Annotated in this window: 105 protein-coding genes, 1 other RNA gene and 3 pseudogenes (1 of these 109 running past the window's edge); 68 read left to right on the top strand and 41 right to left on the bottom strand. The window is 27.9% G+C overall.

The genetic code is table 11. The features are described 5' to 3' along the window. Positions 1–174 precede the first annotated feature (174 nt). From KI686_RS07590 to KI686_RS07615, 6 genes are all read left to right on the top strand, one after another. Positions 175–843, top strand: a complete 669-nt coding sequence (locus KI686_RS07590; protein WP_237588680.1) for a CPBP family intramembrane glutamic endopeptidase — start codon at positions 175–177, stop codon at positions 841–843. Between the two features lie 155 nt (positions 844–998). Continuing rightward, positions 999–1,679 (top strand): hypothetical protein, encoded by a 681-nt coding sequence (locus KI686_RS07595; RefSeq protein ID WP_237588681.1) that lies wholly within the window; start codon positions 999–1,001, stop codon positions 1,677–1,679. Between the two features lie 191 nt (positions 1,680–1,870). Beyond that, entirely contained in the window at positions 1,871–2,509 is a 639-nt protein-coding gene (locus tag KI686_RS07600; RefSeq protein WP_237588682.1) for a hypothetical protein, read from the top strand. Positions 2,510–2,721: 212 nt separating this feature from the next. Further along, positions 2,722–3,600 carry a LamG-like jellyroll fold domain-containing protein gene (locus tag KI686_RS07605; RefSeq protein WP_237588683.1) on the top strand — a complete coding sequence of 293 codons (879 nt, stop codon included), beginning with the start codon at positions 2,722–2,724 and terminating at the stop codon, positions 3,598–3,600. A 168-nt stretch (positions 3,601–3,768) separates the two neighbouring features. Further along, positions 3,769–4,359 carry a DUF6624 domain-containing protein gene (locus tag KI686_RS07610; protein ID WP_237588684.1) on the top strand — a complete coding sequence of 197 codons (591 nt, stop codon included), beginning with the start codon at positions 3,769–3,771 and terminating at the stop codon, positions 4,357–4,359. Between the two features lie 167 nt (positions 4,360–4,526). Next, a complete protein-coding gene (locus tag KI686_RS07615) occupies positions 4,527–5,291 on the top strand; it encodes a hypothetical protein (RefSeq protein WP_237588685.1) in 765 nt (254 codons plus the stop codon). An 18-nt stretch (positions 5,292–5,309) separates the two neighbouring features. Here the strand turns inward: KI686_RS07615 and KI686_RS07620 are convergent. Next, a pseudogene (locus tag KI686_RS07620) lies at positions 5,310–5,933 on the bottom strand (IS110 family transposase); the annotation flags it as partial. Position 5,934: 1 nt separating this feature from the next. On the opposite strand from KI686_RS07620, the pseudogene KI686_RS17300 reads away from it, so the two are divergent. The 7 genes and pseudogenes from KI686_RS17300 to KI686_RS07650 form a co-directional block, all read left to right on the top strand. Continuing rightward, a pseudogene (locus KI686_RS17300) lies at positions 5,935–6,072 on the top strand (IS30 family transposase); the annotation flags it as partial. Positions 6,073–6,471: 399 nt separating this feature from the next. Next, a complete protein-coding gene (locus tag KI686_RS07625; RefSeq protein ID WP_438617005.1) occupies positions 6,472–8,148 on the top strand; it encodes an LIC_10190 family membrane protein in 1,677 nt (558 codons plus the stop codon). A 907-nt stretch (positions 8,149–9,055) separates the two neighbouring features. Beyond that, positions 9,056–10,006: an SDR family NAD(P)-dependent oxidoreductase gene (locus tag KI686_RS07630; protein WP_237588687.1), complete on the top strand. Its 951-nt coding sequence runs from the start codon at positions 9,056–9,058 to the stop codon at positions 10,004–10,006. A 20-nt stretch (positions 10,007–10,026) separates the two neighbouring features. Further along, positions 10,027–11,112, top strand: coding sequence for an MBL fold metallo-hydrolase (locus KI686_RS07635; protein ID WP_237588688.1), 1,086 nt, complete (start codon positions 10,027–10,029; stop codon positions 11,110–11,112). A gap of 11 nt (positions 11,113–11,123) precedes the next feature. Next, positions 11,124–12,035 carry a helix-turn-helix domain-containing protein gene (locus tag KI686_RS07640; protein ID WP_237588689.1) on the top strand — a complete coding sequence of 304 codons (912 nt, stop codon included), beginning with the start codon at positions 11,124–11,126 and terminating at the stop codon, positions 12,033–12,035. A gap of 5 nt (positions 12,036–12,040) precedes the next feature. After that, positions 12,041–12,553: a hypothetical protein gene (locus tag KI686_RS07645; RefSeq protein ID WP_237588690.1), complete on the top strand. Its 513-nt coding sequence runs from the start codon at positions 12,041–12,043 to the stop codon at positions 12,551–12,553. Positions 12,554–12,706: 153 nt separating this feature from the next. Further along, positions 12,707–13,084, top strand: coding sequence for a nuclear transport factor 2 family protein (locus tag KI686_RS07650; RefSeq protein ID WP_237588691.1), 378 nt, complete (start codon positions 12,707–12,709; stop codon positions 13,082–13,084). 602 nt (positions 13,085–13,686) lie between these two features. Here the strand turns inward: KI686_RS07650 and KI686_RS07655 are convergent. Then, entirely contained in the window at positions 13,687–14,325 is a 639-nt protein-coding gene (locus KI686_RS07655; protein WP_237588692.1) for a DUF1801 domain-containing protein, read from the bottom strand. 214 nt (positions 14,326–14,539) lie between these two features. Between KI686_RS07655 and KI686_RS07660 the strand changes: the two genes are divergently transcribed. Genes KI686_RS07660 through KI686_RS07670 form a run of 3 tightly spaced genes read left to right on the top strand, consistent with a single transcriptional unit; the run spans position 14,540 to position 15,897 of the window. Next, positions 14,540–15,079, top strand: a complete 540-nt coding sequence (locus KI686_RS07660) for a YfiT family bacillithiol transferase (RefSeq protein WP_237588693.1) — start codon at positions 14,540–14,542, stop codon at positions 15,077–15,079. Positions 15,080–15,091: 12 nt separating this feature from the next. Beyond that, positions 15,092–15,556 (top strand): Mpo1 family 2-hydroxy fatty acid dioxygenase, encoded by a 465-nt coding sequence (locus KI686_RS07665; protein ID WP_237588694.1) that lies wholly within the window; start codon positions 15,092–15,094, stop codon positions 15,554–15,556. A gap of 2 nt (positions 15,557–15,558) precedes the next feature. After that, positions 15,559–15,897: a tRNA-binding protein gene (locus KI686_RS07670; RefSeq protein WP_237588973.1), complete on the top strand. Its 339-nt coding sequence runs from the start codon at positions 15,559–15,561 to the stop codon at positions 15,895–15,897. Positions 15,898–15,949: 52 nt separating this feature from the next. Here the strand turns inward: KI686_RS07670 and KI686_RS07675 are convergent, their stop codons facing one another. Together KI686_RS07675 and KI686_RS07680 are read right to left on the bottom strand one after the other, a co-directional pair. Next, on the bottom strand, positions 15,950–16,081 hold the full coding sequence (locus KI686_RS07675; RefSeq protein ID WP_237588974.1) for a YqaE/Pmp3 family membrane protein: 132 nt from the start codon (positions 16,079–16,081) through the stop codon (positions 15,950–15,952). Between the two features lie 159 nt (positions 16,082–16,240). Further along, positions 16,241–18,730 carry a M14 family zinc carboxypeptidase gene (locus KI686_RS07680; RefSeq protein ID WP_237588695.1) on the bottom strand — a complete coding sequence of 830 codons (2,490 nt, stop codon included), beginning with the start codon at positions 18,728–18,730 and terminating at the stop codon, positions 16,241–16,243. Between the two features lie 83 nt (positions 18,731–18,813). On the opposite strand from KI686_RS07680, the gene KI686_RS07685 reads away from it, so the two are divergent. The 6 genes from KI686_RS07685 to KI686_RS07710 all read left to right on the top strand — a co-directional run bounded on the left by KI686_RS07685 (position 18,814) and on the right by KI686_RS07710 (position 24,945). Next, positions 18,814–20,370 carry an NAD(P)/FAD-dependent oxidoreductase gene (locus KI686_RS07685; RefSeq protein ID WP_237588696.1) on the top strand — a complete coding sequence of 519 codons (1,557 nt, stop codon included), beginning with the start codon at positions 18,814–18,816 and terminating at the stop codon, positions 20,368–20,370. Positions 20,371–20,448: 78 nt separating this feature from the next. Beyond that, positions 20,449–20,889 carry an ATP-dependent zinc protease family protein gene (locus KI686_RS07690; RefSeq protein ID WP_237588697.1) on the top strand — a complete coding sequence of 147 codons (441 nt, stop codon included), beginning with the start codon at positions 20,449–20,451 and terminating at the stop codon, positions 20,887–20,889. Beyond that, complete coding sequence (gene rimK, locus KI686_RS07695; RefSeq protein WP_237588698.1) at positions 20,886–21,761, top strand: 30S ribosomal protein S6--L-glutamate ligase; 876 nt, start codon at positions 20,886–20,888, stop codon at positions 21,759–21,761. The genes KI686_RS07690 and rimK overlap by 4 nt, the downstream gene beginning before the upstream one ends. Then, positions 21,751–22,701 carry a succinylglutamate desuccinylase/aspartoacylase family protein gene (locus KI686_RS07700; RefSeq protein WP_237588699.1) on the top strand — a complete coding sequence of 317 codons (951 nt, stop codon included), beginning with the start codon at positions 21,751–21,753 and terminating at the stop codon, positions 22,699–22,701. The genes rimK and KI686_RS07700 overlap by 11 nt, the downstream gene beginning before the upstream one ends. A gap of 51 nt (positions 22,702–22,752) precedes the next feature. Further along, positions 22,753–23,430, top strand: coding sequence for a tRNA (guanosine(37)-N1)-methyltransferase TrmD (trmD, locus tag KI686_RS07705; protein ID WP_237588700.1), 678 nt, complete (start codon positions 22,753–22,755; stop codon positions 23,428–23,430). Between the two features lie 18 nt (positions 23,431–23,448). Then, on the top strand, positions 23,449–24,945 hold the full coding sequence (locus KI686_RS07710; RefSeq protein ID WP_237588701.1) for a glycosyltransferase family 39 protein: 1,497 nt from the start codon (positions 23,449–23,451) through the stop codon (positions 24,943–24,945). A 58-nt stretch (positions 24,946–25,003) separates the two neighbouring features. Here KI686_RS07710 and KI686_RS07715 read toward each other — a convergent pair whose 3' ends face one another. The 3 genes from KI686_RS07715 to KI686_RS07725 form a co-directional block, all read right to left on the bottom strand. After that, a complete protein-coding gene (locus KI686_RS07715) occupies positions 25,004–25,600 on the bottom strand; it encodes a lactoylglutathione lyase family protein (protein WP_237588702.1) in 597 nt (198 codons plus the stop codon). Positions 25,601–25,757: 157 nt separating this feature from the next. Beyond that, positions 25,758–27,257, bottom strand: coding sequence for an ArnT family glycosyltransferase (locus KI686_RS07720; protein ID WP_237588703.1), 1,500 nt, complete (start codon positions 27,255–27,257; stop codon positions 25,758–25,760). Then, the gene (locus KI686_RS07725; protein WP_237588704.1) at positions 27,257–27,958 is read right to left on the bottom strand and encodes a phosphatase PAP2 family protein; all 702 of its coding nucleotides are present in this window, start codon (positions 27,956–27,958) and stop codon (positions 27,257–27,259) included. The genes KI686_RS07720 and KI686_RS07725 overlap by 1 nt, the downstream gene beginning before the upstream one ends. 264 nt (positions 27,959–28,222) lie before the next feature. Between KI686_RS07725 and rplS the strand changes: the two genes are divergently transcribed. From rplS to KI686_RS07770, 9 genes are all read left to right on the top strand, one after another. Then, positions 28,223–28,573: a 50S ribosomal protein L19 gene (rplS, locus tag KI686_RS07730; protein WP_237588705.1), complete on the top strand. Its 351-nt coding sequence runs from the start codon at positions 28,223–28,225 to the stop codon at positions 28,571–28,573. Between the two features lie 300 nt (positions 28,574–28,873). Then, complete coding sequence (locus tag KI686_RS07735; RefSeq protein WP_237588706.1) at positions 28,874–30,124, top strand: efflux RND transporter periplasmic adaptor subunit; 1,251 nt, start codon at positions 28,874–28,876, stop codon at positions 30,122–30,124. Continuing rightward, positions 30,121–31,476 carry an ABC transporter permease gene (locus tag KI686_RS07740; RefSeq protein ID WP_237588707.1) on the top strand — a complete coding sequence of 452 codons (1,356 nt, stop codon included), beginning with the start codon at positions 30,121–30,123 and terminating at the stop codon, positions 31,474–31,476. Before KI686_RS07735 ends, KI686_RS07740 begins: the two co-directional genes overlap by 4 nt. A gap of 35 nt (positions 31,477–31,511) precedes the next feature. Continuing rightward, positions 31,512–32,969 (top strand): TolC family protein, encoded by a 1,458-nt coding sequence (locus KI686_RS07745; protein ID WP_237588708.1) that lies wholly within the window; start codon positions 31,512–31,514, stop codon positions 32,967–32,969. 44 nt (positions 32,970–33,013) lie between these two features. Beyond that, positions 33,014–35,392, top strand: a complete 2,379-nt coding sequence (locus KI686_RS07750) for a TonB-dependent receptor (protein WP_237588709.1) — start codon at positions 33,014–33,016, stop codon at positions 35,390–35,392. Between the two features lie 17 nt (positions 35,393–35,409). Beyond that, positions 35,410–36,240, top strand: a complete 831-nt coding sequence (locus KI686_RS07755) for a DUF4249 family protein (protein WP_237588710.1) — start codon at positions 35,410–35,412, stop codon at positions 36,238–36,240. A 144-nt stretch (positions 36,241–36,384) separates the two neighbouring features. Further along, complete coding sequence (gene murQ / locus KI686_RS07760) at positions 36,385–37,194, top strand: N-acetylmuramic acid 6-phosphate etherase (RefSeq protein WP_237588711.1); 810 nt, start codon at positions 36,385–36,387, stop codon at positions 37,192–37,194. Continuing rightward, a complete protein-coding gene (locus KI686_RS07765) occupies positions 37,194–37,436 on the top strand; it encodes a DUF6095 family protein (protein WP_237588712.1) in 243 nt (80 codons plus the stop codon). The genes murQ and KI686_RS07765 overlap by 1 nt, the downstream gene beginning before the upstream one ends. Before the next feature lie 11 nt (positions 37,437–37,447). Then, on the top strand, positions 37,448–38,443 hold the full coding sequence (locus tag KI686_RS07770) for a DUF6695 family protein (RefSeq protein WP_237588713.1): 996 nt from the start codon (positions 37,448–37,450) through the stop codon (positions 38,441–38,443). A 6-nt stretch (positions 38,444–38,449) separates the two neighbouring features. Here KI686_RS07770 and KI686_RS07775 read toward each other — a convergent pair whose 3' ends face one another. Beyond that, a complete protein-coding gene (locus KI686_RS07775; protein WP_237588714.1) occupies positions 38,450–38,938 on the bottom strand; it encodes a DinB family protein in 489 nt (162 codons plus the stop codon). 244 nt (positions 38,939–39,182) lie between these two features. Here KI686_RS07775 and KI686_RS07780 point away from each other — a divergent pair, with 244 nt between their 5' ends. Then, complete coding sequence (locus tag KI686_RS07780; RefSeq protein WP_237588715.1) at positions 39,183–40,061, top strand: hypothetical protein; 879 nt, start codon at positions 39,183–39,185, stop codon at positions 40,059–40,061. 90 nt (positions 40,062–40,151) lie between these two features. On the opposite strand, the gene ychF is transcribed toward KI686_RS07780, so the two are convergent. After that, positions 40,152–41,243, bottom strand: coding sequence for a redox-regulated ATPase YchF (gene ychF / locus KI686_RS07785; protein ID WP_237588716.1), 1,092 nt, complete (start codon positions 41,241–41,243; stop codon positions 40,152–40,154). A 129-nt stretch (positions 41,244–41,372) separates the two neighbouring features. Between ychF and KI686_RS07790 the strand changes: the two genes are divergently transcribed. The 6 genes from KI686_RS07790 (at position 41,373) to KI686_RS07815 (ending at position 53,390) form a co-directional block, all read left to right on the top strand. Next, on the top strand, positions 41,373–41,936 hold the full coding sequence (locus tag KI686_RS07790) for an RNA polymerase sigma factor (RefSeq protein WP_237588717.1): 564 nt from the start codon (positions 41,373–41,375) through the stop codon (positions 41,934–41,936). 72 nt (positions 41,937–42,008) lie between these two features. Then, positions 42,009–42,998: a FecR family protein gene (locus KI686_RS07795; protein WP_237588718.1), complete on the top strand. Its 990-nt coding sequence runs from the start codon at positions 42,009–42,011 to the stop codon at positions 42,996–42,998. Between the two features lie 20 nt (positions 42,999–43,018). Next, positions 43,019–45,955, top strand: coding sequence for a TonB-dependent receptor (locus KI686_RS07800; RefSeq protein ID WP_237588719.1), 2,937 nt, complete (start codon positions 43,019–43,021; stop codon positions 45,953–45,955). Between the two features lie 158 nt (positions 45,956–46,113). After that, positions 46,114–48,771 carry a TonB-dependent receptor gene (locus KI686_RS07805; protein ID WP_237588720.1) on the top strand — a complete coding sequence of 886 codons (2,658 nt, stop codon included), beginning with the start codon at positions 46,114–46,116 and terminating at the stop codon, positions 48,769–48,771. A gap of 106 nt (positions 48,772–48,877) precedes the next feature. Then, entirely contained in the window at positions 48,878–51,604 is a 2,727-nt protein-coding gene (locus KI686_RS07810; RefSeq protein ID WP_237588721.1) for a TonB-dependent receptor, read from the top strand. Positions 51,605–51,875: 271 nt separating this feature from the next. Then, entirely contained in the window at positions 51,876–53,390 is a 1,515-nt protein-coding gene (locus KI686_RS07815) for a carboxypeptidase-like regulatory domain-containing protein (protein ID WP_237588722.1), read from the top strand. A 63-nt stretch (positions 53,391–53,453) separates the two neighbouring features. On the opposite strand, the gene KI686_RS07820 is transcribed toward KI686_RS07815, so the two are convergent. Continuing rightward, positions 53,454–53,801, bottom strand: a complete 348-nt coding sequence (locus tag KI686_RS07820) for a 4Fe-4S dicluster domain-containing protein (protein WP_237588723.1) — start codon at positions 53,799–53,801, stop codon at positions 53,454–53,456. A gap of 70 nt (positions 53,802–53,871) precedes the next feature. Here KI686_RS07820 and KI686_RS07825 point away from each other — a divergent pair, with 70 nt between their 5' ends. The 10 genes from KI686_RS07825 to KI686_RS07870 all read left to right on the top strand — a co-directional run bounded on the left by KI686_RS07825 (position 53,872) and on the right by KI686_RS07870 (position 64,515). Beyond that, positions 53,872–54,936 (top strand): acyl-CoA reductase, encoded by a 1,065-nt coding sequence (locus KI686_RS07825; RefSeq protein WP_237588724.1) that lies wholly within the window; start codon positions 53,872–53,874, stop codon positions 54,934–54,936. A 4-nt stretch (positions 54,937–54,940) separates the two neighbouring features. Beyond that, positions 54,941–56,008 (top strand): 3-phosphoserine/phosphohydroxythreonine transaminase, encoded by a 1,068-nt coding sequence (gene serC / locus KI686_RS07830; protein WP_237588725.1) that lies wholly within the window; start codon positions 54,941–54,943, stop codon positions 56,006–56,008. A 45-nt stretch (positions 56,009–56,053) separates the two neighbouring features. Further along, complete coding sequence (locus tag KI686_RS07835) at positions 56,054–57,004, top strand: D-2-hydroxyacid dehydrogenase (RefSeq protein ID WP_237588726.1); 951 nt, start codon at positions 56,054–56,056, stop codon at positions 57,002–57,004. Then, positions 57,004–57,669 (top strand): YggS family pyridoxal phosphate-dependent enzyme, encoded by a 666-nt coding sequence (locus KI686_RS07840; protein ID WP_237588727.1) that lies wholly within the window; start codon positions 57,004–57,006, stop codon positions 57,667–57,669. Before KI686_RS07835 ends, KI686_RS07840 begins: the two co-directional genes overlap by 1 nt. A 25-nt stretch (positions 57,670–57,694) precedes the next feature. Then, positions 57,695–58,774, top strand: a complete 1,080-nt coding sequence (locus KI686_RS07845) for a 3'-5' exonuclease (RefSeq protein ID WP_237588728.1) — start codon at positions 57,695–57,697, stop codon at positions 58,772–58,774. Further along, positions 58,774–60,726 carry a DUF3858 domain-containing protein gene (locus KI686_RS07850; protein ID WP_237588729.1) on the top strand — a complete coding sequence of 651 codons (1,953 nt, stop codon included), beginning with the start codon at positions 58,774–58,776 and terminating at the stop codon, positions 60,724–60,726. Before KI686_RS07845 ends, KI686_RS07850 begins: the two co-directional genes overlap by 1 nt. An 83-nt stretch (positions 60,727–60,809) precedes the next feature. Continuing rightward, complete coding sequence (locus KI686_RS07855; RefSeq protein ID WP_237588975.1) at positions 60,810–61,340, top strand: RNA polymerase sigma factor; 531 nt, start codon at positions 60,810–60,812, stop codon at positions 61,338–61,340. Positions 61,341–61,343: 3 nt separating this feature from the next. Next, a complete protein-coding gene (locus tag KI686_RS07860; protein ID WP_237588730.1) occupies positions 61,344–62,126 on the top strand; it encodes an anti-sigma factor in 783 nt (260 codons plus the stop codon). A gap of 113 nt (positions 62,127–62,239) precedes the next feature. Continuing rightward, positions 62,240–63,829 (top strand): M1 family metallopeptidase, encoded by a 1,590-nt coding sequence (locus KI686_RS07865; protein ID WP_237588731.1) that lies wholly within the window; start codon positions 62,240–62,242, stop codon positions 63,827–63,829. Between the two features lie 137 nt (positions 63,830–63,966). Continuing rightward, positions 63,967–64,515 (top strand): GNAT family N-acetyltransferase, encoded by a 549-nt coding sequence (locus KI686_RS07870; protein ID WP_237588732.1) that lies wholly within the window; start codon positions 63,967–63,969, stop codon positions 64,513–64,515. A gap of 110 nt (positions 64,516–64,625) precedes the next feature. On the opposite strand, the gene KI686_RS07875 is transcribed toward KI686_RS07870, so the two are convergent. The 4 genes and pseudogenes from KI686_RS07875 to KI686_RS07890 form a co-directional block, all read right to left on the bottom strand. After that, entirely contained in the window at positions 64,626–66,857 is a 2,232-nt protein-coding gene (locus KI686_RS07875; protein ID WP_237588733.1) for a TonB-dependent receptor, read from the bottom strand. A 21-nt stretch (positions 66,858–66,878) separates the two neighbouring features. After that, positions 66,879–68,174, bottom strand: a complete 1,296-nt coding sequence (locus KI686_RS07880; RefSeq protein ID WP_237588734.1) for a tetratricopeptide repeat protein — start codon at positions 68,172–68,174, stop codon at positions 66,879–66,881. Positions 68,175–68,267: 93 nt separating this feature from the next. Continuing rightward, positions 68,268–69,503: pseudogene (locus KI686_RS07885) on the bottom strand (DUF4331 family protein). A 224-nt stretch (positions 69,504–69,727) separates the two neighbouring features. Continuing rightward, the gene (locus KI686_RS07890; protein ID WP_237588735.1) at positions 69,728–70,510 is read right to left on the bottom strand and encodes an MBL fold metallo-hydrolase; all 783 of its coding nucleotides are present in this window, start codon (positions 70,508–70,510) and stop codon (positions 69,728–69,730) included. A 78-nt stretch (positions 70,511–70,588) separates the two neighbouring features. On the opposite strand from KI686_RS07890, the gene KI686_RS07895 reads away from it, so the two are divergent. Genes KI686_RS07895 through KI686_RS07910 form a run of 4 tightly spaced genes read left to right on the top strand, consistent with a single transcriptional unit; the run spans position 70,589 to position 73,658 of the window. Next, positions 70,589–72,037 (top strand): TonB-dependent receptor, encoded by a 1,449-nt coding sequence (locus KI686_RS07895; RefSeq protein WP_237588736.1) that lies wholly within the window; start codon positions 70,589–70,591, stop codon positions 72,035–72,037. A gap of 51 nt (positions 72,038–72,088) precedes the next feature. Continuing rightward, positions 72,089–72,637, top strand: a complete 549-nt coding sequence (locus KI686_RS07900; protein ID WP_237588737.1) for an RNA polymerase sigma factor — start codon at positions 72,089–72,091, stop codon at positions 72,635–72,637. A gap of 33 nt (positions 72,638–72,670) precedes the next feature. Continuing rightward, positions 72,671–73,213: a hypothetical protein gene (locus KI686_RS07905; RefSeq protein ID WP_237588738.1), complete on the top strand. Its 543-nt coding sequence runs from the start codon at positions 72,671–72,673 to the stop codon at positions 73,211–73,213. Between the two features lie 4 nt (positions 73,214–73,217). After that, positions 73,218–73,658: a sensor of ECF-type sigma factor gene (locus KI686_RS07910; RefSeq protein WP_237588739.1), complete on the top strand. Its 441-nt coding sequence runs from the start codon at positions 73,218–73,220 to the stop codon at positions 73,656–73,658. A 42-nt stretch (positions 73,659–73,700) separates the two neighbouring features. Here the strand turns inward: KI686_RS07910 and KI686_RS07915 are convergent, their stop codons facing one another. From KI686_RS07915 to idi, 8 genes are all read right to left on the bottom strand, one after another. After that, positions 73,701–73,895, bottom strand: coding sequence for a hypothetical protein (locus KI686_RS07915; protein WP_237588740.1), 195 nt, complete (start codon positions 73,893–73,895; stop codon positions 73,701–73,703). A gap of 127 nt (positions 73,896–74,022) precedes the next feature. Beyond that, positions 74,023–74,283: a hypothetical protein gene (locus KI686_RS07920; protein WP_237588741.1), complete on the bottom strand. Its 261-nt coding sequence runs from the start codon at positions 74,281–74,283 to the stop codon at positions 74,023–74,025. Between the two features lie 29 nt (positions 74,284–74,312). Continuing rightward, positions 74,313–74,939 carry a chloramphenicol acetyltransferase gene (locus KI686_RS07925; protein ID WP_237588742.1) on the bottom strand — a complete coding sequence of 209 codons (627 nt, stop codon included), beginning with the start codon at positions 74,937–74,939 and terminating at the stop codon, positions 74,313–74,315. Then, positions 74,936–75,637, bottom strand: a complete 702-nt coding sequence (locus tag KI686_RS07930) for an HAD family hydrolase (RefSeq protein WP_237588743.1) — start codon at positions 75,635–75,637, stop codon at positions 74,936–74,938. The genes KI686_RS07925 and KI686_RS07930 overlap by 4 nt, the downstream gene beginning before the upstream one ends. A 5-nt stretch (positions 75,638–75,642) precedes the next feature. Next, complete coding sequence (gene kdsB, locus KI686_RS07935; protein ID WP_237588744.1) at positions 75,643–76,371, bottom strand: 3-deoxy-manno-octulosonate cytidylyltransferase; 729 nt, start codon at positions 76,369–76,371, stop codon at positions 75,643–75,645. A gap of 3 nt (positions 76,372–76,374) precedes the next feature. After that, positions 76,375–77,346 carry a type I phosphomannose isomerase catalytic subunit gene (locus KI686_RS07940; protein ID WP_237588745.1) on the bottom strand — a complete coding sequence of 324 codons (972 nt, stop codon included), beginning with the start codon at positions 77,344–77,346 and terminating at the stop codon, positions 76,375–76,377. An 18-nt stretch (positions 77,347–77,364) separates the two neighbouring features. Then, positions 77,365–77,778: a 6-pyruvoyl trahydropterin synthase family protein gene (locus tag KI686_RS07945; protein WP_237588746.1), complete on the bottom strand. Its 414-nt coding sequence runs from the start codon at positions 77,776–77,778 to the stop codon at positions 77,365–77,367. Beyond that, positions 77,771–78,289, bottom strand: a complete 519-nt coding sequence (gene idi / locus KI686_RS07950; protein WP_237588747.1) for an isopentenyl-diphosphate Delta-isomerase — start codon at positions 78,287–78,289, stop codon at positions 77,771–77,773. The genes KI686_RS07945 and idi overlap by 8 nt, the downstream gene beginning before the upstream one ends. Before the next feature lie 117 nt (positions 78,290–78,406). On the opposite strand from idi, the gene KI686_RS07955 reads away from it, so the two are divergent. From KI686_RS07955 to KI686_RS07970, 4 genes are read left to right on the top strand one after another with little or no spacing between them, the layout of a single operon-like run. Then, positions 78,407–79,081: a peptidylprolyl isomerase gene (locus tag KI686_RS07955; RefSeq protein WP_237588748.1), complete on the top strand. Its 675-nt coding sequence runs from the start codon at positions 78,407–78,409 to the stop codon at positions 79,079–79,081. A 44-nt stretch (positions 79,082–79,125) separates the two neighbouring features. Then, complete coding sequence (locus tag KI686_RS07960) at positions 79,126–80,715, top strand: peptide chain release factor 3 (RefSeq protein WP_237588749.1); 1,590 nt, start codon at positions 79,126–79,128, stop codon at positions 80,713–80,715. Positions 80,716–80,721: 6 nt separating this feature from the next. Further along, the gene (locus tag KI686_RS07965) at positions 80,722–82,317 is read left to right on the top strand and encodes a hypothetical protein (protein ID WP_237588750.1); all 1,596 of its coding nucleotides are present in this window, start codon (positions 80,722–80,724) and stop codon (positions 82,315–82,317) included. A gap of 12 nt (positions 82,318–82,329) precedes the next feature. After that, positions 82,330–83,259 (top strand): peptidylprolyl isomerase, encoded by a 930-nt coding sequence (locus tag KI686_RS07970; protein WP_237588751.1) that lies wholly within the window; start codon positions 82,330–82,332, stop codon positions 83,257–83,259. A 75-nt stretch (positions 83,260–83,334) separates the two neighbouring features. Here the strand turns inward: KI686_RS07970 and KI686_RS07975 are convergent, their stop codons facing one another. The 4 genes from KI686_RS07975 to bshC form a co-directional block, all read right to left on the bottom strand. Continuing rightward, positions 83,335–84,840, bottom strand: coding sequence for a DUF748 domain-containing protein (locus KI686_RS07975; RefSeq protein WP_237588752.1), 1,506 nt, complete (start codon positions 84,838–84,840; stop codon positions 83,335–83,337). Positions 84,841–84,910: 70 nt separating this feature from the next. Continuing rightward, positions 84,911–85,765 (bottom strand): 23S rRNA (adenine(1618)-N(6))-methyltransferase RlmF, encoded by an 855-nt coding sequence (rlmF, locus tag KI686_RS07980; protein ID WP_237588976.1) that lies wholly within the window; start codon positions 85,763–85,765, stop codon positions 84,911–84,913. A 249-nt stretch (positions 85,766–86,014) separates the two neighbouring features. Next, complete coding sequence (locus KI686_RS07985; RefSeq protein ID WP_237588753.1) at positions 86,015–87,562, bottom strand: helix-turn-helix domain-containing protein; 1,548 nt, start codon at positions 87,560–87,562, stop codon at positions 86,015–86,017. Between the two features lie 22 nt (positions 87,563–87,584). Further along, the gene (bshC, locus tag KI686_RS07990) at positions 87,585–89,177 is read right to left on the bottom strand and encodes a bacillithiol biosynthesis cysteine-adding enzyme BshC (protein WP_237588754.1); all 1,593 of its coding nucleotides are present in this window, start codon (positions 89,175–89,177) and stop codon (positions 87,585–87,587) included. A 205-nt stretch (positions 89,178–89,382) separates the two neighbouring features. Between bshC and KI686_RS07995 the strand changes: the two genes are divergently transcribed. After that, positions 89,383–91,860 (top strand): M14 family metallopeptidase, encoded by a 2,478-nt coding sequence (locus KI686_RS07995; protein WP_237588755.1) that lies wholly within the window; start codon positions 89,383–89,385, stop codon positions 91,858–91,860. Between the two features lie 55 nt (positions 91,861–91,915). On the opposite strand, the gene rimO is transcribed toward KI686_RS07995, so the two are convergent. After that, positions 91,916–93,274: a 30S ribosomal protein S12 methylthiotransferase RimO gene (gene rimO, locus KI686_RS08000; protein WP_237588756.1), complete on the bottom strand. Its 1,359-nt coding sequence runs from the start codon at positions 93,272–93,274 to the stop codon at positions 91,916–91,918. Between the two features lie 172 nt (positions 93,275–93,446). Here rimO and KI686_RS08005 point away from each other — a divergent pair, with 172 nt between their 5' ends. From KI686_RS08005 to KI686_RS08020, 4 genes are read left to right on the top strand one after another with little or no spacing between them, the layout of a single operon-like run. Beyond that, positions 93,447–94,403, top strand: a complete 957-nt coding sequence (locus KI686_RS08005; RefSeq protein WP_237588757.1) for a YHYH protein — start codon at positions 93,447–93,449, stop codon at positions 94,401–94,403. 6 nt (positions 94,404–94,409) lie between these two features. Further along, entirely contained in the window at positions 94,410–94,979 is a 570-nt protein-coding gene (locus tag KI686_RS08010) for a hypothetical protein (protein ID WP_237588758.1), read from the top strand. 49 nt (positions 94,980–95,028) lie between these two features. Next, positions 95,029–95,631, top strand: a complete 603-nt coding sequence (locus KI686_RS08015) for a TetR/AcrR family transcriptional regulator (protein WP_237588759.1) — start codon at positions 95,029–95,031, stop codon at positions 95,629–95,631. A 57-nt stretch (positions 95,632–95,688) separates the two neighbouring features. Next, positions 95,689–96,486 carry a haloacid dehalogenase type II gene (locus tag KI686_RS08020; RefSeq protein ID WP_237588760.1) on the top strand — a complete coding sequence of 266 codons (798 nt, stop codon included), beginning with the start codon at positions 95,689–95,691 and terminating at the stop codon, positions 96,484–96,486. Between the two features lie 59 nt (positions 96,487–96,545). Here the strand turns inward: KI686_RS08020 and ftsY are convergent, their stop codons facing one another. The 8 genes from ftsY to KI686_RS08060 all read right to left on the bottom strand — a co-directional run bounded on the left by ftsY (position 96,546) and on the right by KI686_RS08060 (position 102,491). Then, a complete protein-coding gene (ftsY, locus tag KI686_RS08025; protein ID WP_237588761.1) occupies positions 96,546–97,520 on the bottom strand; it encodes a signal recognition particle-docking protein FtsY in 975 nt (324 codons plus the stop codon). 259 nt (positions 97,521–97,779) lie between these two features. After that, positions 97,780–97,932: a DUF4295 domain-containing protein gene (locus tag KI686_RS08030; RefSeq protein WP_237588762.1), complete on the bottom strand. Its 153-nt coding sequence runs from the start codon at positions 97,930–97,932 to the stop codon at positions 97,780–97,782. A gap of 52 nt (positions 97,933–97,984) precedes the next feature. Beyond that, positions 97,985–98,167, bottom strand: a complete 183-nt coding sequence (rpmG, locus tag KI686_RS08035) for a 50S ribosomal protein L33 (protein WP_237588763.1) — start codon at positions 98,165–98,167, stop codon at positions 97,985–97,987. Positions 98,168–98,196: 29 nt separating this feature from the next. After that, positions 98,197–98,436, bottom strand: coding sequence for a 50S ribosomal protein L28 (gene rpmB / locus KI686_RS08040; protein ID WP_077809621.1), 240 nt, complete (start codon positions 98,434–98,436; stop codon positions 98,197–98,199). A gap of 88 nt (positions 98,437–98,524) precedes the next feature. Continuing rightward, the gene (locus tag KI686_RS08045; protein ID WP_237588764.1) at positions 98,525–99,766 is read right to left on the bottom strand and encodes a competence/damage-inducible protein A; all 1,242 of its coding nucleotides are present in this window, start codon (positions 99,764–99,766) and stop codon (positions 98,525–98,527) included. A 315-nt stretch (positions 99,767–100,081) separates the two neighbouring features. Beyond that, positions 100,082–100,690, bottom strand: a complete 609-nt coding sequence (locus KI686_RS08050) for a fumarylacetoacetate hydrolase family protein (RefSeq protein ID WP_237588765.1) — start codon at positions 100,688–100,690, stop codon at positions 100,082–100,084. Between the two features lie 40 nt (positions 100,691–100,730). Continuing rightward, the gene (gene purU / locus KI686_RS08055) at positions 100,731–101,600 is read right to left on the bottom strand and encodes a formyltetrahydrofolate deformylase (protein WP_237588766.1); all 870 of its coding nucleotides are present in this window, start codon (positions 101,598–101,600) and stop codon (positions 100,731–100,733) included. Between the two features lie 51 nt (positions 101,601–101,651). Continuing rightward, a complete protein-coding gene (locus KI686_RS08060) occupies positions 101,652–102,491 on the bottom strand; it encodes a 1,4-dihydroxy-2-naphthoyl-CoA synthase (RefSeq protein ID WP_237588767.1) in 840 nt (279 codons plus the stop codon). Positions 102,492–102,559: 68 nt separating this feature from the next. Between KI686_RS08060 and KI686_RS08065 the strand changes: the two genes are divergently transcribed. Further along, positions 102,560–103,717 (top strand): alpha/beta hydrolase-fold protein, encoded by a 1,158-nt coding sequence (locus KI686_RS08065; RefSeq protein WP_237588768.1) that lies wholly within the window; start codon positions 102,560–102,562, stop codon positions 103,715–103,717. Between the two features lie 70 nt (positions 103,718–103,787). Here KI686_RS08065 and KI686_RS08070 read toward each other — a convergent pair whose 3' ends face one another. The 5 genes from KI686_RS08070 to ffs all read right to left on the bottom strand — a co-directional run bounded on the left by KI686_RS08070 (position 103,788) and on the right by ffs (position 107,859). Next, positions 103,788–104,240, bottom strand: a complete 453-nt coding sequence (locus tag KI686_RS08070) for a S1 RNA-binding domain-containing protein (RefSeq protein WP_237588769.1) — start codon at positions 104,238–104,240, stop codon at positions 103,788–103,790. Further along, positions 104,240–105,898 (bottom strand): 2-succinyl-5-enolpyruvyl-6-hydroxy-3-cyclohexene-1-carboxylic-acid synthase, encoded by a 1,659-nt coding sequence (gene menD, locus KI686_RS08075; RefSeq protein WP_237588770.1) that lies wholly within the window; start codon positions 105,896–105,898, stop codon positions 104,240–104,242. Before menD ends, KI686_RS08070 begins: the two co-directional genes overlap by 1 nt. 122 nt (positions 105,899–106,020) lie before the next feature. Further along, a complete protein-coding gene (gene fsa, locus KI686_RS08080; protein ID WP_237588771.1) occupies positions 106,021–106,674 on the bottom strand; it encodes a fructose-6-phosphate aldolase in 654 nt (217 codons plus the stop codon). A gap of 203 nt (positions 106,675–106,877) precedes the next feature. Beyond that, positions 106,878–107,681: an SDR family oxidoreductase gene (locus KI686_RS08085; RefSeq protein WP_237588772.1), complete on the bottom strand. Its 804-nt coding sequence runs from the start codon at positions 107,679–107,681 to the stop codon at positions 106,878–106,880. Positions 107,682–107,760: 79 nt separating this feature from the next. Then, an RNA gene (ffs, locus tag KI686_RS08090) (signal recognition particle sRNA small type) lies at positions 107,761–107,859 on the bottom strand. A gap of 177 nt (positions 107,860–108,036) precedes the next feature. Between ffs and KI686_RS08095 the strand changes: the two genes are divergently transcribed. From KI686_RS08095 to KI686_RS08120, 6 genes are all read left to right on the top strand, one after another. After that, complete coding sequence (locus KI686_RS08095; protein WP_237588773.1) at positions 108,037–108,558, top strand: DUF4199 domain-containing protein; 522 nt, start codon at positions 108,037–108,039, stop codon at positions 108,556–108,558. A 78-nt stretch (positions 108,559–108,636) separates the two neighbouring features. Then, the gene (locus KI686_RS08100; protein WP_237588774.1) at positions 108,637–109,593 is read left to right on the top strand and encodes a glycosyltransferase family 2 protein; all 957 of its coding nucleotides are present in this window, start codon (positions 108,637–108,639) and stop codon (positions 109,591–109,593) included. Positions 109,594–109,637: 44 nt separating this feature from the next. Then, on the top strand, positions 109,638–111,350 hold the full coding sequence (locus KI686_RS08105) for a phospho-sugar mutase (RefSeq protein WP_237588775.1): 1,713 nt from the start codon (positions 109,638–109,640) through the stop codon (positions 111,348–111,350). Then, positions 111,351–113,180, top strand: coding sequence for an ABC transporter ATP-binding protein (locus tag KI686_RS08110; RefSeq protein ID WP_237588776.1), 1,830 nt, complete (start codon positions 111,351–111,353; stop codon positions 113,178–113,180). A 2-nt stretch (positions 113,181–113,182) separates the two neighbouring features. Continuing rightward, entirely contained in the window at positions 113,183–114,142 is a 960-nt protein-coding gene (locus tag KI686_RS08115) for a glycosyl transferase family 90 (RefSeq protein ID WP_237588777.1), read from the top strand. Between the two features lie 4 nt (positions 114,143–114,146). Beyond that, positions 114,147–115,136, top strand: a complete 990-nt coding sequence (locus tag KI686_RS08120; protein WP_237588778.1) for a glycosyltransferase — start codon at positions 114,147–114,149, stop codon at positions 115,134–115,136. Positions 115,137–115,140: 4 nt separating this feature from the next. Here the strand turns inward: KI686_RS08120 and KI686_RS08125 are convergent, their stop codons facing one another. Then, positions 115,141–115,343, bottom strand: the 3' portion of a protein-coding gene (locus KI686_RS08125; RefSeq protein ID WP_237588779.1) for a CCA tRNA nucleotidyltransferase. 1,219 nt of this gene lie beyond the right edge of the window; the window shows 203 of its 1,422 coding nt (coding positions 1,220–1,422); its start codon lies beyond the right edge, outside the window; it ends in the stop codon at positions 115,141–115,143.

The following is a 115,343-nucleotide window of genomic DNA, read 5'->3' on the forward strand; positions in this document are numbered from 1 at the left end:
ACAACAGACCAAGAAAAATTATTGGATATAAAACACCTAAAGAAATGATGGACTTAGAACTAAAATTTGTAGCTTAGTAACATCAAAAAAACAATACGGTTTGTTGCGTTACAACATTGAATCCAAGTAATCGCTGAAAACCTTCTTAAACTAATAATAGTATTTCCGATTATTATGTTAACCTTAAAAAATAAAAAATTAGAAACTCTGAAAGTTTTAAGTGCATTTGTAATATTTTTCCTTGTTAATCAGATTTCTGTTAACTTACCATCTATTAGTTCTGAATTTAGAATTTTTAACTCGAGTTCAAACTGGAATTGGGATGGAAAAATTTATACAATAATTTGTTCTATATTATTTCTACTATTCTACAAAAAATATCAGCTTAAAGATTATTTCTTGACTTTTAAACAGGAAAATAAGTTTTTTAAAAAAGGAGTTATAATAATTATCTCACTTTTGATTTTTAAAATTACACTGATGTTTTTTGCGCCAAATAAACTTCTGAATTGGGAAACACTTTTTTATCAATTTTCAATGCCAGGTTTAGACGAAGAAATTGCTTATAGAGGAATAATGCTTGGACTTTTGACAAAAATATTGAAATACAAAAATTTAATATTAAATTCGTCTGTTTGGATAACTGCAATATTGTTTGGATTTGCACACGGACTTTCACTTTCAAAAGAATTTAGTATAATATTTAATATATACCCGTTTTTAATAACAATGTTTTATGGATTAATTTGGGGTTGGATTACAATAAAAAGTGGGAGTGTTTTATTAGCTTTAATTTCTCACAATTTAGGAAATGGAATGGGAAATATAATTAGAATGAGATAAAAAATACTGCTTGTAACACCGTATAAAAAAAATTGCTAAATTAGTGTTTAAACAAAGGTAGTTGCATTTTTATCAACTTCTGAATTTCCTTCGGAAATTCCTCGCTGACAAAACCGCAAATTTCCTTATACAACAACGTTGGGTGTAATTAAAAAATGAAAATATTTAACGACTTTAAAAATTTTTATAATAATCAAAATTCAGAAAAATGGAATTTTGCGGAAAATTATGTTCCAGAAATTTTTGAATCAAAATTTATTGTTCATTGGATTTATGGAATAATTGAAAATTTTCCATTCGAGAAATATCCTTTAAAAAACGAAACATTTCAAGACCAAAATAAACGAGTGAAAATTGAAAAAGAATTTAATGTTTTACTTAAAAAAGAGGAACTGTATAAACCTGTTTCAATTAAATTTTTATCAGAAAAATTCAATGTGGAATATTCACAAAAAACTGTTGAATTAATCCCTGAAAACCCTGGAGTTCATTATTTGGAAAACTTAAGCATAAATAAACTTAAAGAATCTCTTGAGAAGCTGAAAGAAAAGTCAAAACTGAATTTGTTAATTTATGAAAACGAAGAATATAATTATCGAATTGAAGAATTACAAAGAGAATATGAAAATATTAGTTTGGAAAAATATTTTGAAATACAGGAATTATATAGTTTTCAATTAGACATTTGTCTTTTCGAGGAAAATTTAAACTGGTGTTTAATAACAGCTGAAGATATACCAATTCTATTGGGTTGCAAAAAAGGTTTGGAATGTGAAATTGAACAGAAAATGAATTTGGAATTATTTAAAATAGAGAATAAACAAGAAATGTATTAAAAAACTACACCCAACACCGTATAAAAAAAATTGCTAAATTAGTGCTCAAACAAAGGCAGTTGCATTTTTGCCAACTTCTGAATTTCCTTCGGAAATTCCTCGCTTACAAAACCGCAACTTTTCTTATACAACAACGTTAGGCAACATTAATGAAAAACAGCAGTATTTACATATTAAGTTTAGTATTATTAATGAATTTATTTTCTTGTAAAAAAGATAATAAACTGAAAAAAATTGAGCCCAAAACTGAAACAAAAACAACTGTTGTAAAAATTAAGGAAAATAAAATTTCGACTATTGAAAGAGATTCAACTTTGGAATTTCAAAAAGTAGATTTAATTTACACATATTCTGACAAACAAATTGACACTTTAATAGGATTTTGTAATTGCGAAAAGAACGTTAAAAAAAACACCTTAAAAATTCAAATCAGAACTGAATTTCCTTCTTTGAGTGAACTTAAAAAAGGAAATAGAAGTGCAACTGAATTTCAAATGGGAATTGAAAGACAATATAGATTTCTGACTTTTTATTTGAGAGATTCTATTGTGGAAAAAACAAAGATTTTTAAAGCATCAACAGAATCACAATTTGAAAATAAAAAAATAGATTCAAGTTCAATTAAAAACTATGAAATTAAAATCAGCAAATTTGACTATAAAATTGCTCAAAATGTTTGGGGGAATTATGAATTAGAATTGCCAAATCCTTTTGGTTTTATTGAAAATGATTTTAAAATAAAAGGAACATTCCATTGTAATAATTGGAGAATTGTAGAATATAAAGAATTGCCACATTGGACTATAAAAGGAAATAATTATATTGAATAAAAAACGTTGCCTAACACCGTGTAAAAAAAATTGCTTAATTTCAGCTTAATCAAAGTTAGTCGCATTTTTGTAAACTCCTATTTTCCTGCGGAAAATAGCCGTTCACTTTAAACGCAACTTTCCTTAACACAACAACGTTGGCAAAAATATACCTAATAATAGTTATTGTGAATTTTAAATACTATATTTATTTTTACTAAAAATCTTGAATTATGAAAAAACAATTTACTTTAGTCTTTCTTATTTTTATTTGTTTAAATTCCTTCTCCCAAGAAAAGGTTGCTTATTATCCATTTAATGAAAATGCAAATGATGAGAGTGGAAATGGATATAATGGAGAAATTTTTAACTCACTTCCAACCGAAGATAGGTTTAATAAATCTAATAGTGCTTTTCTTTTCGGTAACAACAAATACATTAAGGTACTTAATGGAAACAATATGAATGTTTTTACTAATTCAATTTCTATATCTTGTTGGGTAAAACCCATTGAACAAAATGGAGTTAATGCTATACTTGCGAAATGGCCTGTTGAACAAAGTAAAGATCATTTTGGTATTTGGTTGAGTAATATGAAACCTGTTTTAGGGATAGGTCATCCTTCAGTTTCTGTTCCTGGTATTACATTCAATTATACTTTGGAAAGTAATGAATGGTATTTTTTAACTTTTACTTGGTCAACAGGTATTCATAAATTATATGTTAATGGTGTGTTCATTGAAGAAATAGATAATCAAAACTATTCAAAAATTTCTGAATCATCAGATGCAGAATTATTTATAGGAAACGATGGTCAAAACAGGTATTTCGAAGGAAAAATTGATGAAGTTGCAATTTTTAAAAATGAATTAACACTTTCAGAAGTTCAAAATTTATATGACACTTCACTAAATATCAATGAAAATAAATTGAATGATATAAAAATTATGTTCTTAAATGGAAAAATTGAACTGTCTGACAAGGAATACTTTTTAAACATTTATGACAGTTTAGGTAAGAAAATACAAAATGAAAATTTAAGTAAAGGTTTATATATATTGAAAATTTCTAATGGAAGAAATAATTTAGTAAAAAAGCTTTTATTGAAATAATAAAATACTTTTGCCAACACCGTGTAAAAAAGAATTGCTGGTAAAAGCTTACTTACGAAAATCCTCTCGGATTTTCTTGGTTTGTGTTTTATTTACCAACTTTATTACTTGAAACACACAACTTTTCTTACACAAACACGTTATGTGTAATACAAACCAAAAGGAGAAATGAAAAAGAAAAAAATAATTTTCAACATATTAACTGCTCTTATTTTAATGATATTAATATTCCTATATATGAATAAGGATAAATTTGTCTATGTAGGTTCAGTAGACATTATTGAAGTTGATTGTAGTAATAAACATCAAATCTTGAGCGAAGTATATGAAAGTGACCAAAGGATCAGAAAAGCAAACAATCTCATCAAATACGCTAAAGAAGATCATCGGAATCAAGAATTAGTGATTAGCATTATTGAAAAGTGCGGTATGCCAACATTAAATGAGGTGACTCAAAAACATATGAATGCAATCTGGCTGGGACTGCAACACACTGATGAAAAAATTAGAAAAAAGTATTTTCCACAAATAGAGAAAGCAGTAGAAAATGGAGATTTATCTAAACAACAATATGCATTAATGAAAGATAGGATTTTAATGGATGAAGGTAAACCCCAAATATATGGTTCACAGATAAAAAATGGAAAATTATATAAATTAGAAAATCCTGAAACTGTAAACGAAAGAAGAAAGGAAATGGGAATGGAAACAATAGAGGATTATTTAAAGTATTTCAACATTCAATTTAATCCGAATTAAAAATACTACACATAACACCGTGTATAATTTACTACTAGTTTCGGTTTTTCTTGCGAAAAACCTCGCAAACGTAAAAGTCAGTAATTTGTAGTTTTTATTCGCTAAATTTACGCAGCAAATAATACACATAGAACGTTGTGCAACATACCCAAAAACCTAACTGAAATTTGACTGAATCGCTGAAAAACATATTTGAATTTCTAATTGAAAATCGAATTTACAATAAGGAATTACAAACAAGATATTACTCTGGAATTGTAAATTCGCAAAAAAGTAAAGCGGAAAAAATTGTTTCACTTTTGTATCATACAGCGAACACTCAAAGTCAACCGAAAATCGACTATCTCGCTGAATTTTATCAAAAAATCTATCAAAATACTGACTTGCTGAATTCTTTTTCTGGATTTATGTCTGTAATCAATCCGAATGGAACTGAACCGAAAAATTACAACGGACTTTACAACGGAATGCGTGAACAAAAAGGTTGGGGAGAAAAGACTTCTGCCCTATTTGTAAAAACCATTTTCCACTTGCATAATAAAGAATATCCAAATGATTTACGGATTTGGAACGATGCACCAACTGACTTAAAAAATAATGACTCATTTTATCTTCCAGTTGACGCCGTAATAATTGCAATTTTCAAGAAAATCCAATCAAAAAATTGGAACTTTAAAAATGTAAACAAAATTATCGCTGACAATTATAGCGGAAAGGACATTGAGGTTTGGGACGATTTATGGTTTTGGGGATTTATAACACAAATTGGAACTGGAAACGACAGAAAAATGGGATGGAATTTAAACAAGTATTGGACTTTGAGAGAAAGTGACAAAAGTCCGAAAATGATAAAAGAAATTAAGAACAAAGCGGAACAGTTTCTGACTGTTTTGAATAAAAAAAGTACGTTGCACAACAAAGTACTGTGGTAAAAAACAAGTAAAAACTCATTAACTTTTTACTAAAGTACTTCTATAATTATTATCATAATTAAGTCCTGATTTTGCGATAGCAAAAGCCTGTTTTAATAGCTTATTACAAACCGCTATTAAGGCTAATTTTTTGCTCTTTCCTTTGGCGACCAATCGATCGTATATTGCTTTACATGCATGGTTATATTTACAGGCATTAAAGCTACACATAAATAATAAATTCCGAAGCTTTTGATTTTCTATTTTACTAATTCGCGCACGTCCTTTTACGCTACTTCCACTTTGTCGAATCACTGGTGTTAATCCTGCGTAACTACACAATTCACTGCCGCTTGTAAAACGATCAAATCCATCGGTTAAAACCACTAACATTAATGAGGTTTTGGGACCAATTCCTGGAATGGTTTTTAAGCGTGTTAAAATATCCTGATGTACTTCTTTTACTAAAACCAACAATTTATCTTCTATCATGTTTAACTCTTTCTGAACCTGTTTTAAGCTCCGTTTTAAAGAGCTAACAACCGCTTTGCTTGGGTTACCTAAAACAGCTTCGCCATGTAGCTTGTTTTTTAACATGGTGCTTTGTTTTGTATACACACTTAGTAGTCTGGTCATTTGAAGACATTCTAATTGATGCTTTGATAAAGGAACTAATTTTAATAAAATTGACATAAAACAGCTTCAAAATATTCAACAAAAATTAAACAACAGACCAAGAAAAATTATTGGATATAAAACACCTAAAGAAATGATGAACTTAGAACTAAAATTTGTAGCTTAGTAACATCAAAAAAACAATACAGTTTGTTGCGTTACAACATTGAATCTAAAGAAAAATATGAAATCAATAACCATTTGAAATTGAATATTTTTTCATCAACTAAAAAAACTGATGTTCTATTTAATTTTGTTTCATCAATCGACTTTAATCAATATAGGTGTATTTTAGGATATTTTTTTTAAAAAATCATCATAAATTAGTTCTTTATATTTTTTACTTAGATTTTTGATTTATTACATTTCTTTTAGAATATTTATGAAAATACTTACAGATTTTCTATTAAGTTTTTATTTCCTAAATTTATTACCTAAACCATACAACTGAACAATACAAAAAACATTGTATTTAATACTTAATTCAAGATAATACTATTTACCATAAGCTATTTATCTCAAAAAAATGACTATCATTCTCTTATACTATCTTTTCCTTTTTTTTCTTGTACTTCCTTTCGGAATAATCTTAGAAAAAATAGTTAGAATTAACAATTCAGATTCAAGTCTTTCAATTATTTTCGGACTTATTTTTCTAAATTTATTTTTTTCGTTTTGGGCTTTCTTTTTTAGATTAAATTATGAGGTATTTTATGTAACGGTTTTATTATCTGTCCTTCTTTATTTAATTTTTCGTGAAGAAATTAAGATTTACTTTAAGAATTTGAACACACAATGGAAACTTTTTAGTAGGTTCTATAAACTCCTATTTAGTTTGCTAATACCTTTAGTAGCTCTTAAATCAAGTGGAATTCCTTTTATTGCAGATAACGAAAGTTATTACATTCAGACAATAAAGTGGCTTAATGAGTACGGATTTGTCAATGGACTTGCTAATTTACATATATTTTTAGCTCAAAATTCAGGTTGGCATACACTTCAGGCAGGGCTTAATTTTAGCTTTTTATATGACCGAATAAACGATATAAATGGATTTGTAGTTTTGATTTGTAGTTTTTTTTTCCTCTTAGAATTTCAGAAAAAACAACAAAAAACCTGGTTAGGTTATATTCCAATTTTCAACATTTTACTATTCCAATTTATTGATACTCCCTCTCCAGATTTGCCTATTCTACTCATCTGTCCGATACTTTTTTATTTTTTTATAGATAAACAAATCAACACCAATACAGGAAAAAAATTTGTATTACTTTTCCTTTGGCTAACCTTTATAAAACTTTCTGTAGCTCCGTTAGGTTTACTGTTTTTACTTTGGATTAATAAGCCAAAAATATTTAAATTTTTTCTTGCTTCTGGATCTCTTTTCGGAATACTATGGATAGCAAAAAACAGTATTATTTCTGGTTATCCTTTATATCCTTTTAAATATTTTGCTTTAGATGTAGATTGGTTAGTTCCAGAAAAATTACATTTTTTCATCAACGATTTAACTAAAAAAACAGGTTATTTTGAAAACAATATTTTAACTGAATTTTCATTTTTAGAAAAATTAAAGCATTGGTTTTTACTTTCAGGAATAAATTCATTTTTCAATAAAGGAATGGTTTTACTGTTCTTATCAACTTTGTTAACAAAGTCGTTTCGAAAAGAGAACAGGTATAAGATTTTATATTTTATACTACTAATACACTTTGTTTTAATTCTGATTACTTCTCCTCAATTCCGATTTTTTCTTCCTGAATTTATCTTTTTTTCTATTGTTATTGTAAGAGATATTTTAAACTGGCAAAAGAAAATTCATTTCATAAAACCTATTCTAATTATAGGCGTTATACTTCCTGTTATTTTTCTTTTTCCTGTAAGTATATCAAAACTTACAACTAATGTCCATCATAAATTATTTGAAAATTTTTCAGTTAATCAACTTGTTATTCCTCAACCTAACTCCAAATATTATGATATAAAATTTGAAGTAAAAGAAAAAGATAATCTCCTTTATTATTCTCCTAAAGAAAACTTCTTTTTCTATGGAACTGCAAATGGAAATTTACCTTGTGTAAACGAAGCTTATCTCAATTATTTTGAATATAACTACAACATTTATCCTCAAATGAGAAGCTTTGATCTAAAAGACGGTTTTTATTCTTTTGATAACAAAGAGACACATAAAAAGCCTAGCTAAAACACATTAATAAATGACAATTTATTACCAAGAAAATCAGTAATCATCAAATTCTTATAAAACTTGAACAACTATTAAATAACTATTTTAATACTAATAAAATACTTATCAATAGAATTCCTACAGTAACTCAAATTGCAAATGATTTAGGTACGATGTTAAAAAATAGTTAGTGGACAAAGTACACAACAACACTTACAAAATAAGTTAAATGAAAAGGCCAAAGAAAAATTATCTACTATAGAATTAAGCGTGAGTGAAATTGCTTATGAACGAGGCTTTGAATTTACTGCTCCATTTATCAAATTATTTAAGAATGAAACCTAAATTTCTTCTAATAAATTTAGGCAATCTTTTAATTAAGTTAAAAGCACTATCGCTAACAATGCGTAAAAAATAGTTTTTTAAAGAAGAGGTTATTTTTAATTCATTTAAATTTTTTAAATGAATTAGCTGATATCAATAAGAAAAAATCTAATAAAAGAGAATTCTGTTCAATTTTATGCTGATATTTTAAATATTACACTAGTGTATTTAAAAGAACTAAAAAAAGTTTCAAGTAAGACATCACTAATACATAAATATTTCTCCTAAAAAGTAAGTAATTCATTGTTACTTAAAGTTCACTTACAAATTTTTTTTAGCCTTTATCAAGTTTTTAGTTTGTTAAATTAGTTACTTAAATATAACACATAAGCAATTCTCAACTTTAACAGTAAATACTTTTGTTTTAAAAGTATCAGAACCTAAAAATAAATTACAGCTTTACAGGTAAAATAAAAATCGCTACATTTTACTAGACCTACTAACCAAATAGTATACAACATTCGAAAATCAGTATAAAAAAACAAGACTATCCCCAAATTACCTTTGTCTTATTAATTTTTTAAACAAAAAAACAGACAAAATGAATAAAAACCAATTTGGCAAAAAAGGTTGGATACCAGATAGAATTGTAAATTTAAAAGGTAAAACATTTGTAGTAACCGGAACAACAAGTGGAACTGGTTTTGAAGCAACAAAAATATTACTTTCTAAAGGCGCCAAAGTAGTAATGCTTAATAGAAATCCTAAGAAGACAGAAGAAACTATAAAAACTTTAAAACATCAACTTGGAGAACAAATTGATATTTTATCTATAGAAATGGATTTATCTGAACAAGCTTCTGTAAAAAAAGCAACTGCAAAAGTTTTAAATAAAGTTACCAAAATTGATGCTCTTATTTGCAATGCAGCAATTGCTCAAGTACCCAAACAAACGCTAACAATAGATGGCTGGGAAAGCCAAATGGCAACAAATTATTACGGAAATTTTACACTTCAAGCGCTATTATTTCCTCTAATTGAAAAGTCAAAAGGAAGAATTGTTACAGTTGGTAGTTTAGGATATGATATGGGTATAAAAACAATTAAATTTGATGATTTAAATTGGGATAAAGATTACACTCCAAATAATGCTTATAGTCAGAGTAAATTAGCACAAATTATGACGATTTATAAATTACAAGATAAACTTAAAGAAGTAGGTAAATTAGATGTAAAGGCTTATGCATGTCACCCTGGATCTTCTAGAACTAATTTAATAAATACAAGTGGTAGTTTTATGATGAAATTTATCTTTAATCTAATGAAATTATCACCACTAACACAATCCGCAGAAAAAGGAGCTTACCCACAATTAATGTGTGCTACAGAAGCTAATCTTGATCAAAAAGGATTTTATGAGCCAACAGGAAGAAATAATTGGACAGGTCCTGTAGGTGAACATAAAATAGAGCCACACGCTAAAGATAAAGCTGTAGCAACTAAATTATTGGAAATTTCAGAAAAAGAAACAGGTATAAAATGGAATTTATAATATCTTTATTTAAAAAAATAATGACAGTATTACTTATTATCTTAATAATTATTGGTGTTGCAACACTGCTATTTTTAAATACAGAACGATTTGGAAAACATCCATCTGGAGAACGTTTATTAAAAATAGAACAATCTCCTAATTATAAAAAAGGTAGCTTTCAAAATTTAAACCATACACCAATGCTTACAGAAGGTGTTGGGTATAGTAAAGTATTGTATCAATTTCTTTTTTCATCAAAACCAAAAGAACCAGCTATAAAAATACCTTCTATTAAAACTGATTTAAAAAATCTAAAACCTGATGAAAATGTATTAATTTGGATGGGACATTCATCATATTTTATACAATTAGATGGTAAAACAATATTAGTAGATCCTGTATTATCTGGTAATGCTTCTCCTCTATCGTTTACCACCAAAGCTTATAATGGCACAAATATTTACACAACAGATGATATTCCTACAATAGATTATCTTTTTTTATCTCATGATCACTGGGATCATATGGATTACAAAACACTCAAAAAATTAAAACCAAAAATTAAGAATGTAATTACAGGTTTAGGTAACGGTGCACATTTAGAACATTGGGGATTTAATCAAAATATAATTTTAGAAGGAGATTGGTATGATAATTTTTCTTTTGATGATAAGTTTGAAGTACACATTACACCAGCAAGACACTTTTCTGGAAGAGGATTTACACGTGCAAAAACCCTTTGGGCTTCCTTTGTATTAAAAACACCTTCTAAAACTATTTTTATTGGTGGTGATAGTGGATATGATTCTCATTTTAAAGAAATTGGAAATAAATTCGGCCCTTTTGATTTGGTTATCCTTGAAAATGGACAGTATGATAACAATTGGAAATATATTCATATGCTACCTGGAGAACAACTAAAGGCTGCAAATGATTTAAATACAACCACAATTTTACCTGTACATGCAGGAAAATTTACGTTAGCCAATCATGATTGGGATGAACCGTTTATAAACATTTCAAACAAAAAAACGGAAACAGATATAAGAATTATTACACCAATGATTGGTGAAAATGTAAACTTAAAAGATAGCTTACAACAATTTAAAAATTGGTGGAATTAAAATAATATAGAATGAAACATTTTAAAACATTATCATCATATTTAGATTATTTAGAACTTCCTCGTCCAGAACATCCTATGCTTAGTGTTTTCAACTCTAAGGAAGAAGGATTTTTGCCTTGTCCTAGAGAAAGTTCTCCTCCAATAACAAATGATTGCTACTCTATTAGCTTTAAAAAATTTGTAAAAGGAGATTTAAATTATGGAAGAACAAAATACGATTTCACCAATGGAGCTTTAATTTTTATTGCACCAAGACAAGTTCTACAATGGGATAGCAGTTTCGTGTTTGAACAGAAAGGTTTTTCTATAAATTTTCATGAAGATTTCTTGAAAGGAACAGAATTAGCCCATCAAATAAAAAAATATGGTTTCTTTTCCTATTCTGTAAATGAAGCATTACATCTTTCGCCAAAAGAAGAAAAACAAATAGAATCGATAGTTGAAAATATTGAAATTGAATATCAAAATAATCAAGATGAATTTAGCAAAGAGATTATTATTTCTCAATTAAACACTTTGTTAAAATATGCGAATCGATTTTACGAAAGACAGTTTTTAAATAGAAAAGAAATATCTAATGATTTACTAGAGCAACTAAATCTATATTTATCAGAATATTTTGAGTCTGGACAATTACAAGAAAAAGGCATACCTACTATAGAACAAATTGCAAATAAAATATCTGTTTCGCAACGTTATTTAAGCGATACTTTAAAAAAAGAAACAGGTAAAACTTCAACGGAACATTTGCAATTACACCTAATAAATGAAGCAAAAAACATATTGCTAAAACCAAATAAAAGTATCTCTGAAGTAGCTTATGAATTAGGGTTTGAATATCCCCCTTATTTTTCTAGATTATTTAAAAAGAAAGAAGGCATTAGCCCAACTGAGTATAGAGATTTATATAAAATGAATTAAAAATTATGGACATACTAAAAACAGCAACAGATTGGGCAAAAGCCGAACTATTTTCAACACCTTTTTTCATGCTTTTTGGTCTTGTATTTATGATATCAAGTATAGGATTTTGGCAGTTAGGAAAAACAGAAATGGCAAAAGCATACATAATTCCTACTTTAATAGCTGGTGTTTTACTATTAACCATAGGATTTGGTTTATTTTTTACCAATAAATCAAGAATAACACAATTTAAAACGGCTTACAATAAGGATGCTAATACATTTATAAAATCTGAAATAGAACGTACAGAAGCTACTTTAAAAGAATATAAAACTGTTGTTTTTAAAGCAATTCCTATAATAATTGCAATTTGTGCTTTACTAATTATTTTTATGAATAAACCTGTTTGGAGAGCTGCAATGATTACAACTATTGCTATGCTTATAGTTATTTTACTAATTGATGGCAACGCACATGCTAGAATAGCAAAATATCAAAAACAATTATTAATAGTTTATCAAGAACTTAAAAAGTAATATTCTAAAACATAAACTGTTTTTTAAATTATCTTGATTTATATAAACTAGAATTTCAAAAAAAGAAAACGAATAGATTGTTATTTCATGCTTGATACAAAATGTTTAAAATTTATTTTTTAAATTATTTAATTATGTAACACAAAATGTATTATGGTAAAGATTATAGAGAAATCTGATTGTGGAAATTCACCAAAAATAGAGTTTCTAAAAGAATTTAATATTGCTTTTGCAAATAACAATATAGCATTTATAACCAAAAGTGTGATAAATGAAATTGAATGGAATATTATTGGTGATAAAAAAATTAAGGGTATTGATGATTTTACCAAAAAATTAAATAAAATGAGTTCTACAAAAGTAATAGAACTAATTATTGATCAAATAGTAACTCATGGAAAAGAAGGAGCTGCAAACGGAATTATAAAAACACAAAATGGTAAAACATATGCTTTTTCTGATTTTTATAAATTTAAAGGTTTAAAAAACATCAAACTATCATCAATTACATCCTATGTAATAGAAATTTAAAGAAAAAAGAAAATGGCATTTAAAAACTATTATTTTTACTTTTAATACCGTAAAAAGGATAAATAAATGCACAAACTTATTACCTCTAAAAACTTAATAATTATAAATTTTACAATAGTTTTTTACTTTATTTTAATTTGGTTAATTAACTTTTATAAAATGGATTTTGTTTTAATAGGTGTTTTTAGAGAACTATTAACAATACCATTTCTTATAGCTCAGTTTATATTTTTAGGCATCGGAATAAAATACTTAATAGAAAAACAGACAAATTACCTAACAGTAATTAGTATTATATTATTGGCTATTTGCACTTTTATCACCACAAAAAGTTTATTTTTTTAAAACATTAAATAACAAATACCCTATCTTCTTTTTTAAACTAAAATTATCTAAATAAAAAGCAAATACATTTCAAAAAACTAATTATCAGTAATTTATATTGATTTTTAAAATAATTTGAGTATATTTAGTTTTCTTTTTCATTTAATTAAAGTCTTAAAATACTTTAATAAATTCCCATCTCTTTTTAGAGATGGGTTTTTTAATTAAAAAATTTATTTAACAGGTATACAGTTGCTAAAAATAATTTGTTATGTAAATTATATTATTTTTTTATGAGAACCATCACAATTGGGTTTACGTTTAGAAAGACCGCAAAAACAATCGTTTAAACCATAACCATCTATTATTTTTTTCATGTTTTTTTCGATTCTTGATATTTTGGTTTTAGACTGCTTTGGTTTATTAAAATGTAAAAGATAACCTCGTTGGCGGCCAACCGTTAGTTTTTTAAATGCTTTTTCAAATTCTAAATTTTCAGAAAACTTTTGTTCTAATTCTTCTAACATTTCAAAGTCAGAAGTTTTTTTATACTCAACTTTTTTTCCAGATTTTTCAATCTCAATAGCTTCTTTAATATACTCTTTTATTGTTATTTCTTTTTGTTCAATTTCTGCTAAAGTTATAAATCTAATTTGCCTAGCAGATTGTACATTTTCTGTTTGTTGTACTAAAATATTTTCAGAATTTTTAAGCAATGCTCCTTTGTAAAATAAAATTGCACAATAGTTTTTAAATTCATGAATCAATACAATATTCTTTCCATTATTTGTATAACAAGGACGTTTCCATTTAAATTCTTCCTTTAAACCAGATTCAAGTATAATTTTACGAAGTTTTGTCACTTCCTTTTTCCATTTTTTAAGTCCAATCAAATAATTATTAACCTCTTTGTTCATTTTTTATAATTTTTCTTAAATGTTATCAATAATTGAATGGTTTAAGAAATTAATTTACTAAATAAACCACAAATAGCGAAATTAAGACATCAACAATTAAACTTTCAATATTATAATTTTAGCATTTCTTACTTTATTCTTGGTAAAAAACAAATGAACTTTTTATTTGAAAAGATTATGTTTGTATATTTAAACCAACAACCAAACAACAAACATGAGCTTAGAAAAATTAAGGTACCCAATAGGTAAAGTAGAAATTCCTGAGAGTATTACCAAAAAAAATCTTGAAGAATGGATTTCTCTTTTAGAAAGATTTCCGCACGAATTAGAGTTTTTAGTAAGAGATTTATCAGACAATCAAATAGAAATTCCTTATCGAGAAAATGGTTGGACAATTAGACAAGTTATACATCATTGTTATGACAGTCATCATAATTCTTATTTACGATTTAAATGGGCTTTAACAGAACAAAACCCTGTAATAAAAGCATATAACGAAGTAAGTTTTGCTGAATTACACGATTCTAAATCTGCACCAATTCAACTATCTTTAGATGCTTTAAAAGCTTTACATGCAAAATGGGTATATTTAATACAAGGTTTATCTGAAGATGATTTAAATAAAACTTTTATTCATCCAGAAAGTAAAAAAGAAACCAGTTTAAAAGAAAATATTTGCATTTATGCTTGGCATTGCAGACATCATTATCATCATATAGAACAACTTATGATTCGTAAAGACTGGAAACAATAAATTTATAAAAACATGAAAACTGCTCAAGAATATTTTGATGAATATGCTTTAAGTCATCAAAATGAAACCAACCAAAGTATACATTACATTTGTGTACCTTTAATATTTTTTAGTGTTGTTGGTTTATTAATGAGCATACCAACCGCATTTTTAGAAAGCACATTAAACTTATCTAATCCTTTATTAGAAAATTGGGCAATTGTTGTTGGTATTATTATTTCTGTATTTTATATGCGTTTAGGTTTTTGGTATTTTACTAAAATGCTTTTTGTTATTTTGGTTTCTATAATTGGTAATTTTATGATTAGTAGTTATCTAAACATATTTTACACATCTCTAACTATTTTTGTGTTAGCTTGGATTGGGCAATTTTATGGGCATAAAATAGAAGGTAAAAAACCTTCGTTTTTAAAAGATTTAGAATTTTTATTAATCGGTCCACTATGGGTGATCGAAAAATTAAGTAAGAAAAAATAATGATGAAAGATGAAATTACTTTTGAAGACTTTTTAAAAGTTGATATAAGAATAGGTACAATAATAGAAGTAAACGATTTTCCTAAAGCTAGAAAACCAGCTTATCAATTAACCGTTGATTTTGGCGCTTTAGGCATAAAAAAATCTAGTGCTCAAATAACCGATTTATACAGTAAAGAAGATTTATTAAACAAGCAAGTTTCTGCAATTATCAATTTTAAACCGAGGCAAATTGCTAATTTTATGAGCGAAATTTTAGTAATTGGTGTTTATAATACAGAAGGTAAAGTTGTGTTGTTACAACCTTCTAAAAACATAAAAAACGGAGAACAGGTCAGTTAAGTTGTTCGTTGTTAGAAAAAATGAAAATTTTTAATATTAATTTCTAAACCTACTAATTCTTAGGATTATTCAAAATTACTAAAGCTCCTATTACGCCAGGTATCCATCCGCAAAGTGTTAGCAAAAAAATGATAATGAAAGATCCACAACCTTTATCTATAACAGACAATGGTGGAAAAATTATAGCAAATAATACTCTAAAAAAACTCATTTATACTTATTTAGTTGGTTGTATAAATAAGACGACTTAAAATTAATATTGTTACAGTTTTAAAAGTTAACAAAAATAAAAAAGACCCAAAAATTTAAAATTTTGAGTCTTTTTTATTTTTTAGATATTTTTTTACATTTTATCACCAAAGAAAATAGTATTCATTAATAACTTATTGGTACCAAACCAAAAAGCTCTAAAATTGGTATTATCTGTAAAAACAATTGCTCTACCTCTACCAAACCTTTGTACTTTAAAAGGCACAGTATTTTTAATCACTTTTGCATTTTCTTTAGATATATAACCACTTAACAAAGGATTAGAAGTATACTGAATAGGGTTGTTATAACTATCTTTATCTGCTTTTATAAACATAGTAGAGTTTCTAAAAAAAGCAAGTTTATTGTCTTTATAACCAAAATTAATTGGATGAGAACGGTCTAAATTAGCTTCAAAAATAGCACCACCAATAACTTGTGCACCAGATTTTAAAGATTTATTTTCAAAGGTAATTCCTTCTATATTTTCTCTTTTTGGACTTTCAAACTCCAATTTCATTATTTTGTTACTTGCCAACCATTTTGCAGTATTTTTATAACCAACTAAAACACCTCCATTTTGTGTCCAAGCTTTTAGTTTTTCTATAGCATCTTTACCAATTCTACTACTTGGCACAATAATATGAGTGTATTTATTTAAATCTACTCTTGTAAAATAGCTCATATCTATACGTGTTAAACGCATATCAAAACGTTGATCAAATAAATGCCAAATTTCTCCAGAATCATTTCCTGCAATTCCATCACCAACCAACATTGCTACTTTTGGTTTTGTAATAGCTTTAAAACTATTAGAACCTAAATCTATCCCGTCATTTAAACCCGTAGAAACTCCTACTATTTTAACATGACTTTCTAAAGCTGTTTTTTCTAAGAATTTATACATTTCATCAGCATCTAAAACTTGATTTTGAACCGGAATAAAAATGGTTCCATAATCGTAAGAATTACCGTCATTTTTAAAGTTATTCATAGAAACTTTTGCTCTTAAATCTTTTTGTAAAATAGCATTTAAGGCTTTTGGCGTATAAAACTCATTCCAAGGCATTAAGTAACCATAATTACTTTTAGATGAAATTGTACCAGCATTTAATTTTAAATCTGTTATTTCTTTTCCTGCTTTTGCAAGCGATACATTTTCTGCATAATCAACATCAAAAGCATGGTTAAAAGTCCATGCAGAAATATCATAAAACAAACTATCTTTAAAAGTTGTTCTAACATCAAACATTGCTTTTACCAAACGTTGATTCTTTTGGTTCATTGGCACAACGTAACTATAACCTTTTTTAAACGTTTTTCCGTTTTCTGTAAAATCAGATTTTACTTCGTGTATTTTTACTTGATGTGTTTTTAAAATTTCTGCCAAATGATACGTTTTTGCAGCATCTTTTTCATCACCAAAAACAATAGCTTTACTACTACCTGTATTTCTAGATTCTTTGTAAAAATCTTGTTGATATTTTAAGATTTTAGTTCTCATATTTTTTGCTGCTTCTAAAGTTGATAAAGCAGCAGTAAATTGATTTCTAATGGTAAAAGGGAAAGTTAAAACTCCGTTTACAGTTTCTTGTGCATGTCCTCTAGAACTTCCTTGCTCAAATAAAATACCAATACTACCGTTAATGTCTGGAAAAGTAGAACCTTTACCATAATAAAAATCATCGTAACTTTCTTCTGAATAATACATAGAACCTATTTTATCAAATGCTTTTGCATGATAAGTTCCTATTTCTTTTGTTAAATCCTGATTCATTTGTGGCGTTAACGGATTTGTTCTACTCGGAATTCCTGGTTGAAAAAAGAAACTAGAATTGCTTCCCATTTCATGATGATCGGTTAAAATATTTGGCAACCATTTATGAAAACTAGCAATTCTTGCTCTACTTTCTGGTAATTGTACTGGCAACCAATCGCGGTTCATATCAAACTGATAATGATTTGTTCTTCCTCCTGGCCAAACTTCTTTATATTCTCTATCGTTAGGATCTGGGTTAATATTTTTACTCTTATTTGTATTTGCCCAATAAGAAAAACGCTGTAATCCATCTGGGTTAAATGAAGGATCGAAAAGAATAATTGTATTGTCTAAAATAGCATCTATATTTTCTGCAGCAGCTAAATAATATGCAACTGCCAATGCTGCGTTAGAACCACTTGCTTCATTACCATGAATAGAAAATCCTTGATAAACTACAATTGGATCATTAGAAACATCTATAGTTGCATCGTTGGTAGCATCAATATGCTTTTTTCTAATACTTTCTATATTTTTATGGTTTTCTGGTGATGTAATTGTTAATAAATACAACTCTCTTCCTTCAAAAGTTTTACCTCTTTTTTCAATAGAAATTCTATCTGATGCAGCTGCTAAAACCTTCATATACTCCGCTAACTTATCATGTGTAACATGCCACTCTCCTACTTCATGATCAATGACAGATTTTGGTGTTGGTATACTTTTATTGTAAGTAACATTTTGGGGTAAATAATAAGATAAATCTACTTCTTGCCCAACCAAAGAAAAGGTAGACAAAAAGAATAAAAATAATAGTTTTTTCATGTGGAATTGAATTTGATTATCTCCAAATATAACAATTCAATTAATTATTGTTTTATACTTTAACATTTCTTTATTTTTGCAAAATGGTTAAAGACATTCAACTCCGTGTAAATTTAGTAGAAGAACGAAAAGAAAACATTCTTTTACACAAAGCTGCTAAGCAATTAGGAGTTGATAAAAACGAAATTTCTGCTGTAAAAGTTTTGCGTAAATCTATAGATGCACGTAAAAAAGACATTATTTTTAATTATAAAGTTGCTGTTTATGTTAACGAAAATATACCAGAAAAATCTGATTATATTTTTGACTACAAAGATGTTTCTAACGCAAAAGAAATACATATTGTTGGTTTTGGCCCTGCGGGGATGTATGCTGCTTTGCGTTGTATAGAGTTAGGTTACAAACCCATTGTTTTAGAACGCGGAAAAAATGTACAGGATAGAAGACGAGATTTACGTGCAATAAATCAAGAACATTTTGTTAACGAAGATTCTAATTATTGTTTTGGTGAAGGTGGCGCAGGTACGTATTCTGATGGAAAATTATATACCAGAAGTTTAAAACGAGGTGATGTTAGGCGTATTTTTGAAAACTTAGTTTTTCATGGAGCAACAGATCAAATTTTGGTAGATGCACATCCACACATCGGTACAAATAAATTGCCGAAAATCATTCAAAATATTCGTGAAAATATTATAAAATTTGGTGGTGAAGTTCATTTTGAAACTAGAGTTACCGATTTTATTGTTAAGAATAATAAATTACAAGCTATTCAATTACAAAACGGACAAGAAATGTCTGTAAATTCTGTAATTTTAGCTACCGGTCATTCGGCTAGAGATATTTACGAATTGTTACACAAAAAAGAAATTGCTTTAAAAGCAAAATCTTTTGCAATGGGAGTTCGTGTAGAACATCCACAAGAAATTATAGATCAAATTCAATATCATTGTTCTGGAAAAAGAGATGAGCTTTTACCAGCTGCAGCTTATAGTTTAGTACACCAAGTTAATAAAAGAGGTGTCTATTCTTTTTGTATGTGTCCGGGCGGATTTATTGTACCTGCAGCAACTGCAAACGGAGAAGTTGTTGTAAACGGAATGTCTCCTTCTCGTAGAAATAACAAATTTGCCAATTCTGGTATTGTAGTAGAATTAGATATTGATAGAGATTTTAAAAAATATGAAAAATTTGGTGCTTTAAAAGGATTAGAATTTCAGAAAGATTTAGAAAAAATTGCTTTTTATGCTGGTGGAAGAACACAAACCGCTCCTGCACAAAGATTAGCAGATTTTATTGACGGAAAATTATCTACAGATTTAAATGACTGTTCTTATCAACCTGGATTAAAATCGGCTCCGTTACACTCTCTTTTGCCAAAAATAATTGGAAGTAGATTAAGAAAAGGGTTTGCTGCTTTTGGACAAAAAATGCATGGTTATCATACAAACGAAGCAAATATTATTGGTGTAGAATCTAGAACTTCATCACCAGTAAATATACCAAGAAAAGAAAATTTAGAACATATAGAAATTAAAGGATTGTTTCCTTGTGGAGAAGGTGGTGGTTATGCTGGTGGTATTGTTTCTGCTGCAATGGACGGAGAACGTTGTGCAGAAGCTGCAATTGCACAACTATAAAATTGTAAATATTTTTTGCAAGTATATTGTTACATTACCAATAACAATTCCTAATTTTACTTTCTTTAAATTACATGCATGAAAATTACAATTGGTAGAATTGATAAAGGAGATTTTCCAGAACTATCATTAGAAGAAATCGATTTAAAAATAGATTCTGGTGCTTACACATCTTCTATACACTGTTCTAATATTGAAGAAATAGTTAAAGATGGAGTAAGTTTTATTAAGTTTAAATTATTAGACCCAGAACATTATTTATATAATAATAAAGAGTTTTCTACTAAAAATTATGATACTAAAACGGTAAAAAGTTCTAACGGAATTTCTGAAAACCGTTTTTTAATAAAAACTGAAATTGTACTTTTTAACACTACTTTTCCTATTCATTTAACACTAAGTGAGCGAAAAGACATGAAATTTCCCATACTTTTAGGGAGAAAATTTTTAAACAACAAGTTTGTGATAGATACTGCTGAGAAAAATCTATCTTTTAAATTAAAAAACAAGACCAAATGAGAATTGTAATTCTTTCTAGAAATCCTAACCTATACTCTACTAAAAGATTAGTTGAAGCAGCAAAAAAAAGAAAACACGAAGTTATTGTTGTAGATCATTTAAAGTGTAATATAGAGATAGAAAAAAAGTCTCCAAAAATATTTTACAAAGGTGAATATTTAGATAATATTGATGCTATCATCCCAAGAATTGGTGCTTCTGTAACTTTTTATGGTACAGCCGTAATTCGTCAGTTCGAAATGATGAAAGTTTTTACCTCTGTAAGTTCTATTGCCTTAACAAGATCTAGAGATAAATTAAGTAGCTTACAAATATTAGCAAGAGCTGGTGTGGGTTTACCTAAAACTGTTTTTACTAATTATACAAAAGATGTAGCACATGTGGTAGATTCTGTTGGTGGAGCTCCTTTAGTTTTAAAATTGCTAGAAGGTACACAAGGTTTAGGTGTAGTTTTAGCAGAAACAAAAAATGCTGCAACATCTGTTTTAGAAGCTTTTAATGGTCTAGGTGCAAGAGTAATAGCACAAGAATTTATAAAAGAAGCAGGCGGTGCAGATATTAGAGCTTTTGTTGTAGATGGTAAAGTAGTTGGCGCTATGAAACGTCAAGGAAAAGAAGGAGAATTCCGTTCTAATTTACACAGAGGTGGTAATGCAACCGTAATAGAATTAACAGACGAAGAAGAAAAAACGGCATTAAAAGCAACCAAAGCTTTAGGTTTAGGTGTTGCTGGGGTAGATATGTTACAATCATCTAAAGGACCATTAGTATTAGAAGTAAATTCTTCTCCTGGTTTGGAAGGTATAGAAGTTGCCACAGGAAAAAATATTGCCAAAGAAATTATTAGATATTTAGAAATACATGCCGAGTAATCCATTTAAACTTTTAGGAAAAGAAATTCCTAAAGGAAAAAGTACTGTTTTAGACTTAGAAGTTGCTAAATTACATACAAGAACTACAGTAAAAGTACCAGTTATTATAGAGCATTCTAATGAAGAAGGACCTGTTGTTTTATTATTAGCCGGTGTACACGGAGATGAAACCAATGGAGTTGGAATTGTTAGAGAAATTATCAGCCAGAAAATAAACAAGCCAAAAAAAGGTACAATTATTTGTATTCCAGTTTTTAATATTTTTGGATATTTAGTTCAAACAAGAGAATTTCCTGATGGTAGAGATTTAAATAGAGTTTTTCCAGGAACTTTAAATGGTTCTTTAGCTAGCCAATTTGCATATCAGTTTACCAAAGAAATTGCTCCTTTTGTAGATTATGTTATCGATTTTCATACAGGTGGTGGTGATAGAGATAATATTGCTCAAATAAGATGTGCAATTGAAGATAAAAAGGGATTAGAATTAGCTAAAGTTTTTAATCCGCCAATGATTGTTTTTTCTAACAATATATCTAAATCTATAAGATATACATTAAATAAAATGGATAAAACTATTTTATTATTTGAAGGAGGAAAAACAAAAGAACTAAACCCTACTATTATTAATGAAGGTGTAAACGGAACCAAAAATGTTTTAATTCATTTAGGTTTAATAGACGGAGAAATTACTGTTAGAGAAAAACCTGTTTTAATAGAAAAATCTAAATGGTTAAGAGCTTCTCATTCTGGTATGTTTAAAATTATGGTTAATAATGGTTCTTTTGTAAAAAAGAAAGAATTAATTGGCGTAATACAAGATCCTTTTGGTGAGTTTAAAAAGAAAGTACATGCTCCTTTTAATGGTTACATTTTTTGTATAAACAAAACACCAATTGTAAATAAAGGTGATGCTTTATTCCATATTAGTATAGATGCATAAACTTTAAATTTTCTCTTATACAAAATCTAACAAAAAACTTACATTTGCAATATGCGAATAGATATTATTTCAGTAGCTCCAGATTTATTAGAAAGCCCTTTTAATCATTCTATTATAAAAAGAGCAAAAAACAAAGGGTTAGCAGAAATTATAATTCACGATTTACGTGAATATGGTTTAGGTAATTACAAACAAATTGACGACACTCAATTTGGTGGCGGCGCTGGTATGGTAATGATGATAGAACCTATTGCCAATTGTATAAAAAAATTACAGGTAGAAAGAAGTTATGATGAGATAATTTACATGACACCAGACGCTAAAACATTAAATCAATCTACCGCAAATACTCTCTCTTTAAAAGAAAACATTTTAATTTTAACCGGTCATTACAAAGGTATAGACCAAAGAGTTAGAGATAAATACATTACCAAAGAAATTTCTATTGGAGATTATGTTTTAACTGGCGGAGAATTAGCTGCAGCTGTTTTAGTAGATGCTGTTGTTAGGTTAATTCCTGGTGTAATTGGTGATGAACAATCTGCTCTTACAGATTCTTTTCAAGACAATTTATTATCGCCACCTGTTTATACAAGACCTGCAGAATTTGAAGGAATGAAAGTTCCTGAAATATTATTATCTGGTAATTTTCCTAAGATTGATGATTGGAGAAGCGAAAAAGCTTTTGAAAGAACAGAACAAATAAGACCCGATTTATTAGAAGATTAATTATTATAAAGTAGCACTTTGGATACAATAAAAACTTTCTTAAAAAATAATAAAGCCATTTCTTGGGTTTTAGGTTTTCAATTATTTAGACTGATTTTATTACCTTTTATGGGCTTAATGCCGCAAGATGCTTACTATCATTTATACGGACAAAATTTATCTTTATCTTATTTTGATCATCCAGGAATGATTGGATATATTCTAAGGATTTTTACAGATGTTTTTGGTCAAACTATTTTTGCAATAAAATTTGCCGATTTTGTAATTACATCACTTACTATTGTTAGTTTTTACAAATTAGCTTCTTATTTTTTATCAAAACAAAAACTACAAAAAGCCATTGTTTTATTGGCTTCTACCATTTTTATTTCTATTTTATCTTTTAATTCTACACCAGATGTTCCGCTTTTATTATTCTGGACACTAAGTTTAATTTGTTTATATAAAGCTATTTTTGAAGATAAAAAAGTTTTTTGGGTTCTTGGAGGAATCGCCATGGGATTTGCTTTTGATAGTAAATACACTGCTATTATATTACAATTTGGGTTACTTGCTTTTCTTATTTTTTCTAACAAGTACAGAAAACTATTAATTTCTCCTTGGTTATGGATTTCTTTAATTGTTTCTATTGCAATAACTTTTCCGGTTTGGTATTGGAACTATCAAAACGAGTTTGCTTCTTTTGCTTTTCAAGGAGGAGAAAGAACCAGTTCTATTACAAAATTTAAATTTTCTCCAAACTTTTTCTTTGGTGCAATTGGGCATCAAATGGTTTTATTATTACCTGTTTTATTTTTAATTTTTGTAACGTTTACATATAAATATATAAAAAGAGCGTTGTTAAAATTTAGAATTCCACAAGCCAAAACCCTGTTTTTGTTGGCCTTTTTTGTTCCTACTTTTGTTGGCTTTTTTATTCTTACACCTATTTATTGGGTAAAATTGAATTGGATGATGCCTTCTTATATTACAGGTATTATTCTGGCAGCAATGTTTATCAACAAAAAACTACTAAAAGCTCAGGTTATAATATCAATTGTTTTTCACGTACTTATTAGCTTGCAAATTCTCTTTTATTTAGTACCTATTAAAAGTGATGATACTTGGGTTGGTTGGCAAGAATTATCCGAAGAAATTAAACTTTTACAACAAGAAAAAACAGATACATTTGTATTTTCTGATGATAATTACAAAACATCTGCGTGTTTAAATTTCTTTATGGAAGATAGAATTTACGCGCAAAACATTATCGGTTTACCAGCTTTACATTTCGATTATTTAGGTGATGATTTATCAACCTTAAAAAATAAAAATGCCATTTTTATAGATTCTGATAAACGTTTTAAAAACAAAGATAAAAAAGGAGAAAATCATCCATTATTATCTACTTATTTTGATAAAATTACCGAACTAGAACCAATTATCATTAAAATAAACGGAAAAGAATCTCGTAAGTTTTTCGTTTTTTATTGTGAAAATTATAAGCCGAATCTTTTATTAAACGATAATAATTAAGCACAAAAAATCTCTAAATATTCAAATAAATATTTAGAGATAATAATTATTTTTTTAACTAGTTATAAGCTCCTGCAGAATAATTCAGTTCGTAAGAATGTGAATAAACCTCAAAAACATTACCAAAAGGGTCTTCTACATAACACATACGGTATGGTTTTTCTCCTGGATAATATTCTCTAATTGGCATTCTTTGTTTACCACCAGCAGCTACAATTTTCTTTACCAATCCTTCTATATCTGGATCTTGAATTGCAAAGTGAAATAATCCCGTTTTAAACGGCTCAAAAGTTGGTTTTAAATCTTTACTCTGCGGAAATTCAAACAACTCAACTCCTATTCTATCACCTGTAGAAAGATGTGCAATATTAAAGGTTTTCCATCCTGTACCAAACACATCAATACACATTTGACCAATAGCAGTTTCATTCTCTTCTTTTATTACAGTTGGCTCCATAATTATATAAAAACCCAATACTTCTGTATAAAACTTTACCGCTTTCTCAATATCTGGTACAGTAATACCTATATGAGAAAAAGTTCTTGGGTAAGGTTTTTCTATATTCTTAGAATAATCTGCTTTTTTAACAGTTTGTGCATAACCGATTGTAGAAATCATGAAAACACAAAAGGTCATTTTTAAAAATTTGTTCATTTTTATTATTTTAAATTTAGTGCAAAACTACAGCACAAATACATGTAAAACAATAAGTTACCAGAACATCACATAGTTACAAAAACGTGTACTATCATGATTTACAACCTCTTATAGAACAAAAAAAGATGAAATAATTTTAACTTAAAAAAAATTCTTAATCTTTTATCAACCGAAAAATAAAAACGTTTTTAACCGTTTCTTTATTTCTAAAAATTGGTATGGTTTCTATTAAATTAAATTGATTGTATTTATCGTCATAAATTTCTTTTGGATTTTTATAATTTCTACTATCAGTAATATACAGAACTTCATTATTTATTAAAGGTGGATTTTTTTTATTAATCCAAAAATATTTATGAATTTTTGGCAACTCTCCTACTCCATAAACCAACATATTATTGGGTCTTGCAAAATAATAATCTATATGTGCTGCAGGATACCAATTATCAGAAATTATTGGCAAACTGGTTAATTTATTTTCTTGTAAAACTTCTGTTACTTTTTTAGCCGCTTGTTGCCAACCGTACAAATCCATCAATGCATCTTTTCTACCTAAAGTTTCTTTTGTTTTTGATGGTTTAAATGGCAAAATCCATCCATTATTAATTTCTAAAGTGATAAAACTTAGCAGAATTACAAGAAAAGTAAAACCTCTTATTAGGTTTCTTTTGATATTTTTTTTTGATGAAACATACATCGCTAATAAAGGTAGCAGCGTTATGTAAGAAACACCAGACCAATGTGGCAGCGTATCTCTAGAAAAAGATAAATAAACAGTTGTTGCTATTAGCGGAATTGTAAACAACAAAAAGAAATATATTTTTTGCTGATCAAAAAGAAACTTTTTCTTGATTATAGCAACCATCATTAAAATGATAGCCACAAAAATATATGGATTGTTATAAACAATTTGTCCTACAATTTCTCTTAGAAAAGAATCTTTATTAAAATGCAAACTAAATAAAGAAACTCTATTATTATGGAATTTATAGCTAATAAAATCGTTTTGATAATTCCAATAATAAATAATTGCAACTGCTAAAATCGGAAAAATAAAAGCAACATAAAACTGCCATTTTTTCAACCATTTTCTATTAAAAAGTATTACATACAAACCAACACCAAACAATAAATACACCGCTTGATATTTAGAATAAATAGCCAAACCAATACATAAAAATCCTAAGAATAATTTTAGTAAATTTTCTCTTTTAGGTTGATAAGGAATTACTTGCATTAAAAAATAAAAAGCCAACAACCAAAACAGAACCATAGGCGCATCTGGCAAAATAAAAGTTCCAGAAATAATTAACCCATAAATACTAATGTTGTAAAGCAATACACTTATAAAACCAACAAAATCGTCTTTTAAATATTTTCCTATTAAAAAAACAATATACATGGCAATACTTGTAGGTAAAATTGAAGCTAATCGTATGGTTAGTTCAGAATCGAAATACAAATTTGCAGTAAAAAACTGAATGAAAAACCCAACCATTGCTGGATGATCAAAATGACTAATATCTGGGTATTTGGCATACAACCAATAATAAACCTCATCATTACCAAACTCTAATTGGCTTGCCCAAAAAAGTCTAAAAACAGTACTTATTATGATTAAAACAAAAACTGATTTTTTATACGATAACTGCATTAATAAATACTTTTAGGCTTGCTAAAAATAGCCATACTTGTAATACCTATTAAAATACCAATAAAAGAACCTACAAAAATATCTACCAAAAAATGTTGAGATAAATACACTCTAGAAAATCCGGCAATAATTGCTAAAGAAATCCACAAATATTGCGACTTACATTTGGCAAAATACAAACACAAAATAGTAAAAATAGCAAAAGCGGTTGTTGTATGTCCAGACGGAAAAGAGTTCATCATTGCTATTTTTACTCCGTCTATTAAATGTAAATTTTCTTCACCTAAAGCAGCTGCAGGTCTTAATGTTCCTTTAAAAAGGATTTTTTTGAATAGATGAGTTATCAACAAAGTTAAAACACCACTTACTAGAAACACGTAAGTCATTTTTCTTTTAATAAAAAAGAACGCAACTCCTAAAATTGCAAAAATTACTCCATCACCTAAAAAAGTACTGTATTTAAAAAGAACATCAAAAAAAGAAGAATGAAACTGATTTATTTTTAAATGCAATGTAGATTTATTAAAAAACATAATAAAAGCTAAGGATACTAAAAAAAACAAGCTGTAAATAATTATAATTTCTTGCTTTATATCTGACAAAATTAAGAATAGATTATCTTTAATTTTTAAAAGTTTTTTAGACGATTTGTTACTAGATTTTTTACTTAATCGTCTGTTTAAAAGTATTACTTGTTGCATTTTGTATTGGTTAAGTTATAACCTAAAACTATTTTACCTATATAATAGTAACATTAAAACACCTTTAAGTCTATATAAATAATTAGAATACAATTAATTGAAAAACAATGTTTTCTTAATTTTAACAAGAGAAAACTTAATATAAAAAAAACTAAACTTTTGGTTTGCAAATAAAAAAAATAGCATAAATTTGCAACCGCTAAATTAACCTCTGACGAAGAAATCGTGAATGTTAGTTTACAACAAACTAATAATTTATAAGATATGGAATCTTTAGTAAAATTTGTACAAGACGAATTTGTAACAAAAAAAGAATTTGCAGAATTTGCAGCAGGTGATACAATTACTGTGTATTACGAAATTAAAGAAGGAAACAAAACTCGTACTCAGTTCTTTAGAGGTGTTGTTATTCAAAAAAGAGGTGCAGGAACTTCAGAAACTTTTACAATCAGAAAAATGTCTGGTACTGTAGGTGTAGAAAGAATTTTCCCTATAAACTTACCTTCTATTCAAAAAATTGAAGTTAACAAAAGAGGTAAAGTACGTAGAGCTCGTATTTTCTACTTTAGAGGTCTTACTGGTAAAAAAGCTAGAATTACTGAAAAAAGAAGATAATATCTTTTATTCTAAAATATTAAAAAGGCGTTGTAAAATTTACAACGCCTTTTTTAGTATAAAATACACAATAACAGATTATATCATCTTTATATTTCATTTTATCAAAAAAAACGTCTCACTTTCTCTTAAAAATTTATTTTTTACAACTAAAAAAATAGTTTTAATTGTTTTTTACAGTGTTTAAAAATTAATATTTTTCTATTAATTCTCATAATTTTATCATAATTCAAACAAAAAGAGCACTTTAACTATTCTTTTTTTCTTAGCTTTGGTATAAACCACCTAAACTAAAAGCTAATGTCTAAGAAAAAAATTGCTCTATTTTCAATTATTGCCATAATTGGAATCTACTTAACTTATAATTATTTTTCCATCGCTTCAAACGATGAAACCTATTTAACTGCAAAAGTTACAAAAGGAACCTTTATAAATGAAGTTTTTATTTCTGGAGAAGCACAATCTACAAGTTCTATACAAATTAATGGCCCTAGTAATGCAATGAGGTTTGGTTTGTATAGTATAAAGATTCAAGATTTAGTACCCGAAGGTACCGTTATAAAAAAAGGTGATTATATAGGTAAACTTGATGTTTCTGAACTTAATGGTAAAATTTTAGATGCTCAATTAAATTTAGAAAAAGCAGAATCTAAATACACACAACAGCAATTAGATACTACTCTTAGCTTAAAACAAGAACGTAACTCTATTAAAGATTTATTATTTGATATTGAAGAAAATAAATTAGAGTTTAAACAATCTCAATACGAAGCCCCTGGAATAATTAGACAGTTAGAAATTAAAATTGAAAAGTTAGAAAGAGATTTAAAAGAAAAAACAGAAGATTATTCTATCAAAAAAAATCAGGCAAATGCAAAAATGATTGAAGTTGGTACAGAAGTATCTAAAATAAAAAAACAAATAACAGATTTATTAGACCTTCAGAAAAATTTTACCATCCATTCAAAAGATGAAGGTATGGTAACTTATGTGAAAGAATGGAATGGAGTCAAGAAAAAAGTAGGTTCTACCATTTCTCCTTGGGAACCCGCAATTGCAAGTTTACCAGATTTAACCAAAATGGAATCGAAAACTTATAGCAACGAAGTTGATATTAGAAAAATTAATAAAGGCTTAACCGTTAAAGTTGGGTTTGATGCTTTTCCTGAAATTGAAATAGACGGTGTTGTAACAGAGGTTGCTAATGTAGGAGAAACAAGAGCCGGATCTGATATTAAACTTTTTCAAGTTTTGATAAAGCTTAATGGTACCAATAAAAATATTAGGCCTGGTATGACAACTGCTAATAGAATACTCATAAAAAAAGTTGATAATGTTTTAATGATGCCTTTAGAAGCCATTTTTTCAAAAGATTCAATTAGTTATGCTTATGTAAAATCTGGTTTATCTATAGAAAAAAAACAAGTTGACCTTGGACTGTCTAATAACGAAACAATTATTATTAATAAAGGATTAAAAGAAAATGATTTGGTTTTTTTAAATAAGCCAGAAAATTTAGAAGATAAAAGTATAATACCTTTAGAAAAATGATAATTGATAAAATACTTTTAGAAAAACTAAAATCTAACTTTCAAGAAGCTTTTTGGTTTATTAAAACAAACAAAGTACGTACATTTTTAACAGCATTAGGTATTATTTTTGGTGTTGCTTCTGTAATTACAATGTTAGCAATAGGTAACGGAGCTGAAAAAGAAATACTATCTCAGTTAGAATTAGTTGGTGTAAACAACATTGTAGTTACCCCAATACCTGATGAAAAAAATGATAATCTTAGTGAAGACGAAGAAGAATCTAACAAAACAGAAAGTAAACGATTCTCTAAAGGTTTAGATTTATTAGACGTTAAAAATATAAAAAATCAAATTCCGAGTGTTAAAATTGTTAGTCCAGAAATTATATTAAACACTTATGTAATTAATAATGGAAGACAGCATTCTGTAAAATTAATAGGGATTACAAATGATTTTTTAACAACATCAAACATTCACTTAGAAAAAGGAAAAATATTTTCTAACTATCAAATAAAAAATGCCTTACCAGTATGTATTGTAGGTAAAAAGGTTGAAAAAAAATTATTTACTGGAGAAAGTGCTATTGGTAAACAAGTAAAGGTAAAAGATGTATGGTTACAAGTTATTGGTGTTATAGAAGAAAAATTAATATCAGATAAAGCGCAAGAAAACTTAGGTATTAGAGATTTAAATGAAGATATTTATATACCAACAAATACTTTTTTAGTTAGATACAAGGATAGAAAAATAATTGTAGATGATGTAAATGTTAAAAACACAAACAATAACGGACCTAAGAAGAAAAATTATAGAGGTAATTATCATCAAGTTGATAAATTAACTATTCAAGTTTTTAATTCTGATGAATTAAAAGCAACCGCAGAAGTTTTAAGTAAAATGTTAGTTCGTAGACATAATGATATCTTAGACTTTGAAATTAGTATACCTATTCAATTATTAAAACAACAACAAAAAACCAAGCAAATTTTTAATATAGTATTAAGCATTATTGCAGGAATTTCTTTACTAATTGGAGGAATTGGAATTATGAATATTATGCTTGCTTCTGTACTAGAAAGAACCAAAGAAATAGGAATAATTCGTGCTATTGGCGCAACAGAAGAAGATGTTATTTTACAATTCTTATCAGAATCGGTGCTTATAAGTGTTGGTGGCGGAATTATAGGAATCATTTTAGGCGTTATTGGAGCTTACGTTATAGAGATATTTTCTGGTATAGAAACTATTTTATCACTAAGTTCTATTTTAACTTCTTTTTTTATTGCCGTTATGGTAGGGCTTACTTTTGGTATTTTTCCTGCTAAATCTGCTGCTAGAAAAAGACCTATAGAAGCCTTAAGATCAGAATAAAAATGAAAAATTGTTGTAAAATAACCTATTTAAAAATGAAAAAGATACTTATCCTATTTGCTTTATTATTATCATATTCTACTTTTAGTCAAAGACAAATTACTCTAAAAGAAGCCATTAATATTGCACAAAAAAACTCTCCAGATTATCAAACGATATTAAATCAGAATCAATCAAGTTACTGGAGGTTTAAAAATTATGAAGCTAGTTTTTTACCTCAATTAAGGTTAGACGCAACAATACCACAATATTTAAATTCTGTAAACAGAATTACAAATGATAGTGGACAAGATATTTTTGTAAGATCTAATCAATCTAGATTAGAAGGTAATCTTTCCTTAAATCAAAATATTGCATTAACCGGAGGTACAATTTCTTTTAGCTCTCAATTAGAAAGAGTTGATGTTTACGGAGATATTAATTCAACTGGTTTTGCACTTACTCCTTTTTCTATAAATTATAGTCAAAACTCTCTTTTCTACAATCAATTTAAATGGGATAAAAAAATTGAGCCAATGCTTTATGAAGAAGCTAAAAGAGAATTAATAGAAAATATGGAACAAATATCTTTAAACACAGCTACAAGATATTTTGCGTTATTAAAAGCACAAGTTCAAACCAGAATCGCAATTTCAAATTTATCAAACCAAGATACATTATTTAAAATATCTAAAGGAAGATTTAAAATGGGAAAAATTGCAGAAAATGATTTATTACAAATAGAACTTTCTGTTTTAAACTCTAAAAATGAATTAACCACAAACGAAATTAACTTAAAAAAGACCTCACAAAATTTATCTAGATACCTATCTATAGATACAGAAAACTTTTTACTAAGTATACCAAAAGAACTATCAACATTTACAGTTACAGTAAAAAAAGCTTTAGAAGAAGCTAAAGAAAATAGAAAAGCAGTTATAGAGTTTAGGCGAAAAAGATTAGAAGCAGAAAGAAATGTTGCAGAAGTAAAAGGTAATAATAGAATACAATTAAGTTTAAACGCAAACTTTGGTGTATCTCAACAAGGTAATGTTTTTAATGAATTATTTAAAAACTACAACCAGCAACAATATGTAACATTATCTTTAGGAATTCCTATCTTAGATTGGGGAGTTTCTAAATCTAGAAGAAAGTTGGTAGAAGCAAATAAAGATTTAATAAACACAAATATAGAACAAGACAAACAAGAATTTGAACAAGAAATATATTTACATGTATTAAATTGGCAAAATCAACGTAATTTTTTAGAAACTGCTGAAAAAGCACAAGAAATTGCTATTAGAAGGTACGATATCACTAAAAAGAGATTTGTTCTAGGTAAAATTACAATAACAGATTTAAATTTAGCACTTCAAGAAAAAGATAAATCTGTTTTACAATATTTAAATTCTCTAGAAAAATTTTGGTTAGATTATTATACTTTAAGAAAACTTACACTTTACGATTTTATAAAAAATAAAAAAATTGAAGTAGAAGATATTATTTATAATTAAATAATGTATTTTTGTTTATTATATTTAAATATAAATTAAACAAAATGATTAAGGAAAAATATTTTCTTTTTTTTGCATTCATATTCTCCATTACTATTTTCAGTCAAAATAAACATACCATTAGCGGTACTGTTTATGATGATAAAAGTAATGAGACATTAATAGGAGTTTCTATTTTTTTCCCTGAAGTTAATACGGGTACAACCACTAATGAATATGGTTTTTACTCAGTTACTTTGCCAGAAGGAACATACAAAATGCAAATAAGTTATTTAGGATATTCTACAATAGTAGAAACTATAAACCTTAATAATAAAATTACTCAAAATTTTAAATTAAAAGAAGAAACAGAAAGTTTAGAAGAAATAGTTATAGAAGGTAATGTAGAAAAACTAAATGTTAGAACACCTCAAATGAGTGTTAACAAACTTACATCTGCAACTATTAAAGAAATTCCTGTTGTTCTTGGGGAAGCAGATATTATTAAATCACTAATCCTATTACCAGGTGTAACAAGTGCTGGTGAAGGCGCTTCTGGTTTTAACGTTAGAGGTGGTGCAGCAGATCAAAATTTAATTTTATTAGATGAAGCAACCGTATTTAACTCATCTCACTTATTTGGTTTTTTCTCAGTATTTAATCCAGATGTTATTAAAGATGTAAAATTGTATAAAGGCGGAATTCCTGCTAAATATGGCGGAAGATTATCTTCTGTTTTAGACATCTATCAAAAAGAAGGAAATAGTAAAGATTTTAAAGTTACTGGTGGTGTAGGGTTGGTTTCATCAAGATTATTAATTGAAGGTCCAATAAAAAAAGAAAAAATATCATTTCTAGTTGGTGGTAGATCTTCTTATGCACATTTATTTTTACCTCTTTTTGATAACGATAACAAGGCCTATTTTTATGATTTAAACACAAAATTAAATTATAGAATAAATGATAAAAACAACCTGTTTTTCTCTGGCTATTTTGGTAAAGATGTTTTTGGTATTAATGAAAGTTTTGTAAACGAATACGGAAATAAAGTAGGTAACTTACGATGGAATCATCTTTTTTCAGACAAGTTATTCTCTAACTTATCTCTTATTTATTCTGATTATTTTTATGGTTTAACCCTAGATTTTATTGGTTTTAAATGGGATTCTGGTATTACAAACTATAATATTAAATACGATTTTAAACACTACATTAATAATAACTTTAAACTTAGTTACGGAATTAATGATATTTATAGCAAATTTAATCCTGGAGAAATTGAACCAAATAGAGACGATTCTGGTATTGTTGCCAATAAACTAATTGATAAATATGCCAATGAATTTGCGGCTTACATAGATGCAGAGCATAAAATAAATGATAAATTAAGATTGCAATACGGAATTCGTTTTAGTAATTTTACAAGATTAGGGCAAGATGAATTAAATATTTATGCAAATGATGAAGCTGTAATTTACAATAGCGAATTTAAAAAATATGAATCTGCAGATGCTATTGGTACAGAAACTTTTAAAAGAAGCGATGTTATAAGTAGTTTTAATAATTTAGAGCCAAGAGCTTCAATATCTTACACAATAAACGATTATACTTCTATAAAAGCGAGCTATAATAAAATGGCTCAATATTTACACTTATTATCTAACACCTCATCTCCTACTCCTTTAGATGTTTGGACTCCTAGTGGTAAATACATAAAACCTCAACTACTAGATCAATATGCTATTGGTTATTTTAAATCTTTAAAAGAAGGAGATTATACCATAGAAACAGAAGCTTTTTATAAAGACATTCAAAATAGAATAGATTATATAAACGGAGCTAATTTAGTTGCTAATGATGAAATAGAAACCGTTATTTTAAACGGACAAGCAAGAGCTTATGGTTTAGAATTGTTAATTAAAAAAAACGAAGGAAGATTTAAAGGATGGTTTTCTTATACGCTATCAAAATCAGAACAATTAACAAAAGGTAGAACCGCTATTGAACCTGGTATAAACGGAGGACAATGGTATAATACTCCGTATGACAAAACACATGATTTTTCTATAAACGGAAGTTTTGATTTTAATGATAAATGGAAATTTAATGCCAACTTTGTATTCCAAACTGGTCAACCTACTAACTACCCTGTTGGTCAATATGAAATACAAGGCCTTAATGTACCAATTTATGATGATAATAGAAGAAATGCAGATAGATTACCCGCATATCATCGACTAGATATTTCTGCCACATTAACACCAGAAAAAAATAAAAATAGAAAATGGCAAGGAGAATGGGTTTTTGGTTTTTACAACCTTTACGGCAGACAAAATGCTGCTTCTATCAGTTTTACTCAAAATAGCGAAACTTACAGAAATGAAGCCATACAAACCTCTATTTTTGGTTTAGTACCATCGGTTACTTATAATTTTAACTTTTAATCTCTATTATTAATCAGATGAAAAAAATAAAAATAATTTTTATCCTTTTTATATTCATTTTCTCTAAATGCGAAAAAGTAGTAGAGATTGATGTACCTTCTATTCAGCCAAAATTAATTATTGATGCAGCTTTAGAAGTGTATTTTAACCAAGACAGTATAACAACAAACTCTAACATAAAACTTTCTTTGTCTTCAGATTATTTTGATGAAGAAATACCTGCTGTAACAGATGCTACAGTTTTTATAACAAATTTGGCAGACAATACTATTATTAACTACTCTACCATAGATGATGAAGGTAATTACAAACCAACTTCTTCTTTTATACCTGCTAATGATGTAGAATATGAATTAACTGTTATTTATGATGATGAAATTTATAAAGGTAAAGCCACTAAAGTAAAATCTACACCATTTACAAGTGTTGTACAGGGTGATGAAACCTTATTTTCTGGTGAAGAAACCGAGTTAAAAATATCTTTTGTTGATGAACCTTTAGTAGAAAATTACTATTTATTTAATTTTGATAAAAATCTTTACACAACCATTGATGATACTTTTTTTGATGGTGCAGAATATAATTTTTCTTTTTTTTATAGTGAAGATGAAGTTGATTTACCAGAAACTGTAAATTTAAAAATATTAGGAATTACAAAAGAATACTATACCTACTTTCAAATTTTAAATAGTCAAAGTGGCGGAAGTGGTGGTGGACCTTTTGAGTCTATACCATCTTCTTTATTAGGTAACATGATTAATACCACACAAGAAGAAAATTTTCCTTTAGGATATTTTCATATTGCAGAAACAGATGTTTTTACACTTGAATTGGTTGAAAAAAATTAAATTATTTTTTTAAAACTAACCTTGCGTTAGGGATTGAAACGGCATCCTTTTTTTATTTTTCTTAAAAAAAGATACAGTGTAAAGCCCGTTAAAACGCCCAAAAAAATAATCTAACATTAAGACATAATTCTGTATTTTTGGCCCATGAATTTTATAAAAACTACAGAACAAGATTCTAAATACAATCATCTAGAAAAGATGTCTGTATCTGATATCTTAAATAATATAAATAACGAAGATAAAACTGTTCCTTTAGCAGTAGAAAAATCTTTACCACAAATAGAAATCTTAATTAAACAGATTGTAAATAAATTACAAAATGGTGGAAGACTTTTTTACATTGGTGCAGGTACTTCTGGTAGATTAGGTGTTGTAGATGCTTCTGAATGTCCGCCAACTTTTGGTGTTTCTAACAATGTAGTAATTGGTATTATTGCTGGTGGAGATATTGCTATTAGAGAATCTGTTGAGTTTGCAGAAGATTCTATAAAACAAGGTTGGTTAGATTTAAAAAAACATAATATATCTAGTAAAGATATTGTAGTTGGTATTGCTGCCTCTGGCACAACACCTTATGTAATTGCTGCTTTAGAAAAATGTAATAAAAACAATATTACTACAGGTTGTATTTCTTGTAATAAAAACAGTCCTTTATCTAATACAGCCAATTTTCCTGTTGATGTTGTTGTTGGTCCTGAATTTGTTACAGGTAGTTCTAGAATGAAAGCTGGTACTGCACAAAAGCTAGTTTTAAACATGCTTTCTACTGCTACTATGATTCAATTAGGAAAAATTAAAGGCAATAAAATGGTAGATATGCAACTCTCTAACAACAAATTAGTAGAAAGAGGCCAAAAAATGTTAGTTAAAGAACTAAATATAGACATAAATGAAGCTAGTAGTCTTATTGATAAATTTGGCAACGTAAGAAACGCTATAAAAAACTATAAATAATGAGCACTAATTTAAACTTACTAGGTAAAGGCATTAAATATTTAAGCTTATTATTAATATTATACATAGCTTCTCCGATAGTGCTTACGGTAGGTTTTAAGGCTTTAAAAAATTATAAAGACACTCCAGAAGAGTATATATCTTATATTATTTTAAGTATTGCTGTATTACTAGTTATTTTTTCGATTTATTTCTCTTTTAAAACATTTAAAATTTTATTGAGAGCCATTTTTAATAATTAGTTAAAAGAATAATGCAAAAATCAAATGGTATAATTGTTATATTGTCTTACCCAGATACAGTTGTAAGACCTGCTTATTGGGAACCTTCTAGTAAATATTTACCTTTACTTGGTATTGGAGGTAAACATGCTGTACAAGCTGGCCATGCTGCTTTATTGTTAATTAAAAAAAATACTTCTGAAATAAATTATTACGATTTTGGTAGGTATATTACTACTTATGGAAATGGACGTGTAAGATGCAAAGAAACAGATCCTGATGTTCTTATTTCTATAAAAGCTACTTTTAAAGACGGTAATTTATCTAACTTAAAAGAAATTTTACTTTGGTTAGAAAATCATCCAGAAAAAACACATGGTGATGGACGATTAGTTGCGAGCATTCACAGTGAAATTGATTTTGAAAAAGCTCATAATTTTATTTATCAATTAATCAATCAAAAAGAAATTCCTTACGGAGCTTTTATTAAAAAAGGAACAAATTGTGCAAGATTTGTAACAGATGCAATTATAGCATCTTCTGTAAATAAGAAAATAAAGTATCAATTAAAAAAATCGAATACTCTTACGCCTAGTCCTATAGGAAACGTTATAAAAGGAAACTCTACCAATAAAATTTATACTGTAAAAAACCAAAAAATTACTCCTTATAAAAACAGATCTGTTATTAAAGAATATAAAACAGCATTCTTTAAAAAGTTTTATGGAGAACCTAATTTAGAGGGTACAGAATACCCCAATTATAAAGTTTTTAACTTAAAAAATGGTCATTGGCTTGGTGGAATTGGTAGCGGAGCTTGGTTTAAAATTGAAGAACAAATAGATAAAACTTCTTATAAAATATCTAGATATAATTCTACTGGATTAAAAGATTTTGAAGCTGTTTTTATTGTTGATCAAAAATGTTTTAATCATCAAAAAGAACATAAATTTATACATCCTACCAATTGTAAAGAAGCAATTATTAAACAGAATCAAAAAATTTATACTTTACAAAAAATAAGTTAAATAAACTTACTTTCCTTTTTTTGGTGATGTAGGATTATAACCAAAATCTGCATCTGGCAATTCTATTTCTAATTGGTAAACAAGATAACCAATACTTGCAAAGTGATGAATTGCATGACTATGTGCTTGCATTAAAGTTGCTGCTAATGTATACTTTGCGGTTTCTTTACCTAATCCCATATCATCACAGACACTAATCTCTTTATCAAAATCTTCTATATTAAGATCTTTAAGTTTAAGAATAATCTCTTCAAAATACTCGATCCCTTTACTTGTTTGTTTTTCTGCTAATTCATTTCTTTCTCTAACAGAAAAGTCTACAAAATTATTATCTACACCTTTAAATATACAAGAAAAAACATCTAAAACATGTCTCATATGCCCTCCTATTGTAGAATGGTAAGGACCTACAGAACTATTAGAGTATTGTTCATCAGAAATTACCTTTAATAAATTAACTCCTCTTTGTAAGTTATTCTCAATAGCACTAATCATAAAAAATATTTACTTGTTGGTCGTTTAAATTTTGGTCAATTTACGAGTTCTTTTCTAAAATTTCTAAAATAAATCAAAACATAACTTAAAATACTGAAAAACAATAATTTAAAAAACAAAAAAACCTTGTAAAAAAAACGATAATAACTCTATTTTATTTTTTTGGCACGCTCTTTGAAAATATCTAAACAAATGCGAAAGCCGAAAAGCAATTAGAGTAGGCAGAATCTTAAAACCATATATCATGAAAAAAGGATTACTTTTATTACTAGGAATGTTTATAATGGTATCAACCCTAGAAGCCAATAACAACAATAATTTACCAAATACATACTCGTTTAATTATTCTTTAGATGATGCCGTTAGTTTTGAAGAAAAAGGAGTTGAGTTTTTTGTTTTTATAAATGGAGAATTTGATTTTAACCCAGATTTTTACGACCGTAATGGAAGGTTGATTAGAAGAAACATTAATATTGATAGAGATTTTAGAGGAAGAATTAGAAAAGTAGGTAACTCTTACATTAATTATGATAGTTTTGGAAACGTAACTAGAATAGGTAATGTTTCTATGAGGTATTATAGAGGACAACTAACAAGAGTTGGTAATTTAAGAATTAGTTATGATAGATGGGGATATCCTATATTTAATGGAAACGTAAAAAATAATTATTTTTCTTTTAATGGAATTAGAATTAATTTAAACATCGGGGATATTTTTGATTATAACAATGCTTATTTTTATCATAGAGATTTCTCTAGAAATTACTCTAAAATTAGAGAAGATAATAGATACTTTTATTATAGAGCAAAACCGAATGCCAAAATTGGTAAAAGAAGTCAAATTTTAAGAAGAAGAAAGCCTGTAGTTACAAACATTAAAAGAAATTCTTCTAGTGTAGTAAAAAGAAGTAATAACTCTTACAGAAAACCATCTAACAATAATGTTAGAAAAAACAATACAAATCAAAGAAATAACAATAATAAGATTACAACGTATAGAAGATCTACTACAAATAATAACTCTAAAACAAGTACTAGAAATAATAACACTTATAAAAAACGTACAACTACTAAAAAAAGTAAAGACAATAAGAGTACAAGTAAAGATAAAAAAAGAGGTTAAAATTTTATAATTAGACATATATAAAAAAAGAGGATTAAGTATTTTACTTAATCCTCTTCTTTGTTTATTTTAACAAATCTTATCAATAATTTATACATTAAATCTAAAATTCATCATATCTCCATCTTGTACAATATACTCTTTACCTTCTACAGATAATTTACCAGCTTCTTTAACTTTAGCCTCACTACCTAAAGCAACATAATCTTCATATTTAATAACTTCTGCTCTAATAAAACCTTTTTCAAAATCGGTGTGTATTACTCCTGCTGCTTGTGGTGCTGTATCTCCTATATTAATTGTCCAAGCTCTTACTTCTTTTACTCCGGCAGTAAAATAAGTTTGTAAGTTTAATAATTTATATGCTGCTCTAATTAATTTAGAAGATCCTGGTTCATCTAAACCAATATCTGCTAAAAACATCTGACGCTCTTCATAATCATCTAACTCATTAATATCTGCTTCTGTACCCACTGCTAAAATAAGAACCTCTGCATTTTCATTTGCAACAATTTCTTTAACTTTTTCTACATAAGCATTACCAGAAACAGCAGATCCTTCATCTACATTACAAACATATAATACTGGTTTAGATGTTATTAATTGTAATGTTGAAACAAATTCTTCTTCTTTTTCTGTAAATTCTATTGTTCTTACAGATAAACCTTGTAATAAAACTTCTTGAATTTTTAATAAAATTACTAATTCTGCTTGTGCTTCTTTATTACCAGTTTTTGCAGTTCTTTTAACTCTCTCTAAACGCTTTTCTACCGTTTCTAAATCTTTTAACTGCAGCTCTATATCTATAGTTTCTTTATCTCTAACAGGATCTATAGTACTATCTACATGAATAATATTATCATTATCAAAACATCTTAAAACATGTATAATTGCATCAGTTTCTCTAATATTAGCTAAAAATTGGTTTCCTAAACCTTCTCCTTTACTAGCACCTCTTACTAAACCTGCAATATCAACTATTTCTACGGTAGCAGGTTGTACTTTTTCTGGCTTAACCAACTCTTCTAATTTTTGCAACCTTTCATCTGGCACATTTACTACCCCAATATTAGGTTCTATAGTACAAAAAGGAAAGTTAGCACTTTGCGCTTTTGCATTAGATAAACAGTTAAATAAAGTTGATTTTCCTACGTTTGGTAATCCTACAATTCCAGCTTTCATGTAAATAAATTTTGCGAGTGCAAATATAGAGTAACTTTCATAAAAATTAAATTAAATAAAGAAAGAAAGCGTAGAATCATCATTTTTATTTACTTTAGTTTTTATTCTTCAATATTAAGAATCATAATAATGGAAAAAATAACAGATCAATATGTTTGGAAAGCATTAAAAGAAGGTGACTTGAATGCCTTTTCTGTGCTTTTTGAAAGCTATTATCCACAATTACATAATTATGGTTTAAAAATCTGTAAAAACGTTGCTCTTACAGAAGATACTTTACAAGATTTCTTTTTATATATTTATGAACATAGACAAAATTTATCTGATATAGATAATATTGCTCCTTATTTATTTACATCATACAAAAGGTTTTTAATTAAGGTTTTAAAAAAGAATGAAAAACTTGTACAAACAGATTTTTCTGCAGAAAACTTTGTTGACATTCAATTTTCTGCTGAAGAAATAATTACAAAACACGAAACAGAAATTTTTAAAAATAAAAAATTAAATAAGTTATTAAACAATTTACCAAAAAGACAAAAAGAAGCCATTTATTTAAAATATTATAGTGGCTTAAAAGCATCTGAAATTGCCAATATAATGGATATAAATTACCAAAGTGTTGTAAATACATTACACAAGGCAATGAAAAACTTAAAAGAAGAAATTTCTATTTTAAAATTATTTAAATAAGATTTCTTAAAAATATAGAGTATAAAAAACAATATAACAGCTTTTATAAGTGTATATTGATATATTAATAAAATGATTAAAAAACAGTACAATAATATAAATGATTTTTTAGACGATCATTCTTTTGAAAATTGGGTACATCAAAACAACGGAACCGATATAGGTTTTTGGGATTTTTGGATAGCCAATAACCCAGATAAAAAAGAATTGGTAAACCAAGCTAAAGATCTTGTTTTAGGCATACCTTTCAATAAAAATTTTGTTACCAAAGAAAAAGTTTCTTTTGAGTGGAAAAAATTAGAAGCTAAAATAGAAGCTAAAAAACCAACACCTAAAAGAAAAATAAGAACTCTAAAACCTCTTAGCATTGCAGCTTCTATTCTTTTATTAATTTCTTTTGGTATTTATTTTATTAATAACAATGCTAAAATTACTCACAAAACCAATTTTGGCGAAATATTAAAAATAAAACTAAAAGATGGTAGTAACGTAACCTTAAATGCTAACTCTAGCTTATCATACTACAAAAATGAAAGTAGAAAAGTTTGGTTAAAAGGTGAAGCTTTTTTTCAGGTTGATAAAAAACTTGTTACTAATGCTAAATTTTATGTGATTACAGATGATTTATCTGTAGAAGTTTATGGTACTTCTTTTAATGTTAATACAAAAAAACAAAAAACTGATGTATTCTTAGAAGAAGGAAGTATATGGTTAAAACTAAAAAATGGTGGTGATAAAAAAATGATTCCAGGTAATTTTATCTCTTACTCATCAGAAAAGAAAGAAATTTTAGAGAATACAGAAATTGTAAATTCTACAGTAAAAACATCTTGGAAAGATGGTTCTTTATTATTTGAAAACTTATCCTTGGTAAAAGCCATGAAAAAAATAGAAGAAACTTATGGTTATTCTATTTTTTTTAATGATGAAGCAAGTAAAAATACTTTAATTACAGGTGCGGTTCCTATTACAAATATTGACATTTGTTTAAAAGCTATTGAAAAATCTGTAAATGTGGTTATTGAAAAAAAAGATAACAATCTAATTATCAGTAAAAAATAAGCATAATTTTAAAGTTATAGATGCATAAAAAATTAGTATACATAAAATTAATTATACTTTTTTTTATGGTTTTTACTATTAATAAATCTTTTGCACAAGAAAACAAAAAAGAAAGAATTCCTTTAGTTAGGCTGTTAGATAGCATTAGTAACAGACATCATATATTCTTTACCTATAAAGCTAATTTACTAGACAATCATTTTATTCAAGAACAAGGTTTTGTTAATTTAAATTTAAAAGAATCTATTTCTCTTTTAGAAAAACTAACTTCTTTTCTTTTTGATGATTTAGGCAATAGTTATTATGTAATTTATCCTAAACAATTATTAACATCTTATAATTATTCTACCTACAAAGATTCTATTTTATCAAATAAAAACAATATTGATAGCACTTTTAACAACACTATAATTACCGTAAAAGGCATTGTTTTAAGCTCTGACAATACACCACTTAGCGGAGCTACTTTGCAAGATAAAAACTCTTTAAAAGGCGCCACTACTAATAAAGACGGAATTTTTGAGTTTAAAATAAAAAAAGACAACAAGGTAGTTGTTAGTTATTTAGGACATCAATCTAAAACTATTAAATTACTCCCTAATAAATTTGAAACTATTACTTTGCTCTCTGGGCAAGAATTAGAAGAAGTACAAATAGTTGGGTCTAGAAATAAAAATAGAGTTGCAAACGAATCTCCTGTTGCTATAGATTTTATAGATATAAAAAAATCTTCAACAAAAAATAGTTTATTAGAAATCAATCAGTTTTTACAGTATGTAATTCCGTCTTTTAACGCTACAAAACAATCTGGAGCAGACGGAGCAGACCATATAGACCCTGCAACAATTAGAGGTTTAGGACCAGACCAAACTCTAGTTTTAATCAACGGAAAAAGAAGACATCAAGCATCGCTTATTAATTTATATGGTACAAGAGGTAGAGGAAATTCTGGTACAGATTTAAACGCAATACCTATTTCTGCAATAAAAAGGATAGAATTATTAAGAGACGGTGCCTCTGCCCAATATGGTTCTGATGCTATTGCAGGTGTATTAAATATTGTTTTAAAAGATACAGATAACCAACTAAATGTTAACTCTACTTTAGGTTTTTACAATGCAAACACAGATAATGTTATGCCTACAAAAGTAGATGGTTTTACCTATAAATTAGGCTTAAATTATGGTACAAAAATAAACAAAGAAGGTTTTTTAAATTTTACTGTAGAATTATTATCTAATGACAATACCTTAAGAAAAGGAACTGAAATTAGAGAAAAATTTGGTCAGGCAGCAGTTAAAAACATAAGTCTTTTTGTAAACTCAGAAACACCTATTTATAAAAGCACAAAACTATATTTAAACGGAGGTATTAACTACAAAAACACAGAAGCTTATGCTTTTACCAGAAAATTTAATAGCGAAAGAAATGTTATTGATATTTACCCAAACGGCTTTAATCCTTTAATTACATCAAATATATTAGACAACTCTTTGTCTGTAGGTTTAATAACTGATTTTAAAAAATGGAATATTGACATCAATAATACTTTTGGGCTTAATAATTTTCACTATTATATAAAAAACACATTAAATGCCACGTTAGAAGAATACTCGTCAACAGAGTTTGATGCTGGTGGTCATCAATTAAGTCAAAACACTACAAGTATAGATTTTTCTAGATATATAAAAACCAATTCTTATGGCTACAATATTGCTTTAGGATTAGAATATAGACTAGATAAATATAAAATTTTTGCTGGAGAAGTAGGTTCTTACGCAACATATGATACTAATGGTCTTATTGCAAACTCGCAAACACCTTTGTCTGATTATAAAACATACAACGGAGTAATAAGACCTGGCGGATCACAAGGGTTCCCTGGCTATTCTCCTGATAACGAAATAAACAGACATAGATCTAATTTTAGTATTTATGCAGATTCAGAAATAGACTTTTCTAAAAACTTAATGTTTGGTAGTGCTTTACGATACGAGTTTTATAGCGATTTTGGTAGTACTCTAAATTTTAAACTAGCTTCTAGATTAAAAATAAACAAAAAAATAAATTTAAGAAGTTCTTTTAGTACTGGTTTTAGAGCACCTTCTTTAGCTCAAAAATATTATAATTTAACTTTTACTAACTTTATTGGTAATTCACCATCAGAATCTGTTTTAGTAGCAAATAATAGCGCAATTGCTAGAAAATTTAATATTGAAAAATTAAAAGAAGAAAAAGCTAAAAATTTTAGCATTGGTTTCTCTTCAAAATTAAATAATAATTTTAACGCTGCTATAGATGCTTATTTTGTAGACATTACAGATAGAATTATATTAAGCGGTAATTTTGATGCAACCTCACTTGGTGTTGGTATTGATAATGTTCAGTTTTTTGCAAACGGTGTAAATACAAAAACTGCTGGACTAGATTTAATTATTAATTGGAACAAAAAAATTAACGATAATATTTTTTCTTTTGACTTATCCGGTAATATTAATAACATGAATATTACAGAAATAAAAAATAAATCTTTAAATAAAGAAACTTTTTTTGGAGAAAGAGAACAACAATTTTTATTAGCATCTGCACCTAAAAGTAAATTTATTTTTGGTTTAGGTTATGAATATAAAAAAATTAAAACCTCTTTAAACTTTACAAGATTCAGTCAAATAAAATTAATCGACTGGCAAATAAACCAAAGCTTAGCTAACTTTAACAATTCAGAAAAAGAAAGATTAATTGCTGCTACCGATTTTTACAAACCTAAAGTTACTACAGATTTACATTTTAGCTATCAATTTTCTAACTTAATCAACTTACAATTAGGTGTTAACAACTTATTTAACATTTACCCTACACAACAAGATGGCTATACAGATAGCGGTGGATTATGGGACGCTACACAAATGGGATTAAATGGCTCATTTTATTACACAAAAATCAACATAGAACTGTAATCAATGAATTAAATTACATGTTTTACAACTTTCTTTAAAAATAAATCAATTTTAAAGAGTATACTTTTTCTTTTATTGGCTTATGTAATAAATGAACACTTACATTTTACAATTGTAAGAACAATTAAAAAAACATTTATTAACTAATAATTTATTTTATGAGACAGAATTATCTATTAAAATTTTGTGCAATTACCTTTTTATTTATGTTGCCTTTAGGGTTAACAGCACAAACAATAAAAGGTAAAGTAACAGATTCATCCGGAGAAGGATTACCTTACATGAATATTATTGAAAAAGGAACATCTAACGGTGTGCTTACTGATGACTTTGGTGTTTTTACCATAACAATAAAAAGTTTACCAACAACACTAGTCGTATCATCTATGGGCTACGAAACCAAAACAGTACCTGTAACAAAAGATTCTTATTTAACAATTGTTGTTAAAGAAGACAACGCTTTAGACGAGGTTGTTGTTACTGGTAACAGAACAAAACCTAGAACAATTCTAGATTCTCCTGTACCAATTGATAATATAGATGTTTCTGAACTAACTAAAAGTGGTAAACCTACTTTAGACAGAATGTTAACTTTTAAAGTACCTTCATTCAACTCTCAAAACCAAGCCATTTCAGATGCAACTGCTCACTACGATCCTGCAGATTTACGTGGTTTAGGCCCAAGTAGAACATTGGTTTTAATAAACGGTAAACGTAAAAACCAAAGTGCGCAAGTTTATTTAAACAGAACACCTGGTAAAGGAGAAGTTGGTGTAGATTTAAAAAGTATACCTACAGCAGCTATAGAAAGAGTTGAGGTTTTAAGAGACGGAGCTTCTGCAATTTATGGATCTGATGCAATTGCAGGGGTAATGAATATTATTCTTAAAAAAGATGTAAACTATTCTACATTTACATCTAAAGCAGGTATCACATCAGAAAATGATGGATTTAATTTTTCTTCAGATTTTAATACTGCTTTTAATTTTGGTGAAGGTGGATTTGTAAACATTACATTAGGTTACTACAAGCAAGCAATTACAAACAGAGCTGGTGATGTAACTGACGTAGGAACAACTGCAAGAGATATTGCTTGGTTAGAAGAAAACCCTAAAGCAGGTATGACAGTTGGACAACCAGAAATGGAAAAGAAAGACATTTTTGTAAATATGGAGCATCCAATAGGAGAAAATTCTACATTATATTCTTTTCATGGCTTTACAACTAGAAATGGACAAAGTTTTGCCTACTACAGAGCTCCTTATTGGAGAAATGATGTTGCTGATGCTAACTTTTTAACAGCAGATCCAGATGATTTTATTGGTTATCAACCAACTTTTGAAACAACAATTAACGATCATGTTAACTCTCTTGGTATAAGATTTCCTTTAGCAGAAGGTTGGCAAGCAGATGCAAGTGTAACTTATGGATCTAATGATGTAGATGTTACAGTAAACAACTCTGTTAATAGAGATTATTTAGCAGATCACGGAACTTCACCAAGAACTTTTAAGCCTGGTGGTTATGGTTTTACAAATATTGTAGGTAATTTTGATGTTACTAGTCAATTATCTGATGCAGTTGGTATTGCTTTAGGATTAGAATATAAACAAGAAATATTTAAAGCGTTAGAAGGAGATCCATTATCTTATTACGGTGCTGGTTCAGATTCTTTTGCTGGTATTAAACCAGATGAAGCTGGTAAATGGTCTAGAAACAATTTTGCCTTATACTCTCAAATAGAATATGATATTACAGATGATTTTTTATTAGGAATTGCTGGTAGATATGAAGATTTTACAGATGCTGGTGATAATTTTTCTTGGAAAGCCAACGGACGTTATAAACTTGGTGATAAAGGAGCATTAAGAGCTTCTTACAGTACTGGTTTTAGAGCACCAACACTACACCAATCTCACATTACTCTTAGTCAATACATTATTGTTGCAGGTTCATCAGAGCCATTATTACAAGGAACTTTAGCAAACGACAATCCTGCCGTACAAGCTTTAGGTGTACCTAGTTTAACTCATGAAATTTCTAGAAATTTATCTGCTGGTTTAACTTATAAATTTAACAGTAACTTTTCTGCTTCTGTAGACTTTTATCAAATTAATGTAGACGATAGAGTTTTATTTTCTTCACAAATTGGATCTGATAGCGATGATACTACTGTAAACCCTGTAGAACAAATTTTAGAAGACAATAATGTAGTTGCTGTACAAGTATTTATTAATGCTGGTGATACAAAAACAACTGGTGCAGATATTGTATTAAACTATAGAAATATAGAGATTGGAGAAACTGGTAAATTACATACAAGTTTTGCTGCTAACTTTAATGAAACAACAATTGATGCAATTACAACTCCACAAACTATAGCAGATGCTGGTTACAATATTTTTGATAGACAAGAACAAGGTTTAATCATTAACTCTAGACCAAAATCTAAAATGATTTTAGGATTAAATTATGTTGCAGATAAATGGGATATTTCTTTTAACAATACTCGTTTTGGTAAAGTTACAATTACAGCTCCTTCTGGTGGTTTCGATTCTAATGGTGTAGAAATAGCTAATGGAGAAGATCAAGATTTATCTTCAAAAATTTCGACAGATTTAGGTTTTGGATACAGATTAACAGATAAAATAACATTTAGCGCAAACATCAATAATATTTTTGATGTTTACCCAGACGAAACTTTAACTTCTACTAATACTGCAGAAGCAGGATCTAGATTTACTTACTCATCAGAAGTACAACAATTAGGTATAATGGGAACAAACTTTAGTGTTGGACTAAACGTTCAATTCTAATATTTTTTTTATTGAATTAATTATTTGGATTTGAATTCCTCCTCTTTAAGAAATTATTTTTTTTTGAGGAGGTTTTTTTAAACTTAAAAGGACAAAATTTTATTTTATGAAACAAAAAATAATATATAAATTATTTACAATTACCTTTTTATTTATGTTGCCTTTAGGGTTAACAGCACAAACCGTAAAAGGTAAAGTTACAGATGAATCTGGCGAAGGATTGCCTTATATGAATATTATTGAAAAAGGAACATCTAACGGTGTTGCCTCTAATGATGATGGTAGTTTTTCTATAAAATTATCTACAATACCTACTACAATTGTAGTATCATCTATGGGTTTTGAAACAAAAACAATTAAAGTAATAGACACTTCTTTTTTAACCATAATTATAAAAGAAGATAACGCTCTAGACGAAGTTGTTGTTGTTGGTTCTAGAAACTCAAAAAGAACAGCCGTAGACACTCCTGTACCTGTTGATATTATAGATGTACAAGATTTAGCTATTAAAAGTGGTAAGGTAGAAATTAACGATATTTTACAATTTGCAGCACCTTCTTTTAACGCTACAAAACAATCTGGTTCTGATGGAGCCGATCATATTGTACCTGCATCTTTAAGAGGTTTGGGGCCAGATCAAACATTGGTTTTAATTAACGGTAAAAGAAGACATCAATCTTCATTAGTTAACATTTTTGGTACAAGAGGTCGTGGAAACTCTGGTACAGATTTAAACGCAATTCCTTCTGCTGCAATTAAAAGAATTGAGGTTTTAAGAGATGGAGCTTCTGCACAATATGGTTCTGATGCCATAGCTGGTGTTATTAATATTGTTTTAAAAGACGATACAGATGGTGTTTCTGCCGGAGTAACTTATGGTGCTTATAGTACGGCTGTAGGTGGAGATTTTGCACAACAAATATTTGATACTCAAGACGGATGGGAACCAGAACTATACAATGTAGAAGGTAAAAATAGACTTGACGGAAAAGATAAAAATTTTGATGGTGAAACTGTAAAATTAGATTTTAATTATGGTGCTAAAATAAATGACATAGGTGGTTTTATTAATTTTACAACAGAGTTTTTATCTAAAAACAAAACTCTTAGACCTGGTTTTTCTTGGAGAAAAGGTTATGGTAGTGCTGGCGTAGATGGTTTTAACTTTATGGTAAACTCTATTATCCCTATTTCTGAAGAAACAGAATTTTATGTTTTTGGTGGAAGAAATTATAGAGATACAGACGCCTATGCTTTTTCTAGAGATAGTTTTGATGATGGCGACAATAGATCTGTACCTAGTATATATCCTGATGGTTTTACCCCTAGAATTACTTCTATTATTACAGACAACTCAATATCTGCAGGAGTAAAACATATTTTAGATAGTGGTTGGGAAGTTGATTTTAATAACACTTATGGTATGAATAAATTCCATTATTTTATTAAAGACTCTAATAACGCTTCTCTAGGTAGCGCTTCGCCTACAGATTTTGATGCAGGTGGACATAGCTTATCTCAAAACACTACCGGATTAGATTTTAATAAATATTTTGAAGAAGCTGCAGAAGGAATTAATATTGCTTTCGGATTAGAATACAGAACAGAAAATTTTCAAATTTTCTCTGGCGAAGAATCATCTTATGGTTTATATGATGAAAATGGAGTTATATTAACAAACCCAGCTCTACAAAATGTAGCTACAGATTCTAATGGAGATGTTCTTCCGGGTGGATCTCAAGGTTTTCCTGGATACAGTCCAGATAACGAAGTAGATAGAAGCAGAACTAATTTAGGTCTTTACTTTGATACAGAAGTTAATTTAAGTGAAAGTTTTTTATTAAGCGCAGCTTTACGTTATGAAAATTATAGCGATTTTGGTAGTACTTTTAATTACAAACTAGCTAGTAGATATAAAGTAAATGATAATTTATCTTTTAGAGGTTCTGTTTCTAGTGGTTTTAGAGCTCCTTCTTTAGCTCAAATTTATTACAACTTAAAATTTACAAATATTGTTGCTGGTACATCTGTACCTTCTTTATTATCTGCTAATAATAGTACTGTTACACAAGCATTTGGTATTGGTTCTTTACAAGAAGAAAAAGCTATAAATACAAGTATTGGTTTTACTTACAAAAAAAATGGATTTACTGCTACTATAGACGCTTATTCTATAGCTGTTGATGATAGAATTATTTTAACAGACAATTTTACAGATCAATCTATTTTAGGTCCTTTAAATGTAGATGCTGCCCAGTTTTTTGCAAACGGTGTAGATACTAAAACTACAGGTTTAGACATTGTTTTAAATTATAAAACTACTTTAGGTAATGATGATAAAATAAATATTGGTTTAATAGGTAATTTAAATAACTTAGATATTAAAGAAGTACATAATGGAGATTTAAATCCTTTTACTTTCTTTAGTGGTTTTTCTCAAGCTTACTTAGAAGCAGCTGCACCAGATTATAAATTTGGATTGAATTTAGGATACATTAGAAAAAAGTTTAATGCAAATGTAACTTTAACTAAATTTAGTGAAGTACAGTTGCAAGATTTTCAATGGGTAGATTCGCCTCCAACAACACAAGCAGAAGCAGATGCTTTATATGAGGTTGCAACAGATACCTATAATTCTTTAATTACAACAGATTTAAGTTTAGGATATCAAATATCAGAAAAAGTAAGCCTTACATTAGGTGCAAATAACTTATTTAATATTTATCCAACTTCACAATTTGATGGATGGACAGATCAAGGTGGTTTTGCAGACTCTGTACAAATGGGATCTGATGGAGCTTATTATTTTACAAGACTTAGCTTTAGCTTATAAAAAGCAATTAAAAAATTTAATTCTTAAAGACTCAAATCAAATGATTTGAGTCTTTTTTGTTTAAAAAAAATTGATAATTTAGAATTACATTTATTAAAACCTAAGCATCAACCATTTGGTTAATTTTTATAACATAAAAACATTCGTTTTAACCTAAATTTAAGCTTTTTAAGAAATTTTAAGAGCCTGAAATATAATGTATTGTTAAACTTAAAATGTGTTGTAATTATTAAATACAAATAATGCTACTTTTATCAAAAATCAACCAAATATGATAAAAATAATACTCTATTTTACATTACTATTTTTTAATATTTTAGTAATCAATTCTCAAACAATTTCAGGTACAGTTATCAATCTTAACTCTTCTAAACCTATAGAAAACGCAGCGCTTTTAACAGATATAAAATCTGGCACAACCACCAATGAATCTGGTAATTACATCTTAAACTTAGACAATGTAAAAACAATTACTATCTCTTGTTTAGGTTATCAAACTAAAACAATTACAAAAACATTATTAATAAAAAATAACTACGTTGTTAACTTATTAGAAAACGTAAATTTATTAGATGAGTTTCAATTAAACCTCACAAAAATATCATTAGATAGTTTACTGATAAAAACGACTAAAAACATGAGTGAAAATTACCTTTCATCTCCTGTAAAACAAGAAGTTTTTGCTATTGAAAATCAAAATATGGATTTTAAAAAATTAGATTTCGAATTAAAATCTAGTTCTTTATTAAGTAGAAAAAAAAGAAAATTAGCAGAACAAGATTTAACAAAATTTGCAAACAATCTTCAAAAGAAAAAACCTGCTTTTGGTACAGAATTTAAAATTGATATTTTAAATAAAAGACAGTACTCAGAAAAACTAAAAAGAAAGATTGACATCTTTAAAGTAGAAAATGCAGAAGGTTATAAAAACATTGATATTGGAGATGGCGTTACTGTAGAAAACATTACCGAAAAATTGCAAAATATTGTTTTAAACCATTTAAATTCTAAAAATACTTATAAAGTAAAATCTGGACTTTTTAAAGTAGAAGATTCTTTGTCTTTAGCAGAAACCTCTAAAATGGCAGATTCGCTAGCAAAAGACAATCGTTTTATAGATTATTACAGAAGTTATCCACTTAGAAACATAAAAAACAAGGGCAACTTTTTTATGTATTCATCAGAAAGAAATTTTTTGAATCAAAAATATTATGAACATCATTTAGAAGAAAATGAAATATTAGGCACAAAAAAATACTATGTAATTTCTTTTACACCAGATAAGTCAAAATCAAAATATACTGGTAAAATGTATATTGATCCTACAGATTTTTCAATCAAAAAAATAAAATATCGTTTTGCAGATGGCAAACGTGGAGATCATATAAATTTAAAATTTCTATTAGGTATTAAATTTTCAGAAAATGTACACGATGTTACTATTTTTTATGAAAAAAATGAAGATGATAAAATTTATACCTCTTATTTAAAAGAAACAAGTGCTAATTATGCTTATGTAGACAGACCTATAAAGTTTATAGAAAATGCAGGAGATAAAAACAAAGTAAAATTTAACATTAAAGTAGAAGTAGATGTTACCGAAAGTTATGAAACTTATGTAAATAAAGTTGTTGCTATTGATAAAAATAGTCTTAAACAACTAACAAAAGAAGAAATAAAAGAAGTCGTTAAGAAGAAAACGCCTTTTATGACCGAAGAAGAATACCAAAACTCTGATTGGAAAAACAAAACATTTATTAATAAATATTTAGAACAATATAATTAAAAACAAGAATCCCCAAATCTTAACAATTTGGGGATTCTTTATCTAAAAAAAAATAAATACTTACTAGTCGTGCATAAAGCTTTGCTTAGCCAAAAGCTCTTCTTCTGTTTCTACAACATCATCATCTGGCACACAACAATCTACAGGACAAACTGCAGCACATTGTGGCTCTTCATGAAAACCTTTACATTCTGTACATTTATCTGGCACAATGTAATAAATTTCATCAGAAATTGGTTCTTGATCTTCGTCTGCATCTATAGTTTTACCACTTGGTAATACTGCACTACCAGACAAGTTTGTACCGTCTGCATATTTCCAATCATCTGCACCTTCGTAAATTGCTGTGTTAGGACATTCTGGTTCACAAGCTCCACAATTTATACATTCATCTGTTATAATAATAGCCATAATTTTCTCTTCTGTTTTTGTACCTTTGCAAATGCAAAAATAAAGCCAAAATTATAGACAACCAAAATAAATGATTAGTATTCAAAATAGAATTACTGCATTCGCAAAATTAGGAGACTTTTTAAGTCAGTTTTCTAATGAAGGAATCATAAAAAAAGATAATATTGAGTATAATGAAATATTTTTTGATGTATTTAAGCATCAAATAAAGTTATCTGAAGAAAAAAATTCTTGGTTTACAAAAGATAATTTACTTTTCACATTAAACACCTGGAGTAAATCACTAAATAACAACAATTTAGAAAACTTCATTAAAAACAGTGTTATTTCAGAAACTTTTTCTTCTAAAAAAGTAGCGATTATTTTAGCTGGTAATGTTCCTTTAGTTGGTTTTCATGACTTTTTATCCGTTTTAATTTCTGGTCATTCTGTTTTAGTTAAACAATCTTCTAACGATAAACATTTATTGCCTTTTATTGCAAAATATTTAGAGCATGTAGAAGAAGGTTTTAAAGGGAAAATTACATTTACAGAAGAAAAATTATCTGATTTTGATGCTGTAATTGCAACCGGAAGTGATAATACTGCACGTTATTTTGAATATTATTTTAAAAATAAACCTAATATTATTAGAAAGAGCAGAAATTCTGTAGCCGTTTTAACTGGCAAAGAAACAGAAGATGATTTAATAAAATTGTCTGATGACGTTTTTCAGTATTTTGGTTTAGGTTGCAGAAGTGTCTCTAAAATCTACGTGCCTAAAGGGTATAATTTTGATGCTTTTTTTACAGGAATGTATGCTAAAAGAGACATAATTAACAACGCTAAATATGCTAATAATTACGATTACAACAAGGCAGTGTATTTAATGAGCGAGTTTGATTTGTTAGAAAATGGTTTTTTAATGATTAAAGAAGATGAAAGCTACTCATCTCCTATTGCAACCGTTTTTTATGAATATTACGATAATGAAATAGATTTAAAAATAAAATTATATCAAGACAAAGAAAAAATTCAATGTATTGTTGCCAAAGACTTTATAGAAAATGAAGTTGCTTTTGGGCAAACACAACATCCAAAATTAACCGATTTTGCAGATGGTGTAAATACTTTAGAATTTTTATCAAATTTATAGAATAATGAAAAAACATAATTTTAGTGCTGGTCCTTGTATTTTACCAGAAGAAGTACTTAAAAAAGCATCTGAAGCAATTATCAATTTTAATGATGATAACTTATCTCTTATAGAAATTTCTCACAGAAGTAAACCTTTTGTTGCCGTAATGGAAAAAGCACGCTCTTTAGCTTTAGAGCTTTTAGGCTTAGAAAACAAAGGTTATAAAGCTTTGTTTTTACAAGGTGGTGCAAGTATGGAGTTTTTAATGGTTGCCTACAATTTATTAAACAAAAAAGCAGCTTATTTAAATACAGGTACTTGGTCTGACAAAGCTATAAAAGAAGCAAAAGCCTTTGGAGAAATGATAGAAGTTGCTTCTTCTAAAGATAAAGGATACAACTATATACCTAAAGGATATACAATTCCTACAGATGCAGATTATTTTCATTGCACAAGTAACAATACTGTTGCGGGTACACAAATTAAAGATTTTCCAGAAACAAATGTTCCTTTAATATGCGATATGAGTTCTGATATTTTTTCGCGTCAATTAGATTTCGAAAAATTCGATTTAATTTATGCCGGAGCTCAAAAAAATATGGGACCTGCTGGGGCAACTTTAGTAATTATTAAAGAAGATATTTTAGGCAAAGTAGAAAGACACATTCCTTCTATGTTAAACTATCAAATTCATATAGATAAAGATAGTATGTTTAATACTCCTTCTGTTTTTGCTGTATATGTTTCTATGCTAACTTTACAGTGGTTAAAAGATTTAGGCGGAATTAAATTTATTGAAGAAGTAAACAATAAAAAAGCGGCACTTTTATATGCTGAAATTGATAGAAACCCTTTATTTAAAGGAATTGTAGCAAAAGAAGATAGAAGTATTATGAACGCTACTTTTGTTTTAACTGATGAAAGTTTAAAAGAAACTTTTGATACTATGTGGGCAGAAGCAGGTATTAATGGCTTAAATGGGCATAGAAGTGTTGGTGGTTATAGAGCTAGTATGTACAATGCATTGCCTTTATATAGTATACAAGCTTTGGTTGATGTTATGCAAGAACTAGAAAGAACTCAAAAATAAAATACAAATCGTCATTATAATTAAATAACAGACAGAAACATATAAATGAAAATATTAGCAAATGATGGTATTTCTAATAGCGGAAAAGAAGCTTTAGAAAAAAATGGTTTTGAAGTATTAACTGTAAAAGTGGCTCAAAATCAACTAGAAAATTTCATCAACGAAAATAATATTGATGCTATTTTAGTAAGAAGCGCAACCCAAGTAAGACAAGAATTAATTGAGGCTTGCCCAAGTATAAAATTAATAGGACGCGGTGGTGTTGGCATGGATAATATTGATGTTGATTATGCTATAGAAAATGGTTTACACGTAATAAACACACCTGCAGCTTCTTCTAGCTCTGTAGCAGAATTGGTTTTTGCACATTTATTTGGATTGGCGCGTTTTTTACATTCATCTAACAGAGAAATGCCACTAGAAGGAGATTCTCGTTTTAAAGATTTGAAAAAAGCTTATGCTAACGGAATTGAGTTAAGAGGAAAAACAATTGGAATTATCGGTTTTGGAAAAATAGGCCAAGAAGTTGCAAAAATTGCCATTGGTTTAGGTATGAATGTTTTAGCTACTGATAATGAAATTACAAATGCACCAATAACATTAGATTTTTTTAATGGGCAAAAAGTAACTTTTAATATTGATACTGTAGAAATTGATGATTTATTAAAAGAATCAGACTTTATTACTCTACACACACCTGCACAAGAAGAATATATTTTAACAGCATCAGAAATTGATAAAATGAAAGATGGTGTAGGTATTATTAATGCCGCAAGAGGTGGTGTTTTAAATGAAGTAGATTTAATAACTGCTATAGAAAGCGGAAAAGTACAATTTGCAGGTTTAGATGTTTTTGAAAATGAACCTTCTCCAGAAATTCAGTTATTAATGAATCCTGAGTTATCTTTAACACCACATATTGGTGCTGCAACTGTAGAAGCACAAGATAGAATTGGATTAGAATTGGCAAATCAAATTGTAGAGTTATTAAATTAATGAGCACAATAAAAGAAAACTTATTAAACATAAAACAATCACTTCCTGAAGAAGTAACTTTGGTTGCTGTGTCTAAAACCAAGCCTATTGCAGATTTGCAAGAAGCTTATAATGCCGGACAACGCATTTTTGGTGAAAACAAAATTCAGGAAATGGTTGAAAAATATGAAGCCTTACCTAAAGATATTAAATGGCACATGATTGGTCATTTACAAAGTAACAAGGTAAAATACATGGCTCATTTTGTAGATTTAATTCATGGAGTTGATAAATTTTCAACCCTAAAAGAAATCAATAAACAAGCTAAAAAACACAATAGAATTATAAATTGTTTATTGCAAGCTAAAATTGCCAAAGAAGAAACTAAATTTGGTTTATCTTTTAAAGATATTGAAACTATTTTATCTTCTGAAGAAATAAAAGAATTAGAAAACATTAAAATTGTTGGTTTTATGGGCATGGCTACATTTACAGATAATCAAAAACAGTTAGCAGAAGAGTTTCTTTCTTTAAAAACTTTCTTTGATAATCAACAACAAACAACCAATTCTTTTAATACTTTATCTATGGGTATGAGTGGAGATTATTTACTAGCTGTTAAAAACGGTAGCACAATGGTTAGAGTTGGTAGTTCTATATTTGGTAATAGAAATTATAATCAGTAAATTTATCAGCTAAAGAGAAAGAAATTTGTACGCAATTTTAGATATTGAAACAACTGGAGGGAAATTTAATGAAGAAGGCATCACAGAAATTGCTATCTACAAATTTGACGGTCACAGTATAGTAGATCAATTTATTAGTTTAGTAAATCCAGAAAAACCCATTCAAGAATTTGTTGTTAAACTAACTGGTATTAACAACAAAATGCTTAAAAATGCTCCAAAATTTTACGAAGTTGCAAAACGGATTATAGAAATTACTACAGATTGTATTCTTGTTGCTCATAACACTTCTTTTGATTATAGAATTTTAAGCACAGAGTTTGACAGACTTGGTTATGATTTTAATAGAAATACACTTTGTACTGTAGAATTAAGTAAACAACTAATTTTAGACCAATCTTCTTATAGTTTAGGTAAACTAACAAAATCTTTAGGAATACCAATGACAGATAGACATAGAGCTTCTGGAGATGCATTGGCAACTGTACAATTATTTAAACTACTTTTAGAGAAAGACACCAATAAATCAATAATACAAAGTTTTATAAAATATTTTGATAGAAGGGTAGAAAAACAAAAATTAAGAACTTTAATAGATGAAATACCTGCTGTACAAGGTATCTTTTTTGTACATGATACAAATGGTAAAGTAATTTTTATAGGTAAGGGTAAAGATATTAAAGCAGAATTAAATAAGCTTTTCTTAAAAGCAACTAGAAGAGCTATTAAAATTCAAGAAAGAGCGCAATCTATTTCTTTTGACAAAACAGGTAATGAGCTTTTTACTCGACTTAAATACGCTATTGAGTTAGAAGTATTGTCTCCTAAATTTAATTTTAAGAAAAAACAAAAAACAAGTTTTCAAAACTTTAATAATGATAATTTTATCATCATAGAAAAAGGTAGAGATGTAGAAGAAAATGCCATTATTTTAATAGAAAATAACGAAGTTTTTGGTTACGGTTATACAAATTTAAAATTTCAAGAAAATCAATTAGATATTTTAAAATCTGTACTAACACCTATAGAAAATAAATTACAAGCAAAAAACATTATTAAAAATTACATCAATAGAAGTAAAGTTCAAAAAATAATAAGATTATAATGAAATTATCTCCTCTAGTATTATTAATCCTTCTATCAACCTTTTCATTTTCTCAAAAAAACAAATCATCTAAAATGGGGCAAACCACTTTAGATGAATTAAGAATGACTGTTTACGATAAAGATTCTACTGCCACAGCAGTTGTTTTGTATGAACATGCAAACATCTATTTAGACCCAGAGTTTGATTATAAAACAAGAACAGATTATTACTACAGAATTAAAATTCTAGATAAAGCTGCTTTCGATTTTGCTGATGTTGAAATAAATCTATACAAAGAAAAAAAAGCGATAGATGTAAAAGCAATCACTTATAATTTAGCTGAAAACGGAGGACTTTCTAAAACTACTATCAATAAAGATAAAATTTTTAAACTAAAAGATTCTGATAATTGGAGCTCAACAAAATTTACTATGCCTAATTTAAAAGTAGGTAGTGTTATAGAGTATTCTTACAGTATAATTTCTCCATATCTTGGCATAGATGATTGGTATTTTCAGTCTTCAATACCAAAAATAAAAAGCGAATTAGATGCTGCTATTCTTGGTAACTATAAATACAATGTTAGGCTAGTTGGTTACTTAAAACTAGATAAAGACAATCCTTCTATCAAAAAAAATTGCCTTTATATTGAGGGTGTAGGTGAAGGTGCTTGTGTAATTTATTCTTACGGAATTAACGATATTCCTGCTTTTAAAGAAGAAGATTATATGTTAAGTAAGAAAAACTATATTTCTCGCTTATCTTTTGATTTAGAAACCTACACAAGTACAAGAGGAGTTGTAGAAGAATATACAACAACATGGAAAAAAGCAGACAAACAATTAAAAGACATCTTTTTAAACAACCAAACTTCTAAAAAAAGCTTTTTTAGAAAAAACATACCAGAAAATATATTAAACATAGAAGATCAATTAACAAAAGCTAAAGAGATTTATACTTTTATAAAAAATCATTTTACTTGGAATAATAAATATTGGAATAGTAAAGATGAAAAAATAAAAAATGCTTTTGATGATAAAGTAGGTAGTGCTGGTGAAATTAATCTTTCTCTATACAACAGTTTAAATGCTGCAGATATAGAAGCTAATTTGGTAATTTTATCTACCAGAGATAACGGAGTTCCTACAGAATTGTTCCCTGTAATTTTTGATTTTAATTATGTAATTGTACAAGTTGTTATTGATGGAAATGAATATTTTTTAGATGCAACTAACAAACTTTTACCTTTCGGACAAATACCTTCTAGATGTATTAATGGTAAAGCAAGATTAATTAATTACAAAGAAGAAAGTAATTGGATTGTTCTAAAACCCAAAATACAAACCTCTAAAACTATTAATGCTATATTAAAATTAAATGATGATGGAGATTTTGAAGGTTCTTTAACAATTAGAAAACAAGGTTACGAAGCCTTAAACCAAAGACAACAAATAAAACGTTTATCTGAAAATGATTATTTAGAATCTTTTGAAAATAAATATTCTGATGTGGAAGTAGATTCTTATAAAGCTGAAAATGTTGATAAATTAGAAAAACCTCTAACAGAAGTCTTCGATATAAAAATGATCTCTAATGATGATTTAACAAATAAAATTAGAATTAATCCTTTCTTTTTTGATAGAATAAAAGAGAATCCTTTTAAATTAAAAGAAAGAAATTATCCTGTAGATTTTGCATATGCAAGGTCTAATCGTTTTAATTTAAACTTAACTTTTCCCGAAAACTACATAGTAACTCAAATACCAGAATCTAAAGCATTTGCATTACCAGAAAACGGAGGAAATTTCACCATTAAAAGTCTTAAGAAAGATAATTCTGTAATTATTTATGTACGCTTTAATATTAAAAAAGAAATCTTTAACCCTTATGACTACGAATACTTAAAGATTTTCTTTAATAAGGTAATACAATCAGAAAGTTCTGATATTGTTTTAGAGTTAAAATCTTAAAAATATTATTCTTTAAAATCAATTAAAATAAAAATTAAACATCAAATATCATTTTTAATTGATATTTTAGCCATCGATAGATGATAAACCAAGATCAATTAATTTTACAATTTCAACAAAAGGATGTTAAAGCCTATGAAAAACTATACAATATGTATTGTGATAGTATTTCTGGAGTTGTAAATAATATTGTTAAAAATGATGATGTTACCCAAGAAATTACTCAAGACGTATTTATAAAAGCTTGGAATAATGCTGAATCTTACTCAGCTAAAAAAGGACGTTTTTTTACTTGGATACTTAATATTGCTAGAAATGCAGCTATTGATTATACTCGTTCTAAAAAATTTAAACAATCTAAACAAAACCTTAACTCAGATTTTTTCGTAGATATATTAGAAACATCTTCTAGTTTAGACAGCACAACCAACACAATTGGTTTAAAAAAGTTTGTAACTAATTTAGGAGAAAAATGTAAATCTGTTATAGAATTAATTTATTTTAAAGGTTTTACACAAAAAGAAGCATCAGAAGAATTAAACATGCCAATTGGCACCATAAAAACAAGAAATAGAACCTGTATTGGCGAATTACGCTCAATGTTAGGTGTATAAAAAATGAATATAAAAGATTACATAGCATCTGGAATTTTAGAACTGTATGTTGCAGGTTCGCTTTCTGAAAAAGAAAACGAAGAGGTGTACAATACAATTCAAGAAAATCCTGAGTTATTAGCAGAGGTAGAATCGATAGAAAAAGCGATTGTACAACTAACTGCTGCTACTAAAAAAGATGCTTCTTATTCATTTTCATCAATTAAAAATCAATTAAAAGTTAATGAGCCTAAAGTAATTTCTATTACTAAACCTAAAACAAATTGGTCTCAATATATCGGTTGGGTTGCTGCTATTATATTGGGTTCTACTTTAATTTTATCTGTACTTCAAAACAATAAATTAAAAGAACAAATAGCAACAGAAAAGCAACAATTAGAGTCTAAAATAGACAGTGCATCTACAAATTTAGCTGCTGCAGAAAAATTAATAGAAATCTTTAGAGATAAAGATATTATTACAATACCATTAGCTGGTCAAAAAGTATCTCCAACTTCTTATGCTAAAGTTTATTGGGATAAAAAAACAAACAGTATTTACTTAGATGCCAAAGGTTTACCAGAACCGCCAAAAGGCAAAGTTTATCAAGTTTGGTCTTTAAAACTTAGCCCGCTTACACCTACAAGTTTAGGTACTTTAGATACTTTTACAGCAGATACAAATAAAATATTTACCATAGAAAACGCTAATCAGTCAGAAGCATTTGGTATTACTTTAGAGCCTGCTGGTGGTAGCGCCTCTCCTACTCTAGAGCAATTATATACTTTAGGAGCCGTTTCTTCTTAAAAGGAACATTTTTTTCTTAAAACTTTAGAAACTTCATTTTATATGAAGTCTAAATTCTATTTTAATTTCCTAAATTTAGATTTTAAACTAAAACTAAACTTAGAAAATTAACTATGAAAAAAAATTATTCATGGATTATTCTTGCAATTGTACTTTTTACAAACACAATTGCCGCTCAAGACACTTACAAAAGAAATACTTATGCAGATGTACTTAGCTATGTATTTAATCTTACCCTAAATGATAACAATAACGAAATTATAGGAGAAACTTTGGTTACAGTTAATTTTAAAGAAGGAATTACAACTTTCTCTTTAGATTTAATTGGTAAAACTGAAGTTTACGGAATGGAAATAACCAATGTTTTTGAAGGTGATAAAGAAGCAAATTATCAATTTATTAATAATAAAATTGTAATTACCCCAACAATAGATAATTCAAAAATAAAAACCTACAAAATCCAATATCATGGTATTGCAGAAAAAGGATTAGTTATTGATAAAACAAAATTTGGTCAACGTTCTTTTTATGGTGATAATTGGCCAAATTTAGCTAGAAACTGGTTGCCTTGTGTAGATCATCCTTATGATAAAGCAACCATAGAATTTGCTATTACAGCGCCAGAAAAATATGATGTTGTTGCTACAGGTAAAAAAGTAGAAGAAAGTAATTTAGGTAAAGGATTAAAACTTACCAGGTATAAAGAAACCGCACCAGTTGCTACAAAAGTAATTACTATTGGTGTTACAAAATTTGCTAGTAAACTTTTAGGTGTTGTTAATGAGATACCTGTAACAGCTTGGGTTTACCCAGAAAATAGATTAGATGGTTTTTCTGATTATGCAGTTGCCACCAATGTTTTAGAATATTATATAAAAAATATTGGGCCTTATTCTTACTCTAAACTAGCCAACATTCAGGCAAAAACACAATGGGGAGGTTTAGAAAATGCAGGAACAATAACTTATTTTGAGAATTCTGTAAGCGGAAAAAATAAAGTAGAAAGTTTAATTGCTCATGAAATTGCACATCAATGGTTTGGTAATTCTGCCACAGAAAATAGTTGGAATCATGTTTGGTTAAGCGAAGGTTTTGCTACTTATTTTACAATTCTGTACCAAGAAGAAATGTATGGTAATGAAAAAAGAAAAGAAGAATTAGCTCTTGATAAAAAGCAAATTATAGCTTATTACAAAAAAAATCCTTCTCCAATTGTAGACAATTCTATTAAAGATCCAAAGAAAGTTTTAAGTACCAATACTTATCAAAAAGGCGGTTGGTTTCTTAACATGTTAAGATACAAAATTGGTAACGAAGCTTTTTGGAACGGAATACGAGCTTATTATAAAAAGTACAGAAACTCTAATGCAATGACTGCTGATTTTCAAAAAGAAATGGAAATGGTTTCTAACCAAAATTTAGAATCATTTTTTAATCAATGGTTGTTTGTAAAAGGGTATCCGGAGTTAAAATGGAGTTGGAAATATAAAAGAGGAAATCTTGTTATTGAAATAAAACAAACTCAAGATCATTTTACATTTAATTTTCCATTAGAAATCGGAATTAAAAATGGTGAAATTACTAAAATAGAAACAATAGAAATCAACTCTAAATCTAACTCATTTAAAATTCCAGTAGAAAAAAAACCAGATAGCGTACTCTTAGATCCTGATTTTTGGTTGTTATTTGAAGATAAAAATTAATTTTAATTATAAAACTTATAATTTGATGCTAATTTAGTAGAAAACTACCTACTTGTATTCTTTTAAAATCTAACTTTGCTCTGCATTTTAAATGCACTATTTATTATTAATAAATTGATTTTTATAAAGTATTAGAAATGGAATTAAAGTTAGCAGAATCTAAAAGTGAGTTACAACAAATTTTAGATTTACAACATGCAAATCATTACGATAATGTTTCGGAAGAATTAAAAAAAGTAGATGGTTTTGTTACGGTAAAACACAATTTAGATTTATTAACAAAAATGAATAATGAAGCTAAGCACATTATTGCTGTAGATAATGGTAAAGTAATTGCTTATGCTTTAACAATGTTAAAAGATTATAAAGATTTAATTCCGGTATTGGTACCAATGTTTACCGTTTTTGAAAGTATTAATTATAAAAACACAAAGTTAAGCAACATAAATTATTATGTAATGGGACAAGTTTGTGTTGCAGACACACATAGAGGAAAAGGGATTTTTAAAGCTCTTTATGAAAAACATAAAGATGTTTACGCTTCTAAATTTGATTTATTACTAACCGAGGTATCTTCTAGCAATCATAGATCTATGAGAGCGCATGAAAAAGTGGGTTTTAAAACGATTAACACTTTTAAAGATGATACAGATGAATGGAATATTCTTTCTTGGAATTGGGAATAGATTTAATATAATCTAAAAGCTAAATAGAGTTTACCTAAATAATAAAAATGCCCTTTACTATAAAAGTAAAGGGCATTTCATCCAACTAAAAACTAACCAAACTATTTTTATTAAAAAGTATAAGTTATGGTTGCTTTTGCAAAAAATGGTGTACCTGGTGTAAAATGAATTTCTTCTACAGAAGAAGCTTCATTTTGCAATCTACTTTCTGTTGCAAATTGAGTTTCGTTCCATTCTACATCAAAAATATTTTCTAATGCAACACCTAATACTAAATTGTTGTTAACACTATAATTTATATTAAAATCGCTAACAAGATATCCTTCTGCTGTTATAGAATCATCTTCATTTGCGGGTCTGTCTGCTAAATAACGATAACGTAATCCTCCAGAAAATTTACCTAAATTAGTAAAAGATAAACCTCCTGCCATTGTAAAACTTGGTGCTAACGGAATGTAATCTTCTCCTTCTTCTGCTTCTAAACTTCTTGCGTGTGTTAAGGTTGCATCTGTATCAAAATAAATTTGATCTGATATTTGATAACGGATTCCTAAATCTAACCCAAAACGTTCAGATTCTCCTGACGGTTCTACAATACCTGCATCACCTACATATACAAATTCTTCTTCTGAGAACAAGTACCAAGCTGCTGTGTTAAACACTAAATTTTTAGTAGGTTTCCAAATATTTCCAAAATCGGCACCGTAAGCTCTTGGCAAAATCTTATCTGCATTATCTTGTAATACAACTCTTGCATCGTTTGAATGAAAACCAATTCCTGATTTTAAAAACCATTGTAAATTATCATTTTGAGTATATAAAAAGTTTAATTTAGGGTTTACAATTGCTTTTGTTTTACTTAATGTTTTGTATGTTGTACTTAAAGCATCATTATATAAAAATTTAAAATAATCTAAACGAACAGAAGGCGCTACTTTAAATTTTCCTATTTCGAATTCTGAATTAAAAAACGCGTATAAATTAGTTTGTTTTACATCTCCTAATTGAATGTTATTAATTAATTCGCTTCTATTTTTTGTGTGTGATAATTCGTTATCAGCAATTAAATCGTAACGCAAACCAATACCTTTTATAAACTTAGCTTCTACATTACCATATTCTTTAGAATTGATAATTTTTGCGTTCATGCCGTAAATACTTCTATCTTCAAATTGTTTAATTTGATCTCCGTTTACCGCATCATCTAAAAAGAATGTAAAGTTAGAATACAATTCAAAATCGTATTTAGAATAAAATGTATTTGCTTGTAAAATAGCTCCGTTATTTAATGTTTTTTGCAATTGAGCGTTTAAATTACTTCTAGAAGTATAACCACCTTCTGTATCATCAATAGCACCAAAACGACCTATTAATCCATTTTCTACAGCTCTATTAGGTATTTGCCCAGAAGCATCCCAAGAACTTGTAAAATGAGAGGCAGATAAAGTAAGTTTGTCTTTTCCGTTTAAAAACGTATTGTATTTAGCAAAAAGGTTTAATCTGTTAAAATTCTGAGGAGAATCATAAGGTCCATCAAACTCTATATATTCTAAAGCAACATAAGCATCGTTATTTTTAGATTTTTCTAATAGATTAAACATACCTACAGTTCTTAAAGAATTAAAATCTCCATAACCAACAGAAATCATACTTTTATCGATTGCCGTTTTTGTAGAAAAATTTACATAACCTGCGGTGTTAAAATCTCCTTGGTTTGCATAATAAGGACCTTTACCAAAATCAATTTTTTGGATGGTTTCTGGTATTACAAAATGCAAATCAGAATATCCTTGTCCGTGTGCATGAGAAACCATATTTATTGGCATTCCGTCTACAGAAAGAGCAATATCGGTACCATGATCTATATCAAAACCTCTTAAAAATATTTGTTCTGCTTTTCCTCCGCCAGCATGCTGACCAATAAATAAACCAGGAACTTTTCTTAAAATTTCTTGAGAATTATTTACAGGGTTTACCTGTAAGTCTATATTTGTTAAAGTCTGTAAAGCATTAATTTCTTTACGTAAAACCAATTCTTCTAATTGAAAAATTTTGGTTTGTAAAATAATAGTTACACCATTTTTAAGAATATCGTTGGTAACATTTATTGTTTTGGTAGCATAACCTAAAATACTGATTTGAACGGTGTGGTTTACTTTTGTATTTTCTAAAATAAAATTACCTACTTCATTTGTGTGTGTGTGTGTGTTAGATGTTTGATTGATGATGTATACGTTCTCTAAAGGTTCATTAAGTGAATTTAAAACAACACCAGTAAATTTTTGCCCAAAAATATTGGTGCAAACTGTTAAAATAAAAATTAAAATTAACTTGTTTTTCATTTGATAAAATTTTGGGCGAAATTAAATATTTTTTACGGCATTTTCTGTTAAAGGACCTAATTCATATACGCTTTTTAACAGTTCTTCTTTTAGTTCTTTAGCCGCCAACAAATTATCATTTGCTTTTAAAATATATGCAGAATGCAACAAAGCTGCTGGCTCAAAAGTTTTACCAATTACATAAGTTTCTGTAATCTTAATTGCTTCTTGTTGGTTTCCGTTTTTATAGTAAGCCCAAGCAAGTAAATCATACGATTGTGCTGTAGGTCTTGCATTAACTTCTGCCTCTGCAATTTTTACAGCTTCTAATGTATTATTAACATCTTCTGCAAATAATAACACATTATATTTTGCATACATTGCCCCATATTTTTTATTAGCAACTTTAGATAGATACTGATTTATTTGGTTTTCTTTTTCTTCAATATTTCCCATAAAATCTAAAATTTCTGCTTTTAATAAATGATAATCTGGCGCTGCATTTTCTTTGGTTACTGTTTCTAAAATATTTAATGCTTCTTCGGGGTTTCTTTCATAAGAATAAACTATCCAAGCAATTCCTTTTTTAGCATAACTATTACTAGGGTTTATTTCTAAAGCTTTTAAGTAAGCGTTGTAAGAATCTTTAATTCTACCAGCATGACCATAGTAATCTGCTAAGTTTGTATAATTCCACTGAATTAAACCTTCTTTTTTTGATGATTTGGCTATTAACAATGCTTTTTCTAAATATGTAATTGCATTATCTAAATTACCTATATGATCGTTGTATTTTGATAATCGTATTAAATAATCAAAATCTTTTAAATTTTTAACATCAGATAAATAGTGTTCTACCTTTTTAAGATCTCCTAATTCTAAATATACGTCTATTAACATATACTTTGTTTGTTGTAGGTTTTCTCCGTTTTGTTCTGCTTTTAATAATAAATTTAAAGCTTCTTTAAAACGATGTTGAGAAATATAATTTTTTGATAAACTTCTTAAATACCCTGCATTATTAAAATTTGTTTTACTATTGGCTAATAATAAGTTTTTTTCAGCTTTTTTTAATTCATCAATATTACCTGTTAGCTTAAATAATCGAGAATTTGCACTTGCTAATTTTAAATAATAAGGATATTGATTAGGTGTAGATGCTATTTTATTGTCCCAAAAACTTAGTTCTGCTTCTGCTTTTGCTAAATGTGTATTATCTGTAACATCTAAAAAAGCAGCATATTCATTAGGGTTTGTTATTTTAGTTTCTTGTTCACTTTTACAACCTACGGTTAAAGCAAAAGTTACTATCATTAGAATTAGTTGGATATTTTTCATGATATAAATTTTAGTTAGTTAGTTAGTTAGTTAGTTAGTTAAATAAACTGACATAATCCCCCCAAATCATGTCAGTTTCTAAAATAATTCCTCTTACCAAGGATTTGCCAAATAAGGAAAAGAAGACAAAAATTCTTTATCATTTCCGTCTACATTATCGTTAGATAGTGTTGGGTTTTCTGTAAAATCTTCACCTCCAAAAATCAACAATAATTCTACTGTAATAACATCATCTGCTAAAGCTCTACCTGTTAAAACATTTGTACCATCATAAAAAGTTGTAGTACCATCTAAAGAAACATTTAAAACATCTGTTGCTAATAATCCTGTAAAACTTGCCGCATCTAAACCTAATGCATTTGCATCTCCTTCATTTGCATAAGCAGGACTTAATCCTGTTAAATTTGTTTGAAACATAGATTGAAATGCTGTGTTTTGTTCTGATGGTATTGTTGTATTAAAAGCATCTTTGCTATCCGAAGAAACAAAAACTGTATTTACAGCTGGTCTTCCCATTTGATCTTTTTGCACATAAGTTCCAGAAAAATCTGTATCCATTACCATTTCCATATCATCGTCATCATTATTACAACTAACTACCAAAAGAGAAAATGTTAGAATTGCTAAATATTTTATATTGTTAAATTTCATAATATTAAGTTTTAGTTTGATTAAAAATTATTGTTTTGTTTTTGCTTCTACCCAAGTATTGATTGTACCTGTACCACCAATCATAGATTTAGGAACCTCTACAACAATAGATAATACATTAGTACCTGCAAATGTATCTGAACCCGGACTATTAAATGAAGTTGCATTACCTGCAATAATTTCTCCGTATTGAGCAAAATCCATAAAGAAAGGATCATCTCTTGGCCCTGCAAAAAACTTCATCCCATTATTATTAGATGTAATTGCAGAAGATCCGTAAGCAGTTATATCAACTTCAGATGTTGTTGCCATTTCATTAATTGTACTATTTAATCCTGTTGATGATGGTGCATAAGGTCCAAAGAAATACATTTTTCCATCTCTAGGAATTGCTTGTATTACTAAATCTTCTATAATATCGCCATCTGTGTCAATATTAAATTCTACCATAACGTTTTCATCAAAAGAAGCTGTTTCTGATGCAGTAGGACTTAACAAACCTTGTACATTAGCTACAAAAGCAATATTATCTGTGTCTTCTCCTTGAAAAGCATAGAAATCTGTAATATCTGCCGTTGTACCTTGTGAATCTGGAGCATCAATATGGTCTGCTGCAATTGTAATTAAACCAATTGCCACAGCAAAAATGGTTGCTACTAAAATTTTTGTTTTTTTCATTGTGTGAGTTTTTATAAGTTAATTAATAATTGAATCTCACATATACTTACGAGTAAAAAGCAATGATGGTTTTAAAAAAGTTTTATTTTTTTTAAAAAAAACAAGAAAACCCTATAAACAAAGGGCAAATTGAAGGAAATATTTTTTATTTTTTTTACAAAAAGAGATTACAGCACTAAAAAATAGCGCTGTTTTTAAAAGATTTTTAGTCTTTAACAAAAAAATTATACTGTAATTTTTAGTCCATCGTAGGCCAAAAACACATTTTCTGGAAGCGCTTTAGAAACTTCTTCATGAAAACCTAACATGTGACTAATGTGAGTTAAATATGCTTTTTTAGGTTTTATTTCTTCAATTAAATCTAGAGCTTCTTGTAAATTAAAATGTGTTGGATGCTCATCTATTCTTAATGCATTAACTACTAAAACATCTAAATTTAATATTTTTTGTTTTTCTTCATCAGAAATAAACTTTACATCGGTTAAATAAGCAAAGTCATTAAATCTGTATGCAACAATTGGCAGTTTACCATGGTTAACTTTTATTGGTATTACCTTTAAATTACTAACAACAAAAGGTTCTTTGTCTATAACAAACGGTTTAACACTTGGTGCGCCAGGATATCTATTTACTTTGCTAAAAATATAATCAAACCTTTGCTCTAAATTAGAGAGCGTTCTTTGTATTAAATAAATAGGCATATCTCCTATTTTGTAACAAAAAGCACGTAAATCATCTAAACCACCAATATGGTCTGCATGTTCATGCGTAAAAAAAACACCATTTAAAGATTGTACATTTTCTCTTAACATTTGTTGTCTAAAATCTAAACCACAATCAACGGTATAAGAAACATCATCCCAAGAAATTAAAATAGAAGATCTTAAACGCTTATCTTTTATATCTTTAGAAATACATACAGGATGGTTATTTGCTATCATAGGTATACCTTGTGATGTACCTGTACCCAAAAAAGTAATATGTAGTTGTTTTTTGTTTGTTTCCATTTCAACAAAAATAAGATAAAAATTGACTGATAGCTGTCTAATTTATTACATTTGTTTTAAACGATAAAATAGTATCATATGGCAATTTCTTTAAAAGGAGATCAAGAAATTAGTAGTGTACCAACTACTAAAAGTAAAGCATTAAGAATAAATTTAAACAGAGATATTTACGGAACTTTTGCAGAAATTGGTGCAGGCCAAGAAACTGCTCGTAATTTTTTTAGATCTGGTGCTGCTTCTGGTACCATAGCAAAAGCAATGAGTGCATATGATAAAGATTTTTCTGATGCTATTTATGGTATGGAAGAAGATAAACGTTATGTTACACAACCTCGTTTAAAAAAAATGTTGGGTCACGAAATCGATTTAATGGAAGATCGACTTAGTAGAGCAAAACATCCTGATAAATTATTTTTCTCTTATGCAAATACTGTAACTACCATAGATTTTGCCAAGCAATTTAAAGGTCACGGTTGGGTTGGTATCCGTTTTCAGCTAGACCCTTTAGAAGGTTATAACGAAATTATTTTACACTTACGTTTTAAAGAAACAGACGCTCGTTTACAACAAGAAACGTTAGGTGTTTTAGGTGTAAACTTAATTTATGGTGCTTTCTACTTAAATGACAGTCCTAAAGATTTAATAAAATCTTTTTACGATAATTTAGGTAACGATCAGTTAGAAATTGACATGATTAATTTTGCTGGGCCACGTTTTATGTATGTAGACAACCGTTTAATGAGTTTACAATTATTAAAAAACGGAATGACAAACGCCGTTATGTTTGGTCCTGATGGAAACAACCTTTTACCTGCACAAGTACTTTACAAAAAAAATATTTTAGCTTTACGTGGTAGCTTTAGACCTGTTACTAAGGTAAATATGGATATGTACGAAAAATCTAAAAAATTATTTTTAGCAGAAAATAAAGTAGTAGAAAATAAAACTCAAGTTATTTTTGAAATTACATTAAGTAATCTTACATCCGAAGGAAAAATAAACGAAAGAGACTTTTTAGACAGAGCAGAATTACTATGTTCTCTTGGGCAGAATGTAATGATTACCAGTTTTCAACAATACTTTAAATTAGTAGAGTATTTTAGTGAGTTTACTAAAGAAAGAATGGGCTTAACTCTTGGTGGACAAAACCTTATAGAACTTTTTGAAGAAAAGTATTATAGAAATTTAAGTGGTGGAATCTTAGAAGCTTTTGGTAAATTATTTTATAGAGATTTAAAAGTGTACATGTACCCTTATCATGATACAAATTCTGATGAATACATTTCTGTAGAAAGTTTAAAGGTACACCCAAGAATGAAAGAATTATACAAATTCTTTAAAAATAACGGAAAACTTATAAATATTGACGACTTTGAAAAAGCAAATCTAGATATTTTTTCTCGTACAGTTTTAAAAATGATTCTACACGGAGAAGCAGGTTGGGAAGAAATGTTACCAGAAGGAATTGCAGAAATTATTAAACAAAAAAGACTATTTGGTTATTCTAGATCAAGAATAAAAAAATAAATTTTAAACCTTTTTATTTTTTTAAAGTCTAACAACCAGAATCTATATTATTTGACTGATGAAGCCGTTTTAATAGAACAATTAAAAAATGTTCTAACCAAAGAAAAAGCATTTAGAGTATTGATGAGTCAATACAAAGAACGCTTGTATTGGCATATTCGTAAAATTGTTATTTCTCATGATGATGCAGATGATGTTTTACAGAATACCTTTATCAAAATTTATAAAAATATAGATAAATTTAACCAAGAAAGTAAATTATTTTCTTGGATGTATAGAATTGCAACCAACGAGTCTATTACATTTATTAATAAAAGAGCTAAACAAAGAAATTTAGATATAGAGGATTATCAACAAGAATTAACATCTTCTTTAAAAAGTGATGAGTTTTTTACTGGTGATGAAATTGAAATAATATTACAAAAAGCAATAGCTACATTACCACAAAAACAACAGTTGGTTTTTAACATGAAATATTTTGATGAATTAAAGTATGATGAAATATCATCTATCTTAGAAACATCTGTAGGTTCTTTAAAAGCATCTTATTTTCATGCAGTTAAGAAAATAGAAAATTATATAAAATTTAAAACAGATTAAACCTTTTAATAAAAGTGAAGTCTAAATAGTACAATGGAAAATAAAATTAAAAATAGCGAAGAGTATTTAAACTCTAAATTAGGTAAGAAAAACAGTTTTTCTATACCTAAAAACTATTTTGATACTATTGACGACGTTATAGATTTAAAAATAACCGAAGAGAAATTACCTAAAGAAAATAGTTTTAAGGTACCTGATAATTATTTTAAAAATTTAGAGGATAATATTTTATCTAAAGTTACAGAAAAGAAAGAGCCAAAAGTAATTACGCTTAAAACTCGATTATTTAAAGTAATTCCTTTTGCAGCAGCAGCTTCTGTTATTTTATTTATAGGTTTAAATTCTTTTATTTTTAATAAAACAGACGATTTTACCCTAGATTCTCTTTCTGAACAAGAAATAGAAAATTGGTTAGAATACAACCCTATGAACTCTAATGATATTGCTCTTGTTTTACAAGAAGATATTTTAAGTGAAGATGATTTTTCTTTTTCTTCTATAAAGGATGAAACAATAGAAGATTACATAAACTCTATAGATAATTATTCTCTTTTTGAGGAATTAGATGAAAACTAAAATTATGAAAAAAATATTAACTTTTACATTTATTCTATTTCTTTGCAGCTTTTCTATAAATGCTCAGTCAAAAGATGGTAGAGAAAAAATTAAAGCTCTTAAAATTGCTTATTTAACAGAGCAATTAAATTTAACTTCTAGCGAAGCTCAAAAATTTTGGCCAATCTACAATAGTAATGATGAGAAACAACATTCTTTAAGATCTAAGATTAGAACAGAAATGAGAAAAGCTTTTAAAGAAAAAACTTCTATTTCTGAAAGTGAAGCTGAAAAAATAATTAAAATAAAACTTGATACTGATAAAGAAATTTATGAATGCCAGAGTAAATTTATTTCAGATATAAAAGAGATTATTTCTTATAAAAAAATTATTCAATTACAAATTGCTGAAATGGAGTTTGGACGAAAGTTGATGAATAAATATAAAAAAGGAAACTCCAAGTAAAAAATTAACTAAAAAAAAGGAAGCTTTTAAGCTTCCTTTTTTTTAGTTAATTAATGTCATACAAGAGTATAATTCAGGTTTATTTGCTGTAAATTGTCTTAACCAAATTGTTAGCTCATCTCTTTCATAAGGTAACAATCTACTTAATGCTTTTTCAACTTCTTTACAAAACAAATCTGAATTGAAACTTACTTTCTGTAGTACCGTTATCGTGTACTCAAACATTGCTCTAGCCATTTGTTTAATATTATTATATTAATGTAACGTCTATTATATCATTTTAGTATAGACAACCAAATTTAATAAAAAAGACCATCATTAAAAATAATGATGGTCTTAAATTTTCTTTAAAAATCTGTTAAGATTATAAGCTATTAATTTTTTCTACTAAACCTTTAGCTTTATCTTCTAATTCTTGATTAATTGATTTAAAGTGGGCTTTTTTGTTTTCTACTTTACTATCATTTACTTTAGAAATTAAACTATCAAACGTTTCAATAGCTTCATCAATAATTTCTTCACCTTTTTTTGGTGCATTTTTTAAAGCTGATACATCTAAAGCATACTCAATAACATCACCTAAAACGTAATTAATATCTTTTTTTAAGTTTTTAATACTTGCCATAACTTATTATAAATTTTAATGGTGCAAATTTAGTTGTTTTTATCTAATTGGTTCTTAAATTCTTCAAAAAATAAACCAATATGATATCCATCTGCTAAAGCATGGTTTACAGCAATAGCAACAGGCATTTTTATTTTATCATTTTCATTAAAAGTTTTACCAAAAGATAATTTAGGTATACTTTCATTTTTAACACCAGATTTAGGTTCTTTTTGGCTTGTAAAAGAAAACCAAGGTAAAGCAGAACAATAAATACAATCATCTGAGTTTATTGGTGGAAATAAATCTGTAGAACCTAAAATTCTTTCTTTTTCTTTTAAATAATTGTTATTAAACTCTTTTAAATCTTCAGAAAAATGAATGAAAGAAAAACCAAAAGTATGGTCTTTTCTAGCAATTGTTGCAGATGCATGTATTACATTACAAATAGCAATTTTATCTTCTTTAATTCTATATTTAAAATTTTCTATAGTATTTAATGCTTTTAAACAAGCATGTAAATACATTACAAAAAAAGAATACTCTAATTTTTTAGATTGGTTATAACATTTTGTTACATCAACATTTACAGTAACTGCAAAATATGGATCATCTAAATTTTTAAAATGATTAAAATGTTGTTTTCTGTTCCAGTTTTCAATATCTAAATATCTCATATAAATGAAATAATTTCTTTAATATTAGTTAGTGTTTTATAGGCAACATTATCTTTTTCTTTGTCATTTACTTCTTCATGTGCCCATGTTGTATGAAACGGAACGTGAATTGCGCTTGCGCCAATTGCTAATAATGGTAAAACATCTGATTTTAAAGAATTACCAATCATTAAAAATTCTGATGGTTTTATATCTAAATGCCTTATTAATTTTTCGTAGTCTTTTTCTTTTTTATCACTCATTACTTCTACATGATGAAAATATTGTAATAAATTAGATTTTTCTAGTTTACGTTCTTGGTCTAATAAATCTCCTTTTGTAGCAACAATTAGTTTATATTTTCCTTGTAATTTTTCTAGAACGTCTTCAATTCCGTCTAATAATTCAATTGGTTTCTCTAACATCTCTTTACCGATGTTTAAAATACTTTCTATTGTTTTTTGTGAAATTTGATAGTTAGACAATTCTAAAGCACTTTCTACCATAGACAATACAAAACCTTTAATTCCGTAACCATAAAGAGGTAAATTATCTATTTCTTTTTTAAAAAGCTCTTGATCTATTTTGTTTTGAGTTTCGTATTTAGCTAATAATTTTGCAAATTGATGTTCTGCATCTCTAAAATAAGTTTCATTAACCCATAAAGTATCATCTGCATCAAAAGCAATTACTTTAATCTCTTCACTTATTTTTGTCATTTTTATTATTTTAAAAACTGAATTGCCTTTTCTAAATCTTCTGGCGTATCTATACCAACAGCTTCTACATCTGTTTCTACCATTTTTATTTTCTTACCAATTTCTTGATACCTTATAGCTTCTATTTTTTCTGCAGCTTCTAAAGGTGTCATTGGTGTATTATAAAAATCGATTAAAGCCTGTTTTCTAAACGCATAAACACCTTTATGTTTGTAATATTTTACATTGATGTTTTTATCTCTGTGATACGGAATTACGCTTCTAGAAAAGTAAATTGCCATATTATTTACATCTGTAATAACCTTTACATTATTAGGGTTTTCTATATCTTCTTTATTAGTAATTTGTACTTTTAAAGAAGCTAAATCTACTTCTTTATTGGTATCTTTTTTAAAAACATCTATTAATTTAGATAGAGAAACAGCATCTATAAAAGGTTCATCGCCTTGTACATTTACAACTACATCAACATCAATATTTTCTACAGCTTCAGCAATTCTATCAGAACCACACTCGTGCTCTTTTTTACTCATTATTGCTTTTCCTCCTGCACTTTCAATAGTTTTAAAAATTACATCAGAATCTGTAACAATAAAAACGTCATCAAATAAATTTGTTTGTAATGCAGCTTCATAAGTTTTTAAGATAACTGGTTTTCCTCCTAAATCTTTCATTAATTTACCAGGAAAACGAGATGCACTATAACGTGCAGGAATCATTGCAATGATTTTCATAAATTACTTGATATAAACTTCTAAAAGTTCTGACTTTTCTTTAGAAATAATTTTAATATCCTTAATACAAGCTGGTACTAAAATAGTTTCTCCTGTTTTTAATTTTTCTGTTTGATCTTGATATTGAAACTCTACATTTCCTTCTACACACATATAAATTACAAAGCTATCTTTATCACTATGATTTATAGATAATTCTCCTTCTATTGGTAAAACATTTGTTGTAAAATATGGACAAGAAACAATTTCTGATGATGTATTTTGCTCTTTAGAATAAACTGTTTTGTAAGAATCTTGTGCAGAATAATCTATAGCATCTATAGCTTCTTCTGTATGTAATTCTCTATAAGTTCCGTCTGGGTTTGGTCTATCCCAGTCATAAATTCTATAAGTAATGTCTGATGTTTGTTGTATTTCTGCCAACATTACTCCTGCTCCTATGGCATGAACTCTACCTGTTGGAATAAAATAAACATCTCCTTTTTTAACTTCATCAACATTTAAAATATCTAATAAGGTTTTATTTTCTAAATGTTCTAAATATTCTTTTGATGTTACCTCTTTTTGAAAACCTACAATTAAATTAGATTTTTCATCTGCTTGCATTACGTACCACATTTCTGTTTTACCAAAAGAATTATGACGTTCTTTTGCCAAATCATCATGCGGATGTAATTGTATACTTAAAGCTTCTTTAGCATCTATAAACTTTATTAATAATGGAAATTTTTCACCAAAGTGATTGTAAATTTTTTCTCCCATTAATTCTGCTTTATACTCAGAAATTAACTCTTTTAAATCTTTACCTTTTAAATCGCCATTAGAAACAATAGAAGTATCTCCCTTAACATCAGAAAGTTCCCAACTTTCTCCAATATCCGTTCTATCAGAATCTTTATTTAATACTTTAATTAATTTTTCTCCTCCCCAAATTTTATCTTTTAAAATAGGTGTAAATTTTAGTAATTGTTTCATAATATTTTTTTAAAGGTTTTACTCCCCAGAATAAGTTACAAAATTTCTAGGAGTTTCATATAATTTGATAGATAAATCTAAATTTTCTATAATTTTTTTTCTAAGTTTATTGTAAATAACAATTGAAATATTTTCTGCTGTAGGATTTGTGTCTTTAAATTCATCTACTTCTAAATTTAAATTTTTATGATCAAAAGCATCTTCAATTTCAGACCTAATTAATTTTCTTAAAATAGCTAAATCCATTACAAAACCAGTTTCTTTATCAACTTCTCCTGTAACAGAAACTACTAATTCGTAATTGTGGCCGTGATAATTAGGATTGCTACATTTACCAAAAATTTCTAAATTTTTTTCATCAGACCATTCTTTTTTATACAACCTATGTGCTGCATTAAAATGGGCTTTTCTATGAATAGTTACTCTAGGCATTTGTTAATTTTTCAAAAGATTTATCAAAAATAATTTTAAACCACTCTGTATATTTTTGTGGATTATTTTCTATATCTATTTTAACATCTACTAAAGTCATCCATTTAAAATCTTCTACCTCATCTTTATTAATTAAAGGATCTTCATCATAATAACCAACCATAACATGGTCTAGCTCGTGCTCTGTTAATCCATTATCAAAAGGTGCTTTGTATATAAATGAAAAAACTTCTTTTATATCTGTTACAAAACCCATTTCTTCTTGTAGCCTTCTTTTGCCTGCTTCTAAATTAGTTTCTCCTTCTCTTTGATGAGAGCAGCAAGTATTTGTCCATAATAATGGCGAATGATATTTGTGTGCAGCTCTTTGTTGCAACATCAATTCTCCTTTTTTATTAAAAACAAAAACAGAAAAAGCTCTGTGTAAAACAGCTTTTTCATGTGCTTCCATTTTTGGCATTAATCCTATAGCATTATCATTCTCGTCAACTAAAACAACTTGTTCTTCCATAAAAGCAAAAATAACAAAATAGAATTTTATTAAAACATAAAATAAATACAAAACATTAAGAGATTTATATTCTTTTATTTTGATACTTTATATTTGTCTTATAAAACTTAATTCTTTATGAAATTTTTTAAACTTTTTTGCTTATTTATCTTTCTATCTATTTTTTATCAATGTAAAGAAGAAAAAAAAGTAGATATTCCTAAAAAGACAATTAAAAAAGAAAAAAAAATAGTAAAACGTTGGGATAGCTTAAACAGTAAAAATGTAGAAGCTTTTTTTACAGAATATGAGAAAAAAAACAAAGAAACCAAAGTTGTTATAAAAACCAAATTTGGTGATATAAAATTACGATTGTATGATGATACACCTATACATAGAGCTAACTTTATTTTCTTAACCAAAATTAAATATTTTAATACTACAGAATTTTATAGAGTAGCTAAAAACTTTGTAATACAAGGTGGTAATTCTGATGAAACTTATACCAAACAACAACGAAGGTTGTACGGAAATTATTTAATAAAACCAGAATTTAGAAAAAATAGAACTCATAAATACGGAGCTTTAGCAGCTACCAGATACTGGGAAAACAACCCAAATAAACTATCAAATCCTTTTGAGTTTTATATTGTTCATAATAGAAAAGGTGCTCATCATTTAAATAATGAACATACTGTTTTTGGTGAAGTAATTTCTGGTTTTGATACTATGGATAAAATTGCAGAAGTAAAAGTTGGGGTAGATGAATGGCCTACTAAAGACATACGTATGACTGTAGAAATTTTAGATTGATATTTCTCTTTGTAAAACCTATCTTTGCAGCTCAAAATTTGTAGATGAGTTTTTTAAAAGAGATAGCACGTAGAAGAACATTTGGTATTATATCGCATCCAGATGCTGGTAAAACCACTTTAACAGAAAAATTATTACTTTTTGGTGGAGCAATACAAGAAGCAGGAGCCGTAAAAAATAATAAAATAAAAAAAGGAGCAACTTCCGATTTTATGGAAATTGAACGCCAAAGAGGTATTTCTGTTGCTACTTCTGTTTTAGCTTTTATTTATAAAGATAAAAAAATAAACATTTTAGATACACCTGGGCATAAAGATTTTGCCGAAGATACTTTTAGAACTTTAACTGCTGTAGATAGTGTTATTGTTGTTATTGATGTTGCTAAAGGTGTAGAGCCACAAACCGAAAAATTAGTAGAGGTTTGCAGAATGAGAAATATACCAATGCTAGTTTTTATTAACAAGCTAGATAGAGAAGGTAAAGATGCTTTTGATTTATTAGATGAAGTAGAGCAAAAACTAGGTTTGCGTGTAACACCTATGAGTTTCCCTATTGGTATGGGCTACGATTTTAAAGGGATATATAATATCTGGGAAAAGAAATTAAACCTTTTTTCTGGTGATAATAAAACATCTATTTCTGAAGGTGTAGAATTTAATGATTTATCTAATCCAGAATTAGACAAAATTGTTGGAGAGACAGCAGCAGAAACTTTACGTGAAGAAATAGAATTAATTGGTGAGGTTTATCCAGATTTTAACCAAGATGAATATTTAAAAGGTCAATTACAACCTGTATTTTTTGGTTCTGCTTTAAATAATTTTGGAGTAAAAGAATTATTAGATGCTTTTATAGAAATTGCACCTTCTCCACAACCTAAAAAAGCAGAAGAACGTTTAGTAGATTCTAAAGAAACAAAATTAACAGGTTTTGTTTTTAAAATTCATGCCAATATGGATCCTAAACACAGAGACAGATTAGCTTTCATCAAAATTGTTTCTGGTACTTTTAAAAGAAACTCTCCTTATCTACACGTTAGAAACGGTAAAAAAGTAAAATTTTCTAGTCCGAATGCTTTTTTTGCAGAGAAAAAAGAAATTGTAGACGAATCTTTTCCTGGAGATATTGTAGGTATACACGATACCGGAAACTTTAAAATTGGAGATACTTTAACAGAAGGAGAACAACTAAACTTTAAAGGAATTCCGAGTTTTTCTCCAGAACATTTCCGTTACGTAAATAACGCAGACCCAATGAAATCTAAACAATTATATAAAGGTTTAGACCAATTAATGGATGAGGGTGTTGCGCAATTATTTACCTTAGACATGAATGGTCGTAAAGTTGTTGGTACAGTTGGTGCTTTACAATATGAAGTTATACAATATCGTTTAGAGCATGAATATGGTGCAAAATGTACTTATGAAAACTTACAAGTTCATAAAGCTTGTTGGGTAGATCCAGAAGACAGTAAAAATGAAGAATTTAAAGAGTTTAAACGAGTAAAACAACGCTATTTAGCTAAAGACAAACAAGGACAATTAGTTTTTTTAGCTGATTCTGCTTTTACTATACAAATGACACAAAGTAAATATCCTTCTGTGAAGTTACATTTTACCAGTGAATTTAAATAAAAAATCATGAAGTATCAGTTGTTTTTTTGGTGTCTAATTTTTAGCATTCTATATGGAAATGCGCAAGAAAAAAACACCATAAACACACCTGAAAAATATACTATAAATAAAAAAGTAAGACTAAATTACATACCTGTAAGCATGCCTAAAAAAGTAGGAAATGCTAACGGAGAAAATATGGATTTGGGAGGATTACATTACCTAATACCTATAAACAACCTTTTTTACGGAGGAATTAATACACATGCCGCATTGTTTGGAAATCAAGGTGGTTTATTTACACTTGGTATAGAATTAGGTTATCATCAGCAAATATTTTCTAATGTCTATTTAGATGCAAATTTAGACTTTGGTGGTGGTGGCGGTTACCGTGCTATAATTAACAAAGGAGCTTATATTAATCCTAATATTGGTTTAAGTTATCATTTCCCTAAATTTAATATGGGATTACAGTACAGTCACTTTAATTTCTATACAGGAAGTATTAAAAGTAACTCACTATCATTTTTTCTAGAAATACCCACAGATTTTAGTATATCAAAATACCAAAATAGTAACGAAACTTATACCATAGATAGTAAATCTCCTTGGAACAAAGCATTTAGCAAAGACGGTTTTATTGTTAAATTCGATCAATTTTTTCCGTTTGGTGGAACAAGAAAAGATGCAGAACAAAATTCAGAATTAATTACTCATACACTTTACTTAATAGGTTTTGAATATCAAAAATATATCTCAGAAAATAGTTTTGTTTTTATTCATACAGATGCTATTTACAAAGGTTTAGAGGCTGGATTTATGGATATTTTTGGAGGGTTAGGTTACGAACCTTTTCATACTAAATATGTAGATGGATTTGCTAAGCTTGCTTTAGGAGCTTCTGGAGGTAGAATTCAAGCTGAAGGTGGTGCTACAATCTACCCTACAATCGGGTTAGATTTTAAACTATTTTCTAATTTTACTCTTAGTACACACGCGGGTTATGTAAGAGCTTTAGATGGTGATTTTGAAGCTTATGCTTTAGGAGCTGGACTAAAGTATATTAGTAAAACGGGCGGAACCTATGATAGGTATCAAACAGAAAAAAAGACACAAAAATTAAAAGCAAAAGGAATTAGAGTTAGTGCTCAACACCAAACTTATTTTAAACTAAAAAGATTCGAAAGAGAAAATAGAGGTCCTATAGATTTACATTTAATTGCACTGCAATTAAATTATGACATTTCTCCTTATCTATACTTAGCAGGTCAAACAGCATTTGCATATGAGGCTACTTATCTAGAAGATGATGAAAACAATAAATTAGGTGCTGGAGGTTATGCCGACGGAATGGTTGGATTGGGAACCTATTCGCCTATATTTGCAGCACAAAGATTACAGCTATTTGCAGAGGCTTTTATTGGTGCTGGAGGTGGAGCTGGTATTGATACTGGCGAAGGAGTAATTGCTAAAATAAAAGTAGGCTCTTACGTTAGAATTAACAATTATTTATCTGCTTTAATTTCTGGAGGAAAAGTACTTTCTCCTACTACAGGACTAAATTCAAATAATATAAACTTAGGATTAAGTGTAGATTTCTCTACATTAAAATCCATTTTTTAAATAAATAGAAAGATGAACAACGGATTATACGCAAAATTTATCACGTCAAAAGGTGATATTTTAGTGAAATTAGAAGAAAAAAAAACACCTGGAACAGTTGGTAATTTTGTAGCCTTAGCAGAAGGTAATTTAGAAAATTCTGCAAAGCAACAAGGAACTCCTTATTATGATGGTTTAAAATTTCATAGAGTAATTCCTGATTTTATGATACAAGGTGGTTGTCCTTTAGGAACAGGAACAGGAAACCCTGGTTATAAATTTGATGATGAATTTCACCCTGACTTAAAACATGATGCTCCTGGTAAATTAGCTATGGCTAATTCTGGGCCTGCAACAAACGGAAGTCAATTTTATATTACTCACGTTCCTACACCTTGGTTAGATGGTAAACATACTGTTTTTGGATCTGTAATTGAAGGACAAGATGTAGTAGATGCAGTTGCACAAGGTGATGAAATGAAAGTAGAAATTATAAAAGTTGGTAAAGAAGCAGAAGCTTTTAATGCTATTGAAGCTTTTAGAACTTTTGAAGGAGCTAGAGAGCAACGTGAAGCTGAAGAAAAAGCTAAACAAAAAGAATTATTAGATTCTGTTGCGGCTGGTTATGAAGAGACTAAAAGCGGATTGCGTTATCAAATTTTACAAAAAGGAACTGGAAAAAAAGCTACTAAAGGAGCTGGAGTATCTGTTCATTATAAAGGACAATTATTAGACGGAACAGTCTTTGATTCTTCATACAAAAGAAAACAACCTATAGATTTTAATGTAGGTGTTGGACAAGTAATTTCTGGTTGGGACGAAGGAATTCAATTATTACAAGTAGGAGACAAAGCTCGTTTTGTAATTCCTTCTAATTTAGCTTACGGTGCTGCAGGTGCAGGAGGTGTAATACCACCAAACGCTACTTTAATTTTTGATGTTGAATTAATGGATGTAAAATAAAATTTTAATTTTAATTTTAATTTTATAATAAACATAAAAAAAACCAAAGTATGTTACTTTGGTTTTTTTTATGTTTTATAACAATGATTCTTTTAAACCTTCTTCAATATTTTTCCAAAAAAAGTTCCAAAAAGACTTGGTTTTATCTCTTTCTACTCCTTCAATTTTAACCTTTACCATACCATCTTTGGCAGAATCTTTAACAAAAATGTTAGCTAAGAAACTTAGTATTTTATCTAACTCTCTTTCTTCATTTAAAATTTTAACCTTAAAGTTTTTAAAATCAATATTAAACTCACCATTAGAAACATGGTTATTTCCTTCAAAATCAAAATCCATTCTATTTATAAATCCTTCCATTTTAACATTCATAGCAGGAGAAATATAAGAACTCATGTTTTTTGATGTTACATTTTTTAAAGTACCTCTAATTCTAAATTCATCTTGTAAATTATTTATAGCAAAAGTATATTTTACATCTAATGGAGATGAATTCATAAAATTAGCTTTTAAAACAAACTCTGTATCTGTAGTATTTTTTTTACTATTATCTATATTTTTAATAGATACATTTAAATCATTAAAAACTAATACACCTGGCGCTTTTTCTTTATCTGTAAGCTCTTTATAAATTAATTTAGAATTATTTATACCTAATTCTTTTATTTGTAAATGAAATGGTAATTCTCTTAAAACTTTACTGTATAAACCTTTATTTTTATAGGAAGTAGAAAAATGAGTTTTGTCTAAAAATAATTCAAAATTCATATTAGAAATATCTAATTTTTCAGTTAAAACAGACATACTATCAGACGGTAATACTCTAAAACTTGAAGACTTTATTTTTTCTATTTTTAAGGATATTAATTCTTTTTCTTCTTTTACATATTTAATGTAGTTAGATTCATCTTTTAATGGATTAAGTGCTAAATCATCAATAACAAGTAAATTATTATCTATAAAAATTCTACCTACATTTAGTTCTTGAATTTCAGATACTTTTCTTTTAATATCAGAAATTTCAATATTTAAATCATCATATAAAAAAGGAATAATTGAGTTCTTATTATCATTAAGTACTATATCTTTTATAGTTATATTTATTTTTTTCGCCTCTGTTTTTTTAGAGTTAATATCTTCTATATTTAGAGTACCATTTAAAACTTTTAAACTATGTATTTTAAAACCTTTTTGTTTTTTATTAATCGTGTTTTTTTCTGATTTTCCTTTTAAAGTATCATTAGCTATTTTCCCTGATAACTCAGGTTTTTTAATGATTACAGAGTTTATAGAAATATCATTATTAATTAATAATTTATAATATGAAATCCCTTGTATATCAATCAATTTAGATTTAAAGAACAAACTGTCTTTTTTTATTTCTACTTCAGATAAACTTAAATTACCTAATAAAATATTAGAAGAAGATTTACTTTTAAACTCGATTCCTTTTTCTTTTAACTCACTACCTATTAGTGAATTAATTTTCTTAGCAACAAAAAAATTTAACAAAAAAAAGGAAAGTAATAGTATCACAAAAAATATAATACTTCTCTTAAATTTATTAGAATTCTTATTCATTAAACTATTTTTATTAGGTATAACTTACTATTTTAATTTTAGTTTTTAAATTTTGTGCAATACAAAAGTATTAAAACCGCCAACAAACAATTCTTGTTACCTTGTTACCTTGATTCATTGGGATTACTTTAAACTCAATAACACCAAGTTTTTTTGATGACTTTTCTAAACTTACTACATTTTCTTTTTTAGAAACCAAACTTGTAAACCATTTACTTTTGTTTTTAAATAATGAACTTTCGTATAAATAATTATGTAAAAAAGCTTTTTCGCCTCCTAAATACCATAGTTCATTATTATTTCCAGAAAAATTTCTAACAGCATTATTTCCTAAATTTTTAGTCTTTCTTCTATTAGCTCCTTGTGCTTCTTCTGCAGATTTATAAAAAGGAGGATTGCACATTGTTGCAGAAAAAAAATCATCTTCTTTTAAAATACCTTTTAAAATATTTTGTTCATTAAATTGTTGTCTAAGTTTTATATTAGAATCTAAATCATTATCATCTATTATATCTTGTGCAGAATCTAAAGAATTTAAATCTATATCAGATCCTACAAATTTCCAGTTGTATTCTGCTACACCTAATAATGGATAAATACAAGTTGCTCCTGTACCAATATCTAAAATTTTAATCTCTTTTTCTAAAGAAAGTAAATCTGATAGATGATGAATATAATCTAAACGACCTGGTATTGGTGGACATAAATTTTCATCAGAAAAAATCCATTTAGAAATTTTTGAATATGAAAATAACAATGCTTTGTTAAGCTCTTTTACTGCAACCGGATTTGAAAAATCTATACTTAAGTTTCCATAATCATTATTAAAAATAAATTCTTTTAAGTTAGGGTTATCCTTAATTAATTCATCAAAATTATAACCTTTATTAAATTTATTCTTAGGATGTAATCCTTTTTCTCTCATATTTTTTAATTTAATCATTATAAGAAGTAATTAATTTATTACTTCAAAGAAATAATTCTCCGAAAAACAAATACGTAAACACCTGTTTTTCAATTACATAAAATCAAAACCACTAAAACACTAATACTACATAAGTACTACATAGAAAAAACATTTGCTAATAAGCTCTAAATTTGCACATATATTTATTCTCCCAAGTAAATACCCCCAAAATAAAAAAAGAGCCATTTGTATAAATGGCTTTTTTATTTACAATTTACTTAAATAACCTTGTAAGGTTTCGTTTTCTAATTCTAATTTTTTCTTTATTCTGTACCTTGTTGTTTCAACACTTCTTGCTGATAAATTTATAATATTTGCAACTTCTTTACTTTTTAAATTTACAGCAACGTAGGCACAATGCTTTTGTTCATTAATAGATAATTTTGGTGATTTCTCTAAAAGCTTTTCAAAAAAATCTGGTCTATTTTTTTCAAATTGAATTTTAAATTCTTCCCATATATCTTCTTCAGAAATAATTTGCTCTAAAGCTCTATTAATAGTAAACAATTTACTAGTTTTTATAGTTGTATTATTCTCTATTAACTTATTAACTTTCTTTATAATATTATTAACGGCATCTTTATAATTAGATATTTTTAATGTCTTTGTTAATAAAGATTGTTTATTAAACTTTAAAAGAGAATTTATTTCCTCGTTTTTAGATATTAAAGTATCGTGTGTTTCTTTTAATTTTAATAAGTTTTGTTTAAGTTCTGAATTTAAATTTTCTTTTTCTTTAACAAGAGTTCTTAATTGGTTAGAATATTTGTATCTATTATAAGCAAATAAAAAACTAATTATTAAAAATAAAACACCACCAACTATAATAATTCTTTGTCTTAAAATTAAACCTTCTTTACTTAATAATAATTCATTTTCTAAATTATTTTCAAGTTCTAAAAACCGACCAATTCTATCAGAATTTTCTTCATTTAAAACTATTGATAAAGAATCTGAAGCTTTCATATAATTGTAAGCCAAATTAAGTTTATTCTGCTTTCTATTTAACTCTGCATAAACCGAATATATTTCTCTATAAGACTTTGTTGTATTTATTAAAATGTCTTCTTTTTTAAGTTCATTAATAACTTTTATAGATTTAGATAAATTAATTTCTGCTAAATTAAATTCTCCTTTATTCATGTAAGCCTCTGCCAATAATGTGTAAAAGGACCTTAATCTATTTTTTTTAGCATCAATATTTTCAATTATACTTACTCCTCTATTTGCACATATTATAACTTCATCCCATTTTTTTTCTTGTATATAAATTTTACTCAGGTTAATGTAAGAATCTACAATAAAAGACTTATCCTCTTCTTTTTCTCCGTAAAAAATGGCTTTTTTGTAATAATTAATAGAAGATAAGTTATCTTGTTTAAGATGATAAAATATACCTAACAAATTGTTAGAAACTGCTTTAATTACATTCTCATCACAACCATTAGAAATACTAACTGCTTTTTTTGCATTTATTAAAAAATCTTGATCATTATTTAATGTACGGTTTTTTACAGCTCTTAAATGATATACTTTACTTATAAGACAAGTATCTTTAAGTACGGTATTATTTTGGTCTAAAAAAAATAATACCGGAATTAAGCTTTTTGTATCGTCTTCTAATTCTGCTTTTAAAAAAGCATTCTCTATTTTTATTCCTAAATTATCAATAGTAACTTTATCTTTACTATTATTATCAGAGCAACTTTTAAAAATTAAAATAATTAGAAATAGGTAAAAATTTCGTAATAGCATTAACTTTTTTTAAAAGTTAAATTTACAAAGTAATTACTATAAATTCAAGCGATAAAGGCTTTTGAGCTATTTTTAATGATTTCACAAATAAAGAGCCATATTCTAAGTAATACTCAGAAAAATTACGTTGACGCTCTTCTAAACTTTGATTAGGTAAGATTTCATTTTGCAAAAATGTAATTCTATCAACTAAATCTTTTTGTCTCTTTTTTTCTGCTTTTAACAAACGTTTTTGTAAATTTTGTAACCCTTTTATCTGTTTTCTTTCTTGGGCATTTACAGCATTTTTAAAAGATATATCTGTTTTAATTGCTACTTTTTGTAATTCTGAAAATTGTTTTTCTAAAAATTGAATTTTTTCATCAAAATCTATTTTAATATCAGAGTTTTCAACTACTTTTTTTGATAATAATTTAAATTGATCTAAAAATAATTCTTCTAAAGAAATATCTAACCTTTTTAACTTTTTAGCTTGTTTTTCTGATATAATTTGTACGGAATTACGCAACAACAAAATAGGAAAAGGAATTTCTACTTTATTAAAATAATCTTTTAACTCTAACCAATAAGCCATCTCTCCTCCTCCACCAAGGTAACAAATATTTGGTAAAATTACTTCTTGATACAAAGGTCTCATAATTACATTTGGCGAAAATGCTTTCGGATTTTTATCTACCTCCTTTAAAATTTCTTCTTTTGTAAATGTAATTTCTGTATTATTAATTTTGTAAACTCCATCTTCAAAAACAATGCGTTCTCTAAAATTATTACCCAAATAAAACAAATTAATTTCTCTTGGGTTTACCTGAATTTTATAGTTTTTCTCTAATCTTTCTATAGTTTTAGATACTTCTTTAAATGATGTTCCGTTTTCTAATTCGTCTTTTACAATTGGTGTAAATAATTGCTTTAAACTTTTATCATCACCATCAACAATAACCAAACCATAATCTGTAAATAATGTATTAGCTATATAACGAGTTGCTGCAGCTAAATTATTATGTTTTAAATACGCATCAGAAAATAATTTTTTAAGAAATTCTGCATTTCTAGAATTTCCTAAATGGCTAGAAAAAACTTCAAAAACATCTTCTAATCCTTCTGTAGAAAAACGCCCAACAGCACCACTTTCTTCACTATTCCATTGTACTTTTTTACCATCAAAATTAAAATAGTTAATTTCGTCAAAATCATGATCTTCTGTTGCCATCCAATAAATTGGGACAAAATTTTGATCAGGAAATTTATCTGATAATTCTTCGCATAAATTTATAGCTGTTATAATTTTATACAAAAAATAAAGAGGACCAGTAAACAAATTTAATTGATGACCGGTTGTAATTGTAAACGTATTTTGCTGTTTTAATAAAGCTATATTTTCTTCTGTTTTTTCTGATATTTTAAAACCTTTGTATTGTTTTTTTAAAGCATCAACTAAAACTAATCTTGTTTGTAATCTAAAAGATTCTTGTTTTTCTTCTATCTGGTTATAAAAACCAGAAATATTTGGAAAATTATTATAAAATGGTTGTATTTCTTTTTGTTTCTCTAAGTAATCTATCATTGTTTTAGAGAAAAAACCTGTGTTTTTAAATGGAATTTGTGTTACTTTCATACTTAACTTAAAATAACACTTTTTGGCAACAATCAGAATCTGATGTAACGTTCATACTTTTTATCTATTTTTTTATAAAAATACAAATATTTTAAACCTTTGTCGAAAACCTAAAATTAATCTAACAAACTTTTAACAAGTTTCTCTTTTTTTTATAGAATCTCAAAAAAAAATAATCGTTACTTTTGGTTTAAAATATATTTATATGAAGCTTAAACTATTACTTTTTAGTGCTTTCTTTACAATAGGAAGCTTATTTTCTCAAACAATACAATCTCCATCAGAATTTTTAGGTTATGAAATTGGTAGCCGTTTTACAAGGCATCATAAAGTAGTAGATTATTTTAAATACGTAAGCGAAACTTTATCTAATGTTAAATTAGAAAAATATGGAGAAACTAATGAACATAGACCTTTATATGTAAGCTATATTTCTTCACAAGAAAATATTGATAACTTAGAAAATATCAGAAAAAATAATCTTGCTCAAACAGGTATTATTGATGGTAATACAGATAATAAAAAAGCAATAGTTTGGTTAAGTTATAATGTACATGGTAACGAAGCTTCTAGCACAGAAGCCTCTATGTTAACTATTTACGAACTAGTAACTAATAAAAAAGATTGGTTACAAAACACAGTTATTATCATGGATCCTTGTATAAATCCTGATGGAAGAGACAGATATGTAAACTGGTATAACCAAGTTAAAAGCACTCCTTTTGATATCAATCAAGACGCTAAAGAACATAATGAGCCTTGGCCAGGAGGAAGACCAAACCATTATTTGTTTGATTTAAATAGAGATTGGGCTTGGGTAACTCAAATAGAGTCTCAACAAAGAGTTAAAATGTACAATAAATGGATGCCACATGTACATGTAGATTTTCATGAACAAGGTATAAACAGCCCTTATTATTTTGCTCCTGCTGCAGAACCTTTTCATGAAGTTATTACAGATTGGCAAAGAAATTTTCAAACACAAGTAGGAAAAAATAATGCAAGTTATTTTGATAAAGAAGGTTGGTTATATTTTACAAAAGAAAGTTTTGATCTTTTATACCCAAGTTACGGAGATACTTACCCAATTTATATGGGTGCTATTGGTATGACGTTTGAGCAAGCTGGTCATGGGCGTGCTGGTTTAGGTATAAACACCAATGAAGGTGAAGTTTTAACTTTAAAAGATAGAGCAACACACCATATGACAACGGGATTATCTACCGTAGAAATTTCATCAAAAAATGCAGAAAAATTAAATATAGAATTTAAAAAATTCTTTAAAAACAATAATTCTGACTATAAAAGTTTTGTGTTAAAAAACGATAACGATGATAAAACAAATCGTTTAAAAAACTTACTAGATCAGCATGAAATTAAGTATGAATACGCAAATGGTGAAATTATAAAAGGATATAACTATAACTCGCTAAAAGAAGATAAATTTTCTACTTCTAAAGGAGATTTAGTAATTCATACAGATCAACCAAAAGGAACAATGGTTAAGGTTTTGTTTGAACCTAAAGCCAAATTAGTAGATTCTTTAACTTATGATATTACTGCTTGGTCTTTGCCTTACGCTTATGGTTTTAATGCAATTGCTTCTAAAACCAAAGTTAATTCGATTACTACTACAACCACAAAAAGCATTACTAATTCTATTGATAAAAATGCTTATGCTTACATTGCCAAATGGAATAGCATTGAAGATGCAACTTTTTTAGCTGCTATATTAAAAGAAAATATTACACCTCGTTTTGCTGAAAAGCCATTTTCTTTAGAAGGAAATTCTTACAAAAGAGGAACTTTAATTATTTTAAGAAACGATAATCGTTTTGATAATTTTGATGAAAAATTATTAAAAATAGCAAATAATAATGATCGAAAAATTCAAGCAGTTTCTACAGGTTTTGTTGATACTGGTTTAGATTTTGGTTCTTACAGTGTAAAACCAATCAAAAAACAAAAAGTTGCTTTACTTTCTGGAGAAGGAACTTCTTCTTTAAGTTTTGGTGAAATTTGGCACTTTTTTGAACAAGAATTAAAATATCCATTAACTATTTTAAATTCTGATTATTTTAGTAGAACAGATTTTTCTAAATATGACGTTATAATAATACCTAACGGTCGTTACGGAGATGTTTTAGATAAAAATACGTTAGATAAACTATCTACTTTTACGCGTTCTGGAGGAACTTTAGTAACCATTGGTGGTGCTTTAAACAGTTTTGCTAACAAAAAAGGTTATGCTCTAAAAAGAAAAGAATCTAAAGAAAAATCAACTGAAAGTAATTTAACTCCTTATGAAGAGCAAGAAAGAAAAAGTATAGGGCATTTAATTACTGGTGCTATATTTAAAAGTAAAGTTGATGCTACACATCCTTTAGCTTTTGGTTATAATAACGAATATTTTTCTTTAAAATTAAGTGGATCTACTTATAACTATTTAGAAAACGGAAGTAATGTTGCTTATTTTGATAAAGGAACAAAAAATGTTTCTGGTTATGCAGGTAGCAAAGCTGTTAAAAATGTACCAGAATCTTTGTTGTTTGGAGAAGAACAAAAAGGTAGAGGAAGCATTATTTATATGGTAGACAATCCTTTATTTAGATCTTTTTGGGATAATGGAAAATTATTTTTAGCAAACGCTGTTTTTCTATTAAATTCTGATAATTTAAATTAATAAAGACTTTCAATTAAAACAAAAAACCACTCAAACGAGTGGTTTTTTTATATGTTTATTTTTTGTTTTTCTTTTGATGTAAAGGAACTGGTTTTTCTTGTTTAACAACTGGTGTACCATATAAATCATAATCTCCAGCATCATGGATTTTTATATCTATAAACTCTCCTATTTTAATATAATGTTCTTTTGCATCTACAATTACATCATTATCTACGTCTGGTGAATCAAACTCTGTTCTTCCATAAAAATATTCGCCATCTTTTCTATCAAACAAACATCTAAATGTTTTTCCTATTTTTTCTTGATTCAACTCCCAAGAAATTTGAGATTGTACCTCCATAATTTCATTTACACGTTTAAACTTTACATCGGCTGGCACATCGTCTTCTAAAACATACGCTCCTGTATTTTCTTCATGAGAATACTCAAAAGCACCCAAACGCTCAAAACGCATTTCTTCTACCCAATCTTTTAATTCTTGAAACATTTCTTCCGTTTCACCAGGATAACCAACAATTAATGTAGTTCTAATTGCCATTTCTGGTACTGCTTCTCTAAATTTATGAATTAAAGCGGTTGTTTTTTCATGAGTTGTTCCTCTTTTCATAGATTTTAACAACTCAGTATTAATATGTTGTAACGGAATATCTAAATAATTACACACTTTTGGTTCGCGTTTCATCACTTCTAAAACATCCATAGGAAAACCAGAAGGAAAAGCATAATGTAAACGAATCCATTCAATTCCGTCTACTTTTACCAAAGCTTCTAACAAATCTGCTAAAGCTCTTTTTTTGTAAATATCTAATCCGTAATAAGTTAAATCTTGTGCGATTAACATTATTTCTTTTATCCCTTTTTCTGCTAATTTTGTAGCTTCTATTACAATTTCTTCAATTGGTGTAGAAACGTGTTTACCTCTCATTAACGGAATTGCACAAAAAGAACAAGGTCTATCGCAACCTTCTGCAATTTTTAAATATGCGTAATGTTTTGGTGTTGTTGTTAAACGCTCTCCAATTAATTCATGCTTATAATCTGCTTCTAAAGCTTGTAAAAGATTTGGCAAATCATGCGTACCAAAATACTGATCTACATTTTTAATCTCATTTTCTAAATCTGGTTTATAACGTTCACTTAAACACCCAGAAACAAAAACTTTATCAATTTCACCAGCTTCTTTTCTTTGTGCATAATGCAAAATAGTATCAATAGATTCTTCTTTTGCTTTACCAATAAATCCACAAGTATTAATTACAACAATATTTCCATCATCATTTTCATCTTCATGAACAACCTCTTTTCCGTTTGCTTTTAATTGTCCCATTAAAACCTCGCTGTCATAAACGTTTTTAGAACAACCTAAAGTTACTACGTTTATCTTATTTTTTTTGATGGTTTTTGTACGCATTTCCTATTTTTTAGAGAGTGCAAATATACAGCTAAATTATAGTTTTTCTATAAAGTTTTATTATTGCTTGGTAAAACCATTTTAGTTTTTTTATATATTTTTTCTTTAAGATAAAAAAGCGCAAGTTTTTCAATTAAAATACATCTAAATTATAGAACCATTTTTTTACCTTATGAAAGAATTATTAAAAATTTTCACTTTAATCTTAATTGCATTTTTTTTGTCTTGTTCAAATAATTCTAACTTAACCGAAATAAGTGATACTGATGATGAAATAATTGAATGTTCTTCTGATATTGTTTTTGATACAAGTAGAGGAGATTGTAACGAAACATTAGATTTTGCATCAGAATTTACAATGCAAATCAATACAGAAAGTAGAATTATCTCTGCAAATAGTATTCCAGAACATCAAGTTGGTCTTTTTGGTAAAGTACAAAATGCGTTAAATCCTAATGCAATATCAGCACAAAACGAAACGTACACAATTACTACAAACCCTACAGATTCTGGTGAGTTAACAGCTCTTTTAGGTGCAAACGGACCGAGATATAGGTTTGGTGTTTTATTAAATGGTGTAGAATTAGACCCTGTTGCAGCAGAACCATTTCCGCACAATGGCGTTTTAGATCCCAATGTAAATTGGGAATGGAATTTAGAAGCTTTAAACGTACAATTGGGTTTAGATTGTAGTAATGCACATGTACAACCTTCTGGTCAATATCATTATCATGGTAAACCTACATTATATCTAGAAAATTTAAATATTTCTACTACAAAAATGACTTTAATTGGATATGCAGCAGATGGTTTTCCTATTTACTACAAATACGCATATTCTGATGCCAACGACAATACATCTACCATAATAGAAATGACTTCTAGTTATCAACTTAAAACTGGAGATAGACCTGGTGATGGAATTACTGCTCCTTGCGGAGTATATACTGGAGTTTATTCTGCTGATTATGAGTACGTAGAAAACGCAGGAACTTTAGACGAAACAAATGGAAGAACGGGTGTTACACCAGAATACCCATTAGGAACTTTTTATTATGTTTTAACAGATGAGTTTCCTAGTATACCGCGTTATTTTAGAGGAACACCTTCTGATGATTTTGGCTTTTAATAAATTATGATACAGAAAAAGTTCCTTTTATTTTTAATTATACTACCTTTTTTTGCATTTGCACATGATGCGAATAAAACATTTTTTAAAATTGTACAAAGTGATGATTCAATTATAGTAAATGCAGAATTTCCTTGGACACTTAGAAATGCTCTATTAAAATTTAAACCAGAATTAAAAAATAGTAAAAATAAAATTGATTTTAAAAACGCTTTTTTTGATTATGTAGCAATAAATTTTATCCTAAAAGATAAAAACGGACAAATAATAGAGTTACTAAAAATTGAAGAAGATAAAAGTGTAAATACTCATTCTCATCAAAATAATTATATTTTTTATTTTGATAACGGTATTTTTTACGAAATACAGAATACTCTATTATTTAATGAAAATAAAAATCAAGAAAATTTTCATTTCATAGTTTTAGAAAATCAAAAATTTACTCGGATTACAGACAATAAAAATTATAATTTCAACATTTATAAATCAACAACAAACTATTTATATTGGTTAATAATTCCTTTTCTACTATTACTTATTCTTTTCTTTTTTAAAAAATATATTTTAATTGAATAATTAACAAAACTAAAACATACCAACTAGTATTTTTAGTTAACTTTGCCTTATGCAGCAAGAACTAAAATCGGAAATAACAAAACAACTTATTATTGATAAAGCTTTTAACTTGTTTTATGAAAACGGTTTTAAAACAACTAGTATAGATAAAATAATGAAAGAAACCACTTTAAGTAAAGGTGCTTTTTATCATCATTACAAAAGTAAAAAAGAACTAGGTTTAGAAGTAATTAGTTTAAAAGTTGAAAAAAGAGTTGTAGACGGAATGATCTCCCCTTTAAAAGAACCAGGAGATGCCTTTAAAATTCTTGAAACTGTATTTGTAAATCGTTTAAAAAAATTTCCTTTTTATGATAAACAATACGGCTGCCCAATGAATAATTTAATTAATGAAATTGGTAGTGATGAAATTGCATACCAAACTGCTTTAAAAAAAATTATTGAAGATTGGAAAACAATATTAGTAGATCTAATAGAGAGAGGGAAAAAAGAAAATTCTATTAAGAAAAATATTTCTAGCAAAGCTGTTGCGGTTTATTTAATTAGTGCTTTTGAAGGTATTAGAGGTATTAGAAAACTTTATAATGATGATGTTGTTTTAGATGAATTTACAACTGGTTTGACACTATACTTAAATCAAATAAAAAAATAATTTTTTTTTCGCTAAAAACATACCAATAAGAATGTTTTATAAAATAACAATATAAATATGAAAAATAACAGAAGAGATTTTATCAAAAAATCATCAATATTAGGTTTAGGGTTGGCAGCTACTCCCAAATTTGGAACTACAATAGATAAAAAAAGTATTAAAGAAAAACAATTAATAAGACCCAAAGTATTATTTTTTGATGTGAATGAAACATTGTTAGACTTAACTACAATGAAAAAAAGTGTTGGAGATGCTTTAGGGAATAGACCAGATTTATTACCATTATGGTTTACAACAATGTTACAATATTCTTTAGTAGAAACTGTTGGTAGGCAATACAATGATTTTGGTATTGTTGGTTCTGCAGCATTACAAATGGTAGCTGCCAATCATAATATTAAATTAACCGAAGAAGAAGCTAAAAAAGCGATTCTTACTCCTTTACGCTCCATTCCTCCGCATCCAGAGGTAAAAGAGTCTTTAGCTAGATTAAAAAAATCTGGTTATAAATTGGTTTCTTTTACAAATTCTTCTAACATCGGAGTTGAAACTCAATTTAAAAATGCTGGACTAATAGAATATTTTGACCAAAGATTAAGTATTGAGGATATGGGTAAATTTAAACCACATGCAGATGCTTATGATTGGGCAGCAAGAAAAATGGGAGTAGAAAAAAATGAATGTTTATTAATTGCTGCGCACGGTTGGGATATTGCTGGCGCTTTATGGGCAAATTGGAGAGGTGCTTTTATAAGTAGACCAGGAGCTCAATTATATCCATTGGCACCAGAACCAGAAATTAATGAAATTAACCTAAAATTGATAACAGATAAATTAATTGCGCTAGAAAAATAAACTATATGGATAAGATTTGATGAAAATAAAAAAACTCCTAATTAAAGGAGTTTTTTTTATTATTTAAAAAATGAATCTACAAATTCGTGTTTATTAAAAACCTGTAAATCATCTATTCCTTCTCCTACTCCAATATATTTAACGGGTATTTTAAATTGATCAGAAATACCAATTACAACTCCACCTTTTGCTGTACCATCTAATTTTGTGACAGCTAAAGATGTAACTTCTGTTGCTTTGGTAAATTGTTTTGCTTGCTCAAATGCATTTTGCCCTGTAGAACCATCTAAAACTAATAATACATCATGTGGTGAGTTATCCACAACTTTTTGCATTACACGTTTAATTTTAGTTAACTCATTCATTAAATTAACTTTATTATGTAAACGACCTGCAGTGTCAATAATAACAACGTCTGCATTTTGTGTAACTGCAGATTTTAGAGAATCAAAAGCTACAGAAGCAGGATCAGAGCCCATTTCTTGACGAATAATTGGCACTTCTGTTCTATCTGCCCAAACTTGTAATTGATCTATTGCTGCTGCTCTAAATGTATCTGCAGCACCTAAAACAACTTTTAGTCCTTGTTTTTTAAATTGAGAAGCCAACTTACCAATTGTAGTCGTTTTACCAACTCCATTTACACCTACAACCATTAAAACATAAGGCATTTTGTTGCCATCTTTATCTTTAGGTATTTCCGGAATTGTAAATTCGGTTTCATTACCAATATTTGTTTCAGAAAGTAAGCCTGCAATTTCTTCTCTAAGAATTCGGTTTAACTCATCTGTACCAACATATTTATCTTTAGCAACTCTTTCTTCTATTCTTTCTATAATTTTAAGTGTTGTAGCAACACCAACATCAGACGCTACTAAAACTTCTTCTAAATTATCTAAAACATCATCATCTACTTTAGATTTACCCGCAACTGCTTTAGTTAATTTACCAAAAAAACTTTCTTTAGACTTTTCTAAGCCTTTATCTAAAGTTTCTTTTTTTTCTTTTGAAAATATTTTTTTGAAAAAACTCATAATTTGCTTTTAATTCTAACAGAATACGCTAAAAAGTATGCCATTAGTTAGGTTTGGTCAAATTGTCATTAAAGTTGCCTATAAAATAACTATTAAAACATCATATTTTTATATGTAGACAAAATTACAAATTCATCTAACAATAAAATATAGTAATAAAGTACTATAGGTAACGCTCAAAAATACGTAATTCTATTTCATAAAAAAAGCTACTTTCTTAATTAGAAAGTAGCTTTTTAATTTTGTTGTATATATAAACTTACTTTTTTGATAAAAAGTCGCTTACTTTAGCAGGGTCCATAATTGATTCTACAAACATGTAAGCTCCTGTTTTTGGAGATTTAACCATTTTTATAGCTTTAGTTAATCTTTTTGATCCTGTCTGTAACGATGCTACTGATTTTTTTGCCATTTGTCTAAATGTTTTAATCTATGTGCTCTGTTCTGAGTTCTAGATAGTTTAATTATTTAATTTCTTTGTGAACAGTCATTTTGTTTAAAATAGAATTGAATTTTTTGATTTCCATTCTATCTGGAGTGTTCTTTTTGTTCTTTGTTGTAATGTATCTAGATGTACCTGGTTTACCACTTGCTTTGTGCTCTGTACATTCTAAAATTACCTGAACTCTGTTTCCTTTTTTTGCCATCTCTGTATAAAATTTTAATTAGCGTAAGCTTATTTAGTTAAAAACCCGTTAGCTCTTGCTTCTTTTATTACTGCAGAAATTCCTTTCTTGTTAATGTTTTTTAAAGCAGATGCAGATACTTTTAAAGTAATCCATTTATCTTCTTCTGGAATGTAAAAACGCTTTGTCATTAGATTAGCGTCAAACTTTCTCTTAGTTCTATTTAAAGCGTGAGAAACGTTGTTCCCTACCATTGCTTTTTTTCCTGTTAATTCACAAACTCTAGACATCTTTTCGACAGTTTTATTAGTATTATCTCTAAACGAGGTGCAAATTTACAAATTTTTATTAATCTGAACAAACTAATTTTACAAAAATTTAAATAATTTCTTTCAGCAACATTTCTAAAGCTTTATTTACGGTTCTATTTATTACTTTTTCTCTTGGTTGCCCAAAATTAAATTCTTGCACAACCTGCTCACTATCAGAAACTAAAGCTATATAAACAATACCTACTGTTTTGTCTGTTAAATCTGTTGTTGGGCCAGCATTTCCTGTTACAGCAATTGCATAATTAGTTTGTAATTTGTCTTTAACACCTTTAGCCATTTCTAAAGCGACCTCTCTACTTACCACGCTAAACCTATCTATAGTTTCTTTAGACACTTCTAATAAGTTAATTTTAGACTCTGCAGAATAAGTTACAAAACTCCCTTTATAATATGCTGATGATCCTGCTACTGAAACTAAATTTGCTGCTATCTGTCCGCCAGTTAAACTCTCTGCGGTAGCAATAGTTTTGTTTTTTATTTTTAATAATTCTCCTACTCTTTTTTCTAAAGAATTATCATCATCTATACCTGTAATAATTTCTGGTATTAATTGATAAACTTCGGCTACTTTATCATTTAATTCTTTTTCAAGGATTTCTTTATTATCTCCTTTAGCAGATAAACGCAAACGAACTTTACCAAAAGAAGGCAAATACGCTAACTTTATATATGGTGGTAAATTATTTTCGAAACCTTCAATTCTTTCTGCAATCATACTTTCTCCCTGTCCATAAGTCATAATTGTTTTATGTAATATAAAAGGTAACTTAAATTGCTTTTGAATTCTTGGTAGAACCTGATCTGTAATTAAACCTTTCATTTCGTAAGGAACACCTGGTAGTGACACAAAGACAGTTCCGTTCTCGTAAAACCACATTCCGGGAGCTGTACCTAATTTATTTTCTAATAGAGTAGCTTTTGATGGTAATTGGGCTTGATATCTTTGAACGTCATTAAAAGGATGATTTACTTTTATAAACATCTCTTTTATGTGTTTTATTACTTCTGGATATTCTATTAATTTATCATCATTAAAATATGCTGCAATTGTTTTTTTTGTGATATCATCTTTTGTTGGTCCTAAACCACCAGTAATTATAACAATATCAACTCTTTGCTCTGCTTCTTTTAATGCATTTAAAATATGTTGCTTATCATCTTGTATAGATGTTATTTGATAAACAGAAACTCCTATTTTATTTAATTGCTGACCAATAAATTGAGAGTTTGTATCTACAATCTGTCCAATTAAAATCTCATCTCCTATTGTTATAATTTCGGCATTCATTGTTTTCCTATTTCATTTATATCAGCATTGTTTTTATTTTCTTTTGTTAATTTATTTCTTAAAAAAACAAATAGTATATATGGTATTACAATACTTAATATTACTGACAAGTTTCTATTATAATTATACGTTTCACTAATTTTAAAATCACTAATAAAACCGTAAATGAATAAATAGATAAATCTAATTGCTAATGATATAATAAAACCATAGCAAAAATATATAATTTGATTTTTTTGATATCTTTTGGCTAAATAAACAAAACAAATACCAATAAATAAAGAGGCAATTATTTGAAAAATAAAATTAATCAACTTATTTAACTCTAATATTAAAAGCTTCTTTACCTTCTATAATACCTTTTAAATAATCATTTTCTACAACTTTACCAACACCTGCTGGTGTTCCTGTAAAAATAATATCTCCTTTTTTTAAAGTAAAGTATTTAGAAACGTAAGCAATTAACTCATTTATTTTCCACAACATGGCATTTGTATTACCATCTTGTACAAGGTTATCATTTTTATAAAGTTGAAATTTTAATTCTTCTAAATTAAATTCTTCTTTCGGATAAAACTCTCCAACAACAGCACTTCCATCAAATGCTTTTGCTTTTTCCCAAGGCAAACCTTTCTCTTTGCATTTAGCTTGCACATCTCTTGCTGTAAAATCGATTCCTAAACCTATTTCATCATAATATTTATGTGCAAATTTTGCATCAATATGTTTACCAACTTTATTAATCTTTACCAAAACTTCTACTTCATAATGGATATCATTAGAAAAAGGTGGTATAAAAAACGGATTTTTTTTAGGTAAAATAGCCGAATCTGGCTTTAAAAAAACTACTGGATTTTCTGGTTTTTCGTTAGCTAATTCTTCTATATGCTTTGCGTAATTACGCCCTATACAAATTATTTTCATTTTTACTTATTGATAAATTAAATCAAAAAATATTAAAAAACTACTCTCCTGCTTCAGGAAAAACAACTGCTCTATTACCCGAAACAATTATTTGATGATTTAAATGATTTTTAACGGCTCTTGCTAAAACCAATTTTTCTATATCTGCACCAATTCTTTTTAAAGTAGTTGGTGTACTTTCATGTGTAACAGGTTTTACATCTTGCTCTATAATTGGGCCTTCATCTAAATCTTCGGTTGCATAATGTGCTGTTGCTCCAATTAATTTTACACCTCTTTCATAGGCTTTCTTATAAGGATTTGCTCCTTGAAAAGCTGGTAAAAAAGAATGATGAATATTGATAATTCTTTCTGGATAATGATTGATAAAATCTGAAGATAAAATTTGCATATATCTAGCCATAATAACCAAATCTACCTTATTAGAATCTAACAATTCTATTACTTTAGCTTCTTGTTCTTTTTTGGTATCTTTTGTTACTGGTAAGTAATAAAAAGGAATATGAAACATATCTGCAATATACCTTAACTTATCATGATTACTAATAATCATTTTTACATTGCAATCTAATCTACCTTCTTTAGATCTCTCTAATAAATCATATAAATTATGACTTGTATGAGATACCATAATGGCTACATTTTGTTTTTTATCACCATAATTTACAGACCAATCTATCTGTAAAGGTTTTGCTAGTTCTATAAAGTTTTTTTCTAACTCTTCTTTAGAAATATTCGTTCCATCGGCATTTAAACGAATTCTCATAAAATATGTATTTTCTATAGAGTTTACATATTGTTGAGAGCTTAATATATTAAATCCTTTTTCAAAAAAGAAACTGGTAATTTTTGCTACCAAGCCTTTTTGATCTGGACATTTTATTAAAAAGGATACTACTTGAGGTTTCATTATAATTTAATATGCATTTTAAAAATTTAAAATAAAAAGAACACTAACTGACTATGGAATCCATTTTTTAGGAAAGTTAGGTTTTCTTTTTTCTAAAAAAGCATCTCTTCCTTCTTTTGCCTCATCTGTCATATAGGCTAAACGAGTTGCTTCTCCAGCAAAAACTTGTTGTCCTACCATTCCATCATCAGTTAAATTCATTGCAAATTTTAACATTTTAATAGAAGTAGGGCTTTTAGCTAAAATTTCTTGCGCCCATTCATAAGCAGTATCTTCTAACTCATCATGTGGTATTACGGCATTTACCATTCCCATTTCATAAGCTTCTTGTGCAGAATAGTTTCTACCTAAAAAGAAAATTTCTCTTGCTTTTTTCTGTCCTACCATTTTTGCTAAATATGCAGAACCATAACCACCATCAAAAGATGTTACATCTGCATCTGTTTGTTTAAAAATAGCATGTTCTTTAGATGCTAATGTTAAATCGCAAACTACATGTAAACTATGTCCGCCACCAACAGCCCAACCAGGCACAACACAAATTACAGCTTTTGGCATAAACCTAATTAAACGCTGAACTTCTAATATATTTAATCTATGGTAACCGTCTTCACCAACATAACCTTGATGACCACGTGCTTTTTGGTCTCCACCAGAACAAAAAGAATAAACACCGTCTTTTGTGCTAGGTCCTTCTGCCGAAAGTAAAACTACACCAATATTTACATCTTCACCAGCATCATAAAAAGCATCGTATAATTCTGATGTTGTTTTTGGTCTAAAAGCATTTCTTACATTTGGTCTATTAAATGCAATTCTTGCTACTCCATTACATTTCTTATATGTAATGTCTTCATATTCTTTAACAGTTTTCCACTCAGGTTGAATCATAATTTTGTATTTTGGTCGTTCTAATTAAAGAACAAAATAATAGATTACAAAAATAAAGGTTCAAATTTATGATAAAGAAATCGTTCTCACTAATATTTATTCTTTTTTGCTTAAATGCGTTTTCTCAAAAAATTATTGAAAAGAATTTTGAGTCAGACATTTTAGAAACTATAAGAAAATTAAAAATCTATTTACCTGAAGGTTATGTTATGGAAAACACCAAAAACTATCCTTTAGCGGTTGTTTTTGATTCTGAATATTTGTTTGACACCTATGTAGGAAACAGTGTGTTATTTGCAGAAAAAGACAAAGCTCCAAAACAAATTGTTGTAGGTATTTCTATGAAAGACTCTAAAAAGCACGATACTTATTTTGATTTATTAACAGGAGAATTAACACAAAGTAACTCTAGCTTTTATGAATTTGTAAGAGATGAAGTAATTTTTTATATGGAAAGTACTTTTAGAACTTCGCCTTTTATTACTTTGGTTGGCGAAGGAACATCTGCTAACATAATTACGCACTTTTTAAAAGAACCAAATCCTTTTATAAACTCTTATATATGTATAAATCCTACTTTTTCTAATTTTGTTAACCAAGAGTTTGATTCTTACAACCTAAATAAATTTACAAAAGAGGATAATACTTTTTACTTATACATAAACAACTCTACTTCTTTTTCACCCCAAAAACAAACCAAAATAGAAGAGTTACATAACAGCTTAAAACCATTAGATTTAAAAAACTTTAATATTATTATTGATAATTTAGACACTTCTAGTAGTGTATCTGCAATAGGAGAAACAATACCGAGAGCTTTAAATGAAGTTTTTCAAATATATTCATCTATATCTAAAAGTGAATTTGACAAAAACATTAAAGATTTATTGCCTTTAGACGCTATTTCTTATTTAGAAAATAAGTATTTAGAAATTGAATTTCTTTTTGGAAGTAATTTAGAAATAAGAGAAAGTGATATTTATGCTATCGAAAAAATAGTTATCGAAAAAGAAAACGGAGATAAATTACGTGAATTTGGTAAAATGATTCTAAACAGGTTTCCTTCTTCTCAATTAGGTGATTATTACCTTGGTAGATATTACGAAAACAGAAAAGAAATTAAAAAAGCTTTAAAACATTATAAGATTGGTTACGGAAAAATGAACCCTTCTGATCCTAATTCTGATAAGTTTTATGAAAACATTTTAAGACTAGGTTCTCAATAAAAAAATATATTGTCACAAAAAAAAGAAGATTAGTAAATATTAATCTTCTTTTTTTTATTTGTAAAGTTAATTATTTTATTAACTCTATTCTATCTTCTTTAATTTCAATTAGCTTTTGTCTATACAAATTACCAACTGCTTTTTTAAAGGCTTTTTTACTCATTTTCATATGAAAACGAATAGAATCTGGCGAACTTTTATCTGTTAACAATAAAAAACCTTCTCTACTTTTTTTAAGTTTTTCTAATACTTTTTCTACATCAGAATCAATTACATTTCTAAAACCTTGTGGCCTTAAAGAAACATCTATCTTACCGTCTTCACGAATATTTTTAACATATCCGGTAACTTCCATGTTTTCTTCTAAATCTTGATAAACTTCACTTCTAAAAAGTAAACCATCATACTCATCATTAATTAAAACAGTATAACCTAAACGAGTTTCAGTTTCAATTACCAACTGCACTTTTTCTCCTTCTTTTAATTTAATATCTCCTTCTTGATAATCTTCTTGTGAATCCATTATTGTATTTGTTTAAAATATTCTTTTAAAATTAAATCATTTTCTTCACTTGGCGTAAAGATTTCTAAAATTTTTGGCTTTTCTGATGTTTCATAAAAACCTATTAATTGCTCTGTAACTGCTGCTGTAGAATCTGCTTTTAGATAATCAAAATTATACATCTTACACAAATGTTCTGCAGTTAAATTATGTGGTGTTTCAAAATATTGTATAGCATTTGTTGTTTTTGGTCCAGGAATAATTTTAAAAATTCCTCCACCAGAATTATTAATTAAAATAATCCTAAAATCTTTAGGAATATTTTTATTCCACAAAGCATTACTGTCATAAAAAAAACTGATGTCTCCGGTAATAAAAACTGTTTGATTTTTATTTGCAAAAGCAGCTCCTATTGCTGTAGATGTACTTCCGTCAATTCCACTTGTACCTCTATTACAAAACACTGTATTCGTTTTATCTATAGAAAATAATTGAGCATATCTAATAATTGCACTGTTACTAATTTGCAACTGACAATTTTTAGGCACACTTTCTAAAATCTGTTGAAAAGCTTTAAAATCTGAATGTTTTGTTTTTGATAAATATTCAGCATGTTTAACTCTTCTTTTATCACGAATTTGTAACCATTTAGGTTGATAATTACTCTCTTTTTTTATAATTGACTTATTAAATTCTGTAAAAAAATCTACAGGTTTAATTTGTATAAATTCAGATAAACAAAAAAACGTGTTCATCGCTTTTTTCTCATCAATATTCCAATGATGTTTTGGTTGTTGTTTTCTTAAAAATTGCTTTATCCTTTTAGAAACAATCATTCCACCAAAAGTAATTAACACTTCTGGTTTTAAATCTTTAAACTGATTATCATCCAAAGAAAAAATTAATTGATCTATAGAGTTTATCGCTTTTTTATGGTGCAAATTAGAAGTTGTTTCTGTTAAAATTAAAACAGATTCGTCTTCGGCAAAAACATCCATTAATTGATGCAATTCATCATCAGGATAATTAACACCTACAACAATCATTTTCTTTTCTGCTTCATTCCAAATCTTAGATAAATTATCATAATTTATATGAGAATTATCTAAAGAATTCATAGAAATATGCGGAAAATTAAAATGATTCATTTCTTGTACAGTTTCATACAAAGGCTCATCAAAAGGTACATTTATATGCACAGGTCCTTTTTGCGAAATAGCTATTTGTAAAGCCTCTCCTATTAACTGACTATTAATTGTTTTAAACTTATCACTTTCTATTAAATTGGCAGAAAATAAAATATGCTTTTCATATACATTTTCTTGACGGATGGTTTGCCCATCGCCAATATCTATTAAATGTTTAGGTCTATCTGCAGATATTACCACCAACGGAATATTACTATAAAATGCTTCTGCAATAGCCGGATAATAATTTAACAAAGCAGAACCAGAAGAACAAATAACAGCTACTGGTTTTTGCTTTTGCTGAGCAATACCCAAAGCAAAAAAAGCAGCACAACGCTCATCTACAACACTTAAAGCCTCTATTTCTGCATGATTAGAAAAGCCAATAGTTAAAGGAGCATTACGAGAACCTGGAGAAATAACAACCGTATCAATTTTAAATTGATGACATGCAGATATTACAATTTGTGCGAGTTCTTTTTTAGGATACATTAATATAATTTACAAAGAGACAAAGTTACAAAGTCAAAAATTATTAAAGACAAAAAAGTCAGAAAGTAAAAAATAACTTTTCTACTTTCTGACCAATTTTATACAAAAACCAACTACGTTGGTTAGTTTCCTTTTTGGTAATCTGCTAAAAACTTAGCTAAACCACTATCTGTTAAAGGGTGTCTTAACAAACCTTCTATTGCACTTAAAGGTCCTGTCATTACATCAGATCCTAATTTTGCACAATCTATAATATGCATTGTATGACGTACAGAAGCTGCTAAAATTTCTGTTTCAAAACCATAATTATCATAAATTTGACGAATTTCTGCAATTAAATTTAAACCGTCTGTAGAAATATCATCTAAACGACCAATAAACGGAGAAACATACGTTGCTCCTGCTTTTGCAGCCAATAATGCTTGACCTGCAGAAAACACTAAAGTTACGTTGGTTTTAATTCCCTTAGATGAAAAATATTTACACGCTTTTACACCATCTTTAATCATAGGTAATTTTACTACAATTTGCGGATTTAAAGCAGCCAAAGCTTCACCTTCTTTTACCATTCCGTCAAAATCTGTAGAAATAACTTCTGCAGAAACATCACCATCTACCAACTCGCAAATTGCTTTGTAATGGTTAATAATATTTGTTTCGCCAGTAATTCCTTCTTTAGCCATTAAAGATGGATTTGTAGTTACACCATCTAAAATACCTAATGCTTGCGCTTCTTTAATTTGCTCTAAATTTGCAGTATCAATAAAAAATTTCATTTATATTTATTTACGTGTGAATTTTATTTTTTTGGGCATTCCCTAAAGGTCGGGCTTTACGCACTCGCTTTTTGTTCATTCTTCACAAAAGAGCTCAAACAAATGCTTCAATCCCTAATGCAAAGATAGTTACTAGACTATAAACTTTAGAAGTGAAATAAAACTATTTTGTATCATTTTTAAACAAAAAAGAATTTAAAAGACTATAATTTATAATGGTTCATTAACATTTTTTCATAAACTCTATCTGGTAAAATTCGTTTTAAAACAATAGAAAACTTCTCTAAAAAACCACCTAATTTATAATGTATTTTTGGATTTTTAGTTTCTATAATTCTATGCACAGCCTTTGCCATTTCTATCGGATCCATGCCTTCACTAACATGAGCATCCATTAAATCTAAATTCATTTGATAATTCTCTTTATAAGCAGAATTTTCAAAAACAGGTGTATGATATCTACCTGCAGCAATATTGGTTGCAAAATCTCCTGGCGCAACACAAACAACTTTAATTCCAAAAGGTTTTACCTCCATACTTGTTGCTTCTGTTATCGTTTCTAAAGCCCCTTTTGTTGCAGAATACAATCCTCTAAAAGGCAACCCCATATAACCAGCAATAGAAGTTACATTTACAATAACACCAGATTTTTGTTGGCGCATTTGTGGTAAAACAGCTTTCATAACATCAATAGCTCCAAAAAGATTGGTATTAAAAACAGCACGCATTTCATCTGTTGGTGTGTCTTCTATTGGGCCAGTAATTCCCATTCCAGCATTATTAATTAAGATATCTAATTTACCTTCTTGTTTAATAATAAAATTAACAGCATCATTTATAGTATCAACCTTTAAAACATCTAAAGCAATTAACTTAAAAGGAAAGCTTTCTATATTTTTAGGATTTCTACTTGTTCCGTAAACATTATACCCTTTTTCTGTTAAAAAAATAGCAATAGATTTTCCTATACCAGAAGAAGCTCCTGTAATTAATACAACTTTAGACATGTTTTATATTTTTTGGCAAATATCTTAAAAAGATGGTTAAGGAAACTAAATTATAAAGAATTTAAATTTAGTGCATAAAAAAAGGCAAGCTACCTACATCACACTGCTACAACCTAATACCTTTGCTGCGTTCCCGCCCTGGAGGATTCAAAGGGAGCTAGTTGTGTAGGACTTGCCGGCTGCAAATTTACAATAGATTTTCATTTAAACAATTAAAAAAAGCATTATTTTTTGTAACATTTTAAACAGGCTTACTACTAATGAATTGTTCTGTTGGTAATCAATAAATTAGAAAAAATAAAACTATCAACAACTAAATTAATATATTTGTATAACTAACTAAATCTTTAAAAAAATGGAAAATCAAGCTAACAGTAAAAGTATAATTTTAAATTACGGTCTCTATTTAGGTCTAATTGGCGTTGTTACCCATTTAGTACTTTTTGCTACCGGGCAATTATTAGAACTAAACTGGATAAATAGTATAGTTAGTATTATTGCTATGATTGTATTAATTGTTCTTGGTATAAAAAAATATAAAAATGATTCTGACGGTTTTATTTCTTGGGGACAAGGTGTAAAAATAGGAATGGGAATTACAATGGTTAGTGCAGTAATTACAGTAGTATACATATTGCTTTTTATGAATGTAATAGAACCAGATTTTCAACAACAAGCTATAGAATTTCAAAAGCAAACGTGGTATGATGCTGGTATGACAGAAGAGCAAATTGAAGCTGCATTAGAAATGACAGAAAAATTTCAAACACCACTTATTTCATCTGCAATGATGTTAGGGTTTTCTGCTTTTATAGGCTTTATTATCTCTGCAATAGTGGCTGCAATAATGAAAAAATCTGAAGAAGAAACTTATTAAAAAAAACATAAAGCTAAAGAATGTTTTAAAGTTAAAACAAGAAAGTTTGTAACTTTACACCTCTTTAAAAGAAATTACATGGATATTTCGGTAGTAATACCACTTCTTAACGAAGAAGAATCTTTACAAGAATTATACGATTGGATTGCAAAAGTTATGCAGTCCAATCGCTATTTATATGAGATTATTTTTATTGATGATGGTAGTACAGATACTTCTTGGAATGTTATTAAAAAATTATCATCTAAATACAAAGAAGTAAAAGGCATTCGTTTTCAGAAAAACTACGGTAAAAGTCAAGCTTTAGATGCTGGTTTTGAAATAGCTAAAGGAAACGTAGTAATTACTATGGATGCAGATTTACAAGACAATCCTGATGAAATTCCTGAATTATATGATTTAATTATCAAACAAGATTTCGATCTTATCTCTGGTTGGAAAAAGAAAAGATACGACAATGTTGTAACTAAAAACATACCTTCTAAATTATTTAACGCAGCCGCAAGAAAAACATCTGGCTTAAAGTTAAATGATTTTAATTGCGGATTAAAAGCTTACAAAAACGAAGTTGTAAAAGCCGTAAAAGTTAGCGGAGAAATGCATAGGTATATTCCTGTTTTAGCAAAAAACGAAGGTTTTAATAAAATTGGAGAGAAAGTAGTACAACACCAAGCCAGAAAATATGGAGTTACTAAATTTGGAATGGATAGATTTGTAAATGGTTTTTTAGATTTAATTACCATTTCTTTTTTATCTAAATTTGGTAAAAGACCCATGCATTTTTTTGGTCTTTGGGGTACATTTATGTTTCTTTTTGGTACAACTTCGGCCTTTTATATTGGTGCTTCTAAGCTATACAAAGTATTTAATGGTATTAAAACTATCTTAATTACAGATAATCCTTGGTTTTATATTGCATTAACCTCTATGATCTTAGGAACTTTATTATTTTTGGCAGGGTTTATCGGAGAACTCATCATAAAAACAAAAAGTAACGAAAAACACTATAGTATTAAAGAAAAACTCAATTTCTAAACTGTATATTTGTATATCAATTAACTGAAAAATTTATAAATTCTATGGACAATATTTTAGACAAAGCGAAACAATGGTTAACAGCAACTTTTGATGCTGAAACTCAAGCAGAAATTAATGAATTAATTACTAACAACCCAGATGATTTGGCCGATAGATTCTATAAAGACATGGAGTTTGGTACAGGTGGTATGCGTGGTGTTATGGGTGCCGGAACTAACCGTATTAACAAATATACGTTAGGTAGAGCAACACAAGGTTTGTCTAATTATTTATTAGAAAACGTTAAAAAAGAAGTAATTAGCGTAGTAATTGCGTTTGATTGTAGACACAACAGTAAAAAATTTGCTAAAGTTGTTGCAGATGTTTTATCTGCCAATGGTATTAAAGTATTTTTATTTGAAGACTTAAGACCAACTCCAGAATTATCTTTTGCCGTTCGTCACTTAGGTTGCGATGCAGGTATTGTTTTAACAGCTTCTCACAACCCACCAGAATATAATGGATATAAAGTTTATTGGGCAGATGGTGGACAAATTGTTCCTCCGCATGATAGTGGAATTATTGGTAATGTAAATGCTTTAGATTTTTCCGAAATTAATTTTGATGCAAATGAAAGTCTAATTGAAGTTATTGGTAAAGATGTAGATGATGCGTTTATTGCAGAGTCTGTAAAAAATGGTTCTTTATCTGATGATATAGATAGAAAAAACTTAAAAATAGTTTTCACTTCTTTACACGGAACATCAATTATGTCTGTACCTGATGCCTTAAAAAATGCAGGATATACAGATGTACATATTGTTGAAGAACAAAGAGTTCCTAACGGAGATTTTCCTACCGTAAAATCACCTAACCCAGAAGAACCAGAAGCTTTAGAAATGGCTACAAAACTAGCTAATGAAATAGGTGCTGATATTGTAATAGGTACAGACCCAGATTGTGATAGATTAGGTGTTGCTGTTAGAGATTTAGATGGAAATATGAAATTAATGAATGGTAACCAAACAATGGTTGTTATGACAGATTTCTTATTAAAAAAATGGCAAGAAGAAGATAAAATTAATGGTAAACAATTTGTTGGATCTACAATTGTTTCTACAGAATTAGTTAATGACGTTGCTGCTAGTTATGGTGTTAGTACAAAGGTTGGTTTAACTGGTTTTAAATGGATTGCTAAAATGGTAAGAGATTTCCCTGAACTAGACTTTATTGGTGGTGGTGAAGAAAGTTTTGGTTACATGGTAGGAGATTTTGTGCGTGATAAAGATGCAGTAACTGCAACTCTTTTAGCCTGTGAGGTTGCAGCATATGCTAAACAGAATGACAGTTCTTTTTATGAAGAATTATTAAACATATACATAGAAAACAAATTCTATAAAGAACATTTAATTTCTATTACTAAAAAAGGAATGGATGGAGCTGCAGAAATTCAGCAAATGTTAAGTGATATGCGTAACAATCCTATAAAAGAAATAGATGGAGAAAAGATAGAATCACTTTGTGATTATCAAGCATCAACTAAGAAAAATCTTATTACCGGAGAAGTAACAACTATTGATATGCCAAAATCTAACGTACTAATTTATCAAACAGAATCTGGTACAAGAATTGCAGCAAGACCAAGTGGTACAGAACCAAAAATAAAATTCTATTTTAGTGTAAACACTTCTTTAGATGATGAAAAAAATGCTATAACTACAGAAGCAGAGTTAGATGCAAAAATTCAGAGAATTATAAAAGAATTAAATTTATAAATGACATACTTTAAAGACATTATAAAGTTTGCAAAACCTTATCAAAAATTTGCATGGTTAAATGTGTTCTTTAATATTTTATATGCCATTTTTAATGTACTATCTGTTCTAGGTTTTATTCCTGTTTTAGGAATTTTATTTGGTAAAGAAGAAAAAGTACATCAAAAACCAGTATACAAAGGTATAAGTAGTATATACGATTACGTACAAGGCTCTATCAATTATTCTGTTACAAACATGTTAGAAACAGGAGGCATTGATAAAGCTTTGCTATTTATATGCATATTATCATTTAGTCTATTTTTCTTTAAAAATTTATTTAGATATTTAGCTTCTTTTGTTCTTGCTTTTCTTAGAAATGGTGTTGTTAAAGACATTAGAGATAAATTATATCATAAAATTTTAGAGTTACCGATAGCCTATTTTTCTGAAAAGAAAAAAGGAGATACAATTGCAAGATTAACAGCAGATGTAAAAGAAGTAGAAACTACCTTTTTAACATCATTAGAAACTATTGTTAGAGAACCATTAACTATAATTTTTACACTTATTTCTATGTTTGCTATAAGTGTAAAATTAACTTTATTTGTTTTTATTTTATTGCCAGTTTCTGGTTTTATAATTTCATCAATAAGTAAAAAATTAAAAGCAAACTCTTTATTAGCACAACAAGAAACAGGTAATTTTTTGTCTTTTATAGAAGAAACTCTAACTGGTTTGCGTGTTATTAAGGCTTTTAATGCAGAAGAGAAAATTGAAAGTAAATTTAATAACTCTACCAAAAAATATAGTAACTTAATGACAAAAGTTATTCATAGAAAATCATTGGCATCACCAATGAGCGAATTTCTAGGAGTTACTACAATTATAGCTATTTTATGGTACGGTGGTAAATTAGTTTTAGGTGACAATAGCGATATGCAACCACAAGAATTTTTTGGTTACATTGGTTTATTCTACTTGGTTTTAAACCCAGTAAAAGCAATAGCGTCTACATTTTCTGATATTCAGAAAGGAGATGCTTCTGCAGAAAGAATAATGGAAGTTTTAAACACAGAAAACAACATTAAAGACAAACCAAACGCTATTGTTAAAAACAGTTTTAACAATAAAATTGAATTTAAAAACATTTCTTTTAAATATAAAGATGATTTTGTCATACAAAACTTTTCTTTAACCGTTACAAAAGGAGAAACAGTAGCCTTAGTTGGCCAATCTGGTAGCGGAAAATCTACCTTAGCAAATTTGGTTACTCGTTTTTATGATGTTAATAAAGGTGAGGTTTCTATTGATGGTGAAAATATAAAAGACATTAGCAAAAAATCTTTAAGAAGTTTAATGGGTATAGTTACTCAAGATTCTATTTTATTTAATGATACCATTGCAAACAACATTAAATTAGGCACCGAGAAAGCAACAGATGAAGCTATTTTAGAAGCTTCGGAAATTGCAAATGCCAATGAATTTATTCAAAATTTACCAGAAAAATTTAGCACAAATATTGGTGATAGCGGAAACACTCTTTCTGGCGGACAAAAACAACGTTTATCAATCGCTAGAGCAGTTTTAAAAAATCCACCAATAATGATTTTAGATGAAGCAACTTCTGCTCTAGATACAGAATCGGAACAATTAGTACAAGTGGCTTTAGATAAAATGATGCAAAATAGAACTTCTTTAGTTATCGCACACCGCTTATCTACCATACAAAAAGCAGATAAAATTGTGGTAATGAAAAAAGGTAAAATTGTAGAACAAGGAAAACATGAAGAATTATTAGCCAAAAAAGGTGAGTATTTTAAATTAGTATCTATGCAATCTTTATCTTAAAAATGATGAAAAGTTTTATAAATAAAATAAAACGCATTAAATTATTCTATTACATTAGTAATGCTTTTATAGACTTATTACCAAAGTTTTTATTCAGAAATAACCTTAAGTATTGGCTAAACTTAAAAAATAAATACCCTAAAGAAGTTATAGAAACTAGACTTAATTATTATTTAAACAATAGTCTTAAAGAGATAGAAATACCTGCTAGTTCTATTAAAATTGAAGATATTAAATTAAAAAACAATAAGAGTTTTTATTATTATGATTTGATAAAAATTATTAGATATTTTGATAAAAAACTAAAAATCAATTATAAATTTGGCGATATTGATGTAAATCAAGAAAAACCAACCTTTGTAAAAAGTAGACCTATTCATCATAATGGTAATTCTATCCTTTTAAAATTAAATTCTTTTAGACATTTTAATTTTATAGATGATGATTTAAATTTTTCTGAAAAGAAAAATGAAATTATTTGGCGAGGCATGGTACACAAAGAAAATAGAGTATCTTTAGTTGAAAAATTTTATGACAAACCTAATTTTAATGTAGGTAGTTTAACTTTAGGAAACAGCAAACCAGAATGGGTAAAACCTTTTATCAGCATAAAAGAGCAACTAGAATATAAATTTATTCTTTCTATAGAAGGCCATGATGTTGCCACAAATTTAAAATGGATTATGTCTTCTAACTCTTTATGTTTTATGCCAAAACCAAAGTTTGAAACTTGGTATATGGAAGGTAAACTTATTCCTAATTTTCATTATGTTCTTATAAAAGATGATTATTCTGATGTAGAGGAAAAAATGGATTTTTATTCTAAAAACACCTCCGAAGCAGAAAAAATAATTAAAAATGCCCAAAATTGGACATTACAGTTTAAAGACAAAAAATTAGAAAAACTATTATCTATATTGATAATGAATTCTTATTTGCAAAAAACCAAACAACTTAAATAACACCATGCATATTTTAATTGTTAATAAAGGGAGTATTCCTGTAACTCTTTATGGTGGAACAGAAAGAGTTGTTTGGAGCTTAGGTAAAGAATTAAATAACTTAGGTCATAAAATTACTTTTTTAGTAAAAAAAGGATCTTATTGTAATTTTGCTGATGTAATACATATTGATGAAGAAAAAGATATTTTAAGTCAGATACCAGATAATATAGATATTGTTCATTTTAATTTTACACCTAAAAACCTAAAAACACTTACTAAACCTTATGTACTTACCATACATGGTAATGGTAATAAAAAAGACTTGGACTCTAACGCTATATTTGTTTCTAAAAACCATGCAGAAAGATATAATTCTAATTCTTATGTTCATAATGGATTAGATTGGAGTGAATACAAAAAACCGACATTAAAAACACCTAAAAATTATTTTCACTTTTTAGGAAAAGCGGCTTGGAGAGTTAAAAATGTACAAGGCGCAATAAATACTATCAAGAAAACAAAAAAAGAAAAACTTAAAGTTTTAGGCGGAGTTCGTTTTAATGTAAATATGGGAATGCGCTTTACCTTTACACCAAGAGCTTCTTTTTACGGAATGGTTGGCGGTGAAAAAAAGTTTGATATTTTAAACGAATCCAGAGGTCTTGTTTTTGCTGTAAAATGGCACGAACCTTTTGGCTTAGCAATTACAGAAAGTTTATATTACGGTTGTCCTGTTTTTGGAACACCTTATGGTTCTTTATCAGAAATTGTAACTAAAGATGTTGGTTATTTATCAAACAATGCATCTGAATTGGCTTTAGCCATCGAAAAATATTCCGATTTTTCAAGAAAAAAATGTCATGAATATGCACAAGACGTTTTTAACGCTAAAGTAATGGCATTAGCTTATTTAGAAAAATACGAAATTGTTTTAAATGGTAATTTTTTAAATAAAACAAAGCCAAGACTTTTAGATCAAAATTCGCCTAAATTTCTAAATTGGGTAGATTAATTATTTAAGCAATTGTTAAGCCTAATTTTTTCCCTTTTTCAATCATAAATTGATAACAAGCTTCATGCTCGTTTGGTATTTTACCATCTAAAATAGCTTCTTTAATGGCTTCTTTTATTTTACCAATTTCTCTACAAGGTTCTAAATTAAAAGCTTTCATAATTTCTTCTCCGGAAACAGGAGGTTGAAAGTTTCGTACTTTATCAC

The sequence above is a fragment of the Polaribacter sargassicola genome (assembly GCF_021991835.1).
Taxonomy (GTDB): Bacteria; Bacteroidota; Bacteroidia; order Flavobacteriales; family Flavobacteriaceae; genus Polaribacter; species Polaribacter sargassicola.

What these genes read in the sequence shown, in the direction of transcription:
- KI686_RS07590 (WP_237588680.1), top strand. Translation starts at nt 175, where the DNA reads ATGTTAACCTTAAAAAATAAAAAATTAGAAACTCTGAAAGTTTTAAGT.
- KI686_RS07595 (WP_237588681.1), top strand. Translation starts at nt 999, where the DNA reads ATGAAAATATTTAACGACTTTAAAAATTTTTATAATAATCAAAATTCA.
- KI686_RS07600 (WP_237588682.1), top strand. Translation starts at nt 1,871, where the DNA reads ATGAATTTATTTTCTTGTAAAAAAGATAATAAACTGAAAAAAATTGAG.
- KI686_RS07605 (WP_237588683.1), top strand. Translation starts at nt 2,722, where the DNA reads ATGAAAAAACAATTTACTTTAGTCTTTCTTATTTTTATTTGTTTAAAT.
- KI686_RS07610 (WP_237588684.1), top strand. Translation starts at nt 3,769, where the DNA reads ATGAAAAAGAAAAAAATAATTTTCAACATATTAACTGCTCTTATTTTA.
- KI686_RS07625 (WP_438617005.1), top strand. Translation starts at nt 6,472, where the DNA reads ATGACTATCATTCTCTTATACTATCTTTTCCTTTTTTTTCTTGTACTT.
- KI686_RS07630 (WP_237588687.1), top strand. Translation starts at nt 9,056, where the DNA reads ATGAATAAAAACCAATTTGGCAAAAAAGGTTGGATACCAGATAGAATT.
- KI686_RS07635 (WP_237588688.1), top strand. Translation starts at nt 10,027, where the DNA reads ATGACAGTATTACTTATTATCTTAATAATTATTGGTGTTGCAACACTG.
- KI686_RS07640 (WP_237588689.1), top strand. Translation starts at nt 11,124, where the DNA reads ATGAAACATTTTAAAACATTATCATCATATTTAGATTATTTAGAACTT.
- KI686_RS07645 (WP_237588690.1), top strand. Translation starts at nt 12,041, where the DNA reads ATGGACATACTAAAAACAGCAACAGATTGGGCAAAAGCCGAACTATTT.
- KI686_RS07650 (WP_237588691.1), top strand. Translation starts at nt 12,707, where the DNA reads ATGGTAAAGATTATAGAGAAATCTGATTGTGGAAATTCACCAAAAATA.
- KI686_RS07655 (WP_237588692.1), bottom strand. Translation starts at nt 14,325, where the DNA reads ATGAACAAAGAGGTTAATAATTATTTGATTGGACTTAAAAAATGGAAA.
- KI686_RS07660 (WP_237588693.1), top strand. Translation starts at nt 14,540, where the DNA reads ATGAGCTTAGAAAAATTAAGGTACCCAATAGGTAAAGTAGAAATTCCT.
- KI686_RS07665 (WP_237588694.1), top strand. Translation starts at nt 15,092, where the DNA reads ATGAAAACTGCTCAAGAATATTTTGATGAATATGCTTTAAGTCATCAA.
- KI686_RS07670 (WP_237588973.1), top strand. Translation starts at nt 15,559, where the DNA reads ATGAAAGATGAAATTACTTTTGAAGACTTTTTAAAAGTTGATATAAGA.
- KI686_RS07680 (WP_237588695.1), bottom strand. Translation starts at nt 18,730, where the DNA reads ATGAAAAAACTATTATTTTTATTCTTTTTGTCTACCTTTTCTTTGGTT.
- KI686_RS07685 (WP_237588696.1), top strand. Translation starts at nt 18,814, where the DNA reads ATGGTTAAAGACATTCAACTCCGTGTAAATTTAGTAGAAGAACGAAAA.
- KI686_RS07690 (WP_237588697.1), top strand. Translation starts at nt 20,449, where the DNA reads ATGAAAATTACAATTGGTAGAATTGATAAAGGAGATTTTCCAGAACTA.
- rimK (WP_237588698.1), top strand. Translation starts at nt 20,886, where the DNA reads ATGAGAATTGTAATTCTTTCTAGAAATCCTAACCTATACTCTACTAAA.
- KI686_RS07700 (WP_237588699.1), top strand. Translation starts at nt 21,751, where the DNA reads ATGCCGAGTAATCCATTTAAACTTTTAGGAAAAGAAATTCCTAAAGGA.
- trmD (WP_237588700.1), top strand. Translation starts at nt 22,753, where the DNA reads ATGCGAATAGATATTATTTCAGTAGCTCCAGATTTATTAGAAAGCCCT.
- KI686_RS07715 (WP_237588702.1), bottom strand. Translation starts at nt 25,600, where the DNA reads ATGAACAAATTTTTAAAAATGACCTTTTGTGTTTTCATGATTTCTACA.
- KI686_RS07720 (WP_237588703.1), bottom strand. Translation starts at nt 27,257, where the DNA reads ATGCAGTTATCGTATAAAAAATCAGTTTTTGTTTTAATCATAATAAGT.
- KI686_RS07725 (WP_237588704.1), bottom strand. Translation starts at nt 27,958, where the DNA reads ATGCAACAAGTAATACTTTTAAACAGACGATTAAGTAAAAAATCTAGT.
- rplS (WP_237588705.1), top strand. Translation starts at nt 28,223, where the DNA reads ATGGAATCTTTAGTAAAATTTGTACAAGACGAATTTGTAACAAAAAAA.
- KI686_RS07735 (WP_237588706.1), top strand. Translation starts at nt 28,874, where the DNA reads ATGTCTAAGAAAAAAATTGCTCTATTTTCAATTATTGCCATAATTGGA.
- KI686_RS07740 (WP_237588707.1), top strand. Translation starts at nt 30,121, where the DNA reads ATGATAATTGATAAAATACTTTTAGAAAAACTAAAATCTAACTTTCAA.
- KI686_RS07745 (WP_237588708.1), top strand. Translation starts at nt 31,512, where the DNA reads ATGAAAAAGATACTTATCCTATTTGCTTTATTATTATCATATTCTACT.
- KI686_RS07750 (WP_237588709.1), top strand. Translation starts at nt 33,014, where the DNA reads ATGATTAAGGAAAAATATTTTCTTTTTTTTGCATTCATATTCTCCATT.
- KI686_RS07755 (WP_237588710.1), top strand. Translation starts at nt 35,410, where the DNA reads ATGAAAAAAATAAAAATAATTTTTATCCTTTTTATATTCATTTTCTCT.
- murQ (WP_237588711.1), top strand. Translation starts at nt 36,385, where the DNA reads ATGAATTTTATAAAAACTACAGAACAAGATTCTAAATACAATCATCTA.
- KI686_RS07765 (WP_237588712.1), top strand. Translation starts at nt 37,194, where the DNA reads ATGAGCACTAATTTAAACTTACTAGGTAAAGGCATTAAATATTTAAGC.
- KI686_RS07770 (WP_237588713.1), top strand. Translation starts at nt 37,448, where the DNA reads ATGCAAAAATCAAATGGTATAATTGTTATATTGTCTTACCCAGATACA.
- KI686_RS07775 (WP_237588714.1), bottom strand. Translation starts at nt 38,938, where the DNA reads ATGATTAGTGCTATTGAGAATAACTTACAAAGAGGAGTTAATTTATTA.
- KI686_RS07780 (WP_237588715.1), top strand. Translation starts at nt 39,183, where the DNA reads ATGAAAAAAGGATTACTTTTATTACTAGGAATGTTTATAATGGTATCA.
- ychF (WP_237588716.1), bottom strand. Translation starts at nt 41,243, where the DNA reads ATGAAAGCTGGAATTGTAGGATTACCAAACGTAGGAAAATCAACTTTA.
- KI686_RS07790 (WP_237588717.1), top strand. Translation starts at nt 41,373, where the DNA reads ATGGAAAAAATAACAGATCAATATGTTTGGAAAGCATTAAAAGAAGGT.
- KI686_RS07795 (WP_237588718.1), top strand. Translation starts at nt 42,009, where the DNA reads ATGATTAAAAAACAGTACAATAATATAAATGATTTTTTAGACGATCAT.
- KI686_RS07800 (WP_237588719.1), top strand. Translation starts at nt 43,019, where the DNA reads ATGCATAAAAAATTAGTATACATAAAATTAATTATACTTTTTTTTATG.
- KI686_RS07805 (WP_237588720.1), top strand. Translation starts at nt 46,114, where the DNA reads ATGAGACAGAATTATCTATTAAAATTTTGTGCAATTACCTTTTTATTT.
- KI686_RS07810 (WP_237588721.1), top strand. Translation starts at nt 48,878, where the DNA reads ATGAAACAAAAAATAATATATAAATTATTTACAATTACCTTTTTATTT.
- KI686_RS07815 (WP_237588722.1), top strand. Translation starts at nt 51,876, where the DNA reads ATGATAAAAATAATACTCTATTTTACATTACTATTTTTTAATATTTTA.
- KI686_RS07820 (WP_237588723.1), bottom strand. Translation starts at nt 53,801, where the DNA reads ATGGCTATTATTATAACAGATGAATGTATAAATTGTGGAGCTTGTGAA.
- KI686_RS07825 (WP_237588724.1), top strand. Translation starts at nt 53,872, where the DNA reads ATGATTAGTATTCAAAATAGAATTACTGCATTCGCAAAATTAGGAGAC.
- serC (WP_237588725.1), top strand. Translation starts at nt 54,941, where the DNA reads ATGAAAAAACATAATTTTAGTGCTGGTCCTTGTATTTTACCAGAAGAA.
- KI686_RS07835 (WP_237588726.1), top strand. Translation starts at nt 56,054, where the DNA reads ATGAAAATATTAGCAAATGATGGTATTTCTAATAGCGGAAAAGAAGCT.
- KI686_RS07840 (WP_237588727.1), top strand. Translation starts at nt 57,004, where the DNA reads ATGAGCACAATAAAAGAAAACTTATTAAACATAAAACAATCACTTCCT.
- KI686_RS07850 (WP_237588729.1), top strand. Translation starts at nt 58,774, where the DNA reads ATGAAATTATCTCCTCTAGTATTATTAATCCTTCTATCAACCTTTTCA.
- KI686_RS07860 (WP_237588730.1), top strand. Translation starts at nt 61,344, where the DNA reads ATGAATATAAAAGATTACATAGCATCTGGAATTTTAGAACTGTATGTT.
- KI686_RS07865 (WP_237588731.1), top strand. Translation starts at nt 62,240, where the DNA reads ATGAAAAAAAATTATTCATGGATTATTCTTGCAATTGTACTTTTTACA.
- KI686_RS07870 (WP_237588732.1), top strand. Translation starts at nt 63,967, where the DNA reads ATGGAATTAAAGTTAGCAGAATCTAAAAGTGAGTTACAACAAATTTTA.
- KI686_RS07875 (WP_237588733.1), bottom strand. Translation starts at nt 66,857, where the DNA reads ATGAAAAACAAGTTAATTTTAATTTTTATTTTAACAGTTTGCACCAAT.
- KI686_RS07880 (WP_237588734.1), bottom strand. Translation starts at nt 68,174, where the DNA reads ATGAAAAATATCCAACTAATTCTAATGATAGTAACTTTTGCTTTAACC.
- KI686_RS07890 (WP_237588735.1), bottom strand. Translation starts at nt 70,510, where the DNA reads ATGGAAACAAACAAAAAACAACTACATATTACTTTTTTGGGTACAGGT.
- KI686_RS07895 (WP_237588736.1), top strand. Translation starts at nt 70,589, where the DNA reads ATGGCAATTTCTTTAAAAGGAGATCAAGAAATTAGTAGTGTACCAACT.
- KI686_RS07905 (WP_237588738.1), top strand. Translation starts at nt 72,671, where the DNA reads ATGGAAAATAAAATTAAAAATAGCGAAGAGTATTTAAACTCTAAATTA.
- KI686_RS07910 (WP_237588739.1), top strand. Translation starts at nt 73,218, where the DNA reads ATGAAAAAAATATTAACTTTTACATTTATTCTATTTCTTTGCAGCTTT.
- KI686_RS07915 (WP_237588740.1), bottom strand. Translation starts at nt 73,895, where the DNA reads ATGGCTAGAGCAATGTTTGAGTACACGATAACGGTACTACAGAAAGTA.
- KI686_RS07920 (WP_237588741.1), bottom strand. Translation starts at nt 74,283, where the DNA reads ATGGCAAGTATTAAAAACTTAAAAAAAGATATTAATTACGTTTTAGGT.
- KI686_RS07925 (WP_237588742.1), bottom strand. Translation starts at nt 74,939, where the DNA reads ATGAGATATTTAGATATTGAAAACTGGAACAGAAAACAACATTTTAAT.
- KI686_RS07930 (WP_237588743.1), bottom strand. Translation starts at nt 75,637, where the DNA reads ATGACAAAAATAAGTGAAGAGATTAAAGTAATTGCTTTTGATGCAGAT.
- kdsB (WP_237588744.1), bottom strand. Translation starts at nt 76,371, where the DNA reads ATGAAAATCATTGCAATGATTCCTGCACGTTATAGTGCATCTCGTTTT.
- KI686_RS07940 (WP_237588745.1), bottom strand. Translation starts at nt 77,346, where the DNA reads ATGAAACAATTACTAAAATTTACACCTATTTTAAAAGATAAAATTTGG.
- KI686_RS07945 (WP_237588746.1), bottom strand. Translation starts at nt 77,778, where the DNA reads ATGCCTAGAGTAACTATTCATAGAAAAGCCCATTTTAATGCAGCACAT.
- idi (WP_237588747.1), bottom strand. Translation starts at nt 78,289, where the DNA reads ATGGAAGAACAAGTTGTTTTAGTTGACGAGAATGATAATGCTATAGGA.
- KI686_RS07955 (WP_237588748.1), top strand. Translation starts at nt 78,407, where the DNA reads ATGAAATTTTTTAAACTTTTTTGCTTATTTATCTTTCTATCTATTTTT.
- KI686_RS07960 (WP_237588749.1), top strand. Translation starts at nt 79,126, where the DNA reads ATGAGTTTTTTAAAAGAGATAGCACGTAGAAGAACATTTGGTATTATA.
- KI686_RS07965 (WP_237588750.1), top strand. Translation starts at nt 80,722, where the DNA reads ATGAAGTATCAGTTGTTTTTTTGGTGTCTAATTTTTAGCATTCTATAT.
- KI686_RS07970 (WP_237588751.1), top strand. Translation starts at nt 82,330, where the DNA reads ATGAACAACGGATTATACGCAAAATTTATCACGTCAAAAGGTGATATT.
- KI686_RS07975 (WP_237588752.1), bottom strand. Translation starts at nt 84,840, where the DNA reads ATGAATAAGAATTCTAATAAATTTAAGAGAAGTATTATATTTTTTGTG.
- rlmF (WP_237588976.1), bottom strand. Translation starts at nt 85,765, where the DNA reads ATGAGAGAAAAAGGATTACATCCTAAGAATAAATTTAATAAAGGTTAT.
- KI686_RS07985 (WP_237588753.1), bottom strand. Translation starts at nt 87,562, where the DNA reads ATGCTATTACGAAATTTTTACCTATTTCTAATTATTTTAATTTTTAAA.
- bshC (WP_237588754.1), bottom strand. Translation starts at nt 89,177, where the DNA reads ATGAAAGTAACACAAATTCCATTTAAAAACACAGGTTTTTTCTCTAAA.
- KI686_RS07995 (WP_237588755.1), top strand. Translation starts at nt 89,383, where the DNA reads ATGAAGCTTAAACTATTACTTTTTAGTGCTTTCTTTACAATAGGAAGC.
- rimO (WP_237588756.1), bottom strand. Translation starts at nt 93,274, where the DNA reads ATGCGTACAAAAACCATCAAAAAAAATAAGATAAACGTAGTAACTTTA.
- KI686_RS08005 (WP_237588757.1), top strand. Translation starts at nt 93,447, where the DNA reads ATGAAAGAATTATTAAAAATTTTCACTTTAATCTTAATTGCATTTTTT.
- KI686_RS08010 (WP_237588758.1), top strand. Translation starts at nt 94,410, where the DNA reads ATGATACAGAAAAAGTTCCTTTTATTTTTAATTATACTACCTTTTTTT.
- KI686_RS08015 (WP_237588759.1), top strand. Translation starts at nt 95,029, where the DNA reads ATGCAGCAAGAACTAAAATCGGAAATAACAAAACAACTTATTATTGAT.
- KI686_RS08020 (WP_237588760.1), top strand. Translation starts at nt 95,689, where the DNA reads ATGAAAAATAACAGAAGAGATTTTATCAAAAAATCATCAATATTAGGT.
- ftsY (WP_237588761.1), bottom strand. Translation starts at nt 97,520, where the DNA reads ATGAGTTTTTTCAAAAAAATATTTTCAAAAGAAAAAAAAGAAACTTTA.
- KI686_RS08030 (WP_237588762.1), bottom strand. Translation starts at nt 97,932, where the DNA reads ATGGCAAAAAAATCAGTAGCATCGTTACAGACAGGATCAAAAAGATTA.
- rpmG (WP_237588763.1), bottom strand. Translation starts at nt 98,167, where the DNA reads ATGGCAAAAAAAGGAAACAGAGTTCAGGTAATTTTAGAATGTACAGAG.
- rpmB (WP_077809621.1), bottom strand. Translation starts at nt 98,436, where the DNA reads ATGTCTAGAGTTTGTGAATTAACAGGAAAAAAAGCAATGGTAGGGAAC.
- KI686_RS08045 (WP_237588764.1), bottom strand. Translation starts at nt 99,766, where the DNA reads ATGAATGCCGAAATTATAACAATAGGAGATGAGATTTTAATTGGACAG.
- KI686_RS08050 (WP_237588765.1), bottom strand. Translation starts at nt 100,690, where the DNA reads ATGAAAATAATTTGTATAGGGCGTAATTACGCAAAGCATATAGAAGAA.
- purU (WP_237588766.1), bottom strand. Translation starts at nt 101,600, where the DNA reads ATGAAACCTCAAGTAGTATCCTTTTTAATAAAATGTCCAGATCAAAAA.
- KI686_RS08060 (WP_237588767.1), bottom strand. Translation starts at nt 102,491, where the DNA reads ATGATTCAACCTGAGTGGAAAACTGTTAAAGAATATGAAGACATTACA.
- KI686_RS08065 (WP_237588768.1), top strand. Translation starts at nt 102,560, where the DNA reads ATGATAAAGAAATCGTTCTCACTAATATTTATTCTTTTTTGCTTAAAT.
- KI686_RS08070 (WP_237588769.1), bottom strand. Translation starts at nt 104,240, where the DNA reads ATGGATTCACAAGAAGATTATCAAGAAGGAGATATTAAATTAAAAGAA.
- menD (WP_237588770.1), bottom strand. Translation starts at nt 105,898, where the DNA reads ATGTATCCTAAAAAAGAACTCGCACAAATTGTAATATCTGCATGTCAT.
- fsa (WP_237588771.1), bottom strand. Translation starts at nt 106,674, where the DNA reads ATGAAATTTTTTATTGATACTGCAAATTTAGAGCAAATTAAAGAAGCG.
- KI686_RS08085 (WP_237588772.1), bottom strand. Translation starts at nt 107,681, where the DNA reads ATGTCTAAAGTTGTATTAATTACAGGAGCTTCTTCTGGTATAGGAAAA.
- KI686_RS08095 (WP_237588773.1), top strand. Translation starts at nt 108,037, where the DNA reads ATGGAAAATCAAGCTAACAGTAAAAGTATAATTTTAAATTACGGTCTC.
- KI686_RS08100 (WP_237588774.1), top strand. Translation starts at nt 108,637, where the DNA reads ATGGATATTTCGGTAGTAATACCACTTCTTAACGAAGAAGAATCTTTA.
- KI686_RS08105 (WP_237588775.1), top strand. Translation starts at nt 109,638, where the DNA reads ATGGACAATATTTTAGACAAAGCGAAACAATGGTTAACAGCAACTTTT.
- KI686_RS08110 (WP_237588776.1), top strand. Translation starts at nt 111,351, where the DNA reads ATGACATACTTTAAAGACATTATAAAGTTTGCAAAACCTTATCAAAAA.
- KI686_RS08115 (WP_237588777.1), top strand. Translation starts at nt 113,183, where the DNA reads ATGATGAAAAGTTTTATAAATAAAATAAAACGCATTAAATTATTCTAT.
- KI686_RS08120 (WP_237588778.1), top strand. Translation starts at nt 114,147, where the DNA reads ATGCATATTTTAATTGTTAATAAAGGGAGTATTCCTGTAACTCTTTAT.